At 51.6% G+C, this 114,346-nt stretch carries 115 protein-coding genes and 1 riboswitch (2 of these 116 cut by a window edge); of the genes, 41 read left to right on the top strand and 74 right to left on the bottom strand.

Annotated elements, in window-relative coordinates:
* The 21 genes from DW947_RS11980 to DW947_RS11880 all read right to left on the bottom strand — a co-directional run.
* A protein-coding gene (locus tag DW947_RS11980; protein WP_004303994.1) for an oligosaccharide flippase family protein crosses the window boundary here: on the bottom strand, nt 1-614 show its 5' end (the start). 643 nt of this gene lie to the left of the window's left edge; the window shows 614 of its 1,257 coding nt (coding positions 1-614); it begins with the start codon at nt 612-614; its stop codon lies off the left edge, out of view.
* Nucleotides 615-710: 96 nt separating this feature from the next.
* Entirely contained in the window at nt 711-1,916 is a 1,206-nt protein-coding gene (gene wecC, locus DW947_RS11975; RefSeq protein ID WP_004293527.1) for a UDP-N-acetyl-D-mannosamine dehydrogenase, read from the bottom strand.
* Nucleotides 1,913-2,074, bottom strand: a complete 162-nt coding sequence (locus DW947_RS21630) for a hypothetical protein (RefSeq protein ID WP_004293528.1) — start codon at nt 2,072-2,074, stop codon at nt 1,913-1,915. Before DW947_RS21630 ends, wecC begins: the two co-directional genes overlap by 4 nt.
* A gap of 63 nt (nt 2,075-2,137) precedes the next feature.
* A complete protein-coding gene (locus DW947_RS11970; RefSeq protein ID WP_004293529.1) occupies nt 2,138-2,833 on the bottom strand; it encodes a tyrosine-protein phosphatase in 696 nt (231 codons plus the stop codon).
* Nucleotides 2,834-2,922: 89 nt separating this feature from the next.
* Nucleotides 2,923-3,156, bottom strand: coding sequence for a hypothetical protein (locus DW947_RS11965; protein WP_004293530.1), 234 nt, complete (start codon nt 3,154-3,156; stop codon nt 2,923-2,925).
* 79 nt (nt 3,157-3,235) lie between these two features.
* A complete protein-coding gene (locus DW947_RS11960) occupies nt 3,236-5,653 on the bottom strand; it encodes a GumC family protein (RefSeq protein WP_004293531.1) in 2,418 nt (805 codons plus the stop codon).
* A gap of 14 nt (nt 5,654-5,667) precedes the next feature.
* Nucleotides 5,668-6,459: a polysaccharide biosynthesis/export family protein gene (locus tag DW947_RS11955; protein ID WP_004293532.1), complete on the bottom strand. Its 792-nt coding sequence runs from the start codon at nt 6,457-6,459 to the stop codon at nt 5,668-5,670.
* Between the two features lie 13 nt (nt 6,460-6,472).
* On the bottom strand, nt 6,473-7,594 hold the full coding sequence (locus DW947_RS11950) for an MraY family glycosyltransferase (RefSeq protein ID WP_004293533.1): 1,122 nt from the start codon (nt 7,592-7,594) through the stop codon (nt 6,473-6,475).
* 34 nt (nt 7,595-7,628) lie between these two features.
* A complete protein-coding gene (locus tag DW947_RS11945) occupies nt 7,629-8,024 on the bottom strand; it encodes a hypothetical protein (RefSeq protein WP_004293534.1) in 396 nt (131 codons plus the stop codon).
* Between the two features lie 276 nt (nt 8,025-8,300).
* The gene (locus DW947_RS11940; RefSeq protein WP_119958533.1) at nt 8,301-8,849 is read right to left on the bottom strand and encodes a UpxY family transcription antiterminator; all 549 of its coding nucleotides are present in this window, start codon (nt 8,847-8,849) and stop codon (nt 8,301-8,303) included.
* 1,237 nt (nt 8,850-10,086) lie between these two features.
* Nucleotides 10,087-10,860 (bottom strand): hypothetical protein, encoded by a 774-nt coding sequence (locus tag DW947_RS11930; protein ID WP_243635088.1) that lies wholly within the window; start codon nt 10,858-10,860, stop codon nt 10,087-10,089.
* 96 nt (nt 10,861-10,956) lie between these two features.
* The gene (locus tag DW947_RS11925; protein WP_243635087.1) at nt 10,957-11,382 is read right to left on the bottom strand and encodes a hypothetical protein; all 426 of its coding nucleotides are present in this window, start codon (nt 11,380-11,382) and stop codon (nt 10,957-10,959) included.
* Between the two features lie 20 nt (nt 11,383-11,402).
* Entirely contained in the window at nt 11,403-12,293 is an 891-nt protein-coding gene (locus tag DW947_RS11920; RefSeq protein ID WP_119958532.1) for a DUF5106 domain-containing protein, read from the bottom strand.
* Between the two features lie 71 nt (nt 12,294-12,364).
* The gene (locus DW947_RS11915) at nt 12,365-15,553 is read right to left on the bottom strand and encodes a hypothetical protein (protein WP_004293539.1); all 3,189 of its coding nucleotides are present in this window, start codon (nt 15,551-15,553) and stop codon (nt 12,365-12,367) included.
* A 30-nt stretch (nt 15,554-15,583) separates the two neighbouring features.
* On the bottom strand, nt 15,584-17,866 hold the full coding sequence (locus tag DW947_RS11910; protein ID WP_004303990.1) for a fimbrial protein: 2,283 nt from the start codon (nt 17,864-17,866) through the stop codon (nt 15,584-15,586).
* Nucleotides 17,867-17,872: 6 nt separating this feature from the next.
* Nucleotides 17,873-19,426: a fimbrial protein gene (locus DW947_RS11905; protein WP_004303989.1), complete on the bottom strand. Its 1,554-nt coding sequence runs from the start codon at nt 19,424-19,426 to the stop codon at nt 17,873-17,875.
* 17 nt (nt 19,427-19,443) lie between these two features.
* Nucleotides 19,444-20,349: a FimB/Mfa2 family fimbrial subunit gene (locus tag DW947_RS11900; protein ID WP_004293542.1), complete on the bottom strand. Its 906-nt coding sequence runs from the start codon at nt 20,347-20,349 to the stop codon at nt 19,444-19,446.
* 67 nt (nt 20,350-20,416) lie between these two features.
* Nucleotides 20,417-21,544 (bottom strand): hypothetical protein, encoded by a 1,128-nt coding sequence (locus DW947_RS11895; RefSeq protein WP_004293543.1) that lies wholly within the window; start codon nt 21,542-21,544, stop codon nt 20,417-20,419.
* A 60-nt stretch (nt 21,545-21,604) separates the two neighbouring features.
* On the bottom strand, nt 21,605-23,086 hold the full coding sequence (locus DW947_RS11890) for a DUF3868 domain-containing protein (RefSeq protein ID WP_004293544.1): 1,482 nt from the start codon (nt 23,084-23,086) through the stop codon (nt 21,605-21,607).
* Nucleotides 23,087-23,099: 13 nt separating this feature from the next.
* Entirely contained in the window at nt 23,100-23,675 is a 576-nt protein-coding gene (locus DW947_RS11885; protein WP_004293545.1) for a DUF3575 domain-containing protein, read from the bottom strand.
* Between the two features lie 743 nt (nt 23,676-24,418).
* Complete coding sequence (locus DW947_RS11880; protein WP_087393857.1) at nt 24,419-25,627, bottom strand: site-specific integrase; 1,209 nt, start codon at nt 25,625-25,627, stop codon at nt 24,419-24,421.
* Nucleotides 25,628-25,798: 171 nt separating this feature from the next.
* Between DW947_RS11880 and DW947_RS11875 the strand changes: the two genes are divergently transcribed.
* The gene (locus tag DW947_RS11875; RefSeq protein WP_008672759.1) at nt 25,799-26,125 is read left to right on the top strand and encodes a hypothetical protein; all 327 of its coding nucleotides are present in this window, start codon (nt 25,799-25,801) and stop codon (nt 26,123-26,125) included.
* A 132-nt stretch (nt 26,126-26,257) separates the two neighbouring features.
* Here DW947_RS11875 and DW947_RS11870 read toward each other — a convergent pair whose 3' ends face one another.
* From DW947_RS11870 to DW947_RS11815, 13 genes are all read right to left on the bottom strand, one after another.
* Nucleotides 26,258-26,857, bottom strand: coding sequence for a DUF6549 family protein (locus DW947_RS11870; protein ID WP_004293548.1), 600 nt, complete (start codon nt 26,855-26,857; stop codon nt 26,258-26,260).
* On the bottom strand, nt 26,850-27,056 hold the full coding sequence (locus DW947_RS11865) for a hypothetical protein (RefSeq protein ID WP_004293549.1): 207 nt from the start codon (nt 27,054-27,056) through the stop codon (nt 26,850-26,852). Before DW947_RS11865 ends, DW947_RS11870 begins: the two co-directional genes overlap by 8 nt.
* 22 nt (nt 27,057-27,078) lie before the next feature.
* Nucleotides 27,079-27,378, bottom strand: a complete 300-nt coding sequence (locus tag DW947_RS11860) for a hypothetical protein (RefSeq protein WP_004293550.1) — start codon at nt 27,376-27,378, stop codon at nt 27,079-27,081.
* A gap of 4 nt (nt 27,379-27,382) precedes the next feature.
* Complete coding sequence (locus tag DW947_RS21625) at nt 27,383-27,541, bottom strand: hypothetical protein (protein ID WP_008672755.1); 159 nt, start codon at nt 27,539-27,541, stop codon at nt 27,383-27,385.
* Nucleotides 27,522-28,043: a hypothetical protein gene (locus DW947_RS11855; protein WP_119958531.1), complete on the bottom strand. Its 522-nt coding sequence runs from the start codon at nt 28,041-28,043 to the stop codon at nt 27,522-27,524. The genes DW947_RS21625 and DW947_RS11855 overlap by 20 nt, the downstream gene beginning before the upstream one ends.
* Entirely contained in the window at nt 28,012-28,371 is a 360-nt protein-coding gene (locus tag DW947_RS11850; RefSeq protein WP_009316565.1) for a hypothetical protein, read from the bottom strand. Before DW947_RS11850 ends, DW947_RS11855 begins: the two co-directional genes overlap by 32 nt.
* On the bottom strand, nt 28,368-29,135 hold the full coding sequence (locus DW947_RS11845; RefSeq protein WP_008860772.1) for a PolC-type DNA polymerase III: 768 nt from the start codon (nt 29,133-29,135) through the stop codon (nt 28,368-28,370). The genes DW947_RS11850 and DW947_RS11845 overlap by 4 nt, the downstream gene beginning before the upstream one ends.
* Before the next feature lie 6 nt (nt 29,136-29,141).
* Nucleotides 29,142-31,250 (bottom strand): DNA polymerase III subunit alpha, encoded by a 2,109-nt coding sequence (locus tag DW947_RS11840; protein WP_119958530.1) that lies wholly within the window; start codon nt 31,248-31,250, stop codon nt 29,142-29,144.
* A 72-nt stretch (nt 31,251-31,322) separates the two neighbouring features.
* The gene (locus tag DW947_RS11835) at nt 31,323-31,859 is read right to left on the bottom strand and encodes an HNH endonuclease (RefSeq protein WP_004293555.1); all 537 of its coding nucleotides are present in this window, start codon (nt 31,857-31,859) and stop codon (nt 31,323-31,325) included.
* A complete protein-coding gene (locus tag DW947_RS11830) occupies nt 31,859-32,401 on the bottom strand; it encodes an HNH endonuclease (RefSeq protein ID WP_004293556.1) in 543 nt (180 codons plus the stop codon). The genes DW947_RS11835 and DW947_RS11830 overlap by 1 nt, the downstream gene beginning before the upstream one ends.
* On the bottom strand, nt 32,394-33,053 hold the full coding sequence (locus DW947_RS11825) for a DNA-methyltransferase (RefSeq protein WP_232286939.1): 660 nt from the start codon (nt 33,051-33,053) through the stop codon (nt 32,394-32,396). The genes DW947_RS11830 and DW947_RS11825 overlap by 8 nt, the downstream gene beginning before the upstream one ends.
* A 73-nt stretch (nt 33,054-33,126) precedes the next feature.
* The gene (locus DW947_RS11820) at nt 33,127-34,884 is read right to left on the bottom strand and encodes a PHP domain-containing protein (protein ID WP_119958529.1); all 1,758 of its coding nucleotides are present in this window, start codon (nt 34,882-34,884) and stop codon (nt 33,127-33,129) included.
* Nucleotides 34,881-35,921: a toprim domain-containing protein gene (locus tag DW947_RS11815; RefSeq protein WP_119958539.1), complete on the bottom strand. Its 1,041-nt coding sequence runs from the start codon at nt 35,919-35,921 to the stop codon at nt 34,881-34,883. The genes DW947_RS11820 and DW947_RS11815 overlap by 4 nt, the downstream gene beginning before the upstream one ends.
* 62 nt (nt 35,922-35,983) lie before the next feature.
* On the opposite strand from DW947_RS11815, the gene DW947_RS21445 reads away from it, so the two are divergent.
* On the top strand, nt 35,984-36,193 hold the full coding sequence (locus tag DW947_RS21445; protein WP_133303608.1) for a hypothetical protein: 210 nt from the start codon (nt 35,984-35,986) through the stop codon (nt 36,191-36,193).
* Between the two features lie 271 nt (nt 36,194-36,464).
* Nucleotides 36,465-37,130, top strand: a complete 666-nt coding sequence (locus DW947_RS11810) for a hypothetical protein (RefSeq protein WP_119958528.1) — start codon at nt 36,465-36,467, stop codon at nt 37,128-37,130.
* Between the two features lie 196 nt (nt 37,131-37,326).
* Here the strand turns inward: DW947_RS11810 and DW947_RS11805 are convergent, their stop codons facing one another.
* From DW947_RS11805 to DW947_RS11775, 7 genes are all read right to left on the bottom strand, one after another.
* A complete protein-coding gene (locus DW947_RS11805; RefSeq protein ID WP_119958527.1) occupies nt 37,327-38,682 on the bottom strand; it encodes a DnaB-like helicase C-terminal domain-containing protein in 1,356 nt (451 codons plus the stop codon).
* Entirely contained in the window at nt 38,679-39,296 is a 618-nt protein-coding gene (locus DW947_RS11800; protein WP_119958526.1) for a hypothetical protein, read from the bottom strand. The genes DW947_RS11805 and DW947_RS11800 overlap by 4 nt, the downstream gene beginning before the upstream one ends.
* Nucleotides 39,274-39,891: an RNA polymerase sigma factor gene (locus DW947_RS11795; RefSeq protein WP_008672743.1), complete on the bottom strand. Its 618-nt coding sequence runs from the start codon at nt 39,889-39,891 to the stop codon at nt 39,274-39,276. Before DW947_RS11795 ends, DW947_RS11800 begins: the two co-directional genes overlap by 23 nt.
* A 129-nt stretch (nt 39,892-40,020) precedes the next feature.
* Nucleotides 40,021-40,506 carry a crossover junction endodeoxyribonuclease RuvC gene (locus DW947_RS11790; RefSeq protein ID WP_004293563.1) on the bottom strand — a complete coding sequence of 162 codons (486 nt, stop codon included), beginning with the start codon at nt 40,504-40,506 and terminating at the stop codon, nt 40,021-40,023.
* Complete coding sequence (locus tag DW947_RS11785) at nt 40,481-42,805, bottom strand: AAA family ATPase (protein WP_119958525.1); 2,325 nt, start codon at nt 42,803-42,805, stop codon at nt 40,481-40,483. The genes DW947_RS11790 and DW947_RS11785 overlap by 26 nt, the downstream gene beginning before the upstream one ends.
* On the bottom strand, nt 42,793-43,860 hold the full coding sequence (locus tag DW947_RS11780) for an exonuclease SbcCD subunit D (RefSeq protein WP_119958524.1): 1,068 nt from the start codon (nt 43,858-43,860) through the stop codon (nt 42,793-42,795). The genes DW947_RS11785 and DW947_RS11780 overlap by 13 nt, the downstream gene beginning before the upstream one ends.
* 74 nt (nt 43,861-43,934) lie before the next feature.
* Nucleotides 43,935-45,194: a hypothetical protein gene (locus DW947_RS11775; protein WP_119958523.1), complete on the bottom strand. Its 1,260-nt coding sequence runs from the start codon at nt 45,192-45,194 to the stop codon at nt 43,935-43,937.
* Nucleotides 45,195-45,208: 14 nt separating this feature from the next.
* On the opposite strand from DW947_RS11775, the gene DW947_RS21615 reads away from it, so the two are divergent.
* Nucleotides 45,209-45,367 carry a hypothetical protein gene (locus tag DW947_RS21615; protein WP_004322843.1) on the top strand — a complete coding sequence of 53 codons (159 nt, stop codon included), beginning with the start codon at nt 45,209-45,211 and terminating at the stop codon, nt 45,365-45,367.
* Between the two features lie 108 nt (nt 45,368-45,475).
* Here the strand turns inward: DW947_RS21615 and DW947_RS11770 are convergent, their stop codons facing one another.
* From DW947_RS11770 to DW947_RS11730, 9 genes are all read right to left on the bottom strand, one after another.
* A complete protein-coding gene (locus DW947_RS11770) occupies nt 45,476-45,970 on the bottom strand; it encodes a hypothetical protein (RefSeq protein WP_119958522.1) in 495 nt (164 codons plus the stop codon).
* A gap of 114 nt (nt 45,971-46,084) precedes the next feature.
* The gene (locus DW947_RS11765; RefSeq protein ID WP_004293569.1) at nt 46,085-48,667 is read right to left on the bottom strand and encodes a hypothetical protein; all 2,583 of its coding nucleotides are present in this window, start codon (nt 48,665-48,667) and stop codon (nt 46,085-46,087) included.
* The gene (locus DW947_RS11760; protein WP_004293571.1) at nt 48,664-49,230 is read right to left on the bottom strand and encodes a hypothetical protein; all 567 of its coding nucleotides are present in this window, start codon (nt 49,228-49,230) and stop codon (nt 48,664-48,666) included. Before DW947_RS11760 ends, DW947_RS11765 begins: the two co-directional genes overlap by 4 nt.
* Complete coding sequence (locus DW947_RS11755; RefSeq protein ID WP_004293574.1) at nt 49,220-50,113, bottom strand: hypothetical protein; 894 nt, start codon at nt 50,111-50,113, stop codon at nt 49,220-49,222. The genes DW947_RS11760 and DW947_RS11755 overlap by 11 nt, the downstream gene beginning before the upstream one ends.
* On the bottom strand, nt 50,110-51,042 hold the full coding sequence (locus DW947_RS11750) for a hypothetical protein (protein ID WP_004293575.1): 933 nt from the start codon (nt 51,040-51,042) through the stop codon (nt 50,110-50,112). Before DW947_RS11750 ends, DW947_RS11755 begins: the two co-directional genes overlap by 4 nt.
* Nucleotides 51,035-51,712, bottom strand: a complete 678-nt coding sequence (locus tag DW947_RS11745) for a hypothetical protein (protein ID WP_004293576.1) — start codon at nt 51,710-51,712, stop codon at nt 51,035-51,037. The genes DW947_RS11750 and DW947_RS11745 overlap by 8 nt, the downstream gene beginning before the upstream one ends.
* 110 nt (nt 51,713-51,822) lie before the next feature.
* Nucleotides 51,823-52,146 carry a hypothetical protein gene (locus tag DW947_RS11740; protein ID WP_004293577.1) on the bottom strand — a complete coding sequence of 108 codons (324 nt, stop codon included), beginning with the start codon at nt 52,144-52,146 and terminating at the stop codon, nt 51,823-51,825.
* Nucleotides 52,147-52,151: 5 nt separating this feature from the next.
* Complete coding sequence (locus DW947_RS11735) at nt 52,152-52,439, bottom strand: hypothetical protein (RefSeq protein ID WP_004293578.1); 288 nt, start codon at nt 52,437-52,439, stop codon at nt 52,152-52,154.
* 51 nt (nt 52,440-52,490) lie between these two features.
* Nucleotides 52,491-57,260 carry a hypothetical protein gene (locus DW947_RS11730; RefSeq protein WP_004293579.1) on the bottom strand — a complete coding sequence of 1,590 codons (4,770 nt, stop codon included), beginning with the start codon at nt 57,258-57,260 and terminating at the stop codon, nt 52,491-52,493.
* 91 nt (nt 57,261-57,351) lie between these two features.
* A riboswitch (cobalamin riboswitch) is annotated at nt 57,352-57,540 on the top strand.
* A gap of 156 nt (nt 57,541-57,696) precedes the next feature.
* On the opposite strand from DW947_RS11730, the gene DW947_RS11725 reads away from it, so the two are divergent.
* The 9 genes from DW947_RS11725 to DW947_RS11685 all read left to right on the top strand — a co-directional run bounded on the left by DW947_RS11725 (nt 57,697) and on the right by DW947_RS11685 (nt 69,245).
* Nucleotides 57,697-58,656: a DUF4465 domain-containing protein gene (locus DW947_RS11725; protein ID WP_004293580.1), complete on the top strand. Its 960-nt coding sequence runs from the start codon at nt 57,697-57,699 to the stop codon at nt 58,654-58,656.
* Nucleotides 58,657-58,709: 53 nt separating this feature from the next.
* Entirely contained in the window at nt 58,710-60,518 is a 1,809-nt protein-coding gene (locus DW947_RS11720; protein WP_087393864.1) for a PKD-like domain-containing protein, read from the top strand.
* A 1-nt stretch (nt 60,519) separates the two neighbouring features.
* Entirely contained in the window at nt 60,520-62,646 is a 2,127-nt protein-coding gene (locus DW947_RS11715) for a hypothetical protein (RefSeq protein ID WP_004303979.1), read from the top strand.
* 71 nt (nt 62,647-62,717) lie between these two features.
* The gene (locus DW947_RS11710) at nt 62,718-63,788 is read left to right on the top strand and encodes a glutaminyl-peptide cyclotransferase (RefSeq protein WP_004293583.1); all 1,071 of its coding nucleotides are present in this window, start codon (nt 62,718-62,720) and stop codon (nt 63,786-63,788) included.
* On the top strand, nt 63,788-64,285 hold the full coding sequence (locus tag DW947_RS11705) for a transposase (protein WP_004303978.1): 498 nt from the start codon (nt 63,788-63,790) through the stop codon (nt 64,283-64,285). The genes DW947_RS11710 and DW947_RS11705 overlap by 1 nt, the downstream gene beginning before the upstream one ends.
* Complete coding sequence (locus DW947_RS11700) at nt 64,282-66,339, top strand: TonB-dependent receptor (RefSeq protein ID WP_004293585.1); 2,058 nt, start codon at nt 64,282-64,284, stop codon at nt 66,337-66,339. Before DW947_RS11705 ends, DW947_RS11700 begins: the two co-directional genes overlap by 4 nt.
* A gap of 24 nt (nt 66,340-66,363) precedes the next feature.
* Entirely contained in the window at nt 66,364-67,503 is a 1,140-nt protein-coding gene (locus tag DW947_RS11695) for an ABC transporter substrate-binding protein (protein ID WP_004293586.1), read from the top strand.
* Entirely contained in the window at nt 67,504-68,484 is a 981-nt protein-coding gene (locus DW947_RS11690; RefSeq protein WP_004293587.1) for a FecCD family ABC transporter permease, read from the top strand.
* Entirely contained in the window at nt 68,481-69,245 is a 765-nt protein-coding gene (locus tag DW947_RS11685) for an ABC transporter ATP-binding protein (protein ID WP_004293588.1), read from the top strand. Before DW947_RS11690 ends, DW947_RS11685 begins: the two co-directional genes overlap by 4 nt.
* Before the next feature lie 85 nt (nt 69,246-69,330).
* Here the strand turns inward: DW947_RS11685 and DW947_RS11680 are convergent, their stop codons facing one another.
* The 4 genes from DW947_RS11680 to DW947_RS11665 are packed head-to-tail and all read right to left on the bottom strand — an operon-like array spanning nt 69,331 to nt 75,494.
* On the bottom strand, nt 69,331-70,641 hold the full coding sequence (locus DW947_RS11680) for a hypothetical protein (protein WP_004293589.1): 1,311 nt from the start codon (nt 70,639-70,641) through the stop codon (nt 69,331-69,333).
* Nucleotides 70,642-70,647: 6 nt separating this feature from the next.
* Complete coding sequence (locus tag DW947_RS11675) at nt 70,648-72,915, bottom strand: hypothetical protein (protein ID WP_004293590.1); 2,268 nt, start codon at nt 72,913-72,915, stop codon at nt 70,648-70,650.
* A gap of 3 nt (nt 72,916-72,918) precedes the next feature.
* Nucleotides 72,919-74,607: a hypothetical protein gene (locus tag DW947_RS11670; protein ID WP_004293591.1), complete on the bottom strand. Its 1,689-nt coding sequence runs from the start codon at nt 74,605-74,607 to the stop codon at nt 72,919-72,921.
* Entirely contained in the window at nt 74,604-75,494 is an 891-nt protein-coding gene (locus DW947_RS11665) for a hypothetical protein (protein WP_004293592.1), read from the bottom strand. The genes DW947_RS11670 and DW947_RS11665 overlap by 4 nt, the downstream gene beginning before the upstream one ends.
* An 81-nt stretch (nt 75,495-75,575) precedes the next feature.
* Here DW947_RS11665 and DW947_RS11660 point away from each other — a divergent pair, with 81 nt between their 5' ends.
* Entirely contained in the window at nt 75,576-76,766 is a 1,191-nt protein-coding gene (locus DW947_RS11660) for a toll/interleukin-1 receptor domain-containing protein (protein ID WP_224200102.1), read from the top strand.
* A 9-nt stretch (nt 76,767-76,775) separates the two neighbouring features.
* Here the strand turns inward: DW947_RS11660 and DW947_RS11655 are convergent, their stop codons facing one another.
* From DW947_RS11655 to DW947_RS11635, 5 genes are all read right to left on the bottom strand, one after another.
* On the bottom strand, nt 76,776-78,101 hold the full coding sequence (locus tag DW947_RS11655) for a hypothetical protein (protein WP_004293594.1): 1,326 nt from the start codon (nt 78,099-78,101) through the stop codon (nt 76,776-76,778).
* A complete protein-coding gene (locus DW947_RS11650; RefSeq protein ID WP_004293595.1) occupies nt 78,092-79,069 on the bottom strand; it encodes a DUF6046 domain-containing protein in 978 nt (325 codons plus the stop codon). Before DW947_RS11650 ends, DW947_RS11655 begins: the two co-directional genes overlap by 10 nt.
* Nucleotides 79,070-79,081: 12 nt before the next feature.
* The gene (locus DW947_RS11645) at nt 79,082-82,924 is read right to left on the bottom strand and encodes a phage tail tape measure protein (RefSeq protein ID WP_119958521.1); all 3,843 of its coding nucleotides are present in this window, start codon (nt 82,922-82,924) and stop codon (nt 79,082-79,084) included.
* A 93-nt stretch (nt 82,925-83,017) separates the two neighbouring features.
* Complete coding sequence (locus DW947_RS11640) at nt 83,018-83,203, bottom strand: hypothetical protein (protein WP_004293597.1); 186 nt, start codon at nt 83,201-83,203, stop codon at nt 83,018-83,020.
* A gap of 11 nt (nt 83,204-83,214) precedes the next feature.
* The gene (locus DW947_RS11635; protein ID WP_008860783.1) at nt 83,215-83,571 is read right to left on the bottom strand and encodes a hypothetical protein; all 357 of its coding nucleotides are present in this window, start codon (nt 83,569-83,571) and stop codon (nt 83,215-83,217) included.
* Between the two features lie 224 nt (nt 83,572-83,795).
* Between DW947_RS11635 and DW947_RS11630 the strand changes: the two genes are divergently transcribed.
* From DW947_RS11630 to DW947_RS11620, 3 genes are read left to right on the top strand one after another with little or no spacing between them, the layout of a single operon-like run.
* Nucleotides 83,796-84,773 (top strand): hypothetical protein, encoded by a 978-nt coding sequence (locus tag DW947_RS11630; RefSeq protein WP_004303975.1) that lies wholly within the window; start codon nt 83,796-83,798, stop codon nt 84,771-84,773.
* Entirely contained in the window at nt 84,767-85,549 is a 783-nt protein-coding gene (locus tag DW947_RS11625; RefSeq protein WP_004293600.1) for a hypothetical protein, read from the top strand. The genes DW947_RS11630 and DW947_RS11625 overlap by 7 nt, the downstream gene beginning before the upstream one ends.
* Nucleotides 85,546-86,310 (top strand): metallophosphoesterase, encoded by a 765-nt coding sequence (locus tag DW947_RS11620; protein ID WP_004293601.1) that lies wholly within the window; start codon nt 85,546-85,548, stop codon nt 86,308-86,310. The genes DW947_RS11625 and DW947_RS11620 overlap by 4 nt, the downstream gene beginning before the upstream one ends.
* An 84-nt stretch (nt 86,311-86,394) precedes the next feature.
* Here the strand turns inward: DW947_RS11620 and DW947_RS11615 are convergent, their stop codons facing one another.
* The 10 genes from DW947_RS11615 to DW947_RS11570 form a co-directional block, all read right to left on the bottom strand.
* The gene (locus DW947_RS11615) at nt 86,395-86,886 is read right to left on the bottom strand and encodes a DNA N-6-adenine-methyltransferase (protein WP_004293602.1); all 492 of its coding nucleotides are present in this window, start codon (nt 86,884-86,886) and stop codon (nt 86,395-86,397) included.
* Between the two features lie 6 nt (nt 86,887-86,892).
* Nucleotides 86,893-87,348 carry a hypothetical protein gene (locus DW947_RS11610; RefSeq protein WP_004293603.1) on the bottom strand — a complete coding sequence of 152 codons (456 nt, stop codon included), beginning with the start codon at nt 87,346-87,348 and terminating at the stop codon, nt 86,893-86,895.
* A gap of 3 nt (nt 87,349-87,351) precedes the next feature.
* Entirely contained in the window at nt 87,352-88,704 is a 1,353-nt protein-coding gene (locus DW947_RS11605; protein WP_004303973.1) for a DUF2586 family protein, read from the bottom strand.
* Nucleotides 88,704-89,051: a hypothetical protein gene (locus DW947_RS11600; RefSeq protein WP_004293605.1), complete on the bottom strand. Its 348-nt coding sequence runs from the start codon at nt 89,049-89,051 to the stop codon at nt 88,704-88,706. Before DW947_RS11600 ends, DW947_RS11605 begins: the two co-directional genes overlap by 1 nt.
* A gap of 75 nt (nt 89,052-89,126) precedes the next feature.
* Nucleotides 89,127-90,176, bottom strand: coding sequence for a hypothetical protein (locus DW947_RS11595; RefSeq protein ID WP_004293606.1), 1,050 nt, complete (start codon nt 90,174-90,176; stop codon nt 89,127-89,129).
* A 126-nt stretch (nt 90,177-90,302) separates the two neighbouring features.
* Entirely contained in the window at nt 90,303-91,541 is a 1,239-nt protein-coding gene (locus tag DW947_RS11590; RefSeq protein ID WP_004293607.1) for a Clp protease ClpP, read from the bottom strand.
* A gap of 283 nt (nt 91,542-91,824) precedes the next feature.
* The gene (locus DW947_RS11585) at nt 91,825-92,529 is read right to left on the bottom strand and encodes a hypothetical protein (RefSeq protein WP_004293608.1); all 705 of its coding nucleotides are present in this window, start codon (nt 92,527-92,529) and stop codon (nt 91,825-91,827) included.
* Complete coding sequence (locus DW947_RS11580; RefSeq protein ID WP_008860784.1) at nt 92,526-93,104, bottom strand: hypothetical protein; 579 nt, start codon at nt 93,102-93,104, stop codon at nt 92,526-92,528. The genes DW947_RS11585 and DW947_RS11580 overlap by 4 nt, the downstream gene beginning before the upstream one ends.
* A complete protein-coding gene (locus DW947_RS11575) occupies nt 93,085-93,720 on the bottom strand; it encodes a phage minor head protein (RefSeq protein ID WP_008142943.1) in 636 nt (211 codons plus the stop codon). Before DW947_RS11575 ends, DW947_RS11580 begins: the two co-directional genes overlap by 20 nt.
* A gap of 224 nt (nt 93,721-93,944) precedes the next feature.
* Nucleotides 93,945-95,267: a DUF935 family protein gene (locus DW947_RS11570; RefSeq protein ID WP_008142945.1), complete on the bottom strand. Its 1,323-nt coding sequence runs from the start codon at nt 95,265-95,267 to the stop codon at nt 93,945-93,947.
* 243 nt (nt 95,268-95,510) lie between these two features.
* Between DW947_RS11570 and DW947_RS11565 the strand changes: the two genes are divergently transcribed.
* Genes DW947_RS11565 through DW947_RS11550 form a run of 4 tightly spaced genes read left to right on the top strand, consistent with a single transcriptional unit; the run spans nt 95,511 to nt 97,767 of the window.
* The gene (locus tag DW947_RS11565; protein ID WP_004303968.1) at nt 95,511-96,008 is read left to right on the top strand and encodes a hypothetical protein; all 498 of its coding nucleotides are present in this window, start codon (nt 95,511-95,513) and stop codon (nt 96,006-96,008) included.
* Between the two features lie 10 nt (nt 96,009-96,018).
* Nucleotides 96,019-96,357 (top strand): hypothetical protein, encoded by a 339-nt coding sequence (locus DW947_RS11560; protein ID WP_004303967.1) that lies wholly within the window; start codon nt 96,019-96,021, stop codon nt 96,355-96,357.
* Entirely contained in the window at nt 96,344-97,477 is a 1,134-nt protein-coding gene (locus tag DW947_RS11555) for a phage antirepressor KilAC domain-containing protein (protein ID WP_004303966.1), read from the top strand. Before DW947_RS11560 ends, DW947_RS11555 begins: the two co-directional genes overlap by 14 nt.
* Before the next feature lie 2 nt (nt 97,478-97,479).
* Entirely contained in the window at nt 97,480-97,767 is a 288-nt protein-coding gene (locus tag DW947_RS11550) for a hypothetical protein (RefSeq protein ID WP_243635084.1), read from the top strand.
* 234 nt (nt 97,768-98,001) lie between these two features.
* Here DW947_RS11550 and DW947_RS11545 read toward each other — a convergent pair whose 3' ends face one another.
* Entirely contained in the window at nt 98,002-98,865 is an 864-nt protein-coding gene (locus tag DW947_RS11545; RefSeq protein ID WP_229028909.1) for a hypothetical protein, read from the bottom strand.
* A gap of 229 nt (nt 98,866-99,094) precedes the next feature.
* Complete coding sequence (locus DW947_RS21730; protein WP_004303965.1) at nt 99,095-99,346, bottom strand: hypothetical protein; 252 nt, start codon at nt 99,344-99,346, stop codon at nt 99,095-99,097.
* A 91-nt stretch (nt 99,347-99,437) separates the two neighbouring features.
* Here DW947_RS21730 and DW947_RS11535 point away from each other — a divergent pair, with 91 nt between their 5' ends.
* Both DW947_RS11535 and DW947_RS11530 read left to right on the top strand, forming a co-directional pair.
* On the top strand, nt 99,438-99,677 hold the full coding sequence (locus DW947_RS11535; RefSeq protein WP_004293616.1) for a hypothetical protein: 240 nt from the start codon (nt 99,438-99,440) through the stop codon (nt 99,675-99,677).
* Nucleotides 99,664-100,107 (top strand): hypothetical protein, encoded by a 444-nt coding sequence (locus DW947_RS11530; RefSeq protein ID WP_004293617.1) that lies wholly within the window; start codon nt 99,664-99,666, stop codon nt 100,105-100,107. Before DW947_RS11535 ends, DW947_RS11530 begins: the two co-directional genes overlap by 14 nt.
* Before the next feature lie 151 nt (nt 100,108-100,258).
* Here the strand turns inward: DW947_RS11530 and DW947_RS11525 are convergent, their stop codons facing one another.
* The 3 genes from DW947_RS11525 to DW947_RS11515 form a co-directional block, all read right to left on the bottom strand.
* Nucleotides 100,259-100,891 (bottom strand): RloB family protein, encoded by a 633-nt coding sequence (locus DW947_RS11525; RefSeq protein ID WP_004293618.1) that lies wholly within the window; start codon nt 100,889-100,891, stop codon nt 100,259-100,261.
* A complete protein-coding gene (locus DW947_RS11520; RefSeq protein ID WP_004293619.1) occupies nt 100,866-102,113 on the bottom strand; it encodes an AAA family ATPase in 1,248 nt (415 codons plus the stop codon). Before DW947_RS11520 ends, DW947_RS11525 begins: the two co-directional genes overlap by 26 nt.
* Nucleotides 102,114-102,647: 534 nt before the next feature.
* The gene (locus tag DW947_RS11515) at nt 102,648-103,439 is read right to left on the bottom strand and encodes a hypothetical protein (protein WP_004293621.1); all 792 of its coding nucleotides are present in this window, start codon (nt 103,437-103,439) and stop codon (nt 102,648-102,650) included.
* A 1,923-nt stretch (nt 103,440-105,362) separates the two neighbouring features.
* Between DW947_RS11515 and DW947_RS11500 the strand changes: the two genes are divergently transcribed.
* The 18 genes from DW947_RS11500 to DW947_RS11415 all read left to right on the top strand — a co-directional run.
* Nucleotides 105,363-105,935, top strand: a complete 573-nt coding sequence (locus tag DW947_RS11500; RefSeq protein ID WP_004293623.1) for a hypothetical protein — start codon at nt 105,363-105,365, stop codon at nt 105,933-105,935.
* A 65-nt stretch (nt 105,936-106,000) separates the two neighbouring features.
* Nucleotides 106,001-106,372 (top strand): hypothetical protein, encoded by a 372-nt coding sequence (locus DW947_RS11495; RefSeq protein ID WP_004293624.1) that lies wholly within the window; start codon nt 106,001-106,003, stop codon nt 106,370-106,372.
* A 270-nt stretch (nt 106,373-106,642) separates the two neighbouring features.
* Nucleotides 106,643-107,035: a hypothetical protein gene (locus DW947_RS11490; protein WP_004303960.1), complete on the top strand. Its 393-nt coding sequence runs from the start codon at nt 106,643-106,645 to the stop codon at nt 107,033-107,035.
* A gap of 16 nt (nt 107,036-107,051) precedes the next feature.
* On the top strand, nt 107,052-107,309 hold the full coding sequence (locus tag DW947_RS11485; protein ID WP_004303959.1) for a hypothetical protein: 258 nt from the start codon (nt 107,052-107,054) through the stop codon (nt 107,307-107,309).
* Between the two features lie 149 nt (nt 107,310-107,458).
* Nucleotides 107,459-107,671, top strand: coding sequence for a hypothetical protein (locus DW947_RS11480; RefSeq protein ID WP_004293628.1), 213 nt, complete (start codon nt 107,459-107,461; stop codon nt 107,669-107,671).
* A 4-nt stretch (nt 107,672-107,675) separates the two neighbouring features.
* Nucleotides 107,676-107,915 (top strand): hypothetical protein, encoded by a 240-nt coding sequence (locus DW947_RS11475; RefSeq protein ID WP_004293629.1) that lies wholly within the window; start codon nt 107,676-107,678, stop codon nt 107,913-107,915.
* A 5-nt stretch (nt 107,916-107,920) separates the two neighbouring features.
* Nucleotides 107,921-108,448: a hypothetical protein gene (locus tag DW947_RS11470; RefSeq protein ID WP_004293630.1), complete on the top strand. Its 528-nt coding sequence runs from the start codon at nt 107,921-107,923 to the stop codon at nt 108,446-108,448.
* Nucleotides 108,449-108,488: 40 nt separating this feature from the next.
* Nucleotides 108,489-109,586, top strand: a complete 1,098-nt coding sequence (locus DW947_RS11465) for a hypothetical protein (RefSeq protein WP_004293631.1) — start codon at nt 108,489-108,491, stop codon at nt 109,584-109,586.
* Nucleotides 109,587-109,596: 10 nt separating this feature from the next.
* Nucleotides 109,597-110,487 (top strand): hypothetical protein, encoded by an 891-nt coding sequence (locus tag DW947_RS11460; protein WP_008860787.1) that lies wholly within the window; start codon nt 109,597-109,599, stop codon nt 110,485-110,487.
* Complete coding sequence (locus DW947_RS11455) at nt 110,484-110,942, top strand: hypothetical protein (RefSeq protein WP_008143016.1); 459 nt, start codon at nt 110,484-110,486, stop codon at nt 110,940-110,942. Before DW947_RS11460 ends, DW947_RS11455 begins: the two co-directional genes overlap by 4 nt.
* 15 nt (nt 110,943-110,957) lie before the next feature.
* Nucleotides 110,958-111,233 (top strand): DUF3846 domain-containing protein, encoded by a 276-nt coding sequence (locus DW947_RS11450; RefSeq protein ID WP_008143017.1) that lies wholly within the window; start codon nt 110,958-110,960, stop codon nt 111,231-111,233.
* A 4-nt stretch (nt 111,234-111,237) separates the two neighbouring features.
* Nucleotides 111,238-111,717, top strand: coding sequence for a hypothetical protein (locus tag DW947_RS11445; RefSeq protein WP_004293635.1), 480 nt, complete (start codon nt 111,238-111,240; stop codon nt 111,715-111,717).
* Between the two features lie 5 nt (nt 111,718-111,722).
* Nucleotides 111,723-112,043 carry a hypothetical protein gene (locus DW947_RS11440; RefSeq protein ID WP_119958519.1) on the top strand — a complete coding sequence of 107 codons (321 nt, stop codon included), beginning with the start codon at nt 111,723-111,725 and terminating at the stop codon, nt 112,041-112,043.
* 10 nt (nt 112,044-112,053) lie between these two features.
* Entirely contained in the window at nt 112,054-112,233 is a 180-nt protein-coding gene (locus tag DW947_RS11435) for a hypothetical protein (protein WP_008143020.1), read from the top strand.
* Between the two features lie 12 nt (nt 112,234-112,245).
* Nucleotides 112,246-112,491 (top strand): hypothetical protein, encoded by a 246-nt coding sequence (locus DW947_RS11430; protein WP_004293638.1) that lies wholly within the window; start codon nt 112,246-112,248, stop codon nt 112,489-112,491.
* 28 nt (nt 112,492-112,519) lie between these two features.
* Nucleotides 112,520-113,167, top strand: a complete 648-nt coding sequence (locus tag DW947_RS11425) for a hypothetical protein (RefSeq protein ID WP_004293639.1) — start codon at nt 112,520-112,522, stop codon at nt 113,165-113,167.
* 43 nt (nt 113,168-113,210) lie between these two features.
* Nucleotides 113,211-113,849, top strand: coding sequence for a hypothetical protein (locus tag DW947_RS11420; protein WP_009316558.1), 639 nt, complete (start codon nt 113,211-113,213; stop codon nt 113,847-113,849).
* A protein-coding gene (locus DW947_RS11415; protein WP_008143026.1) for an RNA-directed DNA polymerase crosses the window boundary here: on the top strand, nt 113,842-114,346 show its start. The gene runs 758 nt beyond the window's last position; 505 of the gene's 1,263 nt are visible here — the first part of the coding sequence; the start codon lies at nt 113,842-113,844; its stop codon lies beyond the right edge, outside the window. The genes DW947_RS11420 and DW947_RS11415 overlap by 8 nt, the downstream gene beginning before the upstream one ends.

Here is a 114,346-nt window from a genome sequence, read left to right as displayed (position 1 = left end):
AGTTTGATCCCGTATCTTTTTTGGGCAATGAATAAAGCGACAATACCTGAAACAAATGTTTCAAGAGCATAGCACAACATCACCAATGCATAATCATCAGTAGACTTAACGATTAAAAAAATAGGCAATATACATAATAGCTTTATTGGCACGCTGATACGTGTTATATATTTAATGTCCTCCATTGAACGGAAAAGCCAATAGGGAGCAATGACAACCCCTATCAAACGAATAAAGGCTAATATATAAAGCGTGAGTTCATTCCTTAGTGAAGGAATCAACCCTACAACTAAAATATAAACAAATAGAGAACAGAGTATGAGAAAAAACTTACATTGCAGAATAGAAGAAACTATCCTTCCCAATTTTTCTTGATTGTCTCTATTATTGACGACATGCCTGACATTAGATAAATCGAAACCGAACTCATTGAATATCTGAAAGTAAAAGCTAAATATAATGGCAAAATTTACAAGACCGTATTTTTCTACTCCTATAACGTTCAACAAATATGGAATTAGTAGAATTGGTATAATGCTACTGAAACCATAAAGGAGAAACTGATTCCAAATATTTGACAACAATCTTGATTTGAAAACTTGGCTTAATGTCATCTTCTTAAAGCAATAGATTTTCTGTAAATCTGCAATCAGTATATGTGTACGTTTATTGGGAGGGTAAGTCTTGGTAAACTTAATGATTGTCTACCTCTATTGCTTAAATATTCCACAGAAATCAAGTATCACTTTATCATCTTTCCACGGTAGTTCTTTGAAAGGTGTATGGGCTGTAAGGAACACAACAATATCGGCTTTGTCATAAGCCTCTTTATAGTCTGTCAACTTGAACACGTTATGTTCTTTCACATTTGGCTCTACCACTAAAATGTTGGCATTATTACATCCTTGCATTACTTTAGTTGTGATATATTTTGCTGGAGATTCACGCAAATCGTCAATGTCCGGTTTGAATGCCAACCCCATCATTGCTACCACAGGCTTACAGTGATTTTTCAGTTCAAATTCAAACATGGCGTTCTTTACTTTTTCAGCACAATAGAACGATTTATAATTGTTGATTTCGCGTGCTGTAGAAATTATGCGACTTTCAACCGGAAAATCCGCTGTAATGAAATATGGATCGATAGCAATACAATGACCTCCGACTCCACAGCCAGGTTGCAGGATATTTACGCGCGGATGTTTGTTGGCAAGCCTGATAAGTTCCCAAACATTAATCCCTGCCTTGTCGCAAATCAATGAAAGTTCATTGGCAAAAGCTATCTGCACGTCACGACTGCTGTTCTCAGTCAGTTTGCACATTTCAGCGGTCTTGCAATTAGTCCGATGCAGCGTCCCCTGTACGAACTGCGAGTAGAACTCGATTGCTTTTGTTGTACTTTCTTCGTTCATACCGCCAATGACACGGTCGTTATGTACCAACTCATAAATCACATTGCCCGGAAGTACACGCTCGGGGCAATAGGCGATATAAATTTTACCTTCCAATTCAGGACGCTCAGCGAAAATTAAGTCACGCATTTTATCAGTCGTACCAACGGGTGATGTGCTTTCAATTACATATAAGTCACCTTCCTTGAGAAAAGGAAGTACAGCACGAGTTGCCGCCTCTACATACGAAATATCAGGCTCATGATTACCTTTGAACGGGGTGGGAACAACCATAAAGTAAGCGTCACTTGTCTCCGGCTTCGTGCTTGCGTGCAATGTCCCGTTTTTCACAACTTCTTGCAGCATTTCTTCCATCCCCGGTTCAATGATGTGGAGCTTACCTTGATTGGTCAGCTCTACAACTTTGGGGTTGATGTCAACACCCGTTACCTGTACTCCGTGCTTTGCTGCGATAATGGCTGTAGGCAATCCGATATAGCCCAAGCCCATAAAACATGCTTTCATAAAATTGAGTTTAATTGAAATTCTTTTGATTGGTCATTCATACTTTTGAACAGTTCATCCAGCTTTTTCACAAAATTGTCTTTTTGGCTATCGGAAAGTTCCTTATCTTTTAACTGCTCTATAATGGAATGATAAAGAGCCTTTTCTCCGCTTGTCATCTTGTTGTTTATTAATAGGAATTTTTGTTATAGCTTGGCTATCCATAGCCGCAATAATCTTGACTATAAATCAAGCAGTTTTTGTACGTTTCTTGTAACGCTTGTACAAATGAACTTTTGAAATATACTGTAACTGTGAATATCTGTCCCTATATAAGCAATAGCCTGTTCTCTCATAAGAAACATGGCCTTTTTCTTAATCCGGTTGCCATACATACCCGCTATTGATGGAAGATTAATCTGGAATTTCACACCCATGTCTTTTAGCTGTCGGTAATCCGATTCATCCATATAAGCATAACGCTCCGGATGGGCGAGAACAGGGTGGTATCCTTTAGATTTGATGCGAAGCAGGATATTTTTCAAGCCCATCGGAGGACTGAAATAAGAGGTTTCCACCAGCAGGTGGTCGCCATTCTCGCCTAAAGGTAGCAGGTCATTCTTTCCCAGCCGTTCCTCAAAGAGATTGTCAAGCATGTTTTCCGCTGCAAGGTGCAGTTGTACGCCACCTGTGTAAGCAGCCTGCAATTCTGCAAAACGGTCGCGAAGATGGGCAGTCGTATTGGGAATGTCTTCCATGATGTGCGGTGTGAGCCATACGGATTTGATCCCTTGCTCCTCATACAAACGTAGAATTTCCAAAGATTCGTCCATCGTTTGTACACCGTCATCCACGCCCGGAAGAATATGCGAATGATAGTCTGTAAAACCGATTAGCTTTATTATATTTTGTTTTTCCCTTTTTTTAAAAAACCACATATAATGACATAAAACTTTTTAATCATTCCCGATTCCACATGACATATATGCGGAATCCGGGAATGAATTGATTGTCCCGGTGATAAACTTCACCACCAGTTTCGCTTGCCGAAATGATTTATCAACCCGGCCCCAACACAAGCTAAACCGATACAGATAGCCGCAGGAGGACAGATAAATCCACCAGCCAATACTCCGGCTTTTGTTGCGGCAACCACTCCGACTCCTTTGGTAATCAATGCTGTTTTACCAAATACACCTACAGTAACCATACCCGCACCGAATAAGGTCGCTTTGTCTTCTGTAAAATCGTTCTGTGCCATAGTTGTGATTTTTAGTGAAACAATAGGGAAATCAAATTTACATTCTTACTCCGTATTTAATTGCTTGATAATCAACGATTTACTCTATATATTTTTCATCGGAACCATAGTGATATTCCGAACCGTAACCATAGTGATAACCATACCGATAGCCATAACGGTATCCGTAGCGACCACCGCTTCCCTCGGTTCCATTCAGGATCAGGGACATGTTCTTGTATTTTTTCTCCCCGTAGATTTTCTCCAGTTCAGCAAGCATACTCAGTTCAAGCAATCCTGCACGAACCACGAAAATAGTACGGTCAGCCAGCTTCTCGATTATCTGCGTGTCGGCCACCAGTTCGATGGGCGGACAGTCAATCAGCACATATTCGTATTGTTCCCTTACGGTATCTATTACCTGTTTCAGCCGGTCGTCGAACAACAGTTCGGTGGGGTTGGGAGGTATGGTGCCGACAGGAAGGATGTCCAGATATTTCTGTTTCGGATTGGTGACAATTATTTCATTGAGATTGTCAATCCTGCCGCCAAGATAGTCGCTCAACCCCTTGGTAGGAGAGTCGATATAGGATGACGCAGAGCCGTGACGCAGGTCACCGTCGATTACCAACACTTTCTTCCCTTTAATGGCAAAGCTCACGGCGATATTCATGGTCAGGAACGACTTGCCGCTGCCCGGATTGAACGAGGTCACGATGATGACATTCGATGCCTTATCCTTGCCAGTCATGAACTCCAAGTTGGTACGCAATACACGGAATGCCTCGTTGATGATGTCACGGCTGCCCTCCTTGACAACAATGGCCCTGACTTCCTGTGGTTTCTTTCTGAATATTCCTTTCTTCTTTCTTGTGAACAGCGGAATTTCACCGATGAACGGTACGGTTACGCTTTCCAGATCTTTTCTTCCCCGTACACGGGTATTCATGTTCTCACATATAAAGATAATGACTACCGGAATAAGCAGTCCCAAAGCACACGCGACCATTAAGATGTTTTTGCGCACGGGTGACATCGGCAACATGCTACCGTGGGGCGGGGCAACAATACGGGTATTGTAGGCCGTAAATGCCTGTGAGAGTTCGTTCTCCTCACGCTTTTGCAGTAAGAACAAATAAAGAGCCTCCTTTACCTTCTGCTGGCGTTCCACCGAGAGCAGGTATTTGGCTTGTGTAGGGTTAGCTGCTATACGTGATGTTGTCTGTTGCTCCGTCTGCCGCAAACTTTTTATCTGCGAATTCAAGGTTACTATCTGATTGTCGATAGACCTGATTATCGCCCCACGCATGGATGCCAGGGCCTGATCCATATCAACGACCAGCGGATTTTCCGTACTACTGTTCGCAACCAGGCTGTTGCGCTGCAACAGTTGTTTGTTGTATTCGGCAATCTGCGATTCAATATTGGCGCTTTCAATGCCGGAATTGGCCGGAAGCAGTTGGGTACGGTTGGCGTCATTGGACAAATAGTTCCGGATGTAGCGGGTCATGTAGAGCTGGTTGTTCAAAGCCAGAATCTGCGCATTCGTCTGGCTGCTCTGCGCCATATACATGCTCGAAGCCGCCTGCACGTCGGGTAACAGATGTTCGGACTTGTAGGATGAAATGTCCTCGTCCACGTTGCCCAGTTCCTGTTCGATTACGCCCAAACGCTCGTTGATGAACATCGAGGTGCTGATAGCGATCTGGTTCTTGTCCTTCACCCAGTTCTCATTATAAACGGAAATCAACATGCTCAATACATCCTCCGCCCGTTGTACAGAATTATCCCTGAATGACAGGTCGATAACTGACGCTTTCTCATTATTCAATGAAACGGACAGATTGGACGAGCAGGAGTTTACAGCATCATACAAACTGGATTTACCTACATACAATGTGTATGTCTCGCCTTTCACATAATTGGGGGTTGCATGGATAATGATTTTCCCTAATGGCGTAGTGATGGAGTCGAGCAAGCGGCCCTTTATATCCTTTCCGTCGAGCTCCGTCCCGTTACGTGTAAAGTCGGATAAGAGTAATGTGCTGTCTGGCTGTACTTCCAATGTAAACCCAGCCGATTCGTTTTCAGGAAAGTCACTTATCGTTACATCCACTGGTAATGTCAGTCCATAGGCCACCTGACGGTGGAATTTCCCCGGAACGAAGTAATTCATATCCAAACGAAATCGTTTAACTACCTCGGTCATTAAAGCCGGCGACTGAAAGGTGATGAGTTCGTTATTTACATTGGTGCTGGACTGGAACAACCCAAACTCCGAAAAGGATTCCAGATCCGGGGAAACCGACTTGCCTTTGGAATCCTCCTTGATCAACACCGAAGCAGTGCGTGTATATACGGCAGGGGTACACAGCAGATAGACAGCAGCAACACCTGTCGTTATCGCCAAAGACAGGACGAACCACTTCCACCTCGCGAGGCACAGGTACAACAGATCCTGTATCCGCAGGAAATCATCCGGCTGTCCCGGTTTTGTATTCTTTTGATTTACGGCCATATCAGATTCTATATTTATTTCACGATCAACACGGTAATGGTGGTCAGCAGCGAGGCCAACGATAACCAAAAAGAGGTAGACCGCACGTTGTTCCCATTGACTGTCGATTGTCTTGCCCTGACCGAGTTAGGTTCGACATAAACAATATCGTTCTGTTGCAGGTAGTACACGGGAGAAGCATAAAGGTCATATCCCGAATTCAGATTGACCCGGTACAGGGTCTTTTTGCCGTTTTCCTCCCGCTGTACCAGCACGTTCTCCCGTTTCCCGTAGACGGTAAGGTCCCCGGCCATGCTTAAAGCGTCCAGGAGCGTCAGCCTGTCCTTGTCGATATTGAAACGTCCGGGGTTGGCGACCTCACCCAACACGGAAACGGTCAGGTTCATGAATTCCACTGTTACTACCGGATCTTTTACGAGGTTTTTCGAGATCAACTCTTCTTTTATGCACAAGGCAATCTCCTCGCGTGTCATTCCCGCCACATGGATATGCCCCAGCACGGGAAAATCGATATTTCCATCCTTGTTTATCGTGTATCCTGACATTCCTTGATTGTTGGATGCTTCTGATCTTATACCGATTTGTCGGGATATAATCGGAAGGTTGAAAAGGTCCATCAACAAAGGGTCTTTGCTGTTGACCAATATGGAAATCTTGTCTTCGGGACGTACCCTGATTTCCAATGGATTAAGAACCTGCTCTGCCATACCCGGTTTCAGGTCCGTAAAATAAGCGACTTTCGGCGCGGCACATGATCCTAGCAGGGAAGCCACGGTCAATAAGAGTAAAATGTATCTGATTTTCATATTTCATTGATTTTTATTTGTTGGTTGCCTGTCTCGACTGAAGCTGTCCGATACGTTTCGTCAGTCGGATATTGGTGAAAGTCCATATCAGGATATCGACTAGTACGATCCAGTTTACATTCAGATAAAGGGAGAGAAGAATATTAAACAGTATGAATACGGTCGATACGGATATGACGATAATCATGACACTTCGCTGCTGCATTCCGACAGCAAGTAGTTTATGGTGGATATGGTTCTTATCCGGCAAGAACGGGTTCTTTCCGTTGCGTACCCGATGCAGATAAACCCGGACCACATCACAGCAAGGAATCAGCAGCGGGGAGAATGCCAGCACCATCGGATTTATATGTACCGTATTATCATCTGTCCCACACATAGTCAACTTGAGACTGAGAAGACAGAGCATCATGCCAACGGTCAGGCTGCCTGTGTCACCCATGAAAATCTTTTTTCCGTGCTCGGCATTCCCGAAAACATTGTAATAAAAGAACGGCACTAACACCCCTAATGTGGCGAACGCCAGCATGGCATATATATACTGGTGAAACATAAGAAAAGTCAACCCATAAAGCAAACAGGCAATACTGCATAGCCCGGAAGCCAGTCCGTCAATGCCATCGATCAGGTTGATGGCATTGATGATGAAGACCACGAACAGAATGGTCAGAGGATACCCCAGCCATAATGGAACCGAATGAATGCCTAGAATGCCGTACAGGTTATCGATATATATACCACCGGCGATAAGCATCATGCCGCACAGAATCTGGATAACGAACTTGGCTCGATAACGGATACCGATCAAGTCATCGGCCATGCCAACCAGATACAGAACCATGATGGAGCAGAAGGCGAAAGCCAAGGGCCGAACATCGTTCTCGATTTCGGACAACATCTCCGAATGCCCCATAACCATATTGATCCCCAGCAACAAGGCTACGGTGAAAAACACTACCGGCTTGAATGCGATGCCGCCCAACCGGGGCACGGCACAATGATGAATCTTCCGTTCGTCGGGAAGGTCGAATAACCGCTTGCGGAAAGCGATCAACAAAATCTGGGGAATGATGATACCCGCACAGAACACACAGATCAGGAATGCAATACTGCAATTAACTATCCAAAAAATCATATTATGTCAGAATTTGTTCTTTACTTGTGCAAAGTCATGGAAGAGAAGAGAATTTCATCACCTCTTTTTTGTGCCATTCCTTGTACCGCTTCATCGAGATTCCTATCCCAACAAGTTCCCTGTACCCTGATACTTTCTTTCTGAAGATGTGATTTTTGCCGTAAGCCTGGAGTTCGTCATCCGAGATGCTGACCATTAAAACGGGAAATGGGTAAACTTTATGCCTGAGTACAGTTACATCGTGTGTCACGAACAGCTGACTCAATTGGTAGGCGGATTCTTCGAATGCGTGCCAATAGTCACCTGCTCCATACAGACGAATGAATCGTCCGGTTGTATCTTCTGTGTGAATGATGTCGAACAGGCATGTTTCGATGAGTTCCATCAATGGCATCCAGCAAGGCTCAGTTCCGGAATTGTAACCATTCATTACTTTCAAAAATGTTTCATCCGTTGTCGGGAATTAGCGTATATTCAATTTTACAAAGCCAGAAATGCAGGTTTTATCCTCATTGTAACATGCGCCGGGCTGTTCTGTACAGATGCATTTGTCAAAACAGATAACAGAAACCAGTACTCATCTTGTTCCGGAGCATAACCTTTCATATCCGCTGCTCGTCCAATAGGTCATGATCAATGCACACCGCTTTAACTCTGGACCATATACCATCCAAAATTGAGTCGACCATACTTACATATCATTATTTTATAATAGCCTGATATATTCGGGATTGACTTCCACTCCTACGGAAAAGAACTCGGGCAGCTCCACTAACAGACGTTTCGTTTTCGACCCGCGTACAGTCAGCAATTTTCCTTCATAACCGTCCAAAGGACCGCCTACAATACGAATGTGCCGTCCGCACATAGAGGGTGTCAATTCGCCAGGAAGATAATATTTCGGATTTTTCGACACACTTACAGCATGTATGAACCGCTCCATGTCCGCATCAGCGACAGTCATCGGATTTTTGTAACCACCTCCCTTCTGGAAACGATACTGTATCGTGGGATACTTTTCCACAAACGGATCAATAGCTTCCTGGGTATCATGAACAAAAAGCAAATCCCGGATAAAGGGAACTTCTTCCCGAGTCCGTTTGCCGCCATGAACACTCAACTGCTCTTTCATGGGAGTGAACACCTCGAAATGCTCGTTCAACAGTTGCTTGTATGCGGGCAACTTGGCATTGGCCCGTTTAAGGTCGCGCATCACGTACCAGCATGTCTGTTTTTCACCTTCCGAAGTAGCCATATTTTGGATTTAGGACAATTCTTCTAATCCTGCAAGATTGTAAATTATACTACATATCAAGCAGTTACAAACATTCTTTTCAAAAGCTGGAGAATAACTTCCCATGTCAGTATATCTGTTCATGTTTACACCATAAAAGATTCCGTTATCTCACACATGCACAAAATCTCTGAAGCCGTTTCCGGCTCCATCTTCTGCTACTTCTCTCCATAAGAGAAGTATTTGGGATACAAAATTATACAATTCACTGAAAATAACAATATAAAAATGATATAATTTTCAACCGAGTGCCTCATTTCAAACAGATGTTATAGGTTTTACTCAACAGTTGTTAAGTGAATCGTCTTCCAAGCAAATAAAACAAATATTGTTTACTAGCTGATTACAACCAATTTTATATTCAAATACTTCTCTTATGGAGAGAACGGAATTTTTGTCGAACAATCTCTCTATATAACTTACACTCAGACTTATTTGTAACAAAACCTTTTTTGCTTCATTATTGTTAGTCTGAACTTATCGGTCATACACTTCCCAATAATTAGACGTTTTCATACTATATATTATGTACCACTTTACAGCGCATGACGAGGATACTTGTTTTCATGCCAAATTTTTGTCACTTCATGCTAAGTAAGTCTAAACGGGTTTCAAATGGGCTACGTTCTGTAGATAAGGAGCAAGTTTTCTTTTACCCGCATTTAATTGCTTATTTCCTCTATAAACAGAGAAAAAATTTTTGTTTTCCCCAACAGATAGTAAGTAACTTAACTCTATCTGTTTATAGAGAAAGTATGGCGAAGTTGGAAGAAAGTTGGTTGACAGTAAACTGGTATATAGATTCCTTGTTTTTATAAATCAAGGTATAATGTTAGGTCCCCAATAACAGTATTTTGAGAGAGGATGTAGTATTATCTGTATTTATCGCAACCGGATATTAAAAAATGTTCATAATGCTTGGGTGTTCCTCAAAAGTTGATAGCCGATTGAATAAGATTGTCAGCAGCGTTGAACCTAAATCGTTATCCGATATTATGCAATACTTAGGATTAAAAGACAGAAAAAAACGCGAGGAATGTCCATTAACCTTGATGATTATTGGAGAGAGTGTATTGAAAAATGACAGAATCGGATAATCCTGCAAATCATTTTGATAGTAGGTACCCGAATAGAATTTTGTCAGACTGTCTATGACAGCTTATCTTCCGCAACGGAGCGGAATACGAAAGCCGGTTATTTATTTTATTTTCCCTTTTTTCCGGACGATTTCGTTGTGCTTTTCGACCAGTTCGGGGAAATTCCTTCTGATGAACTGCCCGAACGAGCAGTCGTTGAATCCGAACCGCCTGGCCAACGACTTCAGGCTTTCGGTTGTCGTGCCGTACAGGTGCATGGCCTCGCTGTATTTCTCCATGCTGCGGCGGGACACCGCGCCGCCCGTATCCGTCCTGACCATTCCCTGCCGGGCATACAGTTCCGGCTCGTGTTCCTTCAGGTAGCTGCGGAACGCTTCGGGTTGCAGCCCGAACTCGGCAGCCACCTGTGCCGTCGGCAGCCCGCTTTCTTTCAGCCGGCGGATGGCTTCGGCATATTTGGCCTTTGTCGCGGGGTTGTATTTCCGGACTTTAGACCAGTCCACGGGCCGCCCTTCCTCGTAGGGGATATTCTTCCGCCTGCATACCAGGTCCAGATGCCACCTTTGCAGGTGCTCGTAGAATCCCTTCTTCGATACTCCCGTCTTCCCGGCTATCCGTGCGGCCGACATGGATGTCGTGGCATACAGATGCACCGCTTCGGCATACTTCTCCACTAACTCCGGAGAGGGGGCGTGCACGGTACCCCGACCGGTGATTTCCCCTTTCCGCTGCCGCCGGAGAGCCTTCTCGCGTATCCTGATGCGCCGCTTCACCAGATCCTTGTGGTAGAATAACAGGTGCTGTTCCAGTCCGGTATAGGAAAGCCCGCAGGAGTCGGCAACCTCCGGCACCGTGACATACGAGTTACCCTGCAAGAGCCTGACGGCCTCAGCATACTATTCCTTGCAGGAGCGGCGCGTGCCGCGCGGCAGCCCGTCACCGATGCCCAGCCAATCGCGCACCTTCTCGCGTCATTCGATTATCTTGGGGTAGTGCGTACGCGGCTGCCTGCCCAGATTCGTGCCTTCCAACCCGAATTTACGTGCAATCTGCGAGACGTTGCACCCGATATGCTCCATGCTCCCGCACGCCTCGATGGTATCCTTGTATTTGACACGGGTAGCGGGCAACTGTCCCCGGAGCTGTCCCAACTTAATCTGCCCGGCCTCTTCTTTGCTGCACAGTATAGCGTAACGGGCCAGCACGAGTTCACGGTGGTACTTGGTCAGGTAACACCGGAAACCCGATTCTGTCACTTCGCAGATACGGCATATCTCACAGCCGGAAAGCTCCGTGGAAGCGTACATCTCGATCGCTCGGCGGTATTTCTCCTCCGTCTCCGGCCTGATGCCCCTGAAACGGTTGCTCTCCTTACTGTCTTTTCCGGATGTCTTCATAGGCTTTCATGAGGCATCTTTCAGGACAACCGTTCTTCCACCTGCTCGAACGAAGCGTCCTTGAGTATCACCCGTTTTTCCGCATCGAGCAGGTAAAGGGTGGGCATCGCCTTGAGGTCGTACACCTGTTCGCGGGTAAGCCGCTGATCGGCATCATAACCATCTATCCAACCGGCGGGAAATTCCGCCTTTTCCCACGCGGGGGTCTTGCCCTCCACACACACGGAGAGGAGTTTCAGACGGCCGGACTCCAACAGGTCGTTCACAACCGGGGACAGGGTGAGCAATTCCTTCACCCGGTGGCAGTCCTCGCAATCGGGGTCGTTGAAATAGACGAGCACGTAACCGGCCTTTATGTCGGAAAGCCTTCTGCTTCTGCCGTCGCGGCAAACAACGGTGAAATCAGTTGCCACATCTCCCGGGCGGTTTTTCAACGCCATTTCCAACAGGTGGCGGGGACGTATCCTGTCCGTCTCTTCCAGTCCGGGATGGTTGACCAAGGCACGCAGAAAGAGGATATGCAGTTCCTCGTCGTGCATGGGAGAATTGGGTTCGTACAGGTACTTGTCGCCCAGCGAGATGAAATGATAGAGCATTTCCCTGTCGGCCAGGGCGCGGCGGAAAAGGGTATCGACCGCTTCCTGCGCCTTGGGAGTATGGGGCAGTATGCTGATGAAATCCACAAACACCTGCTCGGTGATTTCGGGGCGGGATATGAGTGACGTATCGGCAAAATCGAAGTGGTCCCAGTAATGCAGGGACAAGTACGCCGCCCTGTCTTCAGGCGCCGTCAGCGTGACAGGCACGTCGGGCAGACGGAATTCCTTGGTTTTCTGCTGTTGGGCATGTGAACAGGAAACGAGACTCATGCCCAAAAGACAGGCGAAAAAAGTATGATTCAGCATCTTCATATCTTATGTTGTTAAAAAGGCGCCGGATGTGGAAACGTCCGGTGCCGTTGCATATACCGGTTCGGAAAATCTCATTCGCCGGCAGACGGTTCAAGTACGATGTGCGGACTGGCAAACAGGCTGGACAGGCTCGGGTATGTCGCATGATAAACCATGCCTCCGTCACCTGTGTAATGCAGTTCCACCTCGTCCGTGTACCAGTTAAACTCATATTCCTTGCGAAGCCGAAGTTCGTACTGGCCGTCGGCTGTTACGCTTACCGACCCGATACGGCTTCCGTTGCGGGTACGCTCGAAGGATACGAAAGCATCCTTCGGTATGTTTTGCACCACGCCGGCGGTATTTTTATATTGAAGCGTCCCGGCAATCGATTGGTTCGACACACGGAAAGTCTTGGAATAATACACTACCCGGCTTTCATCGGACGAAATCACGATGTCCCCGGCACTTACGACGCTATTCACAAGGAACGGCAGGGTCTTGCGTTCCCCACGCTGACTGGAGGCAATATTGTCCGTGTTAGCAATATCATCCGTACCATATCGCCGTTCCGTCTCCCGCTTGGCATCCACGGTATAGACAAAACGCCCGGGAATCGTGGGATGCGCTTTCAGTTTGGTTCCGTCCAGTCTGTTTTCCGCAAGACGGCCGGCATCGATTTTCAGCATAGGCGCGTCGATATAGATTTCGAACGCTTGGCCGAAAGGATCCACCGACTTGTTGTCAAAACCGGCAAAGCTCGTCACATCGATGCCGATATCCACCCGCTGGTCGGGTTGATATGTCCATTCCAACGGGGTGACTTTTTCCGGTATGTCTGCCGGTATGGCACCGGATGCTACCGTGCGGTCAGGCTCGTCGGCCTCTCCCTGCCAGTCGTTGTTGCCGTACTTCACGCGGGCTCCGAACCGGAACGGGGTGTAGTTGGCCAGCTCGAAAGTCGTACTGCGGTATGATCGGCCGCCATATATACCGGGATTATCCTCGTTTGCATCTTCCGGCAATACCGGTCCGAGCCGGTTGTCGTTGGAGGCGATGTGGATCACCTCGGCGCTCCGGGCACGGTTGGTCTTCATGTAGATGGAATATCTTCCGGTACCTTGCGACGGGCTGCTCAAAACTTCAGTTCTCGGTTTGAACATCAGCATACGGCCGCCTTGGGGATTGTTGGTCTGCCACCAATTGTTCGATTCATCGGGATAGAATTTGCAATCGAATGCAGTCACTCCGGCATCGGGTTCCTCACCGTCCTCGTAATAATCCAGGTATTGCGAGTAGAGCAGGAATTCGTCTTTGCCTTGCGCATTGGCAGGATTGTCGTTCCCTGTCCCTTGATCATTGTCGGACCTCTCTGCCAGCAGCATGTCAAACTGCACGTTGGCTCCTTTTTTCTGTGGAACCAGACGATAGTATATCACTTCATCTTGTACGCCCGAGCCTACGGCATCGTATTTGTTCAGTCCCTGCACCGTGATGGATACGAGATTGGTGGAGTATTTGAACTTGCGCCGCATCGTTTCGAAATATTCGGCTTCGATATAGAGCGTGCCCTCGTAGCCGTTTTCCTGATTCAATATGTTCTCGAAATAGACACGCTGGACGCCGGGACCATCGGCCGTGTAGACAAATTTGTAATCCGGCTCTTTGCCTTGATAGACGGAAGAGATTTCACCGCTGCTGTACCAGTCATTGTCCGCCTCGCGCACCACGGGCAGTTCCATGCCCGAAGCGTTGCGGATATCCAGATCGCCAACGGAAAGGTACACATTCATCGGGAACAGCTCCTTGGGACAGCTTTCGGGTATGGTGAACATGGCCGTAACATGGGCACGGTTGTTCTTGTTGGCACCGTTCCCTAAATTACCGTATATTTCCGTCCCGACCCATGCAGGCACGAAAGACTGCTTCCTGATCGTGATGACCTTGATTTTGCGTTGCAGCCGTCCCTTCTTGACAAGCAGCGTACCTTCCAGTTTCTCGTTATTTTCCAAACGAAGCAGGTGTATCTGGATATGTCCCTGTCCGACACCGTTCACGACCTCGAATTTCGTCTCGAATGTCTGCGTCGCCACCCCGTTGTCTATCCAGGAGACCGTTGCGGCATCGGCTTCGGTGATGGCTTTGTCATTTTTTCCTTTAATGGTATAATTGAGCGTGTAGCTGCCTCCGTTTTCCGTAAAGCTCTCGTCCAGTACGACAAAAGTCTTCTCTACTGTCAGGATATAGTCCGTATCTTCCACCTCGTTCACTTCATCGGAAATGGAAATCCATACGTTGTTCGTGGCTGCCGCTTCCAACGCCTCGGCAAAGGAGGCCTGACCGAAAGATAGCGCGCCCTCGATGTGAAGCTTGTAATGGTGGTTCCGGCGCACGAGGAGCTGCTCGCCCTTGTCGTCAACCAGCAGGACACGGTAGTATTTCTCTTCGTCCTGATCCGGAAGATGTCCCCGAAGAATTACGCTGACAGGGGCATCGGCACTGTTCTCGCACTCGAAGACATACTGGTTCATGCTGGATGTCACGTCCGTAATATCGCTCATCTTGGCATCGTTCACGGGAAGCGTGACGAAGGGGTCGTCGCTGGAAGGCCACGTGAAATCAAAGCCTTTCTTCGGGTGGTGCGGGGCCACCGTTCCGAAAGCGTTGGTGTTGCAGACCGCAAAGCCCGTAATCACGATATGCCCGTTATTGTCCGGGTTGTCGACGGAGATTCTCGCGTGGTTGCGGATCAGTTTGACGGAATTGCCCGAGGTGGCCATCTGTTCGGCTATATTGCTGTCGTTTCCTGCATCGCAGGCGAAACGGCCCCAATAGATCATGCGTCCGGACGAGCCCTCCAACACTGCCATGACCTCGGACTCCGACTTGTTGCGGAAACTGTCCTCCTTGAATTCATCCATATTCTGGTTGGCCAGGAAATGGATGGTCCGGGTATTTTCGGGCACCTCAGCCTTGAATGTGCCCTCCATCTCCCCCGGGCCGGGCTTCTGCACCGTGACACCGGCCTTGACGGTAGAGATGAAAAGCCCGTAACTGTCAAAGCAGAAAAGTGTCATATCTTGCACTCCGCCACCGTCAGGGTCTACCGCACGGGTGACGACTTCCTGCATCGCAGGAATTTCCGTCTTGAAATTCAGCATGATGTAGCCGTCGCGTGCCTCGGTCTGCGGATTCTGCCACAACTCGCTTTCGCTGCACGAAGCGAGCAGGGCCGATACCGCAAGCAGGGCGACAAGCTTGTCTATTATTTCCTTTATCATATTTCGTTTCTTTTTGACAGGTTTCTACGTTTATTCCTTTTTACCGTAGGCATCGCGTACACAGGCCACTCCGGTACCGCTAACGGTGTATTTCTCATTATAAAATCTTCCGCTTGCGCTGTAATAGTACTGTCCGTTCAAGCGGTAGTCTATGGCGTCTGCATCCTGGTCTTTCGAGCCCTGGAATTTAAAAATGATTTTAAGTTCGGCTTCTGTGGGCAGGCGCCAGTCATCCAAGGTAACCGTCCTATCGGTTTTCGGGTCTTTATACGTTTCTACATAATGCGCGCAGTGCTCGCGTGCAACGCGGACACTGTTGTCACTCCCGTCCAGCTTCAGGTTTCCTCCTCCAACTTGGAATTCGCCTACACAGGAACCTATCATGAATGACGGCGAGACCAATTGGGCATTGTCCTGTCCCGGATCCGTAACCATAAGTTCCGGATGGTATGTATCCTGGACCATACGTGGACGGCCAAGAGTATATTCACTGGATGTCCCTGTCAATACAATGGTGTACATTCTGCCGTTAATTTCGCTATAGCGGGATTCCCGAAGTCTGTTTGAGTTTGATGTGTAATAGTATTCATATAAATCAGACTGTCCGCTTCCATCATTCCTCAATTTTGCTACTTTTGAAACGAAGAATCCGTCCGGAGGACCTCCAAATAAACCATCTGTCCCCGTTAGGTATCTATATTCTCCGTTCCAACTGGAGATATTTCTGGTGGCAAGGGCGATTCCGGTAATTTTATCACCTACATATTCATAGGTAGTCGGGTTAGGATCTGAATTCTTGAAATCATCGCGGTACGAGTACCACCCCTGGATATTCGTGATATATTCCAACGGATACTGCTCAATGGTTACGGTACGTTCGTTGCCGTCCTCATTTGTTACCCGGACTTCGATATAACGTATCGTATTGTTCCTGGGGAGGTCGCTGTGTACATCCAGCTTGCCGTTGAGCCCCTTGTCGGGAGTAATGAGGATGTTGCCATGGCTGCGCCATCTGTATCCGGTACTCACTCCCCATTCGTTATCGTTTGGATTATCGGGGTATCTTTTCTCCAAGTTCTGTTCCCTTCCGAACTTGTCTATATAGTAAACCCGGGTAATCTGTGCCGTCACTTCCGACGAGGAGGTGAAGATCAGGCTGGTGCGGTCGTCCTCCTTGTTGTGCATTTCCAGGTCGTACCGGTTGAGCACAAGGAAAGTCGGGCGGTCCCCGCCTCCGACATTTACCGTCTCGTCTATCCAATTCTCCACGGTATATTTCAAATCCGTCAACTGCACCGGTGTGGAGGGATTTTCCGCTCCGGGGGCATTGACCGTTGCCGTTACCCTGTAGCAGGTGTTGCGGTTCAGGGCCTTGCCGTTACAGACAGGAATCTGGTAGTAGTTATCGGGACGCAGTTGCGGGTCGGTATCCTTCTGGTAAGTCAGGGGGATGTTCATCACCAGGCGCACTTCCTGCTCCATGGAACTTCCATTGTCCCAGGCATGGGCATACATGTAAGCCGTTACGGTAATTTTGTTCGCCGTCCACTCAAGATAGCCGCCGGAGGTCTGGGCGGTATTCCTCAGCTTTGCCGCACCGTCCGCACCCGCCACTACCGATGTGGTATAGGGCATATTGCGCAGGTAGTAACCTATGCCTTTGGAATCAAAAGTCACGTCTTGGCCTTTGTTGATGGTCACCACGACTTTTGCCGCTGCCCTGCGCAGCGTGACCGCCAGCCGCGTGTCATTCCCTTGCGAGCCGTCGTAGAGGACGACCGGAGCAGCAACCGCCGGTTCATCGTTCCCTTCGGGATAGGCTATGCCGTCCATGAGGAATGTTCCCGGGACACCTTCAATGTCTTTCCCTGTCAGGTGAATGTTCTCGTCCTCCTGCGTCATCGCCTTCAAGGCGTTCAGGTTCGCGAGGTTTTCAAAATCCTTTTCCGGGTGGGTGCTGTTGGCGATCAGATACACCCAATACCTCTCATTTTCCGTAAAAGACGACCGTTTTACGGGCAGTGTAATCCGTCCCGTTTCATTGGCTGACGCGTTCACCCGGTCGCTCCACACCTTCGTTTTCTCGTCGGTATCGTTGAAAATCAGCACGTCGATATGGCTCACTGCGACCTCCGCCCCTTCGGCCGGTACGGTAGCACGACTCACCGGCAACGCTCCCGACGAGATGTCGAGGATAATGCTGTTGCCGTTACCTCCTGTCTGCCCGCCGGGGAGATCGTCATCTTTGCTGCAAGCGGCAAGAAGCCATGCCGCCGCACAACAAATCATCATATTGTATATAATCCGTCTCATCGCTTGTTAGTTTGTAGGTATGTCAACCTGTTTGATTACAATCTTCTCGGTGCTCTCGCTTCCTGTCCAGTTCGTGGCTCCGCTCTGCATGTTGATCAGCAGGAGCGAGCTTCCCGAAGGATCCCACTTCGGGGTATAGGCGATGCCCAACGAGAACTGCTTGTCCACGTTCTCGCCTTTCAGTGCCCTTACCCGGATTTCGTACGCTGTATCGGAAGCCACATAAGGCGGTGTCACGAGTGTGTTGACACCATCCACGTTTTGATATACCGTCAGTTCATAGTCTGCGGCTGTGGCATCAAACAGCGTGGGCTGCCATTCCTGTCTCACAGGACCTGTGATGGTGAACCTAAAAGAGTAGGTTCCCGCTGTCGATGATGCGCCGCCATTGTAGTAAACCGTCGGCTGCGCGTAGGGGGCGGTCCCTCCACCGAAAGGTTGCAGCAGTTCATAGGAAGGGTAATCGAACTCCAACTGATAATCTCCACCGTCCTCCCAGTCGGCCACATCGTATGCGACAGTTATCTTGCCGCTGTTGTGCATCAGGCAGCATACCGCATAATACTTGTTCCTTTCAATGCGTGGCATATAGACCAGACCTTCGCGCGGCTCGCTGTCGAACGTGTAGCCGATTTTGAGGATGTTTCCATGCTCATCACCCGGTGTGTTCCACGAATCGCTGCCCCAAGGGTTCTCGAAAGGATAAAAAGGAGCCCCCAGTACAGGCGTGTAGTTTTCGGGGTTCTGCCTCTCTTCGGGCGTGATATTCGTGGCCAGCGTCTTCGTTACCGGTGCTGAAGAGGGGACGAGTGAAAACTCGCCGGTACCAGTGGCGCCTGCCAGTTTCAGCGTTTCGTCGGTCTGTGGCATCAGGTAATTATACGCACGCGTTCCGGCTTCCAGCAAGGTCAGGTCCGTTACACACAGCTCTCCTGCCTCACCTGCTTCTTTGGCCGCGAACACGCCCAACTTGCCTATGGGACGCTTCAGTTGGAACGTCAAGACATCTTCCAGCGGTGTATGCCCCGAATGGCCGGGGTCGATCGGCTGACGGTTAGAAAGTTTCGAGAAGTCGATTGTTTTGGATTCCTTGCCGAACATTGGAAGTCCGTAGGCTTGGACATCTCGTGTCAGCGTGGTAAACGTGAAATCATTTAGTTCCGCTTCCGTAGTATTTTCCGTAAAGGTTTTCTCGGCACCTGGGGTACTCATGGCCTTCTCGTTCGCGATGATGTAGAAGTCTACCGTTTCGGTAGTCAGGGAAGTCATCGTCAGATCCATCCAGAATGTAGCCGGAGTCTCCATGTCTCCGCTCCGGAACTCGTGGCCCGCCAGTTGTCCTTTTACAAAGGCATAGACACGAAGCGAGTGAATGGCCGATTCTTCGCCGGTCGGTGTGCCGTCGGTTTCGCCGACAGCGCATGTCCCTACGTTGAGCCGCACTGCCACATCGTGCCGTTCCCCGAGCGATGCGGCATCTTCCTTGACGCACCCGCACGGCAACAGGCCACAGCACACTGCTGTAACTGCCCAGTATAATATTTTTCTTGTATTCAGCATATTCTTTTCGGTTCGGTCTAAAACTCAGGTTTCACTTGTTCGATGTACCATTCGGGTACGCTTACCGTGATTTCTCCCGACTTGAACTCGATGCGTATCGGGATGAGCACTTCATGTTTGGAACAGTCTATAATAGGATTGTCGGCAAGGAACCTGGCGAGGTTGACTTCGGCCAGCGGTTCCCCGTTCGGGGCGGCGCTCAGGCGGATGTTCACGTTCTCGTGGTTCTTGTGACGCATTATGTTGGTACGGGCCGTGAGCAACGCTTTTCCGGCTTCGTATTCGGTTTCAAGCAAATAGTCGGTTGCCTCCCCACAGGCCCGATTCTCAAAATCGGTACAGGGCGAGACTCCGCATATCTCAAGCACAGGCAGCGAGCCTGCGCGGGTTCCCGGGGCGGGAACTCCGGCCACTTCCACCGACAGATCGTAGTGAGAGCTGGCGAACTCTATGGTTTTGGTCTGGTTTGCCTCTTCATCACCGCTGTAAGGCAGTACGGTATAAGAGGTCGTAGCATAGTAAAGTGAATCGTTGCCGGCAACCTGTTTCTCGTCGAAATAATCCCCGGCGGCAAAGAGCATCCGGCCGAAATCGCCCGTGGCGATGCCATCGACCTTCGTGTGGTGGGTGTTCCCCAGGCAGACAATCCGGTAGTCTCCGGCAGCGAGCGGGGGAAGCGTAGCCGTGCGGTCCTTGACCTGTTCCTCTGGTAAGATACTCGAATTGACGCATCGATTTTCTGCATCGAATACGAACATCTCCACCCGGCAGATCTTGTCGGGGAATATCTCCGTGGTGCCGTCGCCCTTGTAGCTGAGCAACAGCGTGTTCGTGCTCAGACAGTCGTCCAGATCCTCACGGATGCAGGATGTGGCGGCTCCGGCGAGCAACGTCAGGCAGAAAACAATATTCGTCAATTTCATATATATGTGATTGAAGTGTTAAAGGATAGACAGGGCGGAACTTTCGCCCTGCCTGTCGGGTTATCAATTAAAATTCAGGTGTGACAGGAACTACATCCCAGCTCATGACGTCAACAGTTACCTCCACACATTTTTGAGGATTATCCAAATCCTCATCGCTAAATGCAAAGTTCATGACGTAAATCTTGGCGAAATCTGCTGTAACAGCAGGAGTGAATGTACTGGTAGCCAAGTAAAGAGGAACCTTAGTTCCTTCATTTGTTGTACCAATCAATTTTACAAGAACTTGAGGATGGTTAGTATTTCCAATATTATTATCTTTAGGAAAGAAGTGGTATGCAGGACGGACATTGCCTTTCTCGTAGGAATGCTTATACTGTGTATTTTCATCCAATGTAACCAAAGGCAAGGTGGTTGCAGGACTCTCTGTTGAGGTAAATTCATCGTTATACCACGCATCAGCAGCTGTCTCGAAAAGGCCGAATATAGAACCGGGGTTAATATCGGAGTTCTGTATGTCACTGGCTGTTCCTCCCTGACGGTCTGCTTTCCCGAAATAGTTGTTCAACATGACCTGCTGAACTTCAATACTCTTGTACTTACGCTGACCTTGAGTAGGAGCTGTATACTCAAATTTACCGATTTCAATTCTGGATACACGCGGTTCAAGCACTACCTTCGCTTTGTAAAGCGGGTGTCCTGCCTCGTCTTGACCGGACACAGAAGTCAACTCGACTTCTTTATAAAGGTCTAGATCAGTCGGATTTTGCTGTTCGGCGATTATCAGGTCTTTTTTCAAATCTACATAAGTAGATGCATTTATTTGACTACCGTTGTTACCTACAACGATTACCTTGTTCACCTCAGCAGGTAAAAAATGGAATACCTTATCTGCGCGGTCGTCAAAATTACTTTTATTGCTGAAGTAGTGGGTTGCCTCAGTTCCTTCGATTGTTTTTCCTTTATACAGGGTAGTTCCGTCTGTAAAGAATACCTGTAAATCTGTCAAAGAAACCTTTGAGTTGTCTTCTACCTCTTGACCGGCGCCTCTGGTTACTGGAATCACATTAGACAGGTCAATGCTTACACTCTTTGGGGTGTTGTCCAACTGTCCCATTTCATCGTCTTTGTTGTCACATGCAACAAACGTCATTGAAGCAGCTAAAGCTGTCAATAAAAAACTCTTGACTTTCATCTTTTTGTTATTTAAAAATTAGTAAAAAGGTTTTTATAACTTCTCGCTTATGGATTTTGTCTACAACTGGTCGATGACCTGCCGCACCTCTTCGAGGTTATGCCGGGCAGTCGCGGAGCCTGCCTCCGAAGCACGGCGGAACACATCCTCCGCCTTGTCGTATTGTCCGGCCCCGGCGTATGCCACACCGAGGGTGGAGAGCAGTTCTGCCGACCGCGCGGTGACTTCCGATTTCTCGAGCAGCTCCACCGCCTTGGCATACTCCTCACGGGAGATGGCGTTCACGGCATTCTCATTGAGTGCGGAGGGCGAAGCGGGGAAATAGCGTAAGGCGGTGGCCATCACCTTGTCGTACCCGGGCGTGCCTTTCCCGTAGGAATCGGCCACCTTGTACATTTCCGACAGGCTCAGGAGGTCGGGACGCTCATCGACCATGCGGCGAGCCTCTTCGAGGTTAAAGTTGCGCACGTTGTACTCGATGCGGTACTCGTTGCGGCGCAACGCGGGGTATATCTCGGTGAGCAGCCTGTGGTAAATGGTCGGCGGCACGAGTTTCTGGAGTTGCAGCTCGCAGAAATCCCGTTCGTCGGGGTAACGTTCGATGATTTCATATACCTCGTCGCGTTTCAGCAGGTTCGGGAAGTCGCCGAGCACACGGACGAAACCTTCCCAGTCCTCACCCTTCCAGTCCACGTGGAGCATCTCGGGAGCGATAGCGTCGTAACGGCGGATATAGTCGGCCAGCGCCTTGGCGCGGTTCTCGGACAAGGCCATATTGTGCGCCATGCTGCCTTCGGGAGAAGCGTAACCGGTGATGTAGATACCGATAATCCTGACGTCGGTATTTTTCTTTACCAGCTCGATGGAGTTGGAAACGGTGTCCAGTTCGGCACGGTTGTTCTTGAATCCGGGCAATATATTATAACTGTCCTGCCGGAACTGCAGCCGGGCGGTGCGGGTTTCGGCACGCACTTTCACGGGTTCAGGTTCAGGGGCTATGCTGTCGAGCTTGTAATCGGGGACATAGGCAGGAAGTATGCCCGCCCACAAGGACTGCTCCGCCTTGCCCTTGTCGCAGTTCACGCAGCCGTGTACCTCTTCGCGGATTTTGATCCGCCCGTCGAGCATCCAACGCTCGTAGGGCACGGTGGCCGCATAATCGTAATGCTGCCCCTTGCTGCTGTGGCGTATGATTACCTGTGCGGAATCATTGTGGAAAGGGGGAAGCTCCACGCTTTCGAGCCGCTGCGCCCGCAAGTAAACCTTGTGGCGGGTCTTGCCATCGATGACTATCGGGGGAAAGGTCACCTCGCGGCTACTGTCCGCCGACATGAGTACGGGTGTCAGTGCTACGGTGTGCTGCGTACGGATTTTCGCCTTGCTCAAATCGACGGACATCGTCAGCTCTACCGTGCGGCCCTGCTTGACGACCCCTCCCTGACGAATCCCGATCAGAGGCAAGTAACTGGTTTCGTTCTCGGCATGCAACATCATGGGACAACATGCCAATATCAGCAATAATAGGATGTATATGCGTCTCATAGTCATTTTCTTGTTATTTGATTATATATATCAGGGAGATGCCCGCCTTGGTCGGGCCGAAATAATGCTTGTCCTTGTTGCCCTTGAACTTGCCGCAAGTGGCACACTCGTACTTATCGTATTGCGTGTAGATGTAACCCAGACCGATCGTGGCTTCGAGGTTCCAGCGTTTGCCTAAAATCCATGAGTAGCCATACGACAATCCGAGACCCGTAGCCCAGCCCTGATAACGGTGATCCTTCGTGGACTTGCTTTGGAACGGGATTCTCACGCCACTGATGTTGTAGAACGCGTAACCGCTGTGCAGGCCGAAGAAATGGCCGTTATAGCGTTCGCAGAGCCAGTAACGGAACTCCGGCATTACCATCCAGTGTTTGATTTTCTTGTTCTTGTCCTTATTCAGCGTCCACGGGTTGTAGGCGCCCGTGAGGTCGAGGGTCGTGCGTTTGCCCAGCCCAAATTCCAGACTCAAGTTGGGCGTGGTACTTGACCAATACAATAGATTGGTCTTTACTGCGATATCCTGCGCTTTGACAGTGCCCGTGCACCAACAAACCGCAAGAAAAACACCGAAGATCAATTTTTTCATATTTTCCTTATTCTTGTTATCTCATTCGGGCCGGAAAACCGGCACGTCAACTCCCAAACCAATACTTCTCTCCGAAAGAGAAGTATTTGACGGTGCAAATATACGTATTTTATTGATTATAACGGCATAAACAGCTTGTTTTTTAAGTCTCAATCCGAGTTCTAAACCGGTTCTACTTCAATGAATGTTAAGCATTCCCAGTCGCTCGAACCGAACATAATCTGTTTTTCAGCCACTTATCATCAATGTTATACGCTACCACTTCTCTTTCGGAGAGAAACGGGCAAATACTCAACAGTTTATCGCCTTGGCGGGATTTTCCCGCACTATTTCAACGACTTGTTTTTTAAACTCCAATGGTTGCTCTCTGAAGTTTGGCAAAACATTTTTTCGGTTGCATGATTCCTGTCAAATCATTCCGTCTCCTGTCTGTCTCTTTTTAAGAAAAATACCGTTCAGGAAAAGACCTGGTTTTCTACTGTTTATTTTTTGAACGGTAATTTTTACTAAACAAATCGCAAATGCCCGCTTAACGGCTCATCTGTTTTTTCATTCTGACGGACAATAAATTTCGTTAATCGTGAAGCGCTTATTTGATTTTTGCGTATCTTTGCACTTGCAAAATACTTCTCTTAAAAAGAGATGTTTTAAATTGCACAACTTTTCAGTTTCTATAGCCATTTTCCGAATGGCTTTTTTGCTGTCCGTACGGTGTGCGGGTATTATGCAAATCTTTCTCCCGATTACAGTGATTTTAGAATAAGGCTGTTGGCCTTGTCCACGACCGATGTGTCTAATGAGGCAAGGTAGATACGCGTGGTATTCTCCGAATCGTGTCCCATCGCTTCGCTGATGGTGGAAATCGGAATGTTCTTGCTCTTTGCGATGGAAGCCCAGGCGTGGCGCGCGACATAGCTTGTCAGCGGTATGGCAAGCCCTAACTGCCGGCCTATTTTTTTCAGTTTGTCATTGACAAGATGGGCGGCGTTCTTGTATTGCTTTCGGGCATCCGTATCCATATCCCGGATGATCGGCAGCAGATAAGGAGTCGCGGACGTATCGTACTTGCCGACAATCTCCTGCATGGGTTTCTCCCACTTGATAAAAAGCTGCTGTCCCGTCTTCTGGCGGCGATAGACCAGAACTCCGTTCTGCAAATCCTTCTTTTTCAGGTAAGCCATATCCACAAATGCCATTCCCCGGGTGTAGAATGAAAACATGAACAGATCTCTCGCATAATCCAGCACAGGACTGAGCGTCAGGTCCAGATCCCGTATCCGGCGGATTACTTTCAGCGGGACGGCACGTTTCACTGTTTTGTCCACGCCCGTATAGACATGTTTGAAGGGATAGCGCTGCACGGTCAGTTCCCTTTCCACCGCACGGTTATAGATGGCGCGCAGGTTGCGCATGTAAAAAGAGGAGGAGTTCGGGCAGACATTGATGCCTTTCAGAAAGGTCTCGTATTCCACCATCAGGTTGGAGTCCACTTCCTCGAACAGCAGGTCCCGTTCGCCCCGGAAACGCAAAAAACTGTTCAAGGCGGTCGTATATGTTTCGGCCGTGCGCCTTTTGCCTATCTTTTTCAGTTCCTGTATGAGTTGTCGTGCAAAGGAAAGGAAACCGCCACAGTCGGCCGGAGAGGAGAACACTTCCACCACCTTGTCGGCGGTATATCCCGTGTCGGAACGTTCGAGCCGTGCGATGACGCTCCGGAGCCGGGACAGGTCGTCTGCTATGGCGGTCTTCATGGAGAGCAGGTAATTCCTGCGTCCCTCTTCTGTGCCGGAAGCCACCACGACCTCGGAAATGCCGGCATCCCATTCCGAAGGAAAAAGCCTGTAGCCGGTATGCACTTGTCTTACCAGACGGTTGTGAATCACTTGATAGTAGAGCGAGCCTTCCTTCATCTCGACGGAAGAGGCCCGGAATTTAACTTTTACTGTTGCCATATTACTTAATTTTCAATGATTGATATTCTGTCATTAAAGAATATGGCAAACAGTCTGGCAAGGATGTAGTCCGGAAAAATATTACTATAATAATGTTTCTCAATCGTAAAATGAGAGAAAATCCACCTTGCTTAACATTTCTTTACTTCGATATGGCGGAGACATGAAAGAATGTCATTATTGCACGGAACGGAAGAGGTGCGCGCACTGCATGCCTCTACCTGTTATGGAATGGAAAGATATAGAAATGGTGCGCTTGATGAAACGGAAAGCCGGTCCCGCCAATCTTCATTTAATATCCGGACATGGCCGGATAAGTCATCGGTAATGCAGAATTGTTGCAATGTTTCCTGTTCGGCGCAGGCTGCCGGAAACAACCGTATAGCTGTACAGATGGCAGGATTTACCGGCACAATGGGTCTGGCGGATGTCAAATCTGTGGATTGGATGGTTTTCCAAACTACTGTTCTGGACCAGGCCCACTCGTGCCCGTTATAAATGGCCATATCAGGCAACGGGCTAAAATATTCCGGACCGGGATGTATCTGAAACCATCATTTGAGATACATCCCGGTCCGGAGTAAATGTCGCTTCAATCAACACACCCTATCCAACGCTTGCAGTCCACCATCATTTTTTGTCTATCTTTATATATTCCGAATACCTGATTTCCACATACGGGTTGTTGCTGGATATGGTCTGACGGATAGCTTTGACCCTCTTCCAGAACCACCATCCCTTGTATTCCACCCATACAGCCTGGTTAAGCGTCACGGGTATCTTTATGTCACCTTTGAGACGGTTCTCTTCAATCAGTCCGCTAAAATGTATATGCGGCGTGACCATCTCCACTTTCTGCCGCAGTAGCGGGACGGTATCACGGACAATGAGCGTGTCGCGGACGGCGGCGTCTATCGGTGCTTTCACCTCGACCTCATGCCGGGCCGCCGCTTCGAGATTCCTGATTTTCACGCCGAGCCGCCTGATGGTTTCGGCATCTTCGGCACGGAACTCCTCATACTCGTCTATGGTCAGCCGCAGTGCCTTGGCATCGAGGGCCATCGTCGCTGAATCGGTCCGCATCCGCTTCACATCGGAAAGCAGGGCTGTGCTGTTCATGCGGAAACGGTCGCGTTCTTCCGTGAGGCGTATTGTCCACCGGTGCTGCAACCAGAGGATGCCGCCGAGCAGCAGCACGGTTATCAGAAGTGTTTTGTCCAGCCTATTCATATGTCACGGATTTTTCGGGAATGAACCAGACAAACTCATCCATGTAGGCCTCTTCCAACAGAACCAGCCCGCCCTTGTTTTTCCTGTCTTCACCGGACAGGTCCTCCACGACCAGCCCTCTCCGGCCGGCCAGTCCGCCAAGCTTCATGCGGGAAAGTTCCGGAGAAGCGATGATTTTCACATAAGTATTCTTTGTCATAACCGGCAGTTTAAAAATCGGGTTATTTATGCAGGTTCTGGCATTTCAGCAGCTCCCGGATGTCGGCCCGGATCTCGTGCAGGTCATTCTGCACCGTGTTGAGCTGCATCATGGTCGCCTCGAACACGGACTTGTCCAGCTTCATGGCGTTGATGCGGTCATACTGGTTCTTGATTTCCACTTCCAAACCGATACATTTGGTCTCCAGTTCTGCAATCTGGGCCGTGTTGTTCACATGCTGTATGTACAGTGTCAGCGAGAACGAAAGTACCACGACGATAATCTTGAAGTACTTCACTACAAATTCCTTGAATTGTTCCATATCATTATTCCATTAAAAGTGAGAATGCCTCCCTGATGGCCCTTATCAGAACCTCAGCCGCCGCGCTGTCCCGGAATCCGTAGATGACCAGCGCGACCATTATCACCAGATATATCCACCAGGCAATTTCTTCCCTGGTGACTTTATGTTTCCTTTTCACCATCTGTCATAGGGTTTTGGGGTACGATCACATTGAAGATGACATTGCCGTCACTGCCCTCGATACGCAGGCGGTTCTCCTCCTTGTGCCTGATGGGGAAGATATCCATCAGCGCCTTGGCGGCATTGACCGACACGGCCCTGAGCGGTGCCGGAGAGAGCGGCACACCGAAACGGTCTGTATAGTCCGAAGTGGCCGTCTCGTCCATGATTGCCTTGAGAGTCTCGGTCACCTGCAGCTTTACAGCCATCGTCTCCATCTCGAACCGTTCCGAGGAGAGCAATGCCTTGATATGTGCCAGCACATGCGGTTTGTTCATCAGGTAATTGGCCGAAGCATACGGGTTCTTCACCGTATCCTCACCGAATACCTCCACAAAGCATTTTTTCGGCCGTCCGGCATATTCCAGCCCGCCGTTCACATAGAGGTTGCAGAATTGCAGCTCCTGCTCCGTGAGCGGTTTCTCTTCCGGCCTATCCTGCGTGTTCGTTATCTTGTCTGACATCGGTTCTTCCTTCCTTTTCTGAAAGAGTAGCGGGTTTGTATCCCGGAGGTTTTACAAAATCCGCCTTTTCATTGAGCAACTGCTCCATTAATGCGTCATAGAATACCTGGGCCAACGCATCGGCACACGCCTCCGCATCCGCTAGCGAGTTGATGAGCCGCAGGTTGAACTTGATTTCCAGGTCGTAGCCCGATATGAACGCCATCAGTTCGTTCCCGTCATAGCCCAGCGCCCCGTAGGTCATCCGGTCCGCCGTACGGAATGTAATGGTCTCGGGAATCTGTTCCCGGTCAATGCCTTGGGCTTCCTTATTCGTGTCCATACTCATATCTTGAAATATTTACGGGTTTTCTCTTTCTTCTGTGTAGCGATTGCCGCCCCTTCCGTCTGGCGCAGACGGGAGGTATAGACCCCCAGGATGTCGAGCGTGGCCGTCACATCCGCAGCCGCATCGTGGGCATCGTCCAGTTCCACCCCCAATTTTGAGGCTACCAGTTCCAGTTTATACGAAGTAACCTCCGGATCAGCGGCAAAAGCCAACCGTCCCATGACAAGCGTGTCGATGTAGTGCGGCTGGAAGTTGCCGTAATAGTCCTTGGTACCGGAAAAGGTCTTTTCAAACTCGGCGGCCAGTCCGGCATAGTTCATCAGCTGTTGCAGGAATCCGATATCGAAAGCGATGTTCTGTCCGACCAGCACGGGCTTGCACTGATAGCCCTTCGAGAGGGTGCTGCGTTTGGCGAAGGCGATGACTTCTCCGGCGACTTTCTTCATGTCCACACCCTGTGTGCGCAGCATCTCCATGGTAATGGCGGAATAGTCCAATGCCGTCTGTTCGTACTTCATCGGGACATATTCCGGTTCTTTCGCCTGTTCATGGCGGGTACGCAACACCTTGCGTCGGGGAAGCCCCGCGTCCTGTTTCCCGTAGGGGGCGATATACGCCTGATAGCGGTCGAATACCTGCCATGTGTCGAAACGGACGGCTTGCAGGGCGATCTGTGTACAGGCGCATTCACGGCAGTCCAGCCCTCCGGTCTCGAAGTCCAGCCCGATGCCTACATATATCTTCTGTTCTGTCTTGGGTGCCATATCTTTTCAGGATTGAATGAATAACAATGAGTTCCTATAGGTCTGTAATGTATTGCATCCGTTGTAGTCGCTGTAACGGATGACGGCAGTGAGGATGACCACCCGGTCTTTGAGCGACTGGATCACGGTGTGGTGTTCCATGTAATAGTCGTTCCAGCATACACATTCCGCCAGACGGTTGTTCTGGGAGAGTGTCAGCTTGGCGAAACGCTTCCGGCTTCCCGTCTCCCTGTCCTTGTAGGTATGTTCGGTTACATCCACCACCGTGGCGCAGACAGTCGCACGCCTGCCGTCGTTCTCGTCCCGTGCCACCTCGTCCAGGGTCAGGTAAGAGGCTTTTCCCTTGACCTGCCTGCGGGCTTCCGAATTGTTGAAGATGCGGCGATAATCGATGCTGCCTATGCCCGACACGGCAATCTGCTGCTGCGACCAGAAGAAATGCCGCCCGCGCATGTCCTGCGGGAAGTCTTTTTCAGAAAGGGAGAATCCCAGTTCCCGTGCTGCGCGTTCGAGCAGCGCGCAGCGTTCGGTAACCGCCCCGACTTTTTCGATACGGTCGAAGCATCCGGCAAGGATCATGTGCTTGACATGCCGGGCGTTCACGGGGACTTTCACGGCCTCTTCCGCGTTGTCGGGGTCGTCCCAGTAACTGTATTTCTTGAGTTTGTAACGGAATATGCGGTGGATGAAGTTCTCGATACCGGTATATGCCCCGCCCCGGTCGCGTTCCGTGACGATGTATTCCACTGTCTTGACACCGACCTGTTTGATACGGGTAAGCGACCAGAAGATTTCATCGGTGGCATAGTCGGTGAAGAACTCCGTCCCGGAGCGGTTGATGTCCGGCGGCACGATCTTGGCCGACGAGCAGCGTTCCATCTCCGCCATCAACGAAGGAATCTCCTTGTCGTCCGCCCATTGCAATGCCACCGTGTAGAATGCCGAGGGGTAATTGGCCTTGAGCCATGCCCCGCAATAGGCTGTAAGGGCGTATGCCGCGGCATGGGAACGGTTGAACGAATATTTCCCGGCTACCTCTATCTTGTGCCAGATTTCCTCCGCCTCATAGTCCGGGCATCCGTTCCCGACGGCTCCGGCAATGAAATCCGCCTTCAGCGTGGCCATCAGGTCGGCTTTCTTCTTTCCTATGGCCTTGCGCAGGAGGTCGGTCTTCCCGAGGTCGAATCCCCCGAGCGTATGGGCGACGGACATGAACTGCTCCTGGTAGACCATGATTCCGAAAGTGTTCTTCGTCGCTTCATAACAGCCGTAGTTATAGACCGGGGCCACCTCGCCACGCCTGAAACGGACATAATCATCGGTGGCGCCGATGTCGAGCGTGGCGGGGCGGTACAGGGCATTGACGGCGATCAGGTCCTCGATACACTCCGGCTGTACATCCTGGATAAACCGGGTAATGCCCGGTGAAGAGAACTGGAACACATTCTGCGTGTTACCGTCCGAGAGCAGCCGGTAGGTCTTCCCGTCTTCCAGCATATCCTGCGTGATACGCCCGATGGTGAGTTCCTGCCCGAAATTCCGGTTGACCAACGCGATGACGGCACTCAGTTTGGCAAGTTCCTTTGTCGCCAGCACATCCTCCTTCAACAATCCGATCTCATCGACCGAATAGCCGTCGAACTCCGATACCAGTGCCCCGTCCATCTTGCGGACCGGCAGGAAATCGAAGCATTCGGCGGGCCTGCCGTCCCGCGTGTCCGGTGTGACAACGATGGCCGAGGCGTGTATGGAGGCCGCTTTGGGCTGTCCGAGCAATCCTTGCACGTCCTCGATGACCAGCGGATAGGTCTGGATAAAGTCCCGAAGTTTTCTGTTGGAGGCAGCCTGTCTGAACAGTCCTGTCCAGTCCGTGCCGTCATCTATCATGGCGGTAATATAGTTCACGATGGAGTGAGGCACGCGGTGTACGCGTGCCACGTCCTTCAAGGCGGCTTTCAGTTTCATCGTGGTAAAGGTGCCGGCGGAAAAGACACGCTGGCGGCCGTCCGCGTTGTACCGTTCTTCCAGGTAATCCTTGATCTCCTGCCGCCGGTCGGAGGCATAGTCGACATCTATATCCGCCTTACGGGAGGGCGGAATGTCCGCCCTCCACAAGTCCTTTCCCCACGAACGAATCCATTACGGTGAATGCTTCATTCGCTTTTTTAATTGTTACGTTTGTCACTTTCATTTTTTATACTTTTTATAGTGGACGATATCGCATATCGTCTGTTTGCAAACCTTGAATTGTTCAGCCAGTTCATTTTGCATGACTCCCGACCGGTGTAACCGCCTGATATGATCCGCTTGTTCATTTGTCAGTTTGGCGTTCACACTGTTCTCTCCATAATCATCCCTGAGTTTATGCACCATAGAATGCATGACGTTTTCTTGCCTGGTACACATTTCCAGGTTGTCACTTCGATTATTGTGCTTATTGCCATCCTTATGATTAACCTCCTTTGCCGCATTCCAATCATCAAGAAAATGTTCTGCGACAAGTCTATGGATTAATTTTTTACATATTTTTCCGTCAGAGGCCAAAGAAACATTGTAATACGGGGATGTACCCCCGACCCACGGTTTGATGATTTGTCCGTTCCTCCAATATTGGGATGTGGCATTACGGACATATCTTCCGACACTTCTAATTCTACCGCAGGAGCTTACTTGATAAATTCCCTCGTAATGATGAATATCTTTCCAAATTTCTTCCTCGTCCATTATCGTATATATTTCTTGTATCGTATTATCGCGCTTACCGTCTGGCGGCTGACGCCGTACTGTTTTGCCAGGCTGTTCTGGGAAGCCTGGCCGGAAGAATATCTCACCCGTATCTCTTCCGCCTGCCCGTTGGTCAGTTTGGCATTCACGCTTTTTTCGCCGTAATCCCGTTTGAGGCCACCCGCTATGGCATGTTCCATATTCCGCTGGTGCGTACACATCTCCAGGTTATCCGCACGGTTGTTGTCGCGGTTCCCGTCGATATGGTTCACCTCCAGTCCCGGATTCCAGTCGGGCAGGAAATGCTGTGCTACCAGACGGTGCACGGAGAACTTCTTCCCGACACCGCCCTTGTAGAGCCGGACACAGTCATAGAGCGAAGTCGTCCCGCACCAATGGCACATAATGCGTTCGGGTTGTATCCAGGTAATGCCGTCATGCGAAACCTGCCGTTCCAGACTCTTGACACGCCCGAGGTTGCTGATCCTGTACTTTCCTTCATAGTTCTTGATATCCACCCAGATTTCCCGGGTGTCAGCCATGGGTTATACGGTTTAGTGCTGTCTGAAAAATTTCCCGGTCTATCTCCACGCCGACGAACCGGCGTCCCGTATTCCGGCAGGCCACGGCCGTGCTGCCGCTGCCCATCGCAAAGTCGAGGACGATGTCCCCTTCATCGGTGTAGGTGCGTATCAGGTATTCCAGCAGGGCGACAGGTTTCTGTGTCGCGTGCAGGCAGGAGCGTTGCTTGTCGGTCTTGAACTTCAGCACGCTGCGCGGATAGCGTTCCGTGGATATGTAATCCCGGAAATTGTCGTGCTTCCGGTATATCTCGCCGGCATCGCATTTCCGCTGGTGTTCGGCCATCACGACCTTGCGCCTGTGCCCGTCCGTCTTGATCGGATGATACTTCGGCAACCTGTCGTAGAAGACCAGAATGTCCTCGTGCGCCTTCATCGGCATACGCCCGGCATTCAGGAAGCCTGTCGCCTGCGTCTTCTCCCATACCCAGGCATACCGCAGCCTGCGGAGATTGGAACTGCCCAGCAGGCTCGTAAAAGGATGCTGGCAGAACAGCAGTACGGGAGTGTCGGGCCTGGATATGCCCTGTACGGCATTCCACATCCCGGGGATGTCTATCACGGCATCCCACCGGCAGTGTGTCGTACCGTATGGAGGGTCTGACAATACCATGTCGGCGGTGATGCCTTCTTCAGCCAGCAGGGGCAGCACATCGAGCGCATCGCCCCGGTAAAGGTCGCAACCGTCATAGGGACGGTGGTGTTCGTAGGTCGGATTCATGGGTTTCGGGTTCCTTTAAGTTCCACAAGCAATCTCGGCGGTCAAAAAGGATTTCGTCGCCACTTATCAATTCATCCGCGTATATCGTCCGCTCTTCTCCGTTACGGATTACCCGCATCCGGGCATCCGTGCACAGACGGTAAGTCTTGCCTTCGGATTCCATCTCCACATAGCGTTCGCCCTTGCCGAGTGTGATGTCCGGGGCAAGCACCGTCAGCTCGTCTTTCCAGCTGAGCCCGCAACGTTCCGGCACGAGGAAGCGCGAGAAGATAAGGCCGTATTTCAGCGGGTCGATGGAGGTTATGCCAAGCAGGTAGGAAACCAGCGAGCCCCCGGCGGAACCGCGACCTATACCGGTTGCGATGCCTCTCCGGTGTGCCTCCCGCACCATATCCCACTGCACCAGGAAATAGTCCACGTTGTCGGTCGATTCAATGATATAGACTTCCTCGTCCAGCCGTTCCCGATAGCGTTCCCGCTCCGGTTCCGGCACTTTCCGGTCCAGCCCGTCGTCCAACAGCCGGAGGAACATCGTACGGCGGTCGCCATACCGTTCCCGCTCTTGTGGCCGCATACGGTATTCCGGCATGAACATGCGCCCGGTCTCGAATGAGGCGTCCGCACGTCCGGCAATCTCCACCGTGGGGCGGCACATGCGCCTGAATAGGGAGTCGAAGTCCCATTGCCCGGAGAACAGCGGACGGAGCGTGTCGTACAGTTCATCCGCTGTCTTGAAATACTGGTCATCGCTTTGTTCATGGGCGGCTCCCGTGGCAATCTTGTTCACCACGATTCTGTACCCGGCATCGTCCTTGTCCATGTAGTAGCAGTCCGGAATCAGGGCCGGTTCTACTGTAAATGAATCCGTACCGGCATCATAGCAGTTGTCGAAGTAGTATTTCAGGGCTTCCAGTTGCCCCCTGTCGATGCGGTCCGCCTTGTACTCGTTGGCGTCGATTTGGTAATAGACCGCTTCGGCACCTTTCCGGATACGCTCCACCTGTCTGGGGTGTCCGGCCACCCAGTAGACGGAACGGGTGGCGAAAACCACCACACAACCTGCGGCATACATCAGCAGCTGTTCATGGCGGAGGGTGTTGTCTTCCGAATCGACCATGACAGCCCGCTGGATGCGGAGCAGGTTATGCAGCCCCTCCTTATTCAAGGCATAAATCTTCAGCCCGACACGTTCTTCCTCATGTATCATTGTCAGCGAGTAGCCGAATATATGTTTCAGCCCGGCATTGGCGCACTCCTTCTGAAGGTTCAGCGTGGCGGCCATCGTGTTACGGTCGCAGATGCCGACAGCCGTATGCCCGAGCCATTTCGCCTTGCGGCACAAATCCTCCGGCGAGCCGCAGGCGTTCAGCAGTTCGTAGGAGGTATGGACGCCGAGGTTCACGAAAGGTATATCGTGTACCGGAGGCTTGGGCCGGCCGACATATTTCAGCAGGCTGAAACGGAACTCTTCCCGCAGGTCATAGTAGTACCAGTTCCTGCCGAACGGGAAGGCCACATGGAAGATTCCTTCTTCCATCAGCACGTCCGGACTTTCCATCAGGTTGAACACGGGCCTGTCCCCGTCGCCGCGGAAGATGGATTCCACACCCGACAGGTCGGCCATGAAAAGCCGTCCAAAGCCGGGAATGTCCACCACTTCCGTATCGACCGGGATATAGGTTATCCGTTGTGCATCGAGCCATGAGAGAAGTTCCTGTATCATCTTTCCTGTACTTTTTTGAGTTTGTATTCAAGGACGGACAGCAGGCCGCAGGCGAAAATCCCGTAGATTTCCGGTTCCGTGAGTTCGTCCCAGTCTTTGGCGGCATCGGCGATGTCCGCGATGAAAACCTCGAAATAGGGTTTCAGCCGTTCCGCCGTCCGCTTTACCGACTCGACGGCATCGCCGTCGTAGCCGATGACTACGGTTCTCACGCCTTTCGATTGCAGCTTGTAGATCTGGACATCGGAGATTTTCTTTCCGAAGGTGGCCACGGCTGCGACATGGGAATTGTCATAAAGCTCGAGTCCGCGGGTCAGGGCGATGACATCGAAAATCCCTTCCGCGAGGATGACCGTGTCGGTTTCGTCCACTCGGACGGCATCGTAGTTATAGAGGAGCTTGGAAAAGTCGTTTTCCGTGGAGTTCCGGTAACGCAGGATCTTGTACCCGCCGCTATGCCTGGCCTTGCGGTTGTGCGCGTCTATATCCTCTTTCGGCCAGGTATGTCGGGAGACATAGCCGACAACCGTACAGTCATCGATGACCGGAAAGACGACATAGTCCGCGTAGCGCGGGTTGAGCCTGCCGGTCATCCCGACCGGGAAATACTCGTAATCGTCGAAACGGAAGCCGCGCCGCTGCAAATACGGATGCCGGAAAGTGCGCTTGTAAAAGTCCGGCAATTCGACCGGCACCAGTCCGTCGTCTATCTCTTCCGCCTCGTCCTCCTCCAGCAGGTGCAGGTTCAACGGTGCGGCGATGTCGGCTGTCTGCGAGACCATCAGGTCCATGCGGCCGATAGCCGCCAGAAGTTGCTCCAATGTACGGGTGGATGCCCCGCAGGAGAAGCAGTGGGCCATGAAAGGCCGGCGGTGGGCAGTCTCCTTGCCGATGTAGATACCGAACTTACCGCCCGACTTTCCGCAGAACGGGCAGCATGGAACGATAAGGTTCTTACCGCTCCCGTCCCGTTTGGCACCCGTCTCGCGGGTTATCTCCGAAACCAGATATTGATATTCCTGTACAGACAGTTCCATATAAAAGGTATAGCTGCAGTACAAGGGCTAAAGTTTAAAAACGCCTCATAAATTTCATTGTTTTGATACGCTTTCTCAAGGTGGAAATGGGTATCGCACACTGCCGCGACAAGAGAGGGAGCCTCTATGCCTTAAAAAGCAGGACGAAAACCTGCCCATGTGTCGTGGCAGGCGCTGGTGCGGATAACAAGGAGGTCAATGGGAACAGGCCTTCTCCCGGACAGAGGTTCATGGCAGGATACCGCGAACTTATCCGGCGAAAAAGGATATAATAGAGGAAATTCCCATGCATTATCGAAAAAATCTGTACAATAAGAACCTGTCGGCAGACTCTGCACGAAAGGGCGGAAAAAAGCCCGGCAAGATTTCACGTCTGCCCCAAGGACATACAGACTGTACCGGAATGCGAAAAGACCTCGGGGAGATTCCATGAGTGGCTCTTTCCATGATTTTTTAGAGAATTTATTTGAGCGGTCAGGATAAAATTGCTATATTTCAATTACAAAGCGACTGTGTTTAATAAAATTTATCAACAAGTAGTATATGAAGACAAACGAGGACTGGTCCGAAATAGTGGATACGCTCCGCCCGTACCTTAATGGGAATCCGGCAAAGGAAAAGCTTCTGAAAGATGTTGAGAACTGTCTGCGGTTTCTCGGATGGAAAAAGACCAACGGGACGATGAGGTCACGCTCCACATCAGACGGGGAGTCCGGAAAAACGGCAATAACCTTGTTGAAACGGGAAGGGGACTCCGGGTGGCAGGCGTTTCCCGTCATGACGGAATCCCCGGATGGCATGACATACGCCACGGGGCTGTATATAAGGGAAAACATCCGGCTTTATTACAGACCCGATAGCGGGACAGGCATACCGGTCTGCGTACTGACGGCTGAATTAAGGGAGGACGATACTAACGGGCCGCTTCTCTGCGCCCTGCTGTCCTATAAGGAGTTCGATTTGCAAAGTGTGGAGAATTTCTGTCTGAGGCGCTACAACCTGATACGTACGGGTGGCAGTTTCCGCCAGTGGGTGGAGGATTTTCTTTCCGGAAGTACCGGAACGAAGAATATCACCGGCCTGCTCAGGGAAAAATTCATGTCCGAAGGGTTCGAGGACTCCCTTATCAGGGAGGAACTGGAGAAACTCGGACTTAGGGTACGCTATGAAAAAGGGCATGCCGTAATCACTCTCCGTTACTCGGGATGAAGCGGTTTCCGGTGGCAGTCCCGTACCGCTATTACCTGCCTGTTACAGAGCTCTGTACAGCATGCCTGGCGGGATGACCTGCCGGAAGAACAGGGAGCATAGCTTTCTCTATATGGGGGAGATTGGCCTGCCTTTTGCAGTTCATTTTCACAGGAATAAAACTATCCGCTATTGAGTTTTCATTTTGAACGACTTTTTATTCCCTGTTCAGATTCAGCGTCCTCTGCCCGTCATAGAACACCTCGTTGTCATAGTCCGTCGCTATTTTAATGGTATCGCCCTTTTTGAAAAAGCGGCTCTTGGCCACATGCAAGCGCATCACGTTCTCCTTGCGCTCGGCCGATGACTGGTTGAGCGAAATAAGGTGCGTGCATGGGCGTGCCAGACCTTTGGCCTCCGAACAGTTGTACTCGGTCAGCACGTTCCGCTCGTCATTCAGCCACTCCCGGTCTTCGATGGTAGACTGGTAAGTCACCACCATCCATACCTTTTCGTCCGCCGCCAGGTCCTTCAGGTCGTTGGCCACCGCGATACGCTTCGCCCGTTCATGGTCGGCTCCCCATGAACGGCGGTTGGCATCCGTCAGCAAGTCCATCGAGTCCACAATCACGATGTCCGGGTTGTATCCTTTGAGTTTCCTGTATTCCGAAATGCCGTTCTTGATGTCAAGCGTCGAGACCTGGGCATTGAAACGCGGGTAACTGCGCACCGTGATGCTTCCGGCATACGAGGCGACCAGTTTTTCCAGATGTCTCATCTCCGTATCCGAAATCTTTCCCCGCTCGTAATAGTAGGCGTTCCTGGAAATCAGTCCGCCGGAATAGGCGTTCAACGCCTCCTCTTCCGAGCCTTCCAGCTGGAAATGCAGCACATGCAGCCCGTCATCGATGTCCGCCCTGACACCGATCCATTTGGCGATGTGCGACTTTCCCACACCCGTGCTGGCCAGGAAACAGGTCAGCTGCCCGCGCAGGTTACGCCCGGCATTGAGCGCATCCAGATACGGGATGTAGAAGCGGGACACACGGGGAGCGGCCGAGCGTTCCTCTTCCTCCTCCCGGCGGCGGTTCCTCTCGAAACGCTCCTTGAAAGTCGCGGCCACATTGACGAACGAGGTGCTCTTCAGCGTGAACCCTGCCAGCCACTCGGCATATTCCCGGAGAGTATTCTCCGCCTTGTCCTGCCTGTTCTCGTTATACAGTTTCCCGACCTCCGCATAGACCGACTGCAACCGGACCCCCTTGATGTAGGACTCCAGCATGTCGGTCATCACCTCGGCGCTCTGTCCCTCGTCATACTCCCGGAAAGTGTCTATCAGCTCGATGGCGTCGTAATCCTCATGGAAGGTCTGTGCCAGCACGGCATACGACGGCGGTGCCTTGTATGTCCTGAAATGCGCGGCTATCGCCTCCTGTACCCGCTGGAACGAACGGTCCGGCAGGTATTCCTTGCGCATATGCCTGGCAAGGACGGCACACAACGGCTCCTGCCTGAGCGCCGTGGCATAGAGTTCATACAGGAACTCGGCACTGAGCGGATTGACGGCGCTCATGGCTTCGCCTCCTTTTTCCGCCACGCCTCACAGCGGATACGGTACAGTTCCGGATAGCGCGCCTGTGTCCTTCTGCGGCACGGCTCCGCTTTCGCACATTTTGAGCATGACGGGGAGAAAGGCGTCCACATCAGCGTGGAGAGCGCGCAGACGAGATATCCCGCCTCGGTGGAAAGCAGGCGCCGCTTGGTCGTCTCCTCGTATTCCGGATAGATGAAACGCCCGAACGGATGGCTGCGGCGGTCTTCCACCGCCCGCACCAGATCCTGCCGTGACAGCCCGAAGCTCTTCAGCCACCGGTCCTCCCGGTAGCGGCGTTCCTTTCCCGAGCGGAGATAGCGGCCGATGGCTTTCTTTCCGAATGAATGGGAGACGTTCCATTTCCTGCGATACGCGGTATCATATCCGGAAATGGCATATGTCTGGCAGATACAGAAGTCGGACAGGCGTTCCGCACTGACGGAGACGACCTCCCGGCACAAGCCGTCGAAACACATCCCGAGTTGCCTGTCCGACTTGCCGCCGGTAGGGAACACAAAATCCGCCCACACCGTGGTGCGGACCAGCCGTGTAAAGAGCCTCCGGCATCCGTCAATCCATTCTTTTCTCTCCATCGCGTGTCAATAGTTTGCGCAGCTGCGTCTTGGCTAGGAAGATGCGGCTTTTTACCGTTTCTACGTTCCTGGTCTGCAAAGTACCGTTGTTATAGGTGATTTCCATGATTTCCCCGAGTTTGTAACCAGCCTGCTGCAAGAGCAGGGCTTCCCGGTAAATCGGTTTGAGCCGGTCCAGTGCCCAGAGGATGTCATCGTTATAGAACTCGCGGTAGTTGTCCATCCCCATGCTGTTTCCCGACGGTTCGTCCTCATCCGACAGCGAAGAGGATATTTCCGAAATGTCGATATTGTCGTCCGGGGGCATGCGGTTCCTGTTGCGGTTGTTCAGGTCCGCCACAAGCCGTTTGGTCACGGCATAGATCCAGGTCTTTACCGGACGGGCCGGGTCATAACTGTCCATATACTTGAAGAAGTTGGCCAACGCCTCGAGGTAGTTGTCCTCGATGTCCTCCTGGTTATAGGTATATTTGATACAAATGCTGTATATCAGATTCTTGTGCGGCATCACATATTTTCTGAGAAGTTCCGCCCTCTGTCTCGCGGATTCGTCTTCAGGCTGGAGAACCGCAATAAACACATCTTTCTTTTCCACGTTTCCACTGACTGAAAAGGTTGATAATGAATCTCATGTCCTAATCTGTCAGCTACCGTGAGCGTCAATTGAAAAAACGGGCGGCAGCATTACCGCCGCCCGGAAAAAATCCAAACCGTTGTCGGCTTGTCACAGCCTGTGCCTGCGGATGTAATAGTAGAAGAGGTGGCAGGCATCCGCCGCATTGTCATCCACCGGGACAATACCGTATCTGTCCTTGCAGGCCGCGACCATCTGCGTCTTGGTGGCGTGTCCGTCTCCCGTCGCCCATTTCTTGAGGACAGCCGGGTTGACGAACTCCGGTTCCGGGATATCCAGTTCATCGCACACTTCGAGCAGGATACCCCTGAGTTCCGAGAGCCGCCGCATGTCGTAGAAATGGCGGTTCACGCTCACATCCTCGGCCACGACGCGGCGGATGCCGTAACGACGGAGCAGCGAGAGCAGCGTAGTCCTGAAAGCGCCGTGCATCTTGTTGCCGTTGCGCCGTTTGCTTTCGGTGAAGTTCCATGTCCCGGCCTCATGCAGGGAGAAGTATCCGGTATGCGTGGCGATGTCCAGCGCCAGTACCTGCTCCCGGGTCAGTACGCTATTCTCCGAGTCTCGATTCGCCATTCTCTTTCACGATTACCAGTTTATGCGGATAGCCTTCAGCCACATTCCCGTGCGAGACTACCAGCACGGTACCGCCGAGCGAGTTCAGCGCCTCGAACATGGAGGCCAGCCCCGCTTCATCGACCGCCTCGAGTATCTCGTCCAGCACGAGCAGATCCAGTCCCTTGTCCCCGTCGCAGTTGCTGTTCACGAGTTTCTGCATGGCAAGGATGGTCGCCAAATTCACACGGGCGGCTTCGCCTGCCGAAAACTTGCCGAACGAGCCGCAGTCCATGCCGTCGCGCAGCAGTGAGATGGAGATTTTCTCCCTTACCTTACCACTCTTGAGGACGGTATACCCGTCGAAGCGGATACGGATGTCGCTGCCGATGTCTTGCAGGAACTCGTTGGTGATACGGCTGAGCGCCTCGATTTTCGTGTTGGCCAGATAGGTCTTGAACTGCACGAACCGTTCCCGCTGTATCTCCAGGGCACGGACCCGGGCATCGACGGCCGTCTTGCGCCCTGCCGCCTCGTTGGACTTCCCGCGCGTTTCACGGAGAGTGTCCTTGAGCGATTGTATGAGGTCGGGTGAAGCCGCCTCATCCAGCTCCCGGATCGTGGCCTGCAAAGTGTCGATGGCGCAGGCCGCAGCCTGTATATCTTCCTTGCCTACCCGTATGCCGCGGTTCAGTGCGGCATTGCGCTCGTCTATGAATCCGAACACCTCGTCGAATACCTTGCGGCGGACACCTTCGATTTCACTTTGCAGGGCGGTAATTTCGGAAGCGATGCGTTTATGCCCGCTTTCCACCTCTTCCACGTGGCGGGTGGCATTCCTGATGGCCCGTTCGTGCCCGGCCAGCTGCTCCTCCCATCCGGTGCGTCTGCCTTCCAATATCCGGCGCTCATGGTTCAGCCGGTTCTGCTGCAACTCCACGGCATCCGTCTCCTCCTGCTTCTCATCGATACGGCCGTTGATTTCCGTGAGCTGCCGTTGACGGAGCTTCAGTTCCTTCATGCCGGCCTCGATGTCGAACTGTGGTTCTGCCACCAGAAACTCATGCCCGCAGAAAGGACAGGTGATGGAGCCGGCCAGTTTGTTCGAGAGGCCGTCAATACCGGCAGAAACGATACGCCGTTTATGACGCAGTTCCTCGATGCTGCCGGACAGGTCGCGCAGACGGATGTCGATTTCCCGCAGTCTCTCCGCAGTCGTATCGGACTGATCCCTGTATGCCTCACAGAATGCGGCATACTCCTTCTTGAACTGTTCCCAGCCGTCAGTCCTGTTTTTCAGTTCCTGTTCCGCCTGCTTCAAGACGGCATCGCAATCCTTCAGCCGCTCTGTGGCGGTCTGTAACCGTCCTTTCTTTTCGGCAATGACCTTGTCCCAGTCCGTCTGCCGGGCATCGGGAAAGAGGGACATCATTTCCGCTATCTTTTCCAGACATGCTTCCAATGCGGTATCTCCGGCTTCCAGTTCCTGCAAAGCCTCGTCCGCCCGCTGCACTCCGGCAAGCTGTTCCTCAAGCCTGTCCACGTTCTCGTGCCCGGTACGGATCTGCTCCCTCTTGGCCGCTATGGCCGTTTCCAGTCCCATGATACGTTCCACACGGGTACGCCCCCGCTCGGCTCCGGCTTCCTCCTCCTTGCGTATCTGCTCCTGTAACATCCCGATACGCCCGTCCAACCCGGCCAGTTCCAGTTCCACCTGCCGTTTCTTTTCAGAGAGCGGCACGATGTCTTCCTCCACTTGGGCTATGGCCTCGTCCACCAGGATACCGTTGGAAAAGCGGTTGATGACCTCTTTCTTCTCCTTGTCCGATGACGAAAGAAAATTCTCATACCGGTATTTGGAAAGGATGAAATTGTTGAGCAGCTCGTCGCGTGTGATACCCAGTTTGTCAAGAATATACCGGTTATAGGCATCCACCGAAGGCTGTACCGCTTCATCGGTTACCACCTGCTTGCCGCCACGGTAAAGCGTACAGCTGACAGAGGAAGCCCCCTTGCGCGGGATACGGCGGTTGACGAGCAGTTCCTCGGCGGCGGAATCGTTGATGAAACGCAAAGCGATACGGCATTCTTCCGCTGCATCGTTGATAATCTCCTCCGAGCGTATCTTTCTAAGCGGGCTGCCCGTGATACCCACGGCAATGCATTCCAACAGGGCAGACTTGCCGGCCCCGTTCGACTGCTGGGACTCATTGTCCCGGTTATCGCCGAAAATCAATGTCGTCACGCCTTGCCGCAGCATGTAGGACAGCGAACGGAAGGCGCAGAGATTTTCGGCTTCTATCGTCTTTAATTTCCACATGATCTGTTTTCTATTCTAGATAAATACTCCAATCCCATCGACACATCCTCGATCTGTTTCTCCCGGCAGAAGTCCTCGTAGGTTTCCCGGATGCGGCGGCTGTCGAATTTCTCGAAGAGCGAAGAGGATACCGCCTCCGGCAGCTGCTCGTCATCGGCAACCAGTTCTACCTTCGCCGCTCCGGCTTCCAGCAAGGCGGCTTTGTCCACCGATTTCATCGCGGCGGCAGGTGCATGGACACGCACCTTGACCTTGTAGCGACCATCGGCCTCCATTTCACGCAGCTCGTCCATCAGGTGCAACCCGGCACGTTCCGCCGGCATATCCATGACACGGTACCGCATGTTCACGCGGTTCTTGACAAACTCGTACGTGCCGTCCGTATACAGCACCGTGTATCCTTTCTCCTCGTCCTCCCCGAAGTTATGCTGGCGCGAGGAACCGATATATTCGATTCCCGTCCCCGGAATGACGGTACGGTTGTGGTAATGGCCGACAAAGACCTTGTCGAAAGGAGAGAATATCCTGGCAGGCAGTTCCTTTTCCGAAGGCTGTGCCAATGCCCCGTTGATACCCTCATGGATGTAGAGGAAGTGCTCCGGTTTTCCGGAAAGCGCTTCCGCAGCCAATCGTCCGAGCCTTTCGGCAAAAGAGCCGTCTTCCGGAAAATAGCTCATTACATGGAGCGCGAACTTCCATTCCGGGCGGCACAGGGTCAGGTACTCATCCACGACAGTCACATTCGGATGCCGGTCGAAGACATGACAATATCCGCGCAGGGATTCCTGGTTCACCTTGTCGTGGTTCCCTTCCGCCAGCGTGACATGAATGTCATGGTCCGCGGCGGATACAAGCATATCCCTGACGGCCAGCAGGACATCGAGTGTCTGGGCGGCACGGGAAAAGAACAGGTCTCCTCCGACAACCACTTCCCGGATATCCCGTTCCCTGCAAATTCCCATGGCCTCCTGCCAGTTGGCCTGGAATGCAGGGATGTTGTCTTTCGAGATGTGGATGTCATTCAATAACAAAAGGCAGGGTTTGTTTTCTTTCATACTAAGCGATTGTGATTAGGACGGGAGGCCCGGATGCCTCCCGTCGGATTAGAATTCAAGAACTTGTGAAAGGCTTATCTGCGGCGGCGGGGACGCCCGGCACGCTCTTCCGTTTCCTCCGGCTGCTCTTCTTCCTCCCCGGGGGCATCCTCCGGTTCGTCACCGGGCTTCGGACCCTCCATCTCGCTTTCGATCAGGTCGAGCAGTTCACGGTTGCTCGTGGAGCGTGTGACACGCACGGAGAGCCCTTCCTGCTCGATGTAGCCGCGAATCATCGCACGCAGCTCCTGGCCCTCCTCGGTCTTGTCACCGAGTTCCTGCCGCTGAAGCTCGTCATAACGTTCGAAAAGGTCGTCCAGCGAGATGCCTCCGCCTTCACGCCCGTTTTCCCTGTTATCTTTCGTACGACGGTCGAACGAGAACGCGGATGTGTCCTCCTTGGGCAGTTCACCGTCCAGCGTGTCGATGACCCTCTTCATTTCATCCGTCTCCATGAGCGACATGCCGTAGATACCGTCGCACTGTTTGAGGAACTCGACGGTGGCTCCCAGATGATAACGGGTGTAGCGGTAGATGATTTCCGGGATACGCAGCGCACCCATCAGGGCGGTCAGCTCCTCCTTGGTCAACGGTACAGGTTCCGATTCGTTGTCAATGGAAATGACATACTCGGTCTTGGCTCCGTTCTTGCGCTTTTCAATCTCCACCGGATAGGCGTCATACACCGAGGAAACCGGGCACGGGTAAGACGGATTCTTGGCCAGTTTCTTGCTCCACAGCTTGAACTTCCTCTCATCCAGGTCCTTGAACTGGGCATGGGAAAGGGTCATCATCTGCACGCCTTTGGCACGTTCACCCAGGTCGAATACATAGAGACAGTGGCCGTAACTGTATTTCAGACCGCCTCCGAACGAGCCCCCGGCAATTTTTTCCGCCAGTTTGTCGTCCCCGTCCTCTTTTGCGGCTTCGACGGCCATGCGGCGGTAAGTCTCGATGGGATCAACGCTATATCCGGCATCGGTAGCGCGGGTGACAGTGACATACATCTTCTGGGGCTTGTTCCCCGTAGCGGGTTTCTCCAGCTCCAGAAGCAGCTGGTGGACGGGATACTCATAGCCCGGACGTGTCGGCGAGCCGTCCGGATTGGGAGCGATGGGCAGGATACGGAGACGGTAAGTCCCGAACTTGTCCATGCGGAAGAACTCCGTACGGGCGAACGCCCTGTTCTCCTCCTGGGCACGCAACTGTGCCTCCTGATAAGATTCCTGAACGCCGAGGAACATTTCCTCGACAGACATGCCTTCCATGCCGTTGTTCTTTTCTTCTTCTTGCATAAACGCTTTGTTTTATGGATTTAAAAATGCCCGAAGAATGCGACACGGCATACCCGCATCGCAAAGAAACTGGTAACAGGACGGACGGGTTCGGTTGCACCGTCCGCGTTCAACTGATAAAACTGGGAGAGGATGTCTCGCTGACCGTATCCCGAAAGAGGATACTCATTTGACAATATGGAAAGGCCTTGCAGCGACCGTGGAATACAAAATTAGGCAAATCACCCGGAACAGCCATACATGTACATGAATGTTTGTCACCGGTATTGTCCTTCAGTGCATTACCGTTTCATTTTAAGAATGTTTTTAATCTCCCCGAGCAGTCTGTCGCCACCCGGCGCGTTCCGCGCTTCGGCGAGCAGCCTCCTGCGGTTCCGGCGGATATACTCTTCTCTCTTGCGGCGGCATATGCCTTCATAGTAGGCTTTGCGCCCCGGCGTGAGCCGTTTCCCGCGCCGGCAATAGACCCCGTCCCGGCGGTACTCGTCCAGGTAGCGGCGGAACTTCGCCTTGCCGCAGGAAGGGTCTTTCGATGCCTCCGCCACCGACCGTATGACCTGCCAGTCCGGCTCAAAGGGCTGCTGCGTGGCGCATAACCTGCGGAGCAGATGATAGACTACCGGCATCTCATACCGGAGCATGAAGCCTATCCGTGTCTCGTCGAAAGGAAAGCGCTTAAGCGTTCCCTGCGGTCTTCCGTCTTCTCGCTTTCGGGGCTTCTGCTGCCGGGGAAACGGTTTCTTCTGCGGCTGCCGCCTGATTTTCTTCTGTTTCATGATGTTGCGGTTGAATGGTTTGCTGTTCGGTTTCACGGATGGGAACGTTCCTGCGCTCCGCAATCCTCCGGCGGCTTTCGATATCGCCGTTTACATTGAGTTTATGTTTCATGACTATACAAAATAGGTGAAGTTGAGTTCTACATTGACATTGTACATACCGCGCTCGTAAAGCTGTATCCTGCGCGAACCGCCGTAGATGGTGAACGAGGAGCCCCGGTTGTACTTGTGGTCATCGTTCCAGTCAGCGGCGCTGCAGCGCACGCTGTATCTCGGGGGCTGTATCTTGTTCGGGATGACGGCAACGATGCCGCCCCAGTTGCTGCCGTCCCTGCGTGCGGTATTGATATACCCCTGTATGGACACGATATTCCCGATCTGGCGGATAAACAGCCCCTGGGTATCTGTTCCCGAGCCGCTGTTCTCCATGTGCATCCATCCCGTATCCGCCAGCAGGGGCTGGTATTCTTCCGCATAGGCGGCTCCGATAGCGCGGCAGGCCTGCCGTTTCGCCTCCGCTGTCGGCAAGGACAGGTCGGAAAGTTTGCCGTCCTTGCGCAGGTAGTCCTTGACGATTTCGTCTTTGGACAGCACGTCCAACTTGTTCCGCAGGAGCTGCCGGGCTTCCATGGGGGATTTTCCTTGCCCGGTCAAAAAGTCGATGTAATCCTGGAACAGGTTTTCAAGCGCGGCGAAGCGGGCGTCCGCCCCGGCCTTGGTATACAGGTTCAGGTTGGTGGCGATGGTATCCTTTTCGGAAGCGTTGTAGCCGCCCATCAGCCGCTCCGCCTTTTTCTTGAGTTCCCTGACAACCTGCGAGGTCATCACGTATCCCTCGACCTGCGCGTGCGAAATGCCGCCTTCATCTATGTAGGCGAACGAACCGGTCTTGATTTCCAGCAGTTTGTCCCTGAGTTCGGGTGTGAAGACAATGCCCTCGTAAGCGGAGTCAGTCCCGAGCTTGCCGTCCATCATCCGGTCTATCTCGGCCGTGGAATAGACTTCGAGGTTCTTGCGTGCCTTGCCCTTGTCCGGAAGGTCGGACAGGTTCGAGGTCTTGGCCAGTTTCAGCTCCCCGGTACCTTTCTTTTCGGCATCGAGGGTATCCCTGACGGCCGCCTGCCGCTTTGCTTTCAGTTCGGCGGCTTCCTCTGCCGTCAGCCCGCTGATCTCGTCCGCCGTCAGGCGCACCAGCTCCTTCAATCCTTCGGAGATTTCCAGAAATACCTCCCCGGCTTCCGCTTTGGAATAGACATCGATATTCTTCCGGGCGGCAGCCTTGTCCATGACATCGGAAAGGTTCCCGTCGGCGGAGAGTTTCATTTTCAAAGCCGCCGCGACGGTTCCCGATGTGACATAACCTTCGCCGCCCTCCGTCAGTTCTCCGGTAGTGATAGCCGCCAGTTTCTTCCTGTATTCGGTCGTGAAGTCTTCGGTAGAGAGCTGTTTGCCTTCTACCACATCCACTTTCTTTCCCATCGCCTCCGTAAAGGCCCTGACGGTCACATAGGTGTCGGACACGGATTTTCCGTTGATTTTAAGCGTACCGAGCACATCCACCGCTCCCAAAGGGGCAAGCACGATGTCGCCCAGAGCGTTCCTCAGCGCAAAACGGAAACTGTCAGCGGTGTCGAAGCCGACGGTGGCGAGCAGCGCGGCGGCACTGTCGCGCCAGGTAATCAGGTTTGTCAGCCTGGCATTGTCTTTCGTATAGGCGGTATTCTGAATATCGATACCCCGTCCGGTGCTTTGCAGGGAGAGCAGTCCGCCGACCTGCAGGGTGGCGGTACGCCCGATGACTTTCAAAACAGGTGTGGTGCAGGCTTTTCCGTCATGCACGGCAAAGTCACGGTATTTTGTTCCGCCGCCCTCCGTGCCGTGGTAATTGATACGGATACAACCCTCATCCGTCACATCCGAGGTGTTATAGATGTCGTATCCCTTGATGCGGACAGCCCCGATCCGGGCGTTTTCATTCAGCGAAGTACCGCAGGATATGCCGTCTTCCGTAACCCTGGCCAGTTCCTTGCCTTGTTTCATGAAACTGAACGTGCCGTCCGTCCGGATGACAATCTCGTTGACAAGCAGACCGTGCAGGTAGGCACCGATGGCGGCATGGCCGTCCGCCTTGACGATGCCTTTGAGCATGTAGCCGTTCCCGCCGCTGACGGAGACGGCGGTCTTGGAGCTGATTTCTTTCTGCCCGGTGAACGTTCCGGCCAGCACCAGATCCTTCTTGACGGTCTGCCGGGCAAAAGGTGTATCGAGCAGGACAGCATAGCGGCCGAAGAACTTGTCGATGAACCGGGGTGCATAGCTCTCCGTCACCTCGATGGCCGCCGGCAGTTTGTCAGTAACCGGATCGACCGTATCCGGGACAGCCTTGGCTCCGGCACAGAGATAACAGGTACGCCCGCGCTTGTTGACCTCATTGGCGTAGACCACCGATTCATGCCGGTTGATTTCGTATATATAATAGGGATAGACAGCATCGGCGCAGCCGTCGAAACGGCGTACCTTTCCGCCGAGCCAGACATAACCCGGGGAGACGCGGGGACCCTCGATCTCGCATCCGGAGATGATGAAGTCCGAGCAGCCGTCAAAAACGGCACTCATGCTGAGAGCCAGTTCCTGCAAGTTCAGGATATCGTCCGAGTAGGTATACCGTCCGCCGGTTTCCGCAATATATTCTTTCATTGTCCTGTATTCTTATTGGGGGTGTATTCGTCTTCGTCGATCTTGATCAGGTAGGTCTTGCCTGCTGTCTTATAGGTGTTCACCACATAGGAAAGCATATAGACCAGTTCCCGCGGAGGTATGGTGACGGGCGGGACGCAGACCATGAAGCTGACCTTGTTGATCAGCTTCTCTTCCGCCAGCAGGTAGAACGGACGGGGGCGTTCCGCCTCATTGTCCGTTGTAACCTGTTCCCCGTTGTACCATACGGTGAAAGGACGCTGGTATTCCGCCCCTTCGTGGTACAGGTCCACACCGACACTCGTGCTGTCCTTGATGAAGATGCGGTCCTTGCCGTCCTTGATGTATTTACCGAACCGGTAGTTCAGGAACCACTCGAAATAGATGACCTGTGAGGTCATGCGCGCCTCGATATGCCGTTCCCGTGCAAACGTACGGAACCGTTCGTTCAGGCTTTGCAAGGGATAGAGGCAGCTCTGCACGAAGAGGATGAACCGCCGTCCCGACAGGTAGTGCGGCACGAGCCGGTTCACCGAACGGTCTATGGGCAGCTTATATCTCATGGTTTTCGACTTTGAGCGTGATGGCTTCCCGGAAGGTCGGCAGTTCCGACTCCTCGTCCTTGCGCGAGGACTCTTTCAGGTAGCCCGAGGCGGTGTATGTCATGCGGCCGACACGTTGCAGGGGCTGGATTTGCCCGTCCGTATCGTGGCAAGCAATAAACACGCCCTGCTCGGGGATTGCCGTCTCGTCGATATAGACGTCTGTAACGTGTTCGGCACGGCGTATGGCATCCGTCAGGCGGGAGACATAGACCGCAGCGTCGAAGTCGATGCCCATAATGTAGTCCCGGATACGGGTCTCGATGCTGTCGTACATCTCCGCCTCGGGAACGGCACCATCGTAGAAGACCGTAAGACGCGGCACCAGCACGTCGCCTTTGGTCGAGATGACCTCGATGCGTGTGCCGGCGAATTTCAGCTTGCCGATATAGGCATTGATGGGCACCAGCTCCTCGGCGGGAATAGCTTCCAGATGTCCTTTCGTGCCGGTAGCGATTTTCAGTACCAGCTTGCTGTCGAGGTTGCTGTCGTCCGTGCTCTCCACATAGGAGACCTGCGTAATGATGCGTTTGGTCTCATCGACCTGGGCATACCCGAAAGCCAGTCCGTCCTCGCGGACGGTCAGCTCGTCGCCCTGCTGGTATTGCAGCAGCGCATTGGCGTAGTAGTCCGGCGTGCCGTTGATCCGGTTGTTGATGGCTTCCGAGATATCCACCGCGAAGACATCAAGCAGCGTCTCGAAACTGTAGATGACAGCGGCTACGGTCCATAGGATACCGTTCATGACAGACAGCTTCGAGTCGCTGGCGAACTCCGTCAGTTCCAGCCGCCGGTTGCGTTCCTGCACGGCTTCATTGTATATCTCCTTAATCGTCCGGCTCATTCCACTGTATAGGTTATATCGTCGATAATGAATTTCCACGCGCCACCCTCATTCCAGGCCTCCTCGTGCAGGATGACCCATACGGCTTCCATGCCCGAGGCGATACGGTAGCGCCCCGTTTCGGTATCCCGGTCCGGCTCCCGATAGGTTCCCGTCGGGGCTGTAGGTAAAATGACCGTGCAATTCCGTCGGTCGCCGTAATGTTCCACAAGGGTTGTCAGGTAATGATCTATGACTGTCGGTTTCAGTCGGGCGGCGGAGAGGTCGAGTGTCATCAGTTCCCGGCATTCGGCAAGCGGTGCAAGATCGGCCAACGCGCAATTCGACAGGTTCAGGCTGTAGGTTCCGGAAAGCAGCCGCAGGCTCTCCAAGGAGAGTGTGGCGTGCGTGAGCGTCAGCTCCTCCACCGGCAGTGTCTGCACCAGTACCAACGACCGCGGTTTGAGCCCGCTCCAGTCGATACTCCGGAAGCAGGCATCGGTAAACCAACGGATACGACGCCTGTCCCTGACTTTGTTGTCGAAGGTATGGGTGAGCAGCTGCGGCGTGTCCGCGAGGAGGACGGTCTCGGTGTCGCTGTTGTCGCCCCAGTCGATTTCCAGCTGTCCCGCACCGGAAACGGCACACTGCACGGTGATGATCCCGGCAGCGAGCGTGAGGACGACAGCAAGCGGCAAGGTGAACGTTTTGGGATAGACATGCCGTTCACCGTTAGCGGGGACGATGCCGTGCAACCCGTTATAGGCGACTACATCGGCGCGGATAACGAAATCGTCCGTGTAGACAAGTTCCCGGCCGGCAGTCAATGTCGTGGCGAAGGAGAGATCGGGGTTGTTGATGAGCAAATCCACGACTCCCTCGATGCTGCCGTACAGGTACAGGGCCACATCGTAGATATTCTGTCCGGCTACGACCCTGTACTTACCCATCGTTCTCCTCCTTTTCCTCGGTTTCTAAAAGCAGCTCTCCCGTGGCAGAATCCATATAGGCATTCTTGATGACGACCTTGTCCGACAGGAATTCCGACTGCAGTTTGGCGGCAAGACCGTTGTTTTCCAGACTCGAATGCAGGTAGTCGACGAGGCCGACACCTGTCGTAGAATGTTGGTAGAGATTTCCGGCTGAAGCTTTCAGCAGAAACGTCTCGTTCTGGGCTTTGGCGGCTCCTATTTCGAAGTCGGTCTCTGAGCCGCTGTACACGGCAAGGTAACCGTCCCGTGACAGCAGGTTGTAGACTCCCTTCTCATTGAGGGAGAAAAATGCGGCCAGGGCGATATCGGCCGTGCCGGCTTCCGTCTCCGCCACGACGGGAAACCAATGTTTGCCCGTCGCAGGATTTCTCAGGTACTCCGTGCCGCCCGAACCGCTTTCCATAACCAGACGGACCGTCAGGCGGCGCATGTCGGGCGTATAGGGAATCCTGACATGGAACCCTTTGCCGTCGTTATACGTGTACACGAAGCCGACGGGGACGGTAATCTCTCCGTAGCGGAAGGTGTCGTTGTCCGCACCCGCGACGGCATCGAGCAGGCGGAAGTCGTAGAAACTCTTGCCGGCGATATTGCCGGAAGTCTCCACCTCACCGTATTCGGCGTCCATTGTTATGTCCTGTCTTGCCATGAACGATACTTCAACAAAAAGCCCGACCATACATCAGAGTACGACCGGGCACTCTTTTCAAAAGAGTAGCGGCAGAAAGAAAGGATGGTTTACTTCTCCTGAATGAAATCGTAGATGCGCGACACGGTAGCCCACATATCGTCCGGAAGCTCCTCGTCCGAGATGCGTTCGCAGGCTTTCCGGAGATACTCCATCTCGTCCCCCGAGAACTCCACGGCAAGCGGTTTCTCCTTCTCCACATCCCATTCGATGCGCTTGTCCTCGGCATTCTCGTGAAGACCGATGGCTTTGCGCTCCTCGTCCGGAATGGCGATCTTGCGCAGAATCTCTTTTTTGAGGTTGAAGTCCTTGAAGTTGCCCCGTGCCGGCAAAAAGGACGGCAGGTAAAGGCGGTCTTTGACTGACAGTTCCATATTATTTATGCATTTTGTACGTTACTCTTTTTTATTTCGTCGATCATGGTATCGAAATCATGAAACAGGGGTGCAAGCGGCTCTCCCATAGGAATGTTGCATGAAATAACGCCTTGTTCCATGTAGATGATACCTATCTGCGGAGCGTTCCCCGAGCCATCCGTATCCTTCTTGCGGATGGAGGCGTGGACGCGGGTCAGCGCGTCATTGACGATGGAATATTCCAACTGGTAGTCGGCATTCTCCGTGCTCTCTTCGGCAACCTTGGTTACCGTTACGTTGGTGATGTTCATAATTCGCTTCTGTTTTTATTAAGTGTAGGGATATTCCCAGCAGAAAAGTTTTTAATAAGAGTGATTTAATATCTGGTAATGGAACGAGGGGTAATTGGCGCACAATACCGTAATGGAGTCTCCCTTGGCTAACGTGTAACTGGCAAGATCCCCGTTGTGGTTACGGATATTGGTGAATACAAGGCTATTCCCCCAGTTGTAGTTGTAAATTAGGGTAAATATGCAGGCGAAGTCCGACGGCAGAGTCGAGTAACCGAACATGGTGGCCACGGACGATGCCGACGGCAGGGTCACGCTGTACTTCTGGTTGGCATAAACGAAAAAGATGTTGAACTGCGAGAAATCGATCGTGTAACCGCTGCCTGTGAAATAGACATTCTTGATCTTGTTGCCGATGCAGGCAGGGGCTATAACAGAGGCATTGGACCATATTCCGTAGTTACGGTTACCGTTTTTGACATCGATATAAAGCCCGTAGTTGTTATTAAAGATGCTGTTCACCTTGTTGTTCACAATACGTCCGGTGGCACATGATCCGCCGGCGGATGCCGGTATGGTGTTGCTGCCGAACAGGACATACGAAATGGTGTCCCCCACGCGGAACAGGTCGTCGTAGATGGCAAGGCCGCCGCCTGAGCCGGTTCCTGTCGCCGTCGAGCCGATGCGCCCCTGACCGATGACGAATCCCCCGATGGTGCCGGCATTGGCGTTGATGGTGCCCGTCATCGTGACATTTCCCGAGGCGTCCCATTTGATATTCTGGTTGGCCAGATAACCCGATCCGTCATTGGCAAAGGAGATTTTCCCGCACCCGAACGTGGCGGAACCGTCCGTGTTCAGCGCCCAATAGTTTACTCCGGTGGAAGGGTTGTCGTGGTAAATATATCCTGAAGCCCCCATAACGATGCGGTGCCCCGAGGCCGGAGCCGAAGCGGTCAGGGCGCTTGTTCCGAGAATCCAGCCGCCGATCTTGCCGCTCACGGCCGTGATACCGTTCCTGTCCAGCGTGACCTTTACGCTATTGTTCGCATCCTTGACGGAGATGCTGCCGTTATAGCTGCTCCCTCCGACAGTCAGGGCGGAATCCACGATAATCTGGTTGGCGCGTACGGTTCCCGTGTAAATGCCGTTGGCATCGATGGTGGTCGTGTATTTCTCCGTGGAGGTAAGGTCGAAGACCGTGGCATAGGCCACATACCAGATGACAGGCGTATCGGAAGTCCCCTGCGTGCCGTCCACGTAGAAGAAATGGGTGCTGGAAAAATCGGCGGTGCCGCACACGACCTTGTAGACGTATTCTTTCCAGTCGCCCGTGCCGGCGTTCGACGTAAGCCACCGGTGCGAACCTCCCGTGCCGACGCTGTTCGTCGCCCAACAGAGATTTCTGCCGGCGGGGATCTTGGCGATAATGCGGGCGACGAGCACCTTGCGGTAACCGCATTTCGCCCCGAAATAGAAGCCTCCGTTGCGAGGGCTGGCACTGCCGCTGGTCTGGATTTTCAGGACATACTTGCTGTCATTGGGTGCCGTGGCATCCTGCTGCCGGGTAACGGTCACCATACCGTTCTGGGAGTTGTTGTAAACCACGACACCGTTGTTTCCGTTCCAGAAAGTCGGGTCGCGGTAGAGCATCTTCCCGAACGCCATGGCCGAAGCGAGTTCCTGCGCCGTCGTGATGCCCGTAGTCCACTGGGCGGATACGGATGCGGCAAAGGTAACCGTGCCGGCGGCATTCCATGAGATATTACCCGAGGCTATGTGCCCAGACCCGTCGTTGTTCAGACTCCATTTCGTGGAGTTGGCGATAGATCCGTCGCTGCCCAGCGAGATGTTGTTTTTCCAGATATGGTTGTGGTCGAAGGCCCACCCCGCGATACGGTTGTATACCTCCTTGCTGCCGCTTTTGGTATAGTTCACCGAGAGGCAGAAGTATTCCAGATTGTCCCATGACATCATCTGAAGACCTATGAATCCGGTCTTGACACTGTTGCCGGATGCCGCCACCTGCCCGAGGACGATATGCCCTGCATTGCTGCTCTGATACCACGTAAGGCATATACCCAGCGGCTTGTAGGCTCCCGTGTACCAGTAACCGCTGCCCGTGGAGGCGGAACGGATTTGCAACGGGATGGCACCCACAGCTCCGACGTTCCCTATGGTCATGTTGTCACTGCCGATGGAGAAACCGCCGATCTTGCCCTTCGTGAACGTGCAGCTGAGACCGTTGATGTAATCGGTATTGATAATGGACGACTTGATACCCACGGCATCGAGTTTCGAGGCGCTGATGCTGCCCGCGGCGATACGGTCTGCCGAAAGTGTTCCCGTCTTGATACTGCCGGCATCGATCGCCACGGCGTTGACCTGCGCCGCGGTAAGGGTGCCCGTGTAAATCCCTGTCGAGCCGATATAGGTCAGCGGGTGCGCCGCAAGCGTGCTGTCCGTGCTTTGCGCCAGAGCAATGAACCGATGGCGGCGGATCTCCTCCTCGACGGCAGCCGTGAGGGTGCGCGGCGCGGGGGCATAGGCTTGTGTGGAACCGCTCTGGAAGATAAGGTCGTTGCCGTAAGCGATTTGCGGAGCTGCCGGAATCGGCGAAGGACTATAACTGCTGCTCTCTATCGGCTGGTCGGAGTAGAGGTGGTACACGGCACCCGTATCGCCGCCGCCACGCAGGAAGACGGCGAACATGCAGTAGTTGCCGCACAGCTGCGCCCCGGCGAACATCCGGCAGTAGGTCTCGGAAAGGTCATAGATATCCCATGAATAGGCAATGCCACCCCAACCGCCGAAGTTGGTTTTGATAAGTACGATCAGACCTCCTTTGTGCGTGGATGTGTTCCACGAGACCGGAGCCTGCTCGGCATATCCCCGACGGACGAGAATGGTACGTTTGATGTTCTGGTCGCCACCTTTGAAAACGACTGGATAATAGGTCGCTTCGTCGCCGTTGATGATGAGTTTCTTGTAATATCGATAGCCGAAGTTCGTAACCTTGGCCGCTTCGATGTCGTTCTTCCATTGCAGCGATACGGAAGCCCCGAACGTAACGTTCCCGGCAGTGTCCCATGCAATGTTGCCCGAGGCGATCTGCCCCGAACCGTCGTTGTTCAGTTTCCATTTCGTGGAGTTGATGATCGAGCCGTCGCTGCCCAGCGACACGTTGCCCTTGCGAATGGAAGTCGTGTCGATCGTCCAGCCGGCTATGCTGTTGCTCGAACCCAGCTGTGCCACGCAGTACCCTGCACTGTCCGTGGTATAGAGCCCGAAGTCCGTGTCGCTGTTGTAGTAGAGCTGCACCCGCTGCCCGCTAGCGACACCCGAATTGGCCCCGTACACCGCGATGCGTCTGTTGCCGCTGTCTATCGAGATATGCGTGGCAGTGAGGGCCGAAGCCCCGATCATCCAGCCGCCGATTTTTCCTTTGGTGAAGGTACAGCTCAGGCCGTTGATATAGTCCGTGTTGATGATGGAGGACCTGATGCTGGCGGCATCGAGCTTCGAGGCCGCTATACTGCCTGCCGCTATGCGGTCGGCGGAGATGGTTCCTGCGGTAATCTGCGAGGCGGTGATACTGCCGGTATAGATTCCGTCGGCCGTGATCTTCGTCAGCTTGGGATAGCCGCTGCCGCCCAAAGCCGTGGTGAGGGAGCCGATAGGTGCCGTCCACAAGGCACTGACCGTCGAGGCGAACGTGACGTTGCCCGAAGCGTCCCACGCGATGTTGCCGCCCGCGACCGCTCCGGCTCCCGAGGCATCCAGCCGCCATTTATAGCCCCGGATACCGTTCGAGCCGAGCGTAATGCTACCTGCGGCAGAGGTGCAGCTCCCCACAGTGTTGTTCTTCGTACCCCGGTAAAGGGAGTCGGCATCCACCGTCCAGCCGCCGATTTTCCCTTTTGTAACGTTCAAGGTCAGAGCTTCGATGTTTCCGGCGGTAATCAAGGAGGCTTTCAACGCCGCCGTGTCGATGCGTGCCGCAGCGATAATCCCCGATGTGATCTGGGAAGCACTGATGGAAATCGTCTTAATCGTATCGGCCGAGAGTGTTCCGGTAAAGACGCCGTCCTTGTCGATGTAGGTCGCACCGACCCAGTTCAGACTCACTCCGCTGCCGAACTCGACCTTGCCTGTCGTGGCGTTATACCTGACATACTGGTCGCCATAACCCAACTGGGCGTTACCGCCGTTATCTACATAGAAGGTTTTGTAGCCATCCCTAAATCCATAGATGCCGTTTACCGCCTCTGCGGCGATCGTTCCCGAGGAGGTCTTCGTATTGAGTGTAAACGAGCCTATGGCTATCCCGGAGACGGTGCCGTCGCTGTTTTTCGTGCCCGCAAAGAGTTTGGGGGTGATGACCGTGTTGCCGTTGATGAGCGTCTTACCCGTATTCCACTCCTTGACCCAGTCGAGCATGTCGGCATCGACCCCGTCCTTGCCCGGGATACCCGCCTTGGCTTTCGACCAGACGAACGACAGATGATAGACAATACCGGAAATTGTCACGGGAATATCTATTGTTCCGTGGTCGGCGAGGGTCGTCGTACCGGCGGTGATAACGTAGGTTAAGGTCTTCGTGCCGTTATTGACGGTAACGGATGAGAATCCCGCCGGCTTACCCACCGCACCGATGGTAAAGGCCGTGAGTTCCTCGTCCCCGCACATCACCCGTACGGTCGAGGTGAGAGTGACGGACGAGAGAATCTTCCCCGTGTCATCCGCGGGGAACACGTATTCACCCAAAGACTGGGTTATGGTATACCCGTCCTTCTGGACATAGATGGTCGCCTGTCCCCGGGCGATGAGAATCTTTGCCATGAAACCTTTTTCTGAAAGTATAGTGCGGAATGATTCCGGCAGGTTGCGGATTTTTTTTCGTGTAAATGATATTATTATAAAAAATATTTGTATTTTTGTAATTGGAAATGGTTCCGGGCGGTTCGCCGCCACGGATGAAAAGGGAATCCGGTGAGAATCCGGGACAGTACCCGCTGCTGTAAGTCCCCTCAAGGTTGCCGCAACCTGCCACTGGTGTAATGCTGGGAAGGCGCGACGACTGGGACGAGTCAGAAGACCTGCCATGACCGGAAAAGGATTTACACCCGCGGGAGAAAATCGGGTTGCGATCAGATACGGAATGCCGTAGGAGTCATTCTCATATTTGAAGACAAACATAATCCCGTTCGTGTAAACCTGCGCGAACGGGATTTTTTGTGTTTGTTAAAAATATGTTTTATTAAAAAACAAGTAAGCTATGAAAAGAAATTTACGCTTTCTGGCGGGAGCTTTCCTGTTGACGGCAACCGCCCTGTTCACCGGCTGTAATTCAGACGATGACTTTTTGATGAATCCTCAAACTGATTCAGTAACTCCCGAAACCCGAGCCAACTTTAATGATGATGGCACTACAACCATTACATTCGATGACTTCGATGAAACATTCATGGCGGTTTCGCCTAAAGCAGAGAACTACTACACGCTTTATGGATATACTGCAGAGAACCAAATCAGGGAAATATACGATCCCGATTTTGTGTTTGTCTCCGACATGAATACTGTAACCAATTCTTATGGAGCGTATACTGAATTTTCCAGTGGTGCCATTGCGTTGTCGAAATACAATTATCGTTCTGATTCTGCTGCCGGCAAGACTTCTGGAACTAATTGGTGGTATACTTGGGAGAATCAATGTAGTGTCTATAATACAGCATCCACAGATGGGGCCAATACAGGGGCAGGTCACAGCGGTTCCAATTTTGCTGTTGTATACGGCTACTCTGATTTCGGAAATACGGAGTGGATGGCCAAACCTGAATTCTATTTTGACTCCCCTCGCAAATTCAAGGGTTTATGGTATTGTAACACAGCATATACCTATGGTGTGATTATAAATGGTAATCAGTTCGGAACATCGGGTGTTGCAACACCGTTGAGTAATCTGAAAGATTCTGACGGCAACAATATAGGATATTTCCAAGTCAACATCGAATGTTATGACGTAGATGGAAATTTGATCACCACTGTATCGAAATTGTTGGCCGACTACCGATATGATAAACCAACAGTGTCCCCCGTAACTACATGGACATATTGGGATATTAATGTAGCGGATGTGCAAAGTGTAAAATTCAATTTTGAAGGATCTGATGTCGATCCTATATATGGACTCAATACTCCGGCGTATCTTTGTATAGACGACGTTACAATAGAATAACAATTTAATATAGTTTGGCATAGAACTGATTTCAGTTCTATGCCTTTTTTATTATGAAGGCTTTCATATTTAGTATTCTTGTACTTTTGTTTTTTATTACAAGCTGTAATAAGAACGATGTAATTACTGAAGCAATAAAACAAGCTCCTATAATTGAACTCGATAGTGAGACTGGCATTTACACTATCAAAGTTGGGCGTGAACTGACAATTGCCCCGACATATAAATATGCGAATAATGCACTTTATGCATGGACAGTAGATGGAAAACTTCTTTCATCTGAATCAATATTGAAGTATACATGGAATCAGGAACAACATCTATATATCAAATTGCGAGTTGATACACCAGAGGGTTATGCGGAAGAAGAGTTAAAAGTAGAAGTATTGGAGTTAACTCCACCTACAATTTCAATCATAATCCCCTCTAAAGGATTAAAAGTGCCTCAAAACACGGATTATATTTTATCTCCAGATATTCAACATGACGATCTTGAAAATTTTAGAATTGAATGGGTACGCGATGGAGAAATCGTCGGAACAGAAAAAGCATATACGTTTCACGAAAAAGAACTCGGTACATATTCGATAACAATCCGGGCATCCAATATAGACGGAGAAACAATCCGTGATTTCGACGTAGAAGTTGTGGAAACAATGCCTTATTCCGTACGGTTTCCGACACCATCCTATACACAAACTTCTACGGATCGTTATACTTTTGCAGGGCGTCCTGTATATTTGCGGCCTTTGCTGGAATATTTCGATTATCCACAGTATCAATGGCAGGTCAATGGAAAAATTATGGAAGCCGCTACCGACAGGGTTTTTAAATTCACGCCGACGACTCCTGGAGAATATTTCGTTGCTGTTACTGTTACAGAAAAAATGCCCAACACACAGCCACTTTCACGTAACATAACACGTAGTAATACTTCAATTACAACGACAGTTAAGGTTATTTGTGAAGAAAAAACGGAACAAGAACGCTATCGGCAAGCGACAGCGACAAGTTCAGGTATTTGGGATAAGGTTTATGAATTCATTCCTGCTCCCGGACAGTTTATTAATGAGTTATCCCAAAATACCGGATTTATAGGAAATGAAACGACGCCCCAACAAGCCATAGAGTATGCAACGAAACGATTGAACAAAAAAGCGCATGTTTCACTGGGATCTTTCGGTGGTTATATCATCATCGGTTTTGACCATAGTATTGCTCCGAGTGGCCGAGAATACGATTTTGCAATACAAGGAAATGCTTTTAACAGTTCGAGCGGTGGCTCAAATGAGCCGGGCATTGTTTGGGTAATGCAAGATATAAATGGCAATGGCCAGCCAGACGATGAATGGTATGAATTAAAAGGATCTGAAACCGGCATCGATGGTACAATACAAGACTACGAAGTAACTTACTATAGACCTGCACCCAGAGCACATACTCCGTGGGTAGATAGTGAAGGTAATTCAGGTTCTGTCGATATGAATGCATACCATGGCCAAGAATATTATTATCCCAATTGGATTAAAGAAGATAGCTATACATTATATGGGACGCGTCTGACTCCTCGCAACAATCAAGATCCCGTTACAGGATATTGGGCGAATAACGCTTATGAGTGGGGGTATGTGGATAATATGGGTTCAGATAATCTGGTAGGAGGAAATGTCATTGATGGTAGCGGTCAGCGCAACGGATTCAAAATAGCCAATGCAATATATCATGACGGGACTCCAGTAAAATTGCAATATATAGACTTTATCAAAGTTCAGTGTGGAGTATTATCGAAAAGTGGTTGGCTTGGAGAGATATCCACAGAAGTATTTTCATTTGAAGACTTATCAATAACTAATAATCAATAATATGAGACAGTTTTGGCTTTTACTATTCATTGCCCCATTTCTTTTTTTATCATGTTCAGAAGATAATCAGACTCCAGAAAGTCCTGCTGATGCCGATGACAATTTTATCACATCAGTCGTGATGACTGTGGCAAGTCAATCCTATACAGCGGAAATAATTGACAATATAATTACCATAACAGTTCCATATACTGTTTCGTTAAATAATGCTCAAGTCGAATTCAAATACACATCCTCGGCAACAATTATTCCCGATCCGGCAAGCATTACTGACTGGGATACGGAACGAACGTTTCGTGTAACCTCTTACAATGGAGAAGCGAATGATTATACATATAAAGTCATTAAAGACGAGATTCGCTATGAAGGGGATGTGGAATTGAAGACAACAGCGGATGTTACGGCTTTCATTGATACGGACGTAACGGTTATCAAAGGTGATTTGATTATCGGGTCGGATGCTGAGGATGCAGAAGAATTGTCGGATATCGCCGCATTAAAAATATTGAAGGAAGTCGAAGGAAACATCATCATTCGGAAAAGTTATGTTGGACAAGATCTTACGGGACTTGATAATATCACTTCAATTGGAGGTTTGCAAATAGGAACTGAAACTGCCTTTGCGACCAACAGTAAATTGCAGATGGTCAGTATGAGATCTTTGCAGCATATTACTGGCGACATCGTTGTCTGCAACAATCAAGTAGCATATGTGCAATTCGACAACCTTGAAACGATTGATGGAAATATAATATTCAGGACTTCATCTCTACAAAGTTTTGAATTCCCTAAATTAACCACTGTCGTAAAGGATTTTGATCTCCAGTGTCTGACAAGTGACGGAGAACCAGGAGGAGAAATCACATCTTTGAGAATTCCTGAATTGACAAAAGTAAACGGTCGCTTAGGGGTTAATAATTTAGGCAAAATGATTTCTTTGGAATTTCCGAAATTACAAGAAGTTGGAAGTGTGGATTTTGCTTCTATACCGATTCCGTTGGAGACCCTTTCATTGCCGGAATTATCGGTAGTAAACGGCGACCTTAATCTCGTTTCCAGTTATATTGCGTCCGATGCTTTTACATCTACGGGAAATAATAAATTACAAGAAATAGATGGACTGTCTAACTTGTCGATTGTTAAAGGCACATTGACAATATCTAAATTCCAAGTCTTGAAAAAATTGCCGGATTGGAGTAAATTAGAACAACTCGGAGGACTGACCTTGCTGCGTTTATTGGAGTGTTCTGATCGAATTTTAGATTTGAGCAAAGTAAATTTTGTACCTTTTGAGGATAACGAACCTTTAATTTCTATTACAGACGGGACTATATTCTCAAAAATTATCACAAAAGAGGATATGTCGCAAGTTAGCATGTTTCTAGCTCCGAGCGGTATTACCGGTTCAAGTGTTGGAATAGATCCAGAATTGAATTTTAAGAGTATTAAGAATTTTAAGTATTCTAGCAATATGACAACAGATCCTGTATTCCAATTTGAACGAGTTTACGGGAATATGGAAATTATAAGAGGTTCAAAAAAAGGCGTTTCAGCCCCTAACTTGGTAAGTGTAGATGGATATTTAAGCATCGAAACTACAATGGCAAACAATATCTCGTTCCCGAAATTGGAAATTGTCGGAGGTCAGTTATGTATTATCGGTAATCTGAACGCTGTTTCTAACTATGATTATGATTTTACGAATTTAAAGTCAGTCGGTTGTTCAAGCAATCCTCAATATATCAAAGAAGGGGTGATTAATAATATTTTATATGGTTCTTTAGATTTTATGGCATCAAATAAAGATTTTACATTTCCGTCATTGGAACATGTCGGGGGTGTTGGTATGACTGTTCGTGCCGTAAAAACTATTTCATGCCCCAAATTGCAGGCCATTGATGGAACACTTTGTGCTGCAAATGCAGCATCGCTTACGACTTTCAATATGCCAACTTTAACAAAACTCTCAGGAGTTCGATTTATCCGGTTGACACGGTTTGTTGATTATACGTTCTTCAAATCTTTTGTAGAAGAAGAACAAATCAAGAAAGAAGACTGGCTTGTAACCAATTGCGGTTATAACCCCACCTACGAGGATATGCAAGCCGGTCGCTATACCCAGCAGTAACACCCATTATTTTACAAGGGAACAGGGTACTGGCCAAAAGACCGGTACTCTTTCCCGTTTATAACAAGCCAATGAAACATCTGATACGACATATCATTCTTCTATGCGGGTTGCCGCTGTTGCTGGCGGGCTGCATGGAGTGGGACTACGGAGATGCGGTGGAAGATTTCAACGCTACCGGAGCCGGGTTGTTCATCACCAACGAGGGCAACTTCCAGTACGGCAATGCCACGTTGTCGTACTACGACCCCGAAACCCAACAGGTGCAGAATGAAGTGTTCTTCCGTGCCAACGGCATGAAGCTGGGCGACGTGGCGCAATCGATGTGCATCCACGACAATAAGGGCTGGGTCGTGGTGAACAATTCCCACGTGATTTTCGCCATCGACCTCAATACGTTCAAAGAGGTGGGCCGTATCACGAACCTGACTTCGCCGCGCTATATCCATTTCCTCAGCGACGAGAAAGCCTATGTCACCCAATTGTGGGACAACCGCATCTTCATCATCAACCCCAAGAAATATGAAATCACCGGTTACATCCAGGTGCCGGACATGACGATGGAAAGCGGCTCCACGGAGCAGATGGTGCAGTATGGCAAATATGTCTATTGCAACTGCTGGTCGTACCAAAACCGCATCATCAAGATCGATACCGAAACGGATCAGGTGGTAGAAGAACTGAAAGTCGGCATCCAGCCCACCTCGCTGGTAATGGACAAGAACCACAAGATGTGGACGATCACCGACGGTGGGTACGAGGGTTCGCCCTACGGCTACGAAGCCCCGTCTCTCTACCGCATCGATGCCGAGACGTTCACCGTAGAGAAGCAGTTCAAGTTCAAGATGGGCGACTGGCCTTCGGAGGTGCAGCTCAACGGTACGGGCGACAAGCTCTACTGGATCAACAAGGACATATGGTCGATGGACGTGGATGCGGAACGTGTTCCCGTGCGCCCGTTCCTCGAATACAGCGGTACGATTTATTACGGCCTGACCGTCGACCCCGTGCGTGGCGATGTCTACGTGGCCGATGCCATCGACTACCAGCAGCAGGGCATTGTCTACCGCTACTCGTCCGAAGGTGAACTGATCGATGAATTCTATGTCGGGATAATCCCCGGCGCATTTTGTTGGAAGTGATGGGCAGGATACGACACCTATACCATCTCATCTTCGTTACCAAAGGACGCAAGATGACGATTCCGACAACGGGAAAAGGATTGATGCTCGAGCGGATGACACGGATTTTTACAGGGAAAGGTTGCCGCGTACATGCCGCCAATGCCTTTCTCAACCACGTGCATGTACTTGTCGAGATTCCGAATTCCGGGGATTTCAGCAAGATCGTGAACAAGGTGAAAGGCGCCACGGGAACGGTATACCAGAAAACCCCGGAATATGCCGACTTCTCCGGTTGGGCTGCCGGATTCGACTCGTTCAGCGTGTCGTTCAGCGACCTTCACCGGCTCAGACGGCACATCGAGGAGCAGCATACAATCCATCAGGAGATCTCGTTCGAGGAAGAATACGGACAACTGCTTGAAGAGAATGGGTTCGACCCGCATCAAACGTCCGTGCCGGCATCCTCCACGGTACATTTTTCCGCGAATACCCACCCTAAAAACGGAATCAAATGATTTATACGAAATACATACTTTTCTCGCTACTGCTCGTCTGTCCGTCCGTATTGTCCGCGCAGGGAATCACACGACGCATCCACCAGATAGACGAGGTCACGGTGTGGGGCAAACGCCCGATGAAAGAAATCGGCGTGCAGAAGACGAAGTTCGACTCGCTCGCACTGAAAGAGAACATTGCCTTATCGATGGCCGACATTCTGACGTTCAATTCGTCCGTGTTCGTCAAGAGTTACGGACGCGCCACGCTCTCCACCGTTGCTTTCCGCGGCACGTCGCCCAGCCACACGCAGGTGACGTGGAACGGCATGCGCATCAACAATCCCATGCTGGGTATGACCGACTTTTCCACCATACCGTCCTACTTCATAGATCAGGCCTCGCTGCTTCATGGCACGTCGTCGGTGAATGAAACGGGCGGCGGACTCGGCGGACTTGTCAAACTCGGTACTACGCCGCAGGTCGGCGAGGGCTTCCATGCCCAATACGTGCAGGGCATCGGGTCGTTCCGCACGTTCGACGAGTTCGCCCGCTTCACCTACGGCAGCGACCGATGGCAGGTCTCGACCCGCGCGGTCTATTCGTCGTCGCCCAACGATTACAAGTACACCAACCACGACAAGAAGATAAATATCTACGACGAGGAGAAGAACATCATCGGACAGTATCATCCCAAGGAACGCAACCGATCGGGTTCGTTCAAGGACCTGCACCTGTTGCAGGAGGTATATTACAACACCCTGAAAGGCGACCGTTTCGGGTTGAACGCATGGTATATCAACTCCAACCGGGAACTGCCGATGCTCACGACCGATTACGGCGATGAGACCGCCTTCGAGAACCGCCAGCGGGAGCAGACGTTTCGTGGTGTCCTGTCATGGGACCATATCAAAGAGAAATGGAAAGTCGGCGTGAAAGGCGGTTATATCCATACGTGGATGGCCTACGACTACCGTCGTGAGGTGGCGCCGGACAACTGGGCCTCCATGACCCGTTCGCGGAGCAAGATAAACACGTTCTACGGACAGGCGGAAGCGGAATACTCGCCCGGCAGGAAATGGTTCTTCACCTCGAACGTATCCGTGTACCAGCATCTCGTGCGCAGCGAAGACAAGAACATCATCCTTCAGGATGGCAACAAAGCCGTCGTCGGATATGACAAGGGGCGTGTCGAGCTCTCCGGTTCTGTATCGGCCAAATGGCAGCCTGTCGAGCCGTTGGGCTTGTCGCTGGTCTTGCGCGAGGAGATGTCGGGCGACAAATGGGCTCCGCTCATCCCGGCATTCTTCATCGACGGACTGATTTCGCGCAAAGGGAACGTGATGGTGAAAGCCTCCGTATCGCGCAACTATCGTTTTCCGACTTTGAACGACCTCTACTTTCTGCCGGGCGGCAACCCCGACCTTAAAAACGAACACGGCTTCAGCTATGACGCCGGAGTGAGTTTCGATGTCGGCAAAAAGGGGGTATATAAACTGGGCGGCAGCGCAAGCTGGTTCGACTCCTACATCGACGACTGGATCATCTGGCTGCCGACGACCAAGGGGTTCTTCTCGCCGCGCAACGTGAAGAAAGTCCATGCCTACGGTGTCGAAGTGAAGGCCAACCTTGCCGTGCAGCCGGCAAAGGACTGGCTGATAGACCTGAACGGTTCCTATTCGTGGACCCCCTCCATCAACGAGGGCGAAAAGATGTCGCCCGCCGACCAGTCGGTGGGAAAACAACTGCCTTACGTGCCGGAGCACTCCGCCTCGCTGACAGGACGGCTGTCATGGCGGACGTGGGCGTTCCTCTACAAGTGGGCTTACTACTCGGAACGTTTCACCATGTCGAGCAACGATTACACGCTGACAGGCCACCTGCCCCGGTATTTCATGAGCAATATCTCACTGGAGAAAATGCTGTCGTTCAAACCGCTGGATGTACAGTTGAAACTTGCCGTCAATAACCTGTTCAACGAGGACTATCTCTCGGTGCTGTCGCGTCCTATGCCCGGCATCAACTTCGAGTTCTTCATCGGCATCACCCCGAAATTCGGGAAAAGCAGAAAATAATGTAAACGTAAATAAGGTAATGATATGAAAGTATTAAAGAATTTGAGCCTGATGGTGCTGCTTGCGCTGGCATTTGCAGGCTGTCGTGGCAAGAGTTCCCAACTTGCCGATTTCAACAAACAGCTTTACGCTCCCGAATATGCCTCGGGATTCAAGATTGAAAGAGCAGACGGCAGACAGAGCGTGCTGGTTTCCGTCATGAATCCGTGGCAGGGCGCGGATAGCGTCACCACCCGGTTGTTCATCTCCCGTAACGGGGAACCCGTTCCCGAGGGTTTCGACGGGCAGGTCCTCGAAGGGGATGCGCAGCGCATCGTGGCGATGTCCTCGACCCATATCGCCATGCTCGACGCCATCGGCGAGACGGCACGTGTGGTCGGCGTTTCGGGACTCGACTATATCTCCAATCCCGACATTCAGGCACGCCGCGACAGCATCGGCGACGTGGGTTACGAGGGAAATATCAATTATGAACTTCTGTTGTCGCTCGACCCTGACCTTGTGCTGCTTTTCGGCGTGAACGGGGCCAGTGCGATGGAGAGCAAACTCAAGGAGCTCGGCATCCCGTTCATGTATGTCGGCGATTATCTCGAAGAATCTCCGCTGGGCAAAGCCGAATGGCTGGTGGCGCTTTCGGAGGTCGTCGGGAAACGCGCGAAGGGCGAAAAGGTATTCGCGGATATTCCGATCCGATACAATGCGCTGAAACAGAAAGTGTCCGGTGCCGTTCTCGATGCCCCGTCGGTCATGCTCAATACGCCCTACGGCGATTCGTGGTTCATGCCCTCGACGGAAAACTATGCCGTGCGGCTGATTACCGACGCCGGAGGCGACTACATCTACAAGAAGAACACGGGCAACTCTTCGACGCCTATCGACTTGGAGGAGGCATACCTGCTCGCTTCGGAGGCCGATATGTGGCTGAACGTCGGCATGGCGAACACACTCGACGAACTGAAAGCCGCCTGCCCGAAGTTCGCCGATACCCGCTGCGTCCGAAACGGCTATGTCTATAACAACAACGCCCGCACCAATGCCGCCGGAGGCAACGACTACTACGAATCGGCCGTCGTGAATCCCGACCTTCTTCTGCGCGACCTCGTGAAGATATTCCACCCCGAGTTGGTCGAAGAAGATTTCGTATACTACAAACAACTGAAATAGATGCGTTCACGCCCCGTCATCCTGTTCACCGCGTTGTCCGTGCTTACGGTCGGCCTCTTCCTGTTGGATTTGGCTGTGGGCGCGGTTCGCATTCCCGTCGGCGACGTATGGGCGGCCCTGACGGGCGGCGACTGCCCGCGGACTACGGCGAAAATCGTACTGAACATACGGCTGATAAAGGCGGTTGTGGCTCTGCTGGCCGGGGCGGCGCTATCGGTCAGCGGCTTGCAGATGCAGACATTGTTCCGCAATCCGCTGGCCGGCCCCTACGTGCTGGGCATCAGCTCGGGTGCAAGCCTCGGCGTGGCGCTCGTGGTGCTGGCAGGCGTCGGCTCGTCGATAGGCATCGCCGGAGCGGCTTGGCTGGGTGCGGCCGTCGTGCTGCTCGTAATCGCTGCCGTCGGACACCGCATAAAGGACATTATGGTGATATTGATTTTGGGTATGATGTTCTCGTCAGGCGTGAGCGCTGTCGTGCAGATATTGCAATATCTGAGCAAAGAGGAGGCGTTAAAGGCGTTCGTCATCTGGACGATGGGGTCGCTCGGCGACGTGACGGTGCCGCAGCTCGCCATCCTCCTTCCGTCGGTCATCGTCGGGTTGCTGCTGGCCGTATGGACGATCAAACCGCTCAACCTCCTGCTCTTCGGCGAGGAATATGCCGTAACGATGGGACTGAATATCCGCCGTTCGCGCGGTCTGCTGTTTCTCTCGACGACGCTGCTGGCCGGCACGGTAACGGCTTTCTGCGGCCCGATCGGCTTCATCGGTCTTGCCATGCCTCACGTCGCGCGGATGCTCTTCCGCGAGGCCGACCACCGCGTGCTCCTGCCGGGAACCCTTCTCTCGGGGGCGGCGGTATTGCTTCTTTGCGATATCGTTTCCAAAATGTTCACTTTGCCCGTAAATGCCATTACCGCACTGCTGGGAATCCCGATAGTCGTATGGGTGGTTTTACGCAATAAATCGATGACGGTATGATAGAACTGTGCGATTTTTCCATAGGCTACGCAGAGAAGAGGCTTCTCGATAAGGTCGATGCCTCTTTCAAAAGAGGACAGCTGACTGCCCTTATTGGCAGGAACGGCACGGGGAAATCTACACTTCTCCGTGCCATAGCTGGACTGAATCATAATTATTGCGGTAAAATCCTGCTCGACGGACATTGTATCGCAAACATGAGAACTCCGGAGAAGGCAAGGCAACTGGCATTTGTCACGACCGAGCGCACACGCATCGCCAACCTGCGGTGCGAGGATGTCGTGGCTATCGGCCGCGCCCCTTACACCAACTGGATCGGCCGCATGCAGCCTCAAGATAGGGAAATCGTCATGCGGTCGCTCTCTTCGGTCGGAATGGAGGCGTATGCCGGCCGCACGATGGATAAGATGTCGGACGGTGAATGCCAGCGCATTATGATAGCCCGTGCTCTGGCTCAGGAAACGCCCGTCATCCTGTTGGACGAGCCGACCTCGTTTCTTGACATGCCCAACCGTTACGAATTGTGTTCCCTGCTCGCACGGTTAGCGCATGCTGAGGGCAAATGCATTCTGTTCTCCACTCACGAACTGGATATAGCCCTCTCGCTGAGTGACAGAATAGCCCTTATCGATACGCCCGTCCTTCACTGTCTGCCGACCTCCGAAATGATCCGCAGCGGGCATATCGAGCGGCTGTTCAACAATGCCGCCGTACAATTCGACCCCGTGAGCGGGATCGTGAAATCCATGCCAAGAGACTGACTTTCCTGTCGGGAAACACGTCAGACGCAATGAGGGTGTCCCAAAAAGTATTTGGCACCCTCGTATTCGTTGTAAGACATGTCGTTTATTTCGATACCTCGCACATCAGCACGCCTTTCCCCGTCACATCGGCTTTCGAGACCGTGATGGATTTTCCCGTGTAGGTCTTCACGACGGAAGTCCCGGCAGAGTTCCACAGTTTCCATGTATAGGTATAAGCTGTCCCGCCCGTGTCGATTTCCTCACCGCCCCTGTATAACACGGCTTTGGCATCCACGTCATTGCCGTTGTTCTTGATGGTGAACCCCTTCTGGCTGACCAGATCAACCGTGATGGGGTCGGACATATCCGTGAAGGAGATGATGTCGCAGACGACCTTGTTCGCCGAGGCGTTGCCCGCCGAGGTGTCCGTATCCTTGATGGCGCACTTGAAGGTCTCGAAGTTGAGAACGGCATCTGCCGTAATCGTGATTTCGTTTGTCGTCCAGCCTGCCGTCACGCCCCGAGGATTGGTCGAGGTAAGGCATGCCCAGCCGGCACCCAGCATGGAGTTGTAGTAGGGACACGAAACGGCGGCTCCCGATGCGGCTGCGGCACTCAGTGCGGAGGTCAGCGTCACGACCTTCGTGGAGGCGTTGACTGCCGAAATGGTGTACTGTGCCGATCCTATGGTTATCCTGCCTCCCGCCTCCATGTTCATTACCGAAGCGACCGTTATGGTCGTGGCTCCGGCTGCCGCGGCAGCTGTCAGTGTCGTGCCCGCGAATACCGCCGAATCCTTGATGCCCCACGCGTAGGTGACGTTCGTCGTGTCGATAGAGGCTCCGCGCCACAGGTCGCAATGCGCCCTGAGCGTCGCCACCTCGTCGTTCTTGAATACGATGCCGTCGGGTGCATACGCCACGGCGGCGATCATCGCTCCGGCGTTCAGGTGCTGCGTGAACTGAATCTCCGCCCGGAACGGAATCTCCAGCCCGTTGGCGTCGATGTAAACCGCCTCGAAAGTATAACGCACTTGCGGAGCGGAAACGGTCATGTGGTTGGCTTTGACGGTAAGGGCATACTTGGCCGATGCCGCGCCGATGGTGCAGCTGTCCTGTCCGGAGACGATCGCCGTACCGTTCTTGTACCACTTGGCCGAGCCGCTCTTCACGCCTGCCGTAAGCGTCGCGGCATTGCCTACCGAGGTGATCTGGTCGGTCGCCGCCTGACCGCTGACGAAGAGCGAAGGGGTAAGTACCAGATAGGGAGAAGCCGCCCACGAAGGGGCATAGGCATTGTTGTCTCTGTTGTACACCTGTGTCAGGGGCTGCGAGGAGCCGATGAATGCCTGCAACGATACCGCGTCGTTCTGGTCGATGATGGTGACCTGCCCGCGGGCTACTTTTACTGCCATAATAGATTATCGGTTATTTGTTATTTCCACTTCGCAATCGAAAACGGCCTTGCGCCACACGTCCCCGCCGGTTATCTCTATCTCCCTGCCGTAACGCGGTGCGGCGTTCCATATCCTGTCACTCTCCGTATCGCGGCTCGTCCGTATCCAGCGGAAATTGCCGTCGGGAATGAGCGATGTAATCTCTTCACCGCCCCTGTACACCCTGGCACGGAGTACCGTCGAGACGATTCCGTTGCGGAATGTCGTGCCGTTTTCAGACTCCACATAAACAGTATAGGAGGGAGATCCGTCGTAAAGTTTGAAAAAGGTATGGGTCGCACTGATTTTTTCATTACGGTATGTTGCCGTGTAGCGGAGGGTCAGCACGTCGCGCCCTTCCCAGCCATGAAACGGGGGTGTCATTTCAAATACGGCGGCATTGCATCCGGCATCTTTCCATATGCCGTCAACGGCAAGGTATTCCCACTGCCGACTTTCCGGCTCGAAATTGTATTCGGTCGCCACAAGCGGGATATTCTCCGGCTCGCATGCGCCTGAAAGCTCGTCCTTGAAATGGAACGCCGTGCCGCCTGTCAGGGAGACGGAACGGGGCTTGAGCAGTTCCTGCGCCTCCTCATCGAGGTCTTCCCAGCGGATGGTCACATCGCGCAGTTCGATGGTATCCTTGCCCCACTTGAACCGTCCCGAGGCGAAATGGCCCGTCCCGTCCGGATGGATGACGAAAGAACCGTCCCGTGAAACGATCGAGCCGTCTTCGTTCAGCCGCAACAGGGGATTCTGTATGGTACCCCCGATACCTCCCTTATTGAACCAGGCACCGTAATCGTCCGTGTAGGACAAGGCTTCATCGGTCGCCTGATAGGGGGTCACGTTCCTTCCGGCCTCCAATTGAGGGGCGGACAACGACAGGGGGACGGAAGCGGCAATGCCGAGACACATGACGGGGGAATCTGACCCGCGTATGAGGAACGGGACATTATAACGGACCCATCCTTTACCGGCAGCCACCGTCCGATCACCGACAAGATGTTCATCCTGATAGAACCGGATGGCTGCCGTATCTTCCGCTTTTATCCAGACTGAGAAACAATAACAGACTCCTGTATGAGCCTCCCGCCAGGCGGCACTTTGCGCACCAAGAAGACTGTCTCCGGCTATCCGTACACACCGCCCGAGTCCGGCGGGAGATGTTTCATCCAGCTCTTCCGAATGGCTGAACCGGCAGGACAGGCTGTCGGGTATGACATTCTTGTGGATTTTGCCCACATAAAACGTGCTTGAAAAACCGTTCTCGTCTCCCGCGGTAAGCGTGCCGGCTATATTGACATTGCGTGTGGCATAGAGATTCTGGAAATAGGCCCCGTAACCATCCAACATGCCGAAGACCGGATCGATGATGCCGCTGACCTTTCCCACACGGGCCTTGCTCGCCTCGCTGAAAGCGGATACGGAGGCAAGACGAACAATGTTCAGGTCGGCGACCTCGCACCAGTCCCCCTCGGAGGCCAGGCTTGATGTCAGGTCAAGAAACAGGCTCCGGCTGTACTGTGCCGGGTAATCCACGGTGATGACCCATAACTTGTACTTCCATTCCCGGCCGATGGAGATTTCATCTTCCGCATCCGTCTTTTCACGGTTCGTATAGCCGAATCGGATCGGTACGGAACCTGATGTTTTGGAAGACCTGACCTTGAACGATACCAGCAGGCGCTCCGGGTATCCGACCGGTTCTTCCAATGTCAGCATCAGCCCGAAGGAAGCGTTTCCTGCCGGTTCCGCGTTGCGGATAATGCGGACAATGCGTGTCGCTTCCGAATCGGCATCCAGATATTCCGTTTGCAGCATGCTGCCATAAACGGCGTACCTGGACTTGTCCGGCACTCCCGCCATGCCTCCGTCCATGACGGGATAGCACAGGGAGCGTTCGGTCGCCATGCCGTCGATGACATCCATATAGGGTGAATCGCTGTCAGAAGCCGTCAGGTACAAGGCTCCGCTACGTGCCGTATCGAACAGGTTGGTAATCCGCACGAAGTCCAGCAGTTCACCGCCCTGCGGTTCGTCCCCGTCCAGCAATGCCCCGATGAAATAAGGGGCGTCCTTGTCTCCGACAAGCTCCGTTCCGGTTTCTGTCACGCACATCAGCGAATAGACGGTACGCTCCCGTTCGGCATATTGCCTGCGGATGATATCCCCGGCTTGCAGTCCCTGTGTCTTCTGCGAGTCGGGGGCAATACGGATCTTGTATGTCGGATAACGGAATACGGACATGGATTATGACAGTTTTTCCACGGTGTCTCCCGAACAGCTGTCGCTGATCCAGAAGGAACCGTTGGTTACCGAAGTCTTTTCGACCTCGAACTCATAGGCGCGGAACTTACGGCGGGCCACCACCTCGTCGAATGTGGCGGAGACGCCTCCTGTCGTCCGGTTCCGGCGGACAGCCCATCCGCTTCCGGAAAGGCCCGGGGAAAAGAACTCCGAAGAGAGCGACCCGGTAAAGACGCTGTTTCCGTAATGCCGGATACCGTCCTCCACCGCTTGCAGGCGTAACGCCTCTGTCAAGTATAGGATTCTGTCAGTAATCCGGGTGGGCGACGCATGGATTCCGATATGCCCGGCTGCTTCCAACGGAACAGCGACCGTAACGAAATCGGCATCGGTGCGGATATGGAACGATTCGCTGTGACGGTTCTGCGGGGCATAACAGCTCACGGACGGACGGTGTGAAAAATCCGTGCTGTGAGGGATAGCCGTCCTTACGTCCTCTTCCTCGTAGATTACCTCGGAAGAAAGCGATACGCGCTCCCTGTCGCCTGTGAACATAAATCCCTCTGCTGTGCCCATCCGCAAGCGCTTGTGGATAACGATACCTTCATCGGAAGTGTCTACCCGGTATGAGGAGAGCAGGTCGGCGCCGTAGTTGTGGCGGACAGTCAGCGAGCCCGGAAAACAAGCCTTTCCGTAAGGGGAAAGCATCAGACACTCGCCGTCCACGTCCGATATGCCGGAGAACAGGCGTATCTTCGGGGTATGGTCGCCGCCTAAAAGAAGGTCACCGCCGATACTCCCGAACTGTATCTTGTCCTTGTCGGTACAGAGCAGTACGGGAACATCTCCGATCCGGATGCCGAATCCGTCCAGGAACGAGAGGAACCCGCCGAGCGCGACATCCTCTTCCGAAAACGAAAGCAGACATTTCCCTTTGTCGCCCAGTTCCACGCCTTGCAAGGCTTTCAGTCCGCCATCCATGACCGTACTCCCTCGCACCGTCAGATTCCGTCTCACCATGCCGTCCCGCATCGTCCAATCCACCGTGTCCGTATTGGCGTTGCCACGATGATAGACATCCTGCCCGCCCACGGCCAGCCGTGTCGGGGAGATGGATATTCCTGTATCCTCGTCCCCGATAATCCATGCCCCTTTGGAATGTACCGTCGCATCCAGAAAGTCTATATGGGAAGCGTTGATTGTAGCGGTGGCCTTGTCCGCGTCGTAACGGAGCAACTGCCTGCCGCCGATATGCAGGCTGTCGCCCCCGACTTTCAGGTTGCCGGTAATCCTGATACCGTACTCGATGGCAGTTACCACACCTTCCGGATCGGTAATGTCCTGCGAATAGGTTTCCAGGATACGGGTGTTTCCAATGCCGGCTTCGAAACCGTAATTGGCACTGAGCTTGCCGGTCATGTCACCGCCCGATTTCTTCAGGTAATCCAACAGCAAGCCACCGCTTCCGGAACCGCCTTCTCCCGTAACGGCTCCGGCAATGGCGGATGCAAAACCGTAAGCGGTATTCTTCAGTCTCAGGCTGGTCTCGTCGCCTTCCTCGATGCCGTAAGGATGCTCGTCGTCCTTTTTCTGCTGGGCATTGAAAAAGTTATGGTACAGCTGTGCATAGATGGAATAGCACAGGCTCTCCTTGTCGAGGGTTTCTATATCGGGATGCAGTTGTACGCTCATTTGGTATAGCTGGTCTTGGAAAGAAATTTCTGGATACGTGATGTCAGCGAGATGAAGTTCGGCATATTGATCGGCGACATCGTGCCCATCAGTGTGGGAGTCATGATTTTCGAACATTCCGTCAGGAAGTCGAGCATCAGCCGGGCAAGCTCATTACCCAGAACCAGCGGCTCGGTGGCATTCTCGTCACCGAGCGTCACCTTGTTGTCGGCAACGGCAACGGTCGTGGAATTGACCTTTTGTACCACTTTATCTGCTGTCTGTCTGACTTCAGACTTGTCCACCGTATGCGTGATGCTTTCCGCATCGATAACGGTTGTCGCTTCCTTGTCCTTGTCATTCCTAACGGTTGTTGTGACGGCCGTCGGCGTATAGTGGGTGGAGGTCTCGTTACCGGTGGTTTCCAGTTCGTCGTAGTCCGGGGAAGAGTCGTTTTCCGGATCCAGTTCCTCCATTTCGGTCACGCCGATGACGGTTTCCGTGCGGGCATTGAGCCGCAGGATATCCACATGGGAGAAGTTAACCACATAGGCATAACGGGTGGCGGCATCCATGAAGATGGTCACGTCGGAAAAAAGTGCGGGGACGATCAGGAAGCCGCCTTCGCTGTTGGTGGCGGCCGAGAGCAACACGCCTTTATGGATAACAGGTTCGGCGGAGGCCGTCTCGTCCGGGTACTCGCCGACATCAATGGTACCGCCGTAGTCGGAAAACTCCTCGTCCGAGGGGTTGTCGTGTATCTTGGCGACATAGCCGTGTATCATGCGGGCCGTACCGATACCGGACATGCCTCCGGGAGCCAGATTGATACGCTCCATACTCCGTCCCAAGGCTATCTTGCGGATAGCCTCACGGATAAGCAACTGGTTGGATTTGTCTGAAGACATGAGTTTTTTGAAAGAATAGGAGGAGCATAGTTTATTGGTTGCCAATTATTTTGTACTTTTGCAAAGACAATGATATTACTTATGAAACAAGAAATTTTAGAATCCTATATTACATATATATTTGATTTCTTTCAAAAATCAAGATGCTTTAAAGCCGGGCAAGGTAACATGCTCAGAAATTTTAGATTTGCAGCTGAAAAGCAATTTACTCGTAATCAATTGGGTATATTGTATTTCCTGGTAAATACCCTCATTGATAATGGCTATCTCTACTTAAAAGATAGAGATTTTATAGCTCTTACGGAGAATGGTGCCGATGTTATAAATGGGGGAGAGTGTGTTATTCCTAAAATTTCCCTTGAGCGGACAATTTATGAAAAAGAGACCAGTAGATCAGATATATATGAACAGCTTTGGAATATTATCGGATCGAACAAAGAAAATGATTATGCGCCGCTGTATGTAGATGGACCATTGTTTTATAATACAATCAGGCCATATTTAACAACATTGTCGTTACCTCATACATATGGGGAATATATGGCAGAATTGCGGGAAAAGGAAGAATTTACATCAAGAATTAAATGGTATAGGACTTTATTTTTAGCTCTTGATGAGAATGATGTACAAAAATTCCTCAAAGATTTGTCTATCAAAATAAACAGGCTGCTGCTAATGAATACTCCAAAAGATGCGATACAAGAAGCTTTGAATCCTTGGGCAGATGTAGACATTCCTACAATCGATAATACGCCTCTGCCTGAAATTCTCAATAAAGTGGCGGAAGAACCAATTGTGAATAAAAACAAGCCGTTTGTGTTGATTTCGTATGCGTGGGAGGTAGAAGACAATGTCTTTATGAATTGGATTCAAACTTTCGCCAAAGATTTGCGAAGACGAGGGATTGATGCTCAAATAGACCAGTATCAACCTCATGGAACTGACTTGCCTAAATTTATGCTTGAAAGCATCCGTAAGGCAACTAAAGTTCTGTGCATTCTGACTCCAAAGTATAAAGAGAAAGCTGAATCCGGTAAAGGAGGTGCCGCTTATGAAGGGGGTATAATATCACATGAAATATATAACAATCAGGGAACCACTAAATTTATACCGGTTGTACGCAAAGGGTCTTTTGAAACTTCGACACCGGATTTCATTAGTGGAAGAAAAGGTTTTGATTGCTCTACTGACGATAAATACAATAGCGAACTTCCGAATATTATCAAGGTAATAAACGAAGAACCATTGATAGAAATTCCTCCTGTTGAATAACGGTAAATCTTATTTCCTAATTTTATACGGAATACTCAGTTGTTGCCTGTATCCACCCACCCCGAAAGTAGTCGTTACCTCTTCCACGAGGTATACGCCGTTCTTGGAAGGATTACGGTAGTCGATCAGTTCCACCTGTACGGCAGGAGACAGTCCGAAATCCCCGAATACTGTCACATTGCCGGTGATTCCGTTCAGATTGTAATTCCGAAAGTATTCCGTCGTCTCTTCTACAAGCCGGTCGGAATTGATTCCGACATGAGGTGACATATATGGTACGATGGTATATGTGGATAAATCCACCTTGGTCCTGGTCTTCGCTCCTGATGCCGTCGTGTTGCCCGTTACTTTGTGCGTCTTTTTTGAAATCTGCGTGGCATTGACCGTCTGAAACTCCTTGCTGCCCGGCGTCGCCGGGTCGTATTCAGGATTCATGCGTACTGTCACCTCAAAGAATTTTTCATCCGTCCCGAGTGCCTTGCCCGTCACCGCCAAAAACTTCGGATCGGTCTTGACCACTTTCAGGTTGCTCTGCGCCACATGCTCGTTGAAGTATATCCTGTACGGTCCTGTCGATTCATCCTCCGGGAATACCGGCTGAGCCTTGCTGGACGAATAAGGACGCCCGACGGCAATGGACGGTATGGCCCCGTCATCATCGGCATCGTATTTTAAAAAACAGTAGACCTTGTACTTCGACCATTCGGAAAGGATATCCGCTACCGTGAAGTTGTCCGTGACCTTTACCTTGCCGATATGTATCTCAAACCGCTTCGTATCCGAGTGTATCCTGAAGCCGGTATCTTTCAGGATATTATACTTGCCTTCCAGCACCTCGTTCACCGTCGTCCCTTTCGCCGGGGTCTCGAAATGAGGTGCCTGTTTCAGTTTGAGTTTGTAGGCCATATTCTCACACTGGATTTCCAGCGTGCTGTCCGAATTGTATCCGGTAATGTATCCGTCGAACATATTTTTCAGCACGCCGTTGTAGCCCAGCTTGATATTGATGCGCTGTCCGACCTTGAATGTCGTCTCGTCAACCAGACGCTGCGCGCTGCGTTTCTCGATGATGACACCGTCCTGCATCACCTCCGTCGTTATCCTCGACACGTCCTTGCCCTCCAATGTCACGTTCCCGATAATCGTGGAGCGGCATACCGACCCTTTCGGGAATATCACTTTGGCCGTTCCGATCAGCTTCTTGTAACTCTCGTTGATTTCGAGCGACTGGACTTCCGTAATCTCCACGCCGTTCTGTATCCTCATCGGATTGGATGGGTCGGCATCCCCGATGGTGATGCGACAGCAGAGGATATCCATTGCAGCTATACCCATAAACGTGTCAGTTTAAGCAACGAGGCGGGGTCGATGACCTCCGTACCGAATTTAACATACTTGATCCACTTGTTCGTGTGCTTGATGGCCGTGTCCACCTTTTCCTGTTCCGCCAGTTTCAGTTCCACGGCTTCCGATGGCTCCACGGCGACACAGTTCAGCGAATACGGCTGCACGTTCCGGCAATCCGTAGGCTGTAAGGTATAGCCCTGTATAATCAACCGTGAAATGTTGAACTGGCGCAATACCGTGTTGTCGCAATCGATGACACCCTTGTATTGTACCAGCCTGATAAACTTGGACACTTCCGCCTCGGGATACACGTCCGGGTATTTGGAGGTGATCTTGCCGTTGATGGTAATCTCGAGGTCACCCCCGGATATATATTCCTTGCGGGTATAGTCCCGCCCCTGTACCCGGGTCAGCAGGATATTGTTCCGGCTGCTGACCTGTACCTGCGGTCCCAGGTCCACGAATGTCACCAGTCCATACCGGCTGTTCGGCAAAACCTTGCACTCGCTGTTGTCATAATACTTCCCCTCCTCTGATATGGACAGTTCCAGAAAATCCGCCACTGTCCGGCCGACGATGGAATCGATATGGTTTTTCTTCTGCGCCACCGCCTGCTGTTCCCTGATGAGCTGGTAGTACTGTCCGGTCTTGTTCGCAAGGCTGGACTGCGACTGTGTCTGAAGATATTTGTCCCGCACCTGCTGTTCCCAGTATTTGAGGTATCGGGGATAGGAACGTAGCAACCCGTAAGCCGTCTGCGAGGCAACCTGTATGGCTGCCCGTTTGAGCAGGTCATGGTGCCTGGAGAAGTAATGTACCTGCCCGTCCTGCAATTCGGCAAGCCCCATGCCCAACGCCAGACGCGTGGCGTTGCTGATGTATCCGCCAAGCGAACCGTGGTTGAGTATGCCTCCGCTCAACAAAGTCGAGGCCGCGATTTGTATCAGTCTTCCCATAATCCTTTCATTTTATGCGTTCCAGGAGGCATCGAAGTCATGCACGACATCGATGAGCGCCTGTGCCAGTTGTTCTTTCAGGTTCTGTATCTCTTCCGTCTGCCCCTCCTTCGACTTCATCAGGTCGATGGTCCTGACACTGAGCAGGCTCTCTATGTTCACGATGACCTGTTTAGGTGCCGCCGAGGACAACCGCCCCGTGCCGGAATAGTTGCCGCCGGCCCCTCCGTCATCCAGATGCGTGTTGGTAATCGGGTTGGCAGCAAACGGACGTGTATCGTTGGAATCCGGTTCGTTGCCGTACTGGTCGGGAGTGAAGCCCGCCACGCGGAGGATGTTCTCGGCTGCCTCCGCCGAACCTCCGAAAGTCTGCCGGAGCGATGAAAAGAACTTCACGAGTGTCGTATGTGCCAGCTTGCGATGCGCGATGTTGTCTATACGCTGCGCATCGGTGGCGTTCTGCCCCAGTGCCCGCTGTTTCCATAGCCCGTTTTCGTCCTGCTCGAATCCCCAGGCCCTGAACTGGTCAAAGTCGAACCCTCCCTTACGCATCAGCTCATGCGCATTGGCGGCACTCGATATGGCATTCCGATAAGCGGTGGCGGCACGCACAATCTCCGGAACGGTCTGCGTGTTTATGTACCGGGCATAGTCGTATGTGCGGGCGGCAACCGCTTCCGACCTGTCCCCGATATCATTCACATAGACGGCCTTGCCATCCTGCATACGCCACAAAGACTTGTCGAGATCCTTCTCCTGTTGCCCGAAACGCTCCTTTACCGTCTTGAGGAAAGCGTCCACTTCCAATACCGTACCCATCTTCCCGAACTCGGCGTACGCGGCATCGATACGTGTCTGGCTGTCGCGTTTGGCAAGGGTGACAAGCGCATCCCTTATGTCATCCTGACGGGCTTTGTCCATGTTATACACATGGTCTCGCGATACCATCCCCTCAGATGAAGCGATGGCAAATTCCCCCAAGAACCCGGCCCACCAGTTGGATGTGAAGGCTCCGATTTTATGTCCCGAAGCCTCTTCGATACTTTTGCCGGCAACGACCTCGTCCACGGCACGCTTTGTCTTGACAGCCATGTTATAGGTCTCGCTCAGGGAGGAGTAAAGTGCCTCTATGGACGGATAACGGTACTTGCGGTTCGATTCGATCTCTTCCAGTACGGCATCCTTCGCCTCCTTTATCTTCCAGGTCTTGTAAGCCACCCATCCCAAAGTCCCGACCAATGCGGCTATACCTGCCGTGGCGGCAACCGCGCCTGTACTGATGGCACTCAACGAGGCGGCAGCACCGGTCAGTCCGCTGCCGGTAGCCACCTGTGTGGCAAACAGCGACTGCAGGACTCCTTTGGCTCCGATGACACCGCCCCCGGCCATCAAGGCGCGGTTCATCGCTCCCCGTCCCGCCACGCCTGCGGACTGCATGGCCGACACGATGGCCCGCTTCTGGGCAAACGAAACCTTACCGATACCACCCGCCCCCAGCAGCCCCTGCACGACACTGATTGATGTCGTGGCCGCAGACTGTTTGCCGATAAACCCCATGGCGATGCCGATATTCGTCAGGGCTCCCGCCACCTTGAACAGCCGGGTCGCGACAACGCCTGTAAAGACAAGCGGTTCTATCCAATGGAAATTGCGGGTCACCCATGCGCCGATATTGCCGATCACGGTGAAGATGTCCAACAAGGCATTCCCGATGGACACCAGGCCACGGGTAAATTCCGGAGCCTTGAACTTTGCCAGAAAAGTGCGGAGCACAGTGCGGATAGAGGGTTCCAACACCTCGTATGCCTGCATGAACCCTTCGGTCAGCTGGGAGGTCACCTGCGCCCACAATCCCTTGGTCGTATTCTGCTTTACCAATGCCAGTTCTGAGGAAACGCCCTGGGACCCCCGGTTATATGAAGTCAGTTCTCGTAGTTTGTCGTAGTTCTTCAGGAACATCATCGCCGCGTTACCGCCAATTTTCCCGAAGATTGCCTGGACATCCGCCATCGACGCGCCCTTCTTGTTCAATTCCTCGAAAATGTCCGCTATAGGACGGAGTTTCTCGACCTGCACCCCCTCGATGTCGCGCATTTCCGTGAACCGGATGCCCAGGCGGTCCAGAACTTCCTGTGCCTCCTTGGTAGGTTTGGCAAAACGTGTGGAAAGAGCACGCAACGAGGTTCCCGCCAGCGTTCCCTTCAGACCCATATTGCCCAAAAGACCGATGGCGGCACTGCTTTCCGTGAAGTCCACGCCCGCCATACGCAGGTAACCGGCAGCCATCTTGTATGACTCCGCCATCTCCACGATATTCACATTCGAGCGGGAAATGGTGGAGGAGATAATGTCCGCCACGCTGTCCATGCTGTCGTTATGGATATCATAACCGGCCATGATGTTCGTGGCCAGGTCGGCGATATACGACACGTCGTTGTCACCGATAAGTGCCAGGTTCGTGATCGGGCGGATGGACTTGTTGATTGTCTCGATATTCATGCCCGCCATCGACAGGTATTTGACGGCACCGGCAATCTCCACGGCTGTGTATTTCGTGTCGATGCCGATTTTACGGACATGACGGGCCATACTGTCAAAACGGGTCTCGAATGTCTTGAGGTCGCTGTCCGCCACACGGAGGATGGAATGTGCCGATTCCATGATGTTGGAATAGTCGATGGCCTTCGTCAGTTCCGAACGGATCAGGCTGTAACCCATATAGGCATTGAGCATCGAAGCGAACGGGAGGTTCCTGAGTGACGGCGCTTTCGAATACTGGATACGGTTGATGGCGGCACGGCGTTTACTGCGGTAGAGCGTACCGGCTGCAGTATGTTCCCGCTGCATGAGCCTGACGGACTGCATCGCATTGCGCTGTTCCTGCCGTCTTGCAGCCTGCTCGGCCTTTATACGTTCCGTTTCTGCCTTACGGCGTGCCTGTTCTGCCTGCCGGCGTATTTTCTCCGCAGCACGGGCGGCATTCTTGCACTCCCGTTCTTTAGCCCGCGCTTCATCGGCACGCCGCTTTTCCGCCGCGGCGGTTTCTGCCAGAGCCGCCTTACGGCGCTGGTCTGCGGTAAAGAGTTCCTCCGCGTGGACCAGTTTCTGGCGATGCAGCTGCTGTCCTGCATAAAGCCGTTCCATCAGTTTTTGCCGGGCCTTTTCGGGCATTACGAAGGCCTGCGGAGCATATGGCACCGGAACGGAAGGTGTGAGTCCTTCGGATGGTATGCCTCCCTGCATGTTGAAAGAAATGACAGAAGCACTTTTGATACGACCCAATAGGGAAAGTATCTGCTGCAACCTGTTTTCCGCCGTCCCGGTCTTGATTTGCAGTTCCCGGTCACGTTCCATGGAAACCAGGGCGGAGTTGATTTTCCCGATGGCTTTGGTAATGCGTTTCTGCGCGTCTGCCATCGTGCCAACGGACGAGGCGGCATTCTTTTCGATCTCCGCTTTGCGCATCTCGGCAGCCTTTTTCTCGTAAAGGCTTTTGGCGTTGGCCTTGATTTTCTTGCTGTCCAAAGCCTGACCGGCATTGATGGTCAGGCTGATGCCTTTGGAAAGCGTGGAAATATCCGTGAGTAACCCCTTGATACGTTCCAGCTTCTCTTCGCTTTTTTTCGTATCGATGGTCAGGCGGTAATCGAAATTACGTTTCTTGCCGTTCTTGGTGCGGAACACGCGGTCTATCTCGTCCATCATATTCTTGATGTTCGTGACGGCCGGAGTCAGGGACGCTTTCGCCTGTACCAGCTTGCCTACCGCCTCACCGAAGGCGATAACCTGCTTGGTGCCCTGAGAGGCATCCACGTTGATGGAGTAGTTGACCTGATAGTTCTGTTCCTGAGCCATGGTAATGGGTACTGCGTTAAAAGAATAGTCTTTCCGCAAGGGCGGAGATTATGAAACGAAGGCCGCCGCAAACCGGAAGCTTACGGCGGCAGGTCAAGGAGTCCTCTCCGGCAATGACATCGGAACGGGCATACGGCTGATGAGCATCTGCTCGTGCAGCCACAACGCCTCTTCGGAAAGCATCGCGAACTCCTCGTCGGAAATCGTGTCGAGGTTGACGCCGGGAAAGTAGTGGCGGACATAGATCATCCGCTGGCGGATGCGCTGCTCGTCGGTCACTACCCACCGGCTTATAAGTTTACCAGGACACTCTGGCGGGTGGTGATCAGCTCGGAAAGCTGTCCCATCAGACCGAACAGGAAGAGCGACTCGTCGTCCACGAGTTCCTTATCTCCGTCCACGAAGCAGTCGCGGGCCAACGTGCGCATGGCGATTACCTCGTCCTTTTTGGAAGCGGCCATGAATTTGCTGAACTGCGGAAAGCTCGGTTCGGACATGTAGGCCACATAAATCTCTTTCTCGCCGTTTGCGGTGTCTCCGAAAACGACCATCGGACAAATCTTGCGGAGTTTCTTCTCCTCTTTCAGTTTGAGGGCTTTTTCCTTGATCTTGATCTCCTGTTCCAATGAAAGCATTTTTTCGTCCATATCGAATTTGTTTTGATTCACCGAAAGAGTAGGACAAAGAATCGTGGAAAGGTTGAAGACACGGTTCTTATTCACTTGTAATCCATATGTTATACAAAAAACTTCTTTGCTCCTGATATTCCCAGATCAGTCTTTAAAGGAAATTTCGCTGAATATATTTCATATATTTCTTTGATATATAGTATATAATCGTTAATTTTGCATATTCTCAAACATAAATGATTATGTGCAAAATAGATGATTTTATAGATGTGACAAGCCGGTACATCGCTGAATTGCTTGATTTGAGGGCGGACATCAGGCCGGTCGAAAAGGATGTCTTGCATACATTCCCAGCCAATATTACTGCCGGTTATACATTTTGTACGGCTAACTTGTTGGGGCATGACGTAGTTCTTCTGTATAGTGCAGACAGTTCTGCATATACTCCGGGGCAGATGCGGAAACAAAAAGAACTGGTTGAGCGAAAAGCCCAATGCCCGGTAATATTTGTATTGCGTACAGTGGCGGCCTATAATGTACGGCGTCTTGTCAGACATCGTGTAAATTTCATCATACCGCAAAAGCAAATGTTCATACCGGATTTGTTGATAGATTTGAAACCGCATAAAAATAATATCGGGGGAGGTGAAGAAACGCAGATTCCTGCAATTGCCCAATGCATAATCCTTTATCATCTTGAAGTAAAGTCTCTCGAAGGGAAAGGAACTTATGATATTGCAGATCTTTTCAACGTGTCGTATGCCAATGTAAACCGGGCGGTCAGATGGCTGAAAGATAAAGAAGTTATCGCTTTATCCGGCGGCAAGACAAAGAGTATGATATTTCAGTTCAAAAAGCGTGAATTATGGGACAGGATGTTGCCGTTCCTGGCGAACCCCATCGAGCGGATTGTATATACCGATAGTCTGCCTGATGAAGTATTTTGTATTAGTGGAGTAAATGCCTTGTCGGAATATTCAATGCTGAACAAGGAAAAAAATGACACTTATGCCATTGCAAAAGAAGAAGCTCGACGGTTGCAAATCCGGACAGACAAGGAATATGGCGAGACCCGCATAGAGATATGGCGTTACAATCCATGTTTTTTCTCAAAAAACGGCATTGTAGACAAATTGTCTTTATTTCTGGCCATGAAGGATATGGATGATGAACGCATTCAAATAGAATTGGAAACTATGATAAATAATATGATATGGTAAGAGGAATTGATAAATTCAGGGAGTTTTTCACCGGATATGAAGGAAACTATGTCATCATAGGTGGTACTGCCTGTGAAATGCATGAAGAAATATATGCACAAACTCCAAGGGCGACCAAGGACATAGACATTATACTGATTGTGGAGGCGCTGTCTTCGGATTTTGCTGCAAAATTCTGGGAGTTTGTAAAAACCGCAGGGTACAGACAAAGGAATAAGGGAACCGGGAACGGGGAATGCAGGCATGAATATTACAGGTTCAAGGAACCGGGAAATCCGGATTTCCCGTATCAGATAGAACTCTTTTCACGAAATATCGGGGTTGTCAAATTCCCGGACGATGCCCACATTACCCCCATTCCGGTTGATGATGACCTGTCAAGTCTGTCAGCCATTTTGATGGATGATGACTATTATAATTATACCATTGAACACAGCACGTTGGAGGAGGGCGTACATATTGCGAACATTGAAAGTCTTATCTGTCTGAAATGCAGGGCCTATTTAGAAATGACCGAGCGGAAAAGCAATGGAGAACAAGTGGACAGCAAACATATCGTCAAGCACAAGAAAGATGTATTCCGGCTGGTTGCCATGCTTGCTCCTGCCGACACCTACGAAGTTCCTGATTCGCTTAAACAAGATGTTGACAGGTTTTGCCTGGCTGTCAAAGAAGAAGTGCCAAACTCTGATTTTTTCAAATCGGCAGGACTTAAAAGCATTTCCGGAGAACAGTTATTGGAACAACTTGAAGCCAATTTCATAACACAACAATGAGAATCCAATACGCATCCGACCTGCATCTCGAGTTTCGGGAGAACAGCAGTTTTTTGAAGCACAACCCGCTGGCTGTTGCCGGAGAAGTGCTTGTCCTTGCCGGAGATATAGGATATATCGGAGATGAGAACTACTCCAGACATCCGTTCTGGGACTGGGCTTCCGGAAATTACAGCCGGGTCATCGTGGTTCCCGGAAACCACGAGTTTTACAAGATGTTCGACATAGACAAGCTGTATAACGGCTGGTCGCTCAAAATCAGGGAAAACATCACCTGCCACTATAATGCCGTTATCCCATTGGGTAACGATATAGAATTGATCGCTACCACACTGTGGTCACATATCCTGTTGCAGGATGCCTATGAAACTGAGGCAGCCATCACAGATTTCCGCAGGATGCGTTACGGCAGCGAACCGCTGGACTGGACAAGGTTCAATGACGAACATTCGCGCTGTTTCCGTTTTCTGGAACAGAGCGTAAAACAAAGTACTGCCAGACATCTCATTGTCGCCACTCATCATGTACCGTCATTCGAACTGATGGCGCCGGAGTTCAAGGGCAGTCCGCTCAATGGGGCATTTACCGTGGAGCTTGGCGGTTTCATTGCAGACAGCCCGATTGAATACTGGATATATGGCCACTCGCACCGCAATATCAATAAGGTCATCGGAAACACCCGGTGCATATGCAACCAGTTGGGCTATGTGTTCAGTAACGAGCATACGTCATTCGATAAGGAAGCGCATATTTCGATTTAAGTCTGCCATACATAAATCCCGTCTGTCAGCCAAGGTCAATATCCGGCAAACAGACGGGTTATTATGTAACAAATTTATGGTTGACTATTGAAGTCGTGGCTTCACCAACTTCCCGTCGATACCGCATGTTTCCAGAACCGCGGTATTTTCTTTGTTGAAGGCGATCAGGCATGACGGCGCTCCGGCCGTACCACCCTGTTCCCCCGTAACATGGTAAAAACTGAGCCGTCCCTTGATAAAGAGTATTGAATCGGCGTTTGGGAATATCAGTTCGTGGAACAGGCGCGTGTCCGTGCGGGCAAAAGTGAGCGCGACGGCATTCCTGTGTTCGACACACCTGCGGATAAACCGGACAATCAGTGCAGTGTCATAGGGAGGATTGCAGAACACACGTCCGAACCAGGGTTGTTGCAGGCCGTCATCCTCAATGGTATAGTGATGTCGCGCCGTATCCCATGGGCGGTTTACGGGCGAACACGGATCCAAATCGAACGGCCCCAGCCTCCGAAGCAGGCAGGGAGGCGTGAGCCATTCGTTCTTTCCGGTAGAAGATTTCCCCTCGAAAGTTACATCCATGACAGCTTAGATTGTATCACCCGAGCCGATTTGGATATCGAACGGGTTGAGATCGAATTCATGGGTGATATTGGTATCATCCTGCTGTGACTCGAGACAATCCTCCGTGAAGATGCAACCTTTGAGCGTTACGGTCGTCGTTGTCCAGTCCTCGCCGGCCATCGGGTTGGCAAAGCTGATAATCAGGTCGAACTCGCCGATTTCGAGCAGCGAGCCGTACACCGAACGCAACAGCTGTTGCGTGGCATAGTCCATCGTGATGCTCGCCGTATAGGTAATGTTCCCGAACCCCCTCGACACCGGCCGTCCTCCCATGCCGTAGTTACTTTCGACCTTGCGCTTCTTCGACCATTTGATGGCCGACACGCCTTCAAGGGTCGTGGAACCTTCATCGATTCCCAGGGCGGTCGATGACAGGGTTATCATCGACCACGAGTATGCTACATTGTTGATTATTGCCATATGCTATGTCTTATTTGCGGTTAATGACAGTCCTTCCTCTACATAAATCTTCACGGCCACGCCCACCGGGACAAGGACATAGGAGATGCGCAGCGTGTCGTCCACCAACACGTTCTGGTTCGGGTCGATAGTGACGGCGTATCCTGAAATTTCCTGCGCCGCCTGCATCTTGGCCAGTATATCCCCGATGAGTGTCTTGAAAGCTGTAATCTTCGACGGGGCGAGGAACCCGGTTGAAGGATTGACCATCAGCGGTGAGTTCACATACGGCAGCAGGGCTGCACGCACGGCACGGCGGCTCTTGTTGATGGTGCGGTTCCGGGCAATGGTACGGAAATCCCCATGTGAGCATGTCTGGTCTTTCGAGATGTAGATCCCGTTCTCGCGGCCGGCATACTTGATGGGAAAAATATACCCCTTATCGTCGAGTTCGTCCAGCAGTGACGGGGAGAGTGACTCGTACCGGTTCAGGCTGAGGAAGTTCTCCTCTGCCTCGTCGAGGTTGATGTCCCCGAACCCCAACTCTATTTCCTGGAAATCGTCCGCGAAGAGATTGAACTGCTTGACCCATGCGATGGATTCGTGCACGTTGGCCTTTGCTATGGCTCCCATAACCGCTCCCAAAAATCCCACGGGCGTATGGTTCCTGTTGCACATCTGCATCGTGGAGATCTTTTCGTGATGCGCCTGGCCGAATATACAGCTGATACGGCTTGATTCACAGATGCATGAAGGTATTTTATTCAGGTCAATCTGACGCCCCTCAGTCGTATCCGCCCCCGTATTGGAAGGATTGGCGGAAAGGATGAGCGAGAGCGGCTGGTTCTGCTCCGCAAGCCCCACGGCCACGTCGTTGAGCCCCTTTACCAGATTGAGGTTGTATTGTTCCGATGCGCCGTTCGCTTTCCACAGCGGCTGTTCCGTCCATATGCCTATCTGGTTGATCATACCCCCGGCAGCACGCTGCATGATTTCCAGCGCATCCCAGTTCGCCGAACAGTCCGCGAACATCACGTAGAGTTTTCCTGAACCGCCCGGATTGCCGGACATGCGGAAAAATTCACGGATATGGTATGCCGGGATGCCGTGCAGGAAATTGACATTCATCTCCTCCTCGTCGGTTGCCTCCACACGTTCGATGATACCGAAGTCGTTCACGGCGGACTTGAACGAGGTGATGTAGCAGACATCGCCAGGCTTGAGCCTGGTCTCATTGGTTTTACCATACCCCTCCGTGAAAAGCGTCGGCTGGAGGGACACGTCGAACAGCAGTCCCGTCACCTTCTCGCCCGACGAGCCGGTATCGTAAGGAATATTGCCGTCCACATCCTTGATAAATACATTACCGAGTGCCATTATGATTTCTTTTTAAGTTCGTTGTAGAAAGGATTCCTGTAGAGTACGGCCTTGCCCCTGATGGCGGCCGCCGTGTCCGGCGCATAGGTTCCTCCGTGCGTGTCGATGTACAGCGACGGATATGCCGGGAACTTTTTCAACAGGGACAGGATGTGAGGCTCTGTCGTCTCCTCCGACCCTGCATTCCCTTTCCCCGCGGTCTTGGCCGGCAGCCTGTCTTCAGTCTCGCCGCCTGTCCCGAGGTTTTCCGATGCCGTTTCCGGAACGGGCACCGCCTGAGCCTCCGGTGCAGGAATATTATTGTTGTCTGTCTGCGGAGTTTCCTCCGTGTTGATTTTCTTTGCCATAACAGTAGAATGAAAATGGGGAACGGGGCCTTGCCTCCGCTCCCCGGGTGGATATTGAGAATGAAGAAAGGTGTGTTATTCGCTCTTCTTGTAGGCGGTATGGACCACGATCTCCGCCGGGCGGACGATGTTCACGTCCATTTTCATGCGCATCTGGAAAAAGAACAGCTCGGAGTTGGCCTGCAGACGGTCGATTTTCAGGATGTCCGTGTCGTTCGCGTAATCCACCCCCATCCACAGGTTGGAGTCCATGCCGGTGGAGAACTCGCCGAGCACCATCGTGTGTTCGGGGATTCCCACGACCGGGACGATGCGCTTGCCCTTGAAGCGATAGCGGTTGACCTCGGTATTCTCGGAATACTTGACCTGCTTGTCCGAGATATATTGGTCATACGCGTCCCAGGCGTCCCATCCGACCACAAAGGTCAGAGATGTCTTCTTTCGGATCTGCTTCGGACATTTCCTCCACATCGCATAGAGCGCCGCCTCCACCGCGGCCCCGTCCGTCAGCTCGGTCGTTCCCGAAATGATGCACTGCCCTCCGGCAACCACCTCGGCATCGGAGGAGTTCACATTGTCGAGGATCCGTTTGATGACCCCGTCAAAATATTTCTCCTTGTTGGCTCCGATTTTCGTGCAGCCTTCCGGTGCGGTAATCTTGGCCACCGTCTCTCCTCCGCGGGCGGAAGTCCAGATGGCGTTTCCGATATACTCGTTTTTCTTGTCCATAAGGAGACGGAGCATCGTCGCCTGGATTTTCGGGTCGAGCTCGCGGAACACGAGATTGCCTTCCGGCTGCGCGAAACGCCAGTACTTCTCGTAGTCCCTCGGGTTAAACTCGAGATAGACCATAAAATCGGACGGCTCAAGATGGCGTTCGGTGAACTGGTACTCGTTCGTGCCGTCATCGCCCTTGGCTCCGTGGATGGGTTGTGGGGTCGGCACGTTGTCCTGGATAATGTTGCCCAGCTTGATGGCAGGAAGCGTATAGCGGTGCTGGATGCCCGTCTTGATATGAATCAGTCCCTCGCGGACTGTATCATTGCCCTGCACGGTATAGGTCAGCAAGTCCTCAAGTACTTCGCCGCTATACCCGTTTTGAAGAAAGTTTACTGTATCAGCCATTGTCGTTTTAAGTTTTCCGTTGAAGAATGAAACTCGGCCGACTGGCGGATACCTGCTGTTTCCGCGCGAGACACTGCGGTCTCCGGCATGTCAGTTAAAATCGGGCGGACGCCCGCGGATAGTCTGTCAGAGCTTTCGGAACTTGAAATCCGCACCGACCACTTCCGCCACCTTCTCGGCCATCAGCTGTTCGGCGGTCTTTGTCGCTTCCGCCGTGGCCTGGATGTTGGCAGGGTCATCGGCGATTTCCTTCGAGATTTTCTCCCGCGCGGGAATGGAAGCCAGCGTGCTTTCCGCCAACTCGAAGTTGGAACCGGCCATCTCCACCCACTGCGTTTTCGCCTCACGGTCAATCTTGCCTTCTGCAATGGCATTCTCCACCAATGTCTCGATACGGGAAGCCTGCTCGTCCTTCTCTTTCTGCTCGTAGGCGGAAAGGCGTGCCGTCGCTGCGGCCAGGTCTGTCTGCAAGTTCCGGATGGAGGCGTCTTTTCCGGCGATGACGGTCTGCGCGTCGCTCAGTGATTTCTGTATTTCTCTGTATTTGGGTTCCATCGCGGCCAGTTCAGAGATACGTGCCATCACGTCCTTGACCTCACCGTCCTTCATGCCCAGCGAGGCTGCAATCGCCCCGTACTCAAAGCCTTGTGTCTTGTTTTCGTTTGCCATATCGTTTTCCGTTTCTGTAAGAGTAGGTTCAATGCCTTTGAAAGGTTTATTTCCCGCGCTGACACGGCTCATCAGTTCCTGGATGGCGGCCGTATCGGTCAATCCTTCTATCTCGTCATGCACTTTACGGCAAAGCTGCTTCGAGGTATGGATGACATGCTCCGCAGGTATGATGCCGGCCTTGACGGCAGCCTGTGCGTCGAAATAGGTCCCGTCCTTTCCTGCCTGTCCGTCCATGATGGCCCGCACATGCTCCGCTTTCAGGCCGAACCGTTTCCGGTAAATCGTCTCGATCTGTTTGGTAAAAGCCGTTACCATGTCCGACGGTTCCCCTCCGTCATCGTCCGGCAACATCGGGTTATGAATCATCAGTATGGCATAATCACGCATGAGAGAACGCTTGCCCGCCGCCCAGATGATGGAGGCCATCGATGCCGCGACCCCTTCGATGATACATTCCGTATCCACCGTGGCATTGGCGATGGTGGAATAGGTGGACATGCCGTAAAGGACACTGCCGCCCTCCGAGTTGATCAACACGCGGATACAGGAGGGACGGATGATATTTTCCAAAAAGTCGAACTCGTCATTGAAACGTGAGGTCGTCTCTTCCGTCACGCGACCGAAGAAACGGATAACAGCCGGCTGGCCTGCCTTCGCCTCTCCGACGACATATTGAAGTGTGTTCATATCCATATGCAAGGGTTATTTGAACAAGAGTAGGCGGTGGAAAAAGAAAAGGTTTTGCACTGCTATTTATGGAAGTGGAAATATGAGAATCCATCCATTTATGGAAATGCGATTATCTTTACAGTATAATAGATTGTTCAAATTACAGACCGGTTGCAACTATTTGTATCAAGACCGGCATGCTGAACATTCTAAATTCAGCAAGTACAGAAAATGTATCATGAGTCTTGTATTATCTGCTGATTCATGTCTGTTTATACGCAGTGCGGATAAATCTCCTGCATGGATTTCAATTTTCCGATCCAGTATCCGAAAAACCAGATACTTCGTCATGTTCCGGACGCGGATGGAAGCCGTGTCCGCCGCTGTCATGTTGCGGCGCATCGCTGTGTTGGGTGAACGGGGGCATGACCACATACCTTTTTACCCAGTCCCTGTATTTCCACGCGGAAGATTCCCTGAACCATACCTCGTAGTCTATCCAGTACGCCTGCAACATATTGGTTGAAAGCGGCATGTCGAAATAGGTCAGGTTGCACCGCTCGCTCAGCGCCGGCTCATGGTTCTTGGCATCCTGTATGGCTACATTGAGCCGCTGGAAGACCAGAAACGCCTCGCATTCCTTGTCTTCGTCCGCATTGTTGAGCGTATTCAGGATAAACCGCACGCGCATGGTGGCGCGTCCCTCACCGATACGCTGTTGCTGTACCAGGTACCTCACGTTGATAAAGTGGATGAACACGGCAGGGAACACAGTCTCATACTCCGTGTTATCGTCACGGACAATGCGGGCGAACTGGCCGTTGTCGATAGCGACGGTTTTGAACAGGGGCGGCGACAACGGGTCGTCCGGATTCTCCCGCAGGGTCAGGACAGCCCGCTTAACGGCCCGGTATATCTCCACGAAAGGGTTCGCGGAAACTTCTTCAGGCAGGCTCTCCGCCGGTGCCGACGGTTGTGCGGGCTGTGGTGCTGGGTGTTTGTCTTTTATCATAACGGCTGGTGTGGAAATCCTTTAAAAATCATATCTATGAAATGGGCGGCGATATAGTCGTCCGTCTTCGGTGAGAATCCGATGAACTGCCGGTGTACGGGACGGCGCGTGGAATACTGGTTTACCGTGTACAGCCCGAACTTCGGATCGGTATTGTGTATGGCGGCATAATGCCCGTAACGCTCCTTGCTGCGTCCCCGCTTGCCCTTGACTGGAAAGCTCTTTTCCGTAGTCCACATGCAATACCTGGCGCCTTTCCGGAAGATGCGCGTACGGTCCGAACGCCGTCCCACTATGTCTGTCCGGCCGGCTTCCGACTGTATGCTCCGGGCCAGAGTCCCCGTATCGTTCATGAGAGGATGGGTGAACCTCTTTCCCCATTTGGAGGTACGAGGCGCCCATTTGCTACCGTTGAATCCCCCCGAAGCGAATGAGGACACGAACTGCTGCCTGGTATAGTCACCGGCAGCAGTTGCGAAGTCGAATACGTTGAACTCCAGCCGGCTGGCCATGACGCGCGTACTGGTCCTGCTTACCCAGTGGCTGCAAAACTCATCAAGCGTTATCTTGGGCATAGGCGAACTTTCCTTTAATGCGTTTCACAATATCATTCATGTAACCCGGAAGCGGGACGGAGAAATAGCGGTGCGCATCGGAAAAGATACGCCCGCCGGTTGCCAGGCTCTCCCGGAAGACCGGATCCACCTTTTCCAGATAGTCTCCCTTATCCGGCAAAGCCGCCCGGACAGCGGCGAACCCCTCCGCGACCAGAAAGCAGCGGCATCCCCATTCGATCGGCGGTATCAGCTCCGGAGGAAACTCGGATTTGCGGAAGGAAATCCCTTCCAATGAAAGATGCCAGGCACGTACCCGTTCATCGCCTTGTGTCATGTAGGTAAGCACGGTATCCATATCCACCGCCATCCACCATGCGGCCATCGAGGCCGCGAAGAATACCTGGTTGTTCTCTTCCTCCGCATGGACGAGGTTATACCTGCGGCATATCTTTTCGTATGCTTCCATGTCCTGTTCATCCGCTGTCTCGGGCAGTTCCCCGAGCATGGCATACTCCTCTGCCGCGGCAAAATCCACCAGGTTGTCTATAGCTGCAATCAGGATGTCACGCTGCTGCCGTTCCCTCTCTGTTGTAAAGGAGTTGTGATTTTTCAGTATCTCCAATGCCCGGTCCATATCGATTCGCAGACCTGTCAGCGCACGGTCTATGAGGAAAGAGGCACGCAGGGTGATGATGTCCTCTATAATGTCGAGACGTTCCGCGCTGTTCTCCCAATAGAGGATCAGCCTGCGGAATGCATCGAAAATGACACGATACTCCTTTTCCGTATCGGATTCCGTGGTTGCAGATGCCCTGACAGCCCTGAACGGAGCGTTGTCCGGGAGCGGAAGACGGGCTTCTATTCCGCTCCCCGCAGAAAATTTCCGACCTTCGCCCCCCGGGGGCGTCCGTAACGCCGGAAATACTCCTCGTCCGACATGATGCCCCGGTCGTTGTGGCTGAGACCGGATGAGCCGCCTTCGGCTCCGAAACCTAATCCCGGGATAACATTGAGCTGCCGGCCCACATTGATACCGAACTCTTTCTCGATCTCATCGGCCGCCACTTCATATTTGTCCGTGATCAGCGAATAGAGCTTGATGCGGTCCTCGTTGCTCATCTCTATCCGGTTCGAATACCGGAACTCCAATCCTCCGGGGATATACCCGATAGCCACCAGGCGGGGGATTATCTCCTCGTTCATGACGTTTTCGATATACCGACGGTAGACTTCGATACGGTCGCGGAAAATGTCCTGGTGTGCTTTCGTGGAACCCACGTACGACTGCATCCCTCCGGCCATCGACTCGGAGCCGAGCACGAGGTTGGCAACTTCCTTGTTCACAAACTCGATAAGCCCGGTATATATCTTTTCCGAGTTGGACATGGTGAATGTCTTGATATCGACCTCGTCCTCAATGCCGGTAACCACCACCTTGTTCTGTGCCGCGTTGGCTATCTCGTTAGCCAGCCTCTTGCGGTCGGCGTTGCTCTCGCTGACCGTCTTTCCGTGGATAATCGGCTGTCCGTAAGTATGGGAAAAGTTCACATAGTTGGCCACCGTGAATTTCTTGGCCAGTATCAAAGGGGTCGTGGCGGAAAAAAGTCCCAAGTCGCCGGAGTTTACCAGTACATAACAACGGTAATATGCCGGGTCATGTAAATCCCAATGCGGCTCCCACAGTCCCTGCCGCTTCAGTACCGTTTTCTGGTCCGGCAACACATTACGCCGTTCGATGATGTTGACTTCCGCCAGCCTGCCCGTTCTGGGGTCAGTATGCGGCATGATTTCAAGCAGGGTGTACCCGTAGAGCTTGGATTCCACTATGCCCTTGATTATCTTGTCGAACTGCGAACCCTGTATCTTCAGGGAGTTCGCCACGTCCTTGATGTATTTTCCCTTTTCGTTTACACGGGCAAGCATATAGCGGTCGCCGAGAATCTGGCTTTCCAGTGTCTCGACAACGGAACGTATATGAGCGTCCTGTTGCAGGCAGGCTTCATACAGGTCAATGAGCCGGGCGCGGTCATCGAGAATATATCCCGAGCCGGTATCCTGACGGCATGAACGGTAGCGGTTGTTGCGCTCGATTTCGCGGACATACTCCTGAATTGTCTTTTTGGAGGTCTTAAAAATACTCTCCAAGAGTTCCCCGTTAAATGATTTGTCCGATGTAGCCATAATTTTTTTGTTTCTTGTTCAAAGAGTAGAGACAATCCTCAAGAGAGGTTTTTACGGCTAAAAGAATATATGGAGAACGGGACTCTTAATGCTTGATTTACAAACCGAAATATACAACTTAAATATATAGATATTTCGGTTTTATTTATGTTGTAAATATCTTATTATCAGTGATTAACAATTTATTAAAAGTGTAATTTATGTATATATTTATAGTGTATTTCATATTAAAAAGATATATCTTTGCACCACGTTAGATACAAATCCAAGAACAATGAAAAAGAGAACATGAAAGAAGAAAAGATTCCCTGCCGGATAATCCGGTACAGGGAGTTCCCCGATCTGCTTTTCGGAACGTTACGGGAAGACGGACCGGTCTATTTCGACGCGACACGCTTCATCCAGGCCAAAGGAGATGCACGCCGGCATAATGTCCGTGATTTCCGTGTCGCTTTCCATCACTGGGCAACGGCGTTGGCAGACGCCTACGGAATAGACAGGGAAAAGATGATCATCCGTGACGAGGCGTCGGGACACCTGTTAATTGATGAATGTCTGGCTCTATTATTTGTCGTTTACATCGATCCCGCGTTCGGTGTCTACCTTCTGGAGCGCGTGGACGAACTGCTGTCCGGTGGATTTACGGTTTCAGACACTTGGCTGGTACAGGCTGCCGGTCTTAGATTTACAAAGGAGGAATTAACGCAAATTTTAGAACAACATGAGACGCAGCACATTTAAACGACCCAAGATGGTGCTCATCTTCAACGGGGCACAGGTTCTTGTAGCGGTCACGCGCTCGCTGCACAGCGCGGCGGAATTGACAAAAGGCAACTTGCAGGCTATCTCATTCTGTTGCACGGGCAAGTATGTATGCAGCGGCGGACTCTATTTCAGGCATCTGCATCCGGATGTGGAAATCGAGCTGGCCGACCTCGGCACACTGATGCTGAAAGATTATGACGCCCTTTGCGGCGAGAAACGCACGTACTATCCGGTGCGCAAGATGGCACATAAGAGAGCCTTGCTTGAAAACAAACGTAAGTCTGATAACCAAAAGAAAGGAGGAAATACCTATGAGGGAAAATAGGAATGTTCCGTTCCGGGACTGGAACATAAGGGTTTCCCGGAACCATAACGGCCAGCTCCATATCTGCGCCGTGGATATATGCGATATACTCAAGCGGGACGAACTGCTTGAAAACGGCGCCATCGCCCGTGTTTGCCCGACGGCATTGAAAATCAGTTTCCGGAAAAACGGCAGGGAACAGTGGGGTTTCCGTCCCATCGATATGCGCCGGCTTTTACAACTGGTACGCAAGGAGACTATTATACCCCGTGACCTGCTTGATGAATTGGAAGTGTGGGGCAACAAGCTTCTGGAACTGGAAGCCGGGGAGCTGCACGCCGTCCCGCAGGACGACATCGTCATGCACTTCGAGGAAGGGTTCCCCGTCACGTTCCGGCGTGTCGGCGACAAGCTGATGGTCAACGCCACGCAGATCACGATGCACTTCGGGAAAATCCCGTCTGAATGGCTACGCATCGCTTCCACGGATATGCTCCGCAGGGAAATGGCCGGCAACGGACATACCGGGAAATACGAGTCGCAAGTCTTCACCACACGGGGGCGGGGGCACGGTGCGACCTGGTTGGAATCACCGCTTGTCATACCGTTGGCCAGATGGATCGCCCCTGACCTGTCTTTGGCGGAATGGTTGGGCGAGGCTATCGGCAAACTCTCCGTGAAACGAGGGAAGACAATCGTACGCGAACGCCCCAGGGTGGCGGCACCCGGTCTGCCCTGTATGGATTGTCCCATGCCGCAGGATATGGAATCGGCGACGAGACTGATTCTGGAACTGCGGAAGGTGGTGAGTGAATCCCTGCCGAAAATCGTATTCTACGAGGAGTTTATCGAGAACAGGGACTGGTTCAAGAGCACGCGCATCGCTGACGAACTCGGCATATCGCCGCGACAGTTGCACCAGTTCCTTGCCGAAGAGGGCATCTGCAAGTACGAGAAGCGGCAATGGGTGGTCTTTCCTTCCTGCCGGGCCTGGCAATGCGATGTGCCTTACACGTGGGAGAACAGCCGGGGCAAGGTATATACTTTCGGATCCACCAAACGATGGACACAGGCCGGACGGGAGTGTATCATAGAACTGTGGCGCAAGAGGAACCCTGAATACTGCCCACCGGGTGCATAGCGATGGAAACGGCATTACAGCGGATCATCCGCAAGACAGGAAGACGGCCGGTAGAGTGCCGTTGCCGTCTGTGCAGGCAGCAATGCCGGATACCGTGCCTCGGTACGCCGGAAGACATCCTCCGGTTGCTGAAAGCCGGATACAGGGAGCGTCTTGCACCCACTCGGTGGGCGGTAGGCCTGCTGTTAGGAAAAATCCCGTATATCGTGCCGATGGTACAGGCGAAACAGGAAGCAGGCGGGTGCACATTCTTGGCGTATAGGTCATTTCGGGTGCTAAAATCGTTGTAATACTGGTGTCTGTCAGTATGATATGACCATTCAAAACTTTTGAACACATATTTGATGCGAGCGCTTTCGCTCTATAGGTCAAAACGGGTGCTGAAAATGGCACCCGTTTTTGGTGGATTCATCTGTATTTTGTTATTTTGCATTGCGGCTTAAAGCGTAACGGAGCTCTGCTGGGGAGCACCTCCGCCAGGAATAAAGCCGTCCAATATGCATAATGCGATTCAGGAGATGGCCTTAGCGGTTGTCTCCTTTTTCATTATGCAATTTGGCATATGCCAAGAAAAACCCGTTCATCATCCGCTTGCGGTTTTCCTCAATCATTCCCGGATGATTCCGCAAGGCTTTCTTCATGTCGGTGAATGTGCCTTCGATCATATTGTTTGTGTTGGGCATACCTCTGACTTTCTCGTATGTAAACAAAAAAGGAAGGTAGGTCGATATGCTGACCATGGCAGATCTGAGCCGTTGATGGGTATATATCGTGCGTCCGGTAATCTCGTTGACCGTCTTTTCTTTCAGGAAGTCATGCCATTTCCTCTTCCATTTCTCAAATGCACTGACGAATGCACTTTCATTCATGTCTTTTAGACGGTATGCAAGATCCAATAACTCCTTTCCTGCCTCAAGTTGCGGATTCTTGGTCAGTTTTCTTCTTATTATCGCCACCATGTGGAACTGGCACATCTGTATTCTGTATTCCGAAAGGACGGTAAACAGCTTTTGAAAACCATCAATGACAATCCCCTGAATGGCATACCCGCATCCTACTATATGTTTCACAGCGTCCTCGTAATCACTGATGTGCTCGTGGGCGATATGCTTCATGTAAAGAAGTCTGCCGCTTCCGCTTTCCAGAGCCAGCAGCACTCCTGTATTGCGCCCAAAATACGTGGCGTCGAGATGTATCACACCGCTTCCTTTGATCCTAGGCTGTTCCCAGCTGAACGAAATGGAGGCAAGCCGACGTGTCACGGTCGAAGCACTGAGACCTGTAGTTTCACTGATCTGGGCTATTGTCTGCTTGCCGTGCAGGTACATCTCCCAGATGTCTTCTTTTGTAAAATCACGCCCGCCGCTGAAGCGGCGTCCACAAACCATGCACTTGTATCGTTGGACGCTTTTGCGTTTTCCGTCCTTCTTTACAATGGGGGAATTGCATGTCGGGCATTTTTTTGTTCATAATGCAATTTCTATATTTTCAAATGCCAAAATATACTGAAAATCAAATAGAATGCCACGCTATCGGCACCCGTTTTGACCTATAGCGTGGCGTTTTCCTGTTTTTGAGGCGTTTCAGCACCCGTTTTGACTAATAAGTCACATTCTTTCAGGACGGACTGTGTGAACTGCATGCGGCAGGGCTCAAGCCCACTGAAGGCAGGTTGTCGCACCATACCATCACCATGGAGAACCTGAAGTTCGGAATGTCGCTCTCGTGGAACGTGGCCAAAGAATGGCTGGACGAGCGGAACTTCGACACGATACGGGAGATTGTCCGGATAATGGGAAAATAGATGAGGGACGGTTTCATGAATGAAGTATCAGTATAACCGGTTGATTCCTCCTTTGCCGATTTCATGGAACCGCCTCTTATTAATTCATACCATTTGCAAACAGTTCGTATTAGTCGCGGCTATCCTTTATCAGGAAAACATTTAAACGCGAATGATATGAAACTGAAAAGCAGAATGACCGTCGGGGAGATGTCGGAACACCTGACGGAACATACCGGCAAGTTCGCCAACCGCGTATCCGTGGGGCGTTACGCCAAAAAACTGGGATACGCCGTGTATAAACCGATGATAAACGGCAGGATATGCCAGTTCTATGTCAATCCGTCGATTAAGGATGACGGGGAAGCGGAAACATTACGGACGAACGAACGCGAAAACGGACATGAAAGGGAATGACGACAAAAGGCAACACGTGATACCGTTTATGAAATGCTTCACCGGGCTGGTCGGCGCGTTCACCCCGGAAGAGGTCATCTTCATGCTGTACATGGCAGACCGTACACGCCTGCGTGAAAAAGGTTACGACACCTTGCGCAGCAAGCGGTACTACATGGAGAACATGGAGATGGGTTCGCGGATTTTCGACAAGTGCGTGGAAAAGACAACGCGTATGGGATTGCTTGAACGGGTGCCGGTCAGCGGGATGTACGATTACCTGTGGCACATGGATTCCTACAACCGGCTTGTAGGGATATTGGCGGAACTTGGAAATCCTTTTTCTACCAGGGCATTCTGTCATCGGATGTTCGATGTGGAAAAAAGGACCGTGGCATCCGTCTCTGACGAAGAGGTCAGCCAATGGAAAGAGAGACACCGAAAAGTTTGAGCGTATCTGTCCACGGAACGTAAATGAATAAAAACAGACGGCATCGTTGTGATTTGCCGTCTGTTTTTGTGTTTTTGCGACATAAAATCCGATAAAACCGGAAGGAGGTGGTAGCCGGGTACAATATTATCCGGGCAAACGACAGAATATGCTAAATATACTTATTCAGTTCTTCCACAAGAAGATGCACCGTTGTCGAAGATTCCGCCTGTGCCGGCGGTATTCCCTCCATTCGGCGCAATACGGCTTTTGCGTTCGTGATGGCCTGAGCCTGTTTACCGCCCAGCTCCCTGAAAACACGACCGCCTGTACCGGCTTCCTTGTTGTAGGAGAAGCCCAACAAGCCGGATAGCTTTGTTTCATATTGATTTCTGTGCATCGGGCCTTGTACCAGGTTATAGTGCAGCAAGAACCAATACTCGAAAGCCTGGTTGCTGTATGCCACCCTCATGCCACCGGCTTCCGCCATACCGATAGCCCGGTTGAAATCCCGATCGGGAAAGTCATCCTTGTCAAATACCACCCAGCACTGGTCATACTCGCGTCCTTTCTTCCGCTCTTCTTCTTTCATCCGTAAAGCCTTTTGGACAAGACCTACCGTATTGAGTCCCTGGCCTACCGCTTTAATATTGGCGGAAGTCAGGCGAAATGCATTGAAATAATCCGGTTCCGTATTTACCCCCTCGCAGATGATCAGGAAGGATTGTTTGACCTCACGGACAAAACTGATACGCCTGAGTGTCCGTGCCGCGCGTGGATCACGCTTGTTCGTCCGTGCTGCCATATTCTTCCTCCCTCAGGTCAAATAACCGTTCAAACTGGCCGATGACAGGGATACCGCCATATTTCCCCATCAGGTACTCCTTTTCGAAAGGTGCACTGTTGCGAACCTTGTATTCCGCCAACGAATAGAGTTCCGAGGCTCCAAACGAATCTTTCTGTGTAAACCAGATCTGATCCCTGCGGAACAGGCTTGCATTAAGCAGGTTGGTGTCATGTGTCGTGAAAATCAACTGTGCATTCCTGGGATTTGTCACTCTGGAATTGAACAGCCCGATGATGCGACTTGTCAACAGAGGGTGCATTTTCGAGTCGAACTCGTCGACAACCAGCCTTTTGCCATGATCCAACGCGTCGATTATAGGATAAGCCAGCGAGAAGTATTTGATCGTACCCTCCGATTCGTTTACGCGGAACGGGAAAGTGACCGTCTTCGTGGCGTTGCCCTCCTCGTCATATTGCTGGTGTGAACTGATGACTGTATTGTCAACCTTGCGTATGTCGTCGATTCCGAAGTCTGCAAACCGGGCAAACTCCACAATACGCCTTTTCATGGACGGATCATCGATCTGGGCTATCGCCATTTCCCAAATCCGCTCGTCGCTGCTGCCAAGAACAATCGTGGTGTTGGCCAACCATCCCATGATTTCCACCGAGACGCTTTCGTTGAACTGTGCTGCCACGGAAAGAAGCAGCGCATTGTCGCGCACCATTTTTTTGGCGACAACCTCTTTGCCGACCGAAAATTTGGGATGCAGTTCATACTCATCGCCGTCACGCAGGAACAGTTCCACCTCCTTTGCCTTGCGCTTGTTGCCCTTTTGATAAAGCCACTCCCGGTGTACACGTTTTTCATCGACTTCGAACCCATAGCGGTATTGGACCGTTTCGTCGGCAAAGACCGCCTCAAAATAACTGGGCTCCTGTTCCGTCCTCCGGTTGAGACGGAAACTTTCCACCCGTATGCTTTCGCCGGACTGCACGCCTTTGGAGGAATTGATGACAAACCATTTGAAGAAATCGAGTGCTTTGACCAGATTCGATTTCCCGCTGGCATTGGCCCCGTAGATGACCGCACTCTTCAGCAAAGAGAGGTTCGTACCTTCAAGCTCAAAAACAATCTCATCGGACCGGGTCTGTTTTTCTTTCAGCGCGGAAGCAGCCAAAGACAAGGTCGCCGGCTCCTTGAACGAAAGGAAATTTTCGACTGTGAACTGAATAATCATATTATATCGCAGTTATATGTAAATTTTATGCAAATATAGGGGATATTTTTCATATATAGATGTTTTATCGGATCTCTTTTTGCGGTTATTTTCCTGCACGTGAAAATCAGACCGTTTTCGTTCTTGCAATGCTGCCCTGCAAAAGGCGACTGCAATTTTCCGAAGCGGCAACATCGGCTTGCGATTCATGCTCCCGATAGTGGAATTTGGGTGGAAAGACGCGAAATTCGCCACATCTTTCCCCTCAATGTGGTACAAATGTACCGTGTATCTGACAGGAGGGGTGTTACAAATGTAGCAACAATACTATAAGTAGTATTATACAAGAAGAAAGAAGAAAGATGTACTTTTTTCTTTGACGCAAAGAAAAAAGATACCAAAAAAGAAACAAATCATGACAGACGGCACGCCGTCTGTTTTTTTGTTTTTTTGAATCGGAAAGTGTTGAAAACGGATAAGATGAGGATTAAAGGACCACTTCCTCCCCAGATACAAGAGAGAGAAACAGAACGAATACCTTATACCGTCACCCTCTTACCGTCTGGCATCCTTGTCGCGGTTCAGCCTTACGACAGAGCGCACGCAGTCACGTACCAGTTCGGCATCCCTCCGCTCCATGAAATAGTTCCCGCATTCCAACCGTTTCCTGTCCGCCGGCCTGTTGTTGTCCCTGCATTCACGGATTTCCAGTATGTCATTCAGGTAATAGTACTTGTCACCGCGTCTGACACGTGTTGCCAGCCGTTCGAGTTCCTTCAGCCGTCCGTTCCATGCAAGCCCTTTCTGGCGTAGAGCATCGGAAAGCCTGCTACGGCCACTGGTTCCGATAGGCAGTATCTGGAGATTCACCGCGTACCCGACTGTTTCATGCAGGGAATAGCGCAGGCTCCCGTCTTCGTCCAGCAGGCAATACAGCACAACACGTCCTTTTGCGTCGATTTCCTTGAAAGCCCCCAGTATTACATGCTCATCCAGGATACTGAGTTTTACCAACTGTCCGTCTTTGGGAGCATAGAGAGATTCCGAACATACACCCCGGCGCTTGTCCCATGCAAGATGGCCTTCGTTCAGCAGGCGTTGGAGGGCAATCTTTTGCTCTGCGCTCGCTTCCCGGCAATCATTCAGAAACATGACCGCGTCATCGGTAACGAGTTCTCTGCCCGCAGTCATCCTTACCGGAACCGACACGCAATTACCCGTGACATCTCCCACAAGTCCGGTTTCCGATGTCCCACCGTTGAAGACGACCATTCCCTTGCGAATGGACGACCCACCCGTGCTGTCTTTCGGAATACTCCCGATTTTCTTCTTATGATATGATTCCATTCTTTCGATTCTTTATCCAGATATTTCCTGTAACAGCAAAATGCCATACTTCATACATAAGTGGATACAATACGGCAAATATACGTATAATTCACCAAAAAGGCAGGTGACTGAACCCCATTTCTTCTGCATTTCCACGGTTTCCTGTATAAAGTCACAAAAACCGTACAAATAAGTCGGAATCCATGTGGATAGCTTCGTTCTGTATATTCTATATGATTAAGGAACAAAACATTACAAGATTGTCCGATTGTGAAAAGCATATCCGAACATACTGAATGACAGGAATACACATCCTCCTTTTCCGTCGTCCAATCCGGTTAAGAACAGTCAATATACCGACGTGTCTCTATATATTTTTTGATGCGTTTTCAGCGTATCTAAAAAACAACTTCAAGCCGGAACCCGGAAATCGTGCAGAAAGTCTGTACACCCGTGAAAATTGAAAGGACAGGCATCCACAAATGAGAATATTTCAAAAATATGGGACATGGTGAACACCAGCACCTTAAGCAACCATGATAAATACAAGTACTTTACTGTATATTTTTTGATACCTGCTTACAGTTTCAATCCGAAAGCCGCATTTTGAGCCATTTTGGAAAACCGGACTTGAAAAAACGGCCCGAGGACAGAGACCGAATCCGCACCCGAGGGTACACCCTCCCTAATCTTTTTATTTTTATTACACCATTGAATATCAATAATTTATTAGGTTTACTTTTGTATAAAGTAAGCCTAAAAACGTCTTTTACATTATCTTTGCTTACAAATTGAAAGTAAAAAAATCTTTTCAGTCCTATTTTATCCATTTTAAGCAGCTAATAATCTGATAATCAATAGACAAAACTGATTTTGATTTTATACATACGTTGAAACGGGGCTTTTTTGATTTTTGCAAAGGAAAAATTTTTTTCAAAGAAAATCATTTTTTCTATTTTATTGATATTCAACTATTTACAAATTCACTTCGCGCGCGTGCGTTCCATATTCGCAAAAAGGCTGTTTTTGGAACGTTCCAAATTTTTTTTCTCAAAAAGTTTTGCAGTTCTGAAAAACGGTTTTATAATAGTCATGTACTCGAAAGCCAAACAAACGGCAAACAAGTACGGAGAAAAACGAATAAAAAAATAGATAGTAAAAAACAGAATTAAAAAACAGAAAAGCAAAGACCGCCGAGAGCGAGAAACAAAAACGGCGTTTACACGAAAGTGAGTTGTTGAGCCGTCAAAGGGTAACACCCGAAACAACACCGTGTGCGTTTAGGTACGCTTAAAGAGTGCGTTAAATAACCACGCTTCGCACGGGGCAATAATACCAGTATTGCCAACCTACGAAAGTAGGGAAATTTATGGAACGGGATAAATCGTATTTATTCCGAGTGCCGGAAATACGTCAAGACTTTTGCAAGTCGCTGGGAGTATTGAGAATACCGCCACTGAAAAGGACGTGCAAGAATAATGCCATAATTGCGCCCTTGTGCGCACGGAGATAAAATGCACGGTAGCGGAAAAACAGTCCGCACGGAGCTTGAGAAAAGAGCATTGCCAATGTTATGCCCATAATCACCAGCCGCCCACCGCCTTACTGTTAGCTGCCGGATTGGAAAAGATCCGGAACGTGCCAGAGAAGCGTCTTGCCGAAATTGGAGTAAAGCAGCGCAGAGCCACGACACGATGAGTAGAACTCGTGCAAAGATACGATATGCCGAAAATGCGCTCATTTGGATAGCTCTGCTATGGGGTACGTTTTAAGTGCGACAAAGTTACGAAAAATTTTGCCGTGCAGGGTGAAATGCACGGCAAATTTTTGGGCGCGTGGCAGGAAATGCCACACTTTGCGCTATGGTGCAAAGTTCGGGGTTCGACTCCCCGAGTGCCCGCAATGCGTGATTTTGCGCAGTGTTTCTAAAATTTTATCATTATGGCAACTTCTAAATTGAACAAGGAACAGTATGCAAACATCGGTTCGTTTGCAGGTATCATGTTGGTTTACAACTCTACCAACAAGGACGGTGAACTCGTGCAGACGGCACAGCACTTTTTCGGTGCGGACTTTGAGCCTGCCGACAAGTCGGACAACGAGATTTTCCGTGTGATTAAAAACATGGTCGCAACTATGTGGCACACCATTGCGGAGGAAAAGAAACTGCGTGCCGATGCCGACGGCATACGCTCGAAATTCCGTGCCACAACCCCTGCGGAAATCATCATCTGCGAGAAGTCGGGAAATCGTATCAAGAAGTACGACCTTACCGACAGCGTTTGGGCGCGTATCGGTCTTGTGCCGACCAAAGTAGACCTCGAGAAGTCAAACCGTGATTTCCAAAAGACAATCCATGCCGCTGCAAAGGCTATCCGCAACGCCATGGATTTCGCCCCGAACCTCGCCAGCCTCGAAAAGCCAACCGAGAAAACGACCAAGACCGGCAAGGCTGAAAAGGTGGCGGAACAGCCTGCCGGAACGGTTGCCGACGAAAGCAAAAAGGCGGCATAAGGGCAACGGAGTAACTGAAACCTGCCCGAAAAAGGCAAAAGGACGGCAGGCAGCCCGCTGAACGTGTGGGACTGCCTGCCCTTTTCGTATCTGCCGTCGTAAGCGCGTGTTCTTGTGACGTATGCCACGGATACGCGCTTTTCATTTCGGGCGAAAGCAACTGTAACGTGATAGGCGAAAAGAATTTCCCGGCAAAAAACGGTGCCGGGACTGTACCTCCGCCGCAGGACGGGGAGTACACCGTGGACGACCTGAAGACCGCTCTGGAAGAGTCCGAGCGGTCGCTGCATGATGCCGTCTTCATAGCCCGCCAAGTGTGGGAGAAGGACTGCGATGCCGTGAAGTTCGACATCGACGACCTTGTGCAGATAGAATCGGCATTGCAGGAGATATGCAACATCACCGCAGGAATTGACAGCGGGGACGATGGCGAGTGACATGACGCGCACACGTGCTGCGGAAACTGCGGGGCGTGCGCGCTTTTTCGGGCATTGATATACACTGTGTCAGGATTGCACCCTGAAATGCCCGCACTTTTCTAAAATTCCCTCCGATATGACTTCCTTGCGCCGTGAGGCGTTGTGCCTACCTTGTATATAACACGGTTAAGCACGGTCTGGCGTTCTGCGGAACCGCCTGCCGTGCTTCCGCTGTTATCCTGTGCGGGGAAGCGGAGAACGGATGTGCCAATAATAAAACGAATAAATATGATAGAAGTGTTTGACGCAAAGCGCACCCGCAGTTACGGGTGCTTTGCCAGTTTCAAGGCTGCCACCGATACGCTTGACAGCCTTGCCGCGACGGGACAGCTCGGAAGTGTGCCCGCTGTCAGCGTGGCGGCGTATTGCAGCGGCGTGTTACAACGGGAATATGAAGCGGTGTTTGTCGGTGGGAAATGGCGTGTGCCGAAATCTCCGAAAAGGCGGATGCCGGAAACGAGACCTGCCCGTGGGAGACGTCGGCGGAAATGGTGCAAGGAGTACGCTACGGCGGAGCTGATGTTCCGAGAAGGGTTTCCCGACCATTTGAACCGCAGTTATCCGCTCTCGGCGGACAGCCTGAGACGGTGCAACCGGAAATGCAGAATTTATATGCAATAATAAAAACGCAATGAGTATGAAAACATTAGCAGACGTGAAACGGAAAATGACGCTTGGCTCGAAGTGGCGGTGTGTCCGGCTGTTCGAGGGCGGAAAAGACCTCGGCGTGCGTGAGGTCGGGAAAGTGCAGGGTAATGCCGTGGCATTCCTCAAACCCGACGGGAAACTCTCGTGGCTATGGTGGCCAAAGGCAAAGGACGTGCAGGTGGAAGAAAACGCCTTCACCGTGCTCCAGAACGGAGTGCCCAAGCTCAAGTACATCTATGCCGGATAGGTGTTCCGGAAAAAATCATGCAAAATAATATGAATTAATAACAACTATGGGGGCGGAATGCCCCTATGCTTTTATAAACGGATAAAGAAAATGACAGAAATAACGAGAAAGCAGATATCTGGTCTGCGGGTAAAGATGTATTAACGGCTATGGGAGAGGAACATAGAATCAACGAGATAAAAGGTGTCATCATCAGCCGTGCCCTGCTCAAGGAATACGGGTATGATGGCGATATGCCCACCGACAAACAGATGCAGGTCATCGGCAACGGGTTACTTGAATACTGGGGCGTAAGCGACGGTTTCAAGGAAGCCCTCGCCAGTACAATGGAGAACATGTTCGGTGTAAAAGCAAAAGATTAGGTCTATGGAAACGAAAGAACTTACTACCCACCAGCGTGGTGTTATTCTACGCGGCATCTGCGGCGGGGCTGCATTGAAAGACAAGTCGCCGCAAATATCTGAAAACAATACCGTCATAACCTGCGCCGGAGGGTTGGAGATTTGGGACATCTGCTGCATCAGCAGTGATGCCGAAGCCTTCGGCCTGAAACCGTCCTTCGGTTATGACGGGCACACGAGAATCACTTTCACCCCCAAAGAATAAGCGGAATGAAATCATATTACTACTTGGACTACCTGCACCGTGAAATCTTCCTTGAAGAGGAGGATATTCAGACCGTTCCGGAATCAGGCAGGGCGGACGATGCCTGTTCCGCCATTGCCGAAAAGCCGTATGTCGTGGAGCAGTTCATGGCGGACTCTTTCCGGACACTCAAAGATGTGGCCAGCCGCCTGTGCGATTCCCCTGATATTAAAAGCCGCCACGATGCGCTGATGTATATCGTGTGGAGGGTGGCACTGGACATCAAGGAGTGGCGGACTCTGAGCCATAGCGAAGCCGCCGTCAAGGTAACCCGTGAGGACGGTTTCGTGTGGCTGCTTGTATCGGCGGAAAATGCCCGGAAGCTATGGGAGGCAGACGTATTCTCCCTGTACAGGCTTTATGCCGATGATTCGGAATCCCTGATCGAAAGCGAGGCGGAGCTGGAATCGACTATCAAGGGCGGATACCAGATAGGTATCGAGGTGGGGTTCGCCTCTGTAATGGACCATGCCGCCCGGATGAAGCAACAATAAAAATCGGAAACAATCAAATAACGAAATCAAGAAGAAAGGTATGGAAACAACATTATTGACAAAGGAAAATGCCCATCGTGTGACCATGGTGCGGCGTGTGGATGCCCCGGAAAGCGAACCGGTAGCGTTTCTTTTCAGGGGAAAGAGACACGGGTATTGCAGCTATTCCCATCTTGTAGGGAATCCGGGCAAGGAAGAAATCCTCGCCCCGGCGGACTTCAAGGACTGGGAAGTTGTGGAAGTGGCGCACCCGGGCTATCTGGAAGAATATTTCAAGCAGGCGTGCAGCTCCTACAACCTCACCTCCTTCTCACCCGACGAGCGGGGTGAGTCAGACATCGCCTCGCACGAAAAGGAACTGCACGAGGATTTGCAGTCGATGCCCGAGCAGCAGCGGGAACGTTACATGGAAAACTACAAACGCTATTTCTCTGCCATGATCGCCGCCAACAGCCGTTGTGCCAGCGCGATGATTACGGGACCTGCACGCTTCAACACGGGCCGCAACGAAAAGGCCTGCAACAGCCACGCCAAGAGCGTCACGGCGTTCCGGGAATGGCGAGAACGTGCACTCGAAGCGATTCGCAAGGCTACCGAAGCGGCCAAGCCCGAAGAACAGCGTCTCGAGGAGGAGTGGCAGAAGGTCAAAGCCTTTATCGACGATGCCGCCTCGACCATTCACGGTATCGATACGGGTACGGCACGAGGCTATAGCCGGGCTCTCTTCGTCAGCAACCTCGCCGGGCGACTCTCCACCTATGTCAACCATGGCAACGTGGAAATCATCGACCGTGCCGTCGCTCGTCTGCGAGAGTGGAACGACAAAGTCAAGAAACCTGTCGTCACGGCACGCCATTCAATCTTCAAGTATCCCGAACTCGTCCGCAAGGTGCGGGAAAAGCAGCAGGAACGGGCAAGCCGTGAAAATCGTGAGATTCCGTTCGATGGCGGCAAGGTGGTCTACAACTTCGAAGAAGACCGCCTGCAAATCCTCTTCGACAAAATACCCGATACCGATATGCGTACAACCTTGAAGCGTAACGCTTTCAAGTGGGCGCCACGCAACCAGGCATGGCAGCGCCAGCTCACCCGCAATGCCGAATATGCCGCCGGTCAGGTGTTGAAAATAACCATTTAATCCAGTGCCCATGAGATACATCATCGATTCACGTTATTTCGACGGGACATGCCTCACGTCGATGTCGGATGACATGCACAGCGACTACGGCGGCGAGACGCTGGAAGCACTGCGCGAAAGGGAGAAGAACCCGTACCTGGTCGCTGTATCACCGGTACGCATGACACTGCTTGTGAAGCGTTATACCCGGGCACTTTGCAAGCCCTTCCATGAAATTACGGAGGAACGTTATTACGAACTGCTGGAATGCCTGCCTCCGGCCCGCATGCAGAGCGACTGGTTCTTTGTCGGGGAACCGTATTACCGAAACCTGTACGCGCTCTGTTTCGAGTCGGACGGCAGGTATTTCCGGGCGGAACGTCCCATACGTCTTTCCAATGCGGAAATCTACCGCCAGATTCGGGAACACATGGAGAAAGTAAACCTGCATCCCGCCATCGTCAAGAAGGCTTCCTTTGTCAAATATGTCAATTGGTACAAAAAGACGGTCACCTACATACCGTACTATTTCGAGTATGGAGGTAAAATATATTTCCTGAAGAACCTCGCCACTCGGACGGGATCCGAATTTGGCGACCGCCGGGAACGGAACGAGATGGCGGCATTGCTGAGGAACCTGCGCGGAAACCGCTACGAATACTGCACTTTCTACTCCCAAAAGAAGGACATCTTCGAGTTTTTTGACTGGCTACGGAAGAACAAATACACGCTGGAAATCCAGGGCGACTTGTTCGACTTTGCGGATGACCGCTCCCACGTGGACTTTCACGGCAATGTATGCGAGTATTCGGCTGTGTTCCATTACCGCATCTATTCACGCGAGCTTTTTGGCCATATCATTAACCAGCTACGCACCGTGAAACGGTATCACGCGTGGCATAAAAGGAGGGAAATACGATGAAAATCTCAAATGAACCTACCCCATACCTCCTGCTCAAGGCAGGAACTGACAGTGCATGGGATTGCTGCGACTTTGCAATCGTGTACCTGTCAAAAGAGTGGAGACAGACACAGTCCGGCAGGCTGGAAGCCGTCAAGCCATTCAAGGATGACATCAGTTTCCAGTCTTTGAACTTTTATGACATATCGGTTGGTTTTTACCAGCCGGACGAGGACGGGATACTGGGCAGCGAGGACTTGCCGGAAGACAATAACTGGTGCTTCGTGGAACTGACCGAAACGGAACTGGAAAGGTTGGTTCCGCCGGACAATGTGCTGGTCAGCCATATCTTGGCGGTATTTGCAAACGGGGAAGCCAGATACCGGGCGTACGGCAAACATACCGACGAGCGATTCTATACTGAAAAATTCCCTTTGCAACAGATTTTGGATATACTGGCGAGTCATGAATCTTAAAATTTCAAAGCAACTATGACAGAAATCATCAAAACGGACGGAACACGCCAACCCGTGCAGCCAGCCAATGGCTCAGACTTCACGCTGGAGGAGATGCAGGCGATTGTCGGCGGCTACATCGAACTGGTGGAACTGGACGGGAGCACGACAATGGTCGTCAACGAGGAAGGCAAACTTATCCCTCTGTCCCTCAATCTTGAAGCGAGCAGGATATTCCGTGCTCATCACCCGGCGTCGAAAGACTTCATCGTTGGGGACGTACTTGTGTGCAATAACAATCAAATCAGATAAAATTATGGATAAAGAGAAAGCAAAAGCGCTCAGCAAGACCCTCGCATGCTACAAAGAATTACAAGAGAATAACAGTGTAAACCTGATCGAGTTCCATACCGCTGACGGGCAGAAACACGGTATCGGCAACCCGGAAGCCATCAAGCTGTTGCTTTCGGTGGCCGTCATCGAACTGGAACGCCAGCTCCGGACCGCACAGTTCGGTGATATTCCGGAAAGCCTGGAGAACAGCCGCGAGTACAAGGCGGCCAAACAGCTGGAATACGCCATGAACGATTTGGGATTCAAGTCCGAACGTTTCGCCCAGGCTCTTCCTTATTTCCACAAGACACTGGAACAGACATTCTTCAGAACGGTAAAGGCTTCCATTACCGCTATGGCAGGGCGTGATTCACGCTGCATTGACGACCGCAACCGTGCTTCATACGAGATGTGTCAAATGCTGGCCTCCATGCTGGAAGATACCCGTCTGCCCTTTATCTAAATGCCATGTTCATAGACGAGAGGACACAAAACCGCTTCCATGCCGTGCCGGGAGAGAGTATCTCCCACGGCACGATGCGCACGCAGGACCTGATTCCGGCGTTCTTGGACGTTATCCGTGACACACCGGAGTACGTGCAGGTGATGAATGCCATCCCCGCCCATGCCATGGAGGACAAAGAAGCAGACTGGTGGAACAGCGATGACGCGGCGGGATTGCTGGAATCGCTGTTCGACACGCTCGATAGTTACTCACCGGAGGGGTACTATTTCGGTGCTCATCTCGGTGACGGGTCCGATTACGGATTTTGGAAAATGGACAAGTGAATGTCGGAACATGGTACGGATTACAAAAGACAAGCGGCATGACATTCTCAAAGACGGGATTTGTATCGGGCAAATCTATCTTGCCCGTGCCGAAAGCAGGAAATTAAGATACTGGGCAATCTCTTGCATGAGTGGAATCGGCTTCAACACTTTCAATGAAGCCCGCAGTTATGCCAAGGATTTCCTTTAATAAAAGAATCGCATGAAAAATTGGATACAACAGATGCTTTTGTGGCGTAAAAAGACGGACAAGGGCAGAATGACACTCGGAAAGGTGCAGAAAGAGTATCGCGAGAATGACGTATGCATGGGAGAACTCCTTGATGCCCTTCCCGCCGACGGCCTTTCCATAGAGGAAGCTTTCGAGCTGGCTATCACCGCCAAGAAGTGGGCGGACGGAGACCGTTTCTACCGGAGTATCAACGATGGAGAACCGGAAGAATTGTAAGGTAAATAACAATAAACAATAATGACAAATGAGCAGATATGATTTTATAAGATTCGGCGGCTTTGTCAACTGGGCGGACGAGGACACGGACACGTTCCGGAAAATGAAAGTCTGCCTGCCGGTAAAGGAGCCTGTCGAAGATGACACGAAAATAGGACTGATTTCCACGGACGAGGACAATCCGGAAGAAATCGCGGTTTCCTATTCCGTCAGGGCAGCCGAACTCATCCCTTGGACGGACTCATTCCAGGAAGGATACTGGAAAGCCCTGATAGTGGCAGAGGCAAACGGAGCAGGCACGGACGTATTGCTGCCCATGCTCAAAGATGCCGGACTATGCCTGATGGAATGTGTCTTCCTGATGCTCCGGAGCGATGCCTGCAAACTGTTTCCGGTCCTGTGCCGGCTGTTCCCGGAAGTGGAGGAAATGTTTGAGATTATCACATGGAATGACAGGGAATATTTTGTCAGGGAACTGACGCTGTTCCGTGGAACGGGCGGGGAATACAAAACCCTAGTCTCTGTAACGGGTCTGCAAGACGTGCTGGTCGGCAAAGACGGCGCACCCATATCGGACGAGGCGGAGGCCGTGGACCGGAAAATCTGCTATTACTTCACGGACGAGGAGTTCCTGCTGCCGGAAGAGCGGCTTGTAGCCCTTGCGGAGGATGCGTGAGAAATCATAATGTATGTACAAAGACCAGAAAATGAATAAAAGAATGAACAAACAGCAAACCACTCCCGTTACCGACACTTTTAAGGGGATGCTACTTATGTCAATGGGTGTCCCTGTAGGAAACATCCGTCCCTACCGTTTGAAGTCGGCACCTTCCTGCCTCGGCGGTTTCGAGCGCATGAGCGTAGCGGCAGCACGAGCCTCGGGAATGGATATCCCGGAGACGGAGAAAGAGAACGATGAAGTTTACATATGCCGCTTGGGACCCGCCGTCTTCCATAAATGGATGCCTGTCTGGATGTTCGAAACCGCTTTCGAACCGGTTCCCGAGCAGAGACGCGGTGACCGCATCCGAACACTTACGGAAGAGATGAACAACCATCACGTGGCGGAGAAAGCCCTGAATGAAAAATGTTACGCCCTGTCCGTGGAGCTGCTTTCCGAGTGTGGCGGCAGCCTTGATGACAACGGTGAACAATCCTCGACCTATCTCCATGTTGTGGACCGTGACCCCGTGGAACTGGTCATCACGAACGCGTCGCTCCGGAAAGACGGGAAAATCTTCATCATGGGTTACAGTTACTACACGGGCGAGGAGTACGAGCAGGAATGTGACGTAGAATCCGGCATGGACATACTGAATTTTATCCTTTCCCAAAAAAGTTTTGAGTGCTATGAATGAAGACAAGATATTGCAAATGTTCTTCGACATAGGCCAGTGGACGAAGGCCATTGAGAAAGGCGTGCTGAAAGACATTAGGAAAGACCAACTTATTCGGCTGACCGACGAGCATACCCGTATGGCGATGGCCTATGCCATGCGCCGGGGAAAGTACGAGATTTCCCCTCCCCACACGGCGCAGATACCCAAGGACAACGGTGAGTTCCGCACAGTGTACGTAAACGAGCCGATGGACCGCGTAGTACTGGGTATCGCCAACGACCTGCTCTTCGAGTTGATGCCGGAGATGCTGCACTCTTCGTGCAAGTCCTACCAGACCGGTATAGGGTGCGGCAAGGTAGTTACGGAAGTCAGCCACCGGATGACAGAAACCGGCAATAGCGGCTGTCTGGGCTGGAAGTCCGACCTTTCCAAATACTTCGACAGTGTTCCGATACGGTTCATCGACGAGGCGTTCGACAAGGTGGAGGCCAAACACGGCCAGTCTGCCCTGATAG

It is taken from the genome of Bacteroides sp. AM44-19 (assembly GCF_003603395.1).
GTDB classification, from domain to species: domain Bacteria; phylum Bacteroidota; class Bacteroidia; order Bacteroidales; family Bacteroidaceae; genus Bacteroides; species Bacteroides uniformis.
The sequence above is the reverse complement of the archived record's forward strand: the minus strand, read 5'-3'. Positions and strand labels throughout refer to the sequence as shown.

What these genes read in the sequence shown, in the direction of transcription:
- DW947_RS11420 (WP_009316558.1), top strand. Translation starts at nt 113,211, where the DNA reads ATGAACAAACAGCAAACCACTCCCGTTACCGACACTTTTAAGGGGATG.
- DW947_RS11860 (WP_004293550.1), bottom strand. Translation starts at nt 27,378, where the DNA reads ATGGAACAATTCAAGGAATTTGTAGTGAAGTACTTCAAGATTATCGTC.
- DW947_RS21630 (WP_004293528.1), bottom strand. Translation starts at nt 2,074, where the DNA reads ATGACAAGCGGAGAAAAGGCTCTTTATCATTCCATTATAGAGCAGTTA.
- DW947_RS11890 (WP_004293544.1), bottom strand. Translation starts at nt 23,086, where the DNA reads ATGAGACGCATATACATCCTATTATTGCTGATATTGGCATGTTGTCCC.
- DW947_RS11950 (WP_004293533.1), bottom strand. Translation starts at nt 7,594, where the DNA reads ATGATTTTTTGGATAGTTAATTGCAGTATTGCATTCCTGATCTGTGTG.
- DW947_RS21625 (WP_008672755.1), bottom strand. Translation starts at nt 27,541, where the DNA reads ATGGTGAAAAGGAAACATAAAGTCACCAGGGAAGAAATTGCCTGGTGG.
- DW947_RS11800 (WP_119958526.1), bottom strand. Translation starts at nt 39,296, where the DNA reads ATGGAGAGAAAAGAATGGATTGACGGATGCCGGAGGCTCTTTACACGG.
- DW947_RS11750 (WP_004293575.1), bottom strand. Translation starts at nt 51,042, where the DNA reads ATGGGTAAGTACAGGGTCGTAGCCGGACAGAATATCTACGATGTGGCC.
- DW947_RS11910 (WP_004303990.1), bottom strand. Translation starts at nt 17,866, where the DNA reads ATGAGACGGATTATATACAATATGATGATTTGTTGTGCGGCGGCATGG.
- DW947_RS11720 (WP_087393864.1), top strand. Translation starts at nt 58,710, where the DNA reads ATGAAGGCTTTCATATTTAGTATTCTTGTACTTTTGTTTTTTATTACA.
- DW947_RS11960 (WP_004293531.1), bottom strand. Translation starts at nt 5,653, where the DNA reads ATGGCCGTAAATCAAAAGAATACAAAACCGGGACAGCCGGATGATTTC.
- DW947_RS11660 (WP_224200102.1), top strand. Translation starts at nt 75,576, where the DNA reads ATGAAACAAGAAATTTTAGAATCCTATATTACATATATATTTGATTTC.
- DW947_RS11550 (WP_243635084.1), top strand. Translation starts at nt 97,480, where the DNA reads ATGGAAACGGCATTACAGCGGATCATCCGCAAGACAGGAAGACGGCCG.
- DW947_RS11725 (WP_004293580.1), top strand. Translation starts at nt 57,697, where the DNA reads ATGAAAAGAAATTTACGCTTTCTGGCGGGAGCTTTCCTGTTGACGGCA.
- DW947_RS11690 (WP_004293587.1), top strand. Translation starts at nt 67,504, where the DNA reads ATGCGTTCACGCCCCGTCATCCTGTTCACCGCGTTGTCCGTGCTTACG.
- DW947_RS11555 (WP_004303966.1), top strand. Translation starts at nt 96,344, where the DNA reads ATGAGGGAAAATAGGAATGTTCCGTTCCGGGACTGGAACATAAGGGTT.
- DW947_RS11790 (WP_004293563.1), bottom strand. Translation starts at nt 40,506, where the DNA reads ATGGCGAATCGAGACTCGGAGAATAGCGTACTGACCCGGGAGCAGGTA.
- DW947_RS11765 (WP_004293569.1), bottom strand. Translation starts at nt 48,667, where the DNA reads ATGAAAGAATATATTGCGGAAACCGGCGGACGGTATACCTACTCGGAC.
- DW947_RS11670 (WP_004293591.1), bottom strand. Translation starts at nt 74,607, where the DNA reads ATGAGCGTACAACTGCATCCCGATATAGAAACCCTCGACAAGGAGAGC.
- DW947_RS11635 (WP_008860783.1), bottom strand. Translation starts at nt 83,571, where the DNA reads ATGGACGAAAAAATGCTTTCATTGGAACAGGAGATCAAGATCAAGGAA.
- DW947_RS11885 (WP_004293545.1), bottom strand. Translation starts at nt 23,675, where the DNA reads ATGAAAAAATTGATCTTCGGTGTTTTTCTTGCGGTTTGTTGGTGCACG.
- DW947_RS11590 (WP_004293607.1), bottom strand. Translation starts at nt 91,541, where the DNA reads ATGGATATGAACACACTTCAATATGTCGTCGGAGAGGCGAAGGCAGGC.
- DW947_RS11475 (WP_004293629.1), top strand. Translation starts at nt 107,676, where the DNA reads ATGGAAACGAAAGAACTTACTACCCACCAGCGTGGTGTTATTCTACGC.
- DW947_RS11745 (WP_004293576.1), bottom strand. Translation starts at nt 51,712, where the DNA reads ATGGACGCCGAATACGGTGAGGTGGAGACTTCCGGCAATATCGCCGGC.
- DW947_RS11695 (WP_004293586.1), top strand. Translation starts at nt 66,364, where the DNA reads ATGAAAGTATTAAAGAATTTGAGCCTGATGGTGCTGCTTGCGCTGGCA.
- DW947_RS11845 (WP_008860772.1), bottom strand. Translation starts at nt 29,135, where the DNA reads ATGGCACCCAAGACAGAACAGAAGATATATGTAGGCATCGGGCTGGAC.
- DW947_RS11485 (WP_004303959.1), top strand. Translation starts at nt 107,052, where the DNA reads ATGAAAACATTAGCAGACGTGAAACGGAAAATGACGCTTGGCTCGAAG.
- DW947_RS11920 (WP_119958532.1), bottom strand. Translation starts at nt 12,293, where the DNA reads ATGAAGATGCTGAATCATACTTTTTTCGCCTGTCTTTTGGGCATGAGT.
- DW947_RS21615 (WP_004322843.1), top strand. Translation starts at nt 45,209, where the DNA reads ATGGATTTAAAAATGCCCGAAGAATGCGACACGGCATACCCGCATCGC.
- DW947_RS11875 (WP_008672759.1), top strand. Translation starts at nt 25,799, where the DNA reads ATGTCATTATTGCACGGAACGGAAGAGGTGCGCGCACTGCATGCCTCT.
- wecC (WP_004293527.1), bottom strand. Translation starts at nt 1,916, where the DNA reads ATGAAAGCATGTTTTATGGGCTTGGGCTATATCGGATTGCCTACAGCC.
- DW947_RS11525 (WP_004293618.1), bottom strand. Translation starts at nt 100,891, where the DNA reads ATGGCAGCACGGACGAACAAGCGTGATCCACGCGCGGCACGGACACTC.
- DW947_RS11895 (WP_004293543.1), bottom strand. Translation starts at nt 21,544, where the DNA reads ATGAAAGTCAAGAGTTTTTTATTGACAGCTTTAGCTGCTTCAATGACG.
- DW947_RS11835 (WP_004293555.1), bottom strand. Translation starts at nt 31,859, where the DNA reads ATGGACGAGGAAGAAATTTGGAAAGATATTCATCATTACGAGGGAATT.
- DW947_RS11650 (WP_004293595.1), bottom strand. Translation starts at nt 79,069, where the DNA reads ATGGGAAGACTGATACAAATCGCGGCCTCGACTTTGTTGAGCGGAGGC.
- DW947_RS11680 (WP_004293589.1), bottom strand. Translation starts at nt 70,641, where the DNA reads ATGGCAGTAAAAGTAGCCCGCGGGCAGGTCACCATCATCGACCAGAAC.
- DW947_RS11545 (WP_229028909.1), bottom strand. Translation starts at nt 98,865, where the DNA reads ATGGTTTGTGGACGCCGCTTCAGCGGCGGGCGTGATTTTACAAAAGAA.
- DW947_RS11865 (WP_004293549.1), bottom strand. Translation starts at nt 27,056, where the DNA reads ATGACAAAGAATACTTATGTGAAAATCATCGCTTCTCCGGAACTTTCC.
- DW947_RS11850 (WP_009316565.1), bottom strand. Translation starts at nt 28,371, where the DNA reads ATGAGTATGGACACGAATAAGGAAGCCCAAGGCATTGACCGGGAACAG.
- DW947_RS11515 (WP_004293621.1), bottom strand. Translation starts at nt 103,439, where the DNA reads ATGGAATCATATCATAAGAAGAAAATCGGGAGTATTCCGAAAGACAGC.
- DW947_RS11480 (WP_004293628.1), top strand. Translation starts at nt 107,459, where the DNA reads ATGGGAGAGGAACATAGAATCAACGAGATAAAAGGTGTCATCATCAGC.
- DW947_RS11625 (WP_004293600.1), top strand. Translation starts at nt 84,767, where the DNA reads ATGGTAAGAGGAATTGATAAATTCAGGGAGTTTTTCACCGGATATGAA.
- DW947_RS11780 (WP_119958524.1), bottom strand. Translation starts at nt 43,860, where the DNA reads ATGAAAGAAAACAAACCCTGCCTTTTGTTATTGAATGACATCCACATC.
- DW947_RS11955 (WP_004293532.1), bottom strand. Translation starts at nt 6,459, where the DNA reads ATGAAAATCAGATACATTTTACTCTTATTGACCGTGGCTTCCCTGCTA.
- DW947_RS11575 (WP_008142943.1), bottom strand. Translation starts at nt 93,720, where the DNA reads ATGGACCGGGCATTGGAGATACTGAAAAATCACAACTCCTTTACAACA.
- DW947_RS11585 (WP_004293608.1), bottom strand. Translation starts at nt 92,529, where the DNA reads ATGATAAAAGACAAACACCCAGCACCACAGCCCGCACAACCGTCGGCA.
- DW947_RS11710 (WP_004293583.1), top strand. Translation starts at nt 62,718, where the DNA reads ATGAAACATCTGATACGACATATCATTCTTCTATGCGGGTTGCCGCTG.
- DW947_RS11755 (WP_004293574.1), bottom strand. Translation starts at nt 50,113, where the DNA reads ATGAGCCGGACGATTAAGGAGATATACAATGAAGCCGTGCAGGAACGC.
- DW947_RS11570 (WP_008142945.1), bottom strand. Translation starts at nt 95,267, where the DNA reads ATGGCTACATCGGACAAATCATTTAACGGGGAACTCTTGGAGAGTATT.
- DW947_RS11810 (WP_119958528.1), top strand. Translation starts at nt 36,465, where the DNA reads ATGAAGACAAACGAGGACTGGTCCGAAATAGTGGATACGCTCCGCCCG.
- DW947_RS11460 (WP_008860787.1), top strand. Translation starts at nt 109,597, where the DNA reads ATGAGATACATCATCGATTCACGTTATTTCGACGGGACATGCCTCACG.
- DW947_RS11455 (WP_008143016.1), top strand. Translation starts at nt 110,484, where the DNA reads ATGAAAATCTCAAATGAACCTACCCCATACCTCCTGCTCAAGGCAGGA.
- DW947_RS11815 (WP_119958539.1), bottom strand. Translation starts at nt 35,921, where the DNA reads ATGGAACTGTCTGTACAGGAATATCAATATCTGGTTTCGGAGATAACC.
- DW947_RS11805 (WP_119958527.1), bottom strand. Translation starts at nt 38,682, where the DNA reads ATGAGCGCCGTCAATCCGCTCAGTGCCGAGTTCCTGTATGAACTCTAT.
- DW947_RS11740 (WP_004293577.1), bottom strand. Translation starts at nt 52,146, where the DNA reads ATGGAACTGTCAGTCAAAGACCGCCTTTACCTGCCGTCCTTTTTGCCG.
- DW947_RS11605 (WP_004303973.1), bottom strand. Translation starts at nt 88,704, where the DNA reads ATGGCACTCGGTAATGTATTTATCAAGGATGTGGACGGCAATATTCCT.
- DW947_RS11655 (WP_004293594.1), bottom strand. Translation starts at nt 78,101, where the DNA reads ATGGGTATAGCTGCAATGGATATCCTCTGCTGTCGCATCACCATCGGG.
- DW947_RS11645 (WP_119958521.1), bottom strand. Translation starts at nt 82,924, where the DNA reads ATGGCTCAGGAACAGAACTATCAGGTCAACTACTCCATCAACGTGGAT.
- DW947_RS11830 (WP_004293556.1), bottom strand. Translation starts at nt 32,401, where the DNA reads ATGGCTGACACCCGGGAAATCTGGGTGGATATCAAGAACTATGAAGGA.
- DW947_RS11760 (WP_004293571.1), bottom strand. Translation starts at nt 49,230, where the DNA reads ATGAGATATAAGCTGCCCATAGACCGTTCGGTGAACCGGCTCGTGCCG.
- DW947_RS11435 (WP_008143020.1), top strand. Translation starts at nt 112,054, where the DNA reads ATGGTACGGATTACAAAAGACAAGCGGCATGACATTCTCAAAGACGGG.
- DW947_RS11615 (WP_004293602.1), bottom strand. Translation starts at nt 86,886, where the DNA reads ATGGATGTAACTTTCGAGGGGAAATCTTCTACCGGAAAGAACGAATGG.
- DW947_RS11940 (WP_119958533.1), bottom strand. Translation starts at nt 8,849, where the DNA reads ATGGCTACTTCGGAAGGTGAAAAACAGACATGCTGGTACGTGATGCGC.
- DW947_RS11825 (WP_232286939.1), bottom strand. Translation starts at nt 33,053, where the DNA reads ATGGTATTGTCAGACCCTCCATACGGTACGACACACTGCCGGTGGGAT.
- DW947_RS11945 (WP_004293534.1), bottom strand. Translation starts at nt 8,024, where the DNA reads ATGAATGGTTACAATTCCGGAACTGAGCCTTGCTGGATGCCATTGATG.
- DW947_RS11445 (WP_004293635.1), top strand. Translation starts at nt 111,238, where the DNA reads ATGGATAAAGAGAAAGCAAAAGCGCTCAGCAAGACCCTCGCATGCTAC.
- DW947_RS11715 (WP_004303979.1), top strand. Translation starts at nt 60,520, where the DNA reads ATGAGACAGTTTTGGCTTTTACTATTCATTGCCCCATTTCTTTTTTTA.
- DW947_RS11925 (WP_243635087.1), bottom strand. Translation starts at nt 11,382, where the DNA reads ATGAAGACATCCGGAAAAGACAGTAAGGAGAGCAACCGTTTCAGGGGC.
- DW947_RS11665 (WP_004293592.1), bottom strand. Translation starts at nt 75,494, where the DNA reads ATGTCTTCAGACAAATCCAACCAGTTGCTTATCCGTGAGGCTATCCGC.
- DW947_RS11535 (WP_004293616.1), top strand. Translation starts at nt 99,438, where the DNA reads ATGAAACTGAAAAGCAGAATGACCGTCGGGGAGATGTCGGAACACCTG.
- DW947_RS11970 (WP_004293529.1), bottom strand. Translation starts at nt 2,833, where the DNA reads ATGTGGTTTTTTAAAAAAAGGGAAAAACAAAATATAATAAAGCTAATC.
- DW947_RS11785 (WP_119958525.1), bottom strand. Translation starts at nt 42,805, where the DNA reads ATGTGGAAATTAAAGACGATAGAAGCCGAAAATCTCTGCGCCTTCCGT.
- DW947_RS11775 (WP_119958523.1), bottom strand. Translation starts at nt 45,194, where the DNA reads ATGCAAGAAGAAGAAAAGAACAACGGCATGGAAGGCATGTCTGTCGAG.
- DW947_RS11450 (WP_008143017.1), top strand. Translation starts at nt 110,958, where the DNA reads ATGACAGAAATCATCAAAACGGACGGAACACGCCAACCCGTGCAGCCA.
- DW947_RS11735 (WP_004293578.1), bottom strand. Translation starts at nt 52,439, where the DNA reads ATGAACATCACCAACGTAACGGTAACCAAGGTTGCCGAAGAGAGCACG.
- DW947_RS11425 (WP_004293639.1), top strand. Translation starts at nt 112,520, where the DNA reads ATGAGCAGATATGATTTTATAAGATTCGGCGGCTTTGTCAACTGGGCG.
- DW947_RS11685 (WP_004293588.1), top strand. Translation starts at nt 68,481, where the DNA reads ATGATAGAACTGTGCGATTTTTCCATAGGCTACGCAGAGAAGAGGCTT.
- DW947_RS11600 (WP_004293605.1), bottom strand. Translation starts at nt 89,051, where the DNA reads ATGGCAAAGAAAATCAACACGGAGGAAACTCCGCAGACAGACAACAAT.
- DW947_RS11675 (WP_004293590.1), bottom strand. Translation starts at nt 72,915, where the DNA reads ATGTCCGTATTCCGTTATCCGACATACAAGATCCGTATTGCCCCCGAC.
- DW947_RS11770 (WP_119958522.1), bottom strand. Translation starts at nt 45,970, where the DNA reads ATGAAACAGAAGAAAATCAGGCGGCAGCCGCAGAAGAAACCGTTTCCC.
- DW947_RS11465 (WP_004293631.1), top strand. Translation starts at nt 108,489, where the DNA reads ATGGAAACAACATTATTGACAAAGGAAAATGCCCATCGTGTGACCATG.
- DW947_RS11610 (WP_004293603.1), bottom strand. Translation starts at nt 87,348, where the DNA reads ATGGCAATAATCAACAATGTAGCATACTCGTGGTCGATGATAACCCTG.
- DW947_RS11470 (WP_004293630.1), top strand. Translation starts at nt 107,921, where the DNA reads ATGAAATCATATTACTACTTGGACTACCTGCACCGTGAAATCTTCCTT.
- DW947_RS11705 (WP_004303978.1), top strand. Translation starts at nt 63,788, where the DNA reads ATGGGCAGGATACGACACCTATACCATCTCATCTTCGTTACCAAAGGA.
- DW947_RS11530 (WP_004293617.1), top strand. Translation starts at nt 99,664, where the DNA reads ATGAAAGGGAATGACGACAAAAGGCAACACGTGATACCGTTTATGAAA.
- DW947_RS11440 (WP_119958519.1), top strand. Translation starts at nt 111,723, where the DNA reads ATGTTCATAGACGAGAGGACACAAAACCGCTTCCATGCCGTGCCGGGA.
- DW947_RS11430 (WP_004293638.1), top strand. Translation starts at nt 112,246, where the DNA reads ATGAAAAATTGGATACAACAGATGCTTTTGTGGCGTAAAAAGACGGAC.
- DW947_RS11730 (WP_004293579.1), bottom strand. Translation starts at nt 57,260, where the DNA reads ATGGCAAAGATTCTCATCGCCCGGGGACAGGCGACCATCTATGTCCAG.
- DW947_RS11915 (WP_004293539.1), bottom strand. Translation starts at nt 15,553, where the DNA reads ATGATAAAGGAAATAATAGACAAGCTTGTCGCCCTGCTTGCGGTATCG.
- DW947_RS11870 (WP_004293548.1), bottom strand. Translation starts at nt 26,857, where the DNA reads ATGAATAGGCTGGACAAAACACTTCTGATAACCGTGCTGCTGCTCGGC.
- DW947_RS11630 (WP_004303975.1), top strand. Translation starts at nt 83,796, where the DNA reads ATGTGCAAAATAGATGATTTTATAGATGTGACAAGCCGGTACATCGCT.
- DW947_RS11855 (WP_119958531.1), bottom strand. Translation starts at nt 28,043, where the DNA reads ATGTCAGACAAGATAACGAACACGCAGGATAGGCCGGAAGAGAAACCG.
- DW947_RS11490 (WP_004303960.1), top strand. Translation starts at nt 106,643, where the DNA reads ATGATAGAAGTGTTTGACGCAAAGCGCACCCGCAGTTACGGGTGCTTT.
- DW947_RS11580 (WP_008860784.1), bottom strand. Translation starts at nt 93,104, where the DNA reads ATGCCCAAGATAACGCTTGATGAGTTTTGCAGCCACTGGGTAAGCAGG.
- DW947_RS11595 (WP_004293606.1), bottom strand. Translation starts at nt 90,176, where the DNA reads ATGGCTGATACAGTAAACTTTCTTCAAAACGGGTATAGCGGCGAAGTA.
- DW947_RS11560 (WP_004303967.1), top strand. Translation starts at nt 96,019, where the DNA reads ATGGTGCTCATCTTCAACGGGGCACAGGTTCTTGTAGCGGTCACGCGC.
- DW947_RS11905 (WP_004303989.1), bottom strand. Translation starts at nt 19,426, where the DNA reads ATGCTGAATACAAGAAAAATATTATACTGGGCAGTTACAGCAGTGTGC.
- DW947_RS11700 (WP_004293585.1), top strand. Translation starts at nt 64,282, where the DNA reads ATGATTTATACGAAATACATACTTTTCTCGCTACTGCTCGTCTGTCCG.
- DW947_RS11520 (WP_004293619.1), bottom strand. Translation starts at nt 102,113, where the DNA reads ATGATTATTCAGTTCACAGTCGAAAATTTCCTTTCGTTCAAGGAGCCG.
- DW947_RS11820 (WP_119958529.1), bottom strand. Translation starts at nt 34,884, where the DNA reads ATGATACAGGAACTTCTCTCATGGCTCGATGCACAACGGATAACCTAT.
- DW947_RS11900 (WP_004293542.1), bottom strand. Translation starts at nt 20,349, where the DNA reads ATGAAATTGACGAATATTGTTTTCTGCCTGACGTTGCTCGCCGGAGCC.
- DW947_RS21730 (WP_004303965.1), bottom strand. Translation starts at nt 99,346, where the DNA reads ATGAAATCGGCAAAGGAGGAATCAACCGGTTATACTGATACTTCATTC.
- DW947_RS11880 (WP_087393857.1), bottom strand. Translation starts at nt 25,627, where the DNA reads ATGGCAACAGTAAAAGTTAAATTCCGGGCCTCTTCCGTCGAGATGAAG.
- DW947_RS11500 (WP_004293623.1), top strand. Translation starts at nt 105,363, where the DNA reads ATGGCAACTTCTAAATTGAACAAGGAACAGTATGCAAACATCGGTTCG.
- DW947_RS11965 (WP_004293530.1), bottom strand. Translation starts at nt 3,156, where the DNA reads ATGGCACAGAACGATTTTACAGAAGACAAAGCGACCTTATTCGGTGCG.
- DW947_RS11620 (WP_004293601.1), top strand. Translation starts at nt 85,546, where the DNA reads ATGAGAATCCAATACGCATCCGACCTGCATCTCGAGTTTCGGGAGAAC.